The organism is Shewanella sp. MF05956, from assembly GCF_059758055.1.
Map to the genome: position 1 here is coordinate 115,344 of NZ_JCAYNV010000002.1, position 115,343 is coordinate 230,686.

Genomic DNA, 115,343 nt, shown 5'->3' on the forward strand with positions numbered 1-115,343 from the left:
TAAGTAACAACTCAGGCCACATTGTCGACGTATCATTGAGTAACGCCACCAGCAATACTTCGGAGCCGCCCGGTAATAAGGTGGCCGCTAAAAAAGCGCCAGAGAACATCATCCATAAACTGGTCATGACTTGTTTTATTATCTCGTAAAAAGGTTATGAGTGAACGGGCTATACTTTCGACCAACAAAAATCGGTTTTGTTATTGAAATAGGTTAAAAAAGCGTAAAAAATTTAAAGTTATAATAACAAACCCACTTATTCTTATAAGTTATAACAAAATAACGTTGTCGGCTATGAGTTCAGTTCATACAATGCAATTAATAATTATTAACCTTATGCGGGACCTCTGGACGTTTTAAACGCCATGGCCTGCTATTTAACCCATTAACATGCTATCGACTTTGGCATAACACCGTGGGTTTACACTTGGAATTGACATGATACTGCAAACGCTCAATCGTATTCCGTTTTGGCAAAAAGTTATTGCTGGTTTTGTATTGGGTACCCTCACCGGTGTTGGTTTAGGTGAATCGGCGGTCATCCTAAAACCCCTTGGCGATTTATTTATCAGTGCCATCAAAATGTTGGTCGCGCCGCTGGTATTTTGTGCCATCGTGGTCAGTATTACCTCGCTAGGATCGCAAGGTAATTTAAAGCGCTTAAGTTTTAAAACCTTAGCGATGTTTATGTTTACTGGCACCATTGCCTCGTTTATCGGTCTCACCATTGGTAGCCTTATCGACATGGGCGGTAGCCTGACGCTGGCCACCACAGAAGTGCGCGAACGCGATATCCCTGGGTTTGCGCAAGTATTATTAAACATGATCCCGGTGAATCCATTTGCTTCGCTAGCTGAAGGTAACGTGTTGCAAATTATTGTATTTGCTGCGTTGGTGGGCATTGCAATTAATGCCGTGGGCGAAAAAGCCGTTCCGCTTAAAAATATCATGGAAGCAGGTGCTGAAGTGATGTTCCAGTTAACTCGCATGGTACTTAAATTAACCCCTATCGGCGTATTTGGACTGATGGCTTGGGTTGTGGGCGAGTATGGCTTAAGTACGCTTTTGCCGTTAGGTAAGTTTATTATGGCGATTTATATTGCTGCGCTTATCCACATTATTGTTGTTTACGGTGGCCTCGTTAAGTTTGCTGCGGGGTTAAGCCCAATACAGTTTTTCCGCAAAGCATTGCCAGCACAAGTTGTGGCATTTAGTACTGCATCAAGTTTTGGTACTTTACCGGCTAGCACCCGCTGCACTGAAGCCATGGGCGTGTCAAAACGCTATAGCGCGTTTGTACTGCCACTAGGCGCAACCATGAACATGGACGGTTGCGGCGGAATTTACCCTGCCATTGCTGCAATATTTATTGCGCAAATTTATGGTATTCCACTGGATATGACCGATTACATGCTGATTGCGGTGACCGCAACGGTAGCTTCGGTGGGTACTGCGGGCGTGCCTGGTAGTGCGATGGTGATGTTAACGGTGACATTAGGTGTGATTGGTTTACCGCTTGAAGGTATTGCCTTTATTGCGGCCATTGACCGTATTATCGATATGATCCGCACTGCCACTAACGTCACAGGCGATATGATGACGGCCGTTGTCATTGGTAAAAGCGAAGGTCAGTTGGATGTAGAGCAGTTTTATGCTGATGAAAAGCCGGTTGAACAAACCGCATAACGTTATCGATGTGAACATATAAATCATTAAGCCAGCACTAACGTGCTGGCTTAATGATATTAACGATATAGATTAATGATTGTCTGACGGTTTCAATACCCTATCTCGGACTCGACAGCTTTAACCCCACGATAGCGATAACGCTGTTAGTCATAGCACGCTTAAGTAAATAATCTCAACTCTAGATACATAATATAAAACCGCCCAAACCGGTTAAGATTTGGGCGGTTAATAATTTGATATGCCAATATCTAAATCAGGATGTTAAGGCTAATCTTGAATCTCAACCTTGAAACTCAATCTGAAAAATAAGCCAATCTGTGATTCAGATAATATTACCCTAACACAGCCAATAATACCCCAGCAGCTACAGCGCTACCGAGCACACCTGCAACATTTGGCCCCATCGCGTGCATGAGCAAGAAGTTTTGGTCGTTAGACTCTAAACCCACCTTGTTAACCACTCGCGCCGCCATAGGTACAGCAGATACACCAGCCGCGCCAATCAACGGATTAACTTTACCGCCAGACAGCTTACACATTAATTTAGCCATTAATACACCCGTTGCAGTGCCAATACTAAAGGCTACCGCGCCAAGGATTAAAATCCCTAAGGTTTCTATGCGTAAAAACTGATCGGCTGATAACTTTGATCCCACAGCTAGCCCTAAAAAAATGGTCACGATGTTGATCAACTCGTTTTGTGCCGTTTTAGACAAACGGTCAACCACGCCAGATTCACGCATCAAATTACCAAGACAGAACATGCCAACAAGTGGTGTTGCTGCAGGCAAAAACAGAATGGTCATTCCCAATACCATCAAAGGGAAGATGATTTTTTCTTTTTTGCTGACTTCACGCAGCTGCTCCATTTTAATTGAGCGTTCTGCTTTGGTCGTTAGTAATCTCATAATTGGAGGCTGAATTAACGGTACTAATGCCATATAAGAGTAGGCCGCAACAGCAATAGCACCTAACAAATCCGGTGCAAGCTTAGAAGCCAAGAAAATAGCCGTTGGACCGTCTGCTCCACCAATAATGGCTATGGCAGCAGCATCTTGCATCGTAAATGAAAACCCAGGCACGGCATTAAGTGCAATCGCCCCTAATAAGGTCGCAAAAATACCAAACTGAGCAGCAGCACCTAATAACAAGGTTTTCGGGTTAGCAATTAGCGCACCAAAATCGGTTAATGCCCCTACGCCCATAAAAATCAGTAGCGGAAACACGCCTGTCTCAATCCCGACATGATAAGCAAAGTAAAGTAAGCCGCCTTCTTCAGTAAAGCCTGCATTAGGGATATTGGCCAAAATAGCGCCAAAACCGATAGGTAGCAGTAAAAGTGGCTCAAAACCTTTCACAATGGCTAAAAATAATAACAAACACCCTACTGCCATCATCAATACTTGGCCGCCAGAAAAATTGGCAATACCCGTTTCGGACCAAAAGGCCATTAATCCTTCCATTTTGACCTCTTATGCTAATGCAAGTAATGCTGAACCGACTGTCACGCTGTCACCTTGCTTAACTGCAAGGTTAGCGATGATACCGTCTTGTGGTGCACGAATTTCGGTTTCCATTTTCATAGCTTCTAAAATAATGACCACCTCACCGGTTTTAACCGCTTGGCCGTTGCTTACAAGCACTTTAAAGATATTTCCCGATAGAGGCGCAGACATAGTACATTTAACCTCACCAGCAGAGGCTGGAGCAGCTTGAGCTGGTGCACTGGCCACTGATGTTGCTGATGTTGCTGATGTTGGCGCAATATTGCTAATGTCACCGCCTTCGCTGACTTCAACCACAAAGCTTTGACCATCAACATTAACGGTATAGGTTTGCGGGCCTTTATCATCAGTAACCTGCAAATCATCTGCGCTAGGTACGGGTTCAAATGCATCCGGATTGCCACGATTTTTAAGAAACTTAAGACCAATTTGATTAAACAACGCGTAAGTCATGACATCGTCATCTAACTCAGCCGCTAAGCTAAAACCTTGTTCTTTTGCAGCTTGTTCAAGCTCAACACGTAATTTATCCAGTTCTGGTGCAATCAAATCTGCCGGACGGCACGTAATCGGTGACTCGCCTTTTAACACACGTGCTTGTAGCTCGGCATTAACGGGCGCAGGCGTGGCACCGTATTCGCCTTTTAGTACGCCTTCGGTCTCTTTAGTCATGGATTTGTAGCGCTCGCCCATCAATACGTTAATCACGGATTGTGAGCCAACAATTTGCGAGGTAGGTGTCACTAATGGTAAAAAGCCAAGATCTTCACGTACCCGTGGAATCTCCTCAAGCACGGCATCCATTTTGTCAGCAGCGCCCTGCTCTTTTAATTGGTTTTCCATGTTAGTTAGCATGCCGCCAGGCACTTGTGCACGTAAGATACGTGAATCAATCCCTTTTAACGCACCTTCAAAGCGCACGTATTTTTTACGCACTTCACGGAAGTATGCGGCGATTTCTTCTAACAGCACCATGTCATAGCCCGTGGCTCTGTCAGTATCTTCGACCATAGCAACAAGTGTTTCAGTGGCACTGTGACCATAAGTTTGGCTCATTGAAGAGATCGCGGTATCCAGTACATCAACCCCGGCTTCAATCGCCTTTTGATAGGTTGCGGTGCTTAACCCTGTGGTGGCATGACAATGCATCGAAACCATTAAGTCTGTTTGCGACTTTAAACGGCTAATAAGCTCATAGGCCTGCATTGGCTTAAGTAAACCAGCCATATCTTTAATACATAAAGAATCTGCGCCCATGTCTTCTAAACGCTTAGCCATATCCACCCAGGTATCGATGGTATGCACTGGGCTTGTGGTAAATGAAATTGTACCTTGTGCATGTCCGCCAACGTTTTTAACTGCCTTAACTGCCGTTTCAAGGTTACGTACATCATTCATAGCATCGAAAATACGGAACACATCGACACCGTTGGTATGAGCACGCTCGACAAAGCGAGTCACGACATCGTCGGCATAATGACGGTAGCCTAGTAAATTTTGCCCACGCAATAACATTTGCTGCGGCGTATTAGGCATGGCTTTCTTTAATTCACGAATACGGTCCCACGGATCTTCGCCAAGATAACGAATACAAGAGTCGAATGTGGCTCCACCCCATGACTCAAGTGACCAAAATCCAACTTTGTCTAATAGCGGTGCAATGGGCAGCATATCGTCGATACGTAACCGCGTGGCCAGTATTGATTGGTGGGCGTCACGTAGGACAACATCGGTTAGTGCTAATGGCTTGCTCATATTGACTCCAAATTTATTTCGCGCGGTATTGATGTATCGCAGAGGTAATTGCGCTTACCAGCTTAGGATCTAATGTTGACTGAGCCGATGCTCTTGGTGCTATCGGCGCAGGTGTTGGTGTAGCCACTGGCGCAGGAAAAAGCTTTGCAACAATCCCTATACCCACGATCAATAGACTTAAAAATATAAACACTAGGCCCATGCCCATTATCATGATGCCCAGCGCATCGGATAACTGCTCAGATATCGATGTCATGCTTCCTCGCTTATTTTTCTAACCATTAAATCTTATGTCGTAAATTGTTGAGGCTGTCGATGCACCATCACTGTGCGCGATGGTGACAAGTCGATTTGCAGCCGTAATTTTGAGCCACGGATTAACAATTGCTAATTCAGAAAGCATAAATATTCAATTTAATATCGATTTAATACTGTGTTCCATTGAGTCAACGTCACGATTAACGCGACATAAACTCAAAATCCTGTCACAAAATATAAACAATATACGTCAACATTGCTATCCTTTTGTAAATTGGTCTTACCAAAACAAATGTTCAATGACAGTGCAGCAAAGGAATATTCAAAATAAACCCCCAATAAATAAAGATTCTATAATTATTTACGCGATTTCAATCTACAAATCACAAAATCGATAACATTAACGGTCAAGCAACATGCCGAAATAGTGCATCATACTTAAGCAAACGAATAAAATAACTGACATTAAGCAATAAAAATGAATAAAAATGTAATTAGCCAACCTAAACTCGAGATAAGAGATGGAAACAAAATGTTTAATATCAAATCATTAAGGTTCAAATGTTTCAAACTTGTGATTTTTTGCTAATAAGGTGAATTAACGCGTCAATAGCTAGCCGATTGCAAGTTCATTCAACGCATTCAGCGAGACAAAAGGCTTTTTGAAAACCTTTTTTATTCCCAGTTCAGATTGGTTAAGAAATATGTACTTGATTGAGCCTAAATCATCACGTTGATGAGCCCAACGAATAGCTGAAAGGATATGAAAGAGGATTAGCAATGTGAATGAGACTGGCAAACAGACATAAAAAAACGCCCTGTATAAATACAGGGCGTTTTTAATATGGTGCGCGTGGGAGGATTCGAACCTCCGACCGCCTGGTTCGTAGCCAGGTACTCTATCCAGCTGAGCTACACGCGCAAAATCGGTACAACATGCCATTTATTAGTAACACAACCATTATAGCTGCTAAAACAATAAATGGCGGAGAAGGAGGGATTCGAACCCTCGATGGGATTTAAAGCCCATACTCCCTTAGCAGGGGAGCGCCTTCGGCCACTCGGCCACCTCTCCGCAAAAATGGTGCGCGTGGGAGGATTCGAACCTCCGACCGCCTGGTTCGTAGCCAGGTACTCTATCCAGCTGAGCTACACGCGCGAAATTTGGGTTTTGGTGAAACATGAATGGTGCGCGTGGGAGGATTCGAACCTCCGACCGCCTGGTTCGTAGCCAGGTACTCTATCCAGCTGAGCTACACGCGCATTCATGGTTTACACATTAATAGTAAATGGTGCGGATGGGAGGATTCGAACCTCCGACCGCCTGGTTCGTAGCCAGGTACTCTATCCAGCTGAGCTACATCCGCATCGATTTTACTATTTTAAGAAATGGCGGAGAAGGAGGGATTCGAACCCTCGATGGGATTTAAAGCCCATACTCCCTTAGCAGGGGAGCGCCTTCGGCCACTCGGCCACCTCTCCGTTTTCTTGGCGCACATATTACTGTTTGACGAAAATAAGTCAAACCCTTTTTAGGGATCCTATCTTCATTTGGACTGTTTTTAATCACATTGGGGATAATAGCTTCAAATAGTCGTGAAAACTGTATTCATTTTTACGAATATTACTTTAAAAAATGATTTTCAAAGACTTTTTTTATACCGCTCAAAAATGATCATTTACTCAGAAAACAAAAAAGTCAGCAAACTGCTGACTTTATTTTTATCGGACAAAATAGCCGAAATTAGTAATTGCCACCTTCTGGAGGCGTACCTGATTTCTCAGATTGAATACGTTGGTAGATCTCTTCACGGTGAACCGATACTTCTTTAGGTGCATTAACACCAATACGTACCTGATTACCTTTAACACCTAACACAGTAACGGTGACTTCATCACCAATCATTAATGTTTCGCCTACACGACGAGTCAAAATTAGCATTCGATTGCTCCTTTAGTTCAATCTGCATAACACGCTTTGTCCGTAATATGCGTTTATTATAAGGTTCGCTTTACATAAAATCATAGTATCTATTTCTAAATACGTCAGTTTATAAAGCATTATCTATTCGGAAATTTTAAAGTCTGACGAAAATATCAACTATCAATACGTAATAAGTCCAAATTCATCATATTTGCACTCACCACGGTGTTAAATAAATCTAAACAGCAAAACCAATAACAAAACGACAGAGATAAAACCATTAATGACCTGTGTACGCACACAGTTGCAATCACAACTTATTACCCTAGTAATCCCTTTAAACGCTTTTTACTGTTAGCGAGTTACTTCACTATGCCAAATCTACTGTTGGCACTCAAGTTATAAAGTTGAATATCTTAGACTTTATGCCCTAAGTGCCAATTAAAGCGCTATTTTGGCTAAATGTTAGCTCAAACGCTCAGTAATCCAAGGTTCAACAGATGCTAATGCAGCCGCTAAGTTCTCAGGTTGTGTGCCACCAGCTTGAGCCATATCAGGGCGTCCACCGCCTTTACCGCCTACTTGCTGAGCGACCATAGCAACCAGTTCACCTGCTTTAACTTGTTTAGTTAAGTCGTTGCTAACACCCGCAATCAGGTTAACTTTGCCATCTTTTGCAGTGCCAAGCACAATAATGGCTGATTTAAGCTTCTGCTTTAATTCATCTTGCAAACCACGCAATGAGCCAGGGTCAACGCCCTCCATCAATTTAACCAGCACTTTAACGCCATGAATGTCTTTAGCATCACCGGCCATATCAGCACTGGCTGCAGCCGCTAATTTATCTTTAAGTTGCGATAACTCTTTTTCAAGCTGCTTCACTTTATCTAATTGGGCTTTTAATTTAGTCACAACAGATGCATTGTCTGATTTGAGCAACTGCGCAGCTTCATCTAGCATTGCCTGTTGCTCTGCAACATAGCTCATAGCCGCTGAACCCGTTACGGCTTCAATACGACGTACACCCGCAGCGATACCACCTTCGGAAGTGATTTTGAATAAACCGATATCACCCGTGCGGCCAACGTGAGTACCGCCACACAATTCAATAGAAAAGTCACCCATAGTCACAACACGTACTTGGTCATCGTACTTTTCACCAAATAGCGCCATAGCGCCTTTTTCTTTGGCTTCATCAATGGCCATTTCGGCAGTTTTTAATTGATGATTACGACGGATCTGGGTGTTAACTAATTCTTCTACCGCTTTTAATTCTGACGGTTTAACCGCTTCAAAATGTGAAAAATCGAAACGCAGACGCTCAGGATTCACTAACGACCCTTTCTGTGTAACATGTGAACCTAATACTTGACGTAATGCAGCATGCAACAAGTGAGTCACAGAGTGATTTAACTGAGTACGGTGACGTAATTTTTTATCCACTTGTGCAGATAACGTTTGCCCTACGACTAATTGACCTTGCGCTAATTGGCCTTGATGACCTGTCGCTTGACCAAACTTTTGAGTATCACTCACTGTAAATTCAATACCTTGAGCCGTTAACAAGCCTTTATCACCAACCTGCCCGCCTGATTCAGCATAAAATGGGGTATTGGCTAAAACGACAATAGCATCTTGACCGGCAACAACTTGCTCAACAGCTTTTCCATCAACATATAAACCCGTTACCGTTGACTCACCCGTAAGCTCCGTATAGCCACAGAACGCGGTTTCAGCATCAATGATTAAATTACTGTTGTAGTCTGCACCAAAGTTACCTGCAGCTTGAGCACGACGCCTTTGCTCTGCCATTGCGACTTCAAAACCCGCTTCGTCAACATGAATATCACGTTCGCGACATACGTCAGCAGTCAAATCGACAGGGAAGCCATAAGTGTCATACAGTTTAAAGACCGTTTCACCATCTAACGTGTCGCCTTTAAGGGTATTTAATGCGCCGTCTAAAATGACTAAGCCGCGCTCTAGGGTTCGGGCAAACTGCTCTTCTTCTGCTTTTAATGCTTTTTCAACAATCGCCTGCATGGCGTTTAAGCCGTTTGCTGCATCGCCCATCACGCTGATTAGGGTCGGCACTAATTTGTAGAAAAAAGCATCAGTTGCGCCTAACTTATTACCATGACGCACTGCGCGGCGAATAATACGGCGCAGCACATAACCACGCCCTTCGTTTGATGGCATAACACCGTCAGCGATTAAAAAAGCACATGAACGGATATGGTCAGCAATAACACGTAGCGATTTATTTTCTAAATCGGAGAATCCAATAATGTCAGCAGCTTTAGCGATTAATTGCTTAAAGATATCGATTTCGTAGTTTGAATGAACACCTTGCATGATGGCTGCAATACGCTCAATACCCATACCGGTATCAACTGAAGGTTTAGGTAATGGCAACATTTCACCGTCTGCTTGACGGTTATATTGCATAAATACAATATTCCAAATTTCAATAAAACGATCGCCATCTTCTTCTGGAGTGCCTGGACGACCACCCCAAATGTGATCGCCATGATCATAGAAAATTTCACTGCATGGACCACAAGGACCGGTATCACCCATTTGCCAGAAGTTATCTGAAGCGAACGCAGCACCTTTGTTGTCACCGATACGGATCATGCTTTCAGCAGGTACGCCAATTTTTCGGGTCCAGATGTCATAAGCTTCATCATCGGTTTCATAAATAGTGACGCATAAACGTTCTTTAGGAAGTTTTAAGGTTTCAGTTAAAAATGTCCAAGCAAAACGAATCGCTTCTTCTTTAAAGTAATCACCGAAACTGAAGTTACCGAGCATTTCAAAAAAAGTATGATGACGTGCGGTATAGCCTACGTTGTCTAAATCGTTGTGTTTACCACCCGCACGAACGCAGCGTTGTGAAGATGTCGCACGTGTATAATTTCGCTTATCCATGCCGAGGAACACATCTTTAAACTGGTTCATACCCGCATTGGTAAATAACAGTGTTGGATCGTTTGTGGGAACGAGTGAGCTGCTATCAACAACCTGATGTCCGTTATCTTCAAAATACTTTAAAAAAGCACTTCTTAACTCTGCTGTAGTCTGAAACATGAAATGGCCCTGAAATAGAAGAATACAAAGGTAACTAGCTTGACATGCAAGCCAGTAAATGTAGGCATTATATACTGAATTTAACGCAAGAAGCGAGACGAGCGAGCCGATTATCATCTGAGCAAAAATCGATGAATGAACGATACATTTCACAACCATTCTCAGCAGATGAAACGTGTTTGCTCATTAGGTGTCTTATTAGATTTTTTACTGATATCTAGGGTCTGTTGTTCTTTGATGGTTGAATTTTGTTCGAGTTAAAAACGTTTTAATCGAGACGAATGGATTGATGCCTAGTCATCTAAGCAACTCTTTATTTACAAAGAGTCATTCAACAAAGAGTAAAACGTTTTTAGCCGAACCCTTCGGGCAGCGTTTGTTGACCACTTTTACGGCGTAATCGACTTTTTATGTAGAATAACTATACCTCACAGTTTCTGCAGCGCAGTAATATATGTAAGTAGTGGCCAACAATTCGCTGCAAAAACAACCTTGAAAGATCAATAGGACCTAAGATTAGATCAGATTAAATATAACGCGGAAACAGTGCTTAGGCATCTCACATATAAAGCAGGTACAGAATTTGAGTTAGAAGTGTGTAGCGAGGGAATTTAAGACACTGACGTATTAAATAAATACACTTTAGATAGAGATAACTGAGTCGTTTTAATATTTACCGCGTTTTCTATAAAAAAATCGCGGTGCACTATATGCGCACCGCGACACTTTATTCATTTTACTTATCAGTCAATGAGTCAGATGACTAAGGCTTAATTAAAAAACTTCGCCCGTTTCTAAATCAATGTTTTCATCACCGTCGTCAGCACTTGATGAACTGCCTGTACCACTAGCAAGTAACATTGAACGTAAGGTAGTATCAATTTCTGTCGCAATGGCTGGGTTTTCAGTTAAGAATTTACCAGCATTTGCACGACCTTGACCAATTTTCTCACCTTTGTAGCTATACCATGCACCGGCTTTATCGACGATTTTGTGAAGTACACCTAAATCAACTAATTCGCCCGTACGGTTAATACCTTGACCATAAAGAATTTGGAATTCAGCTTGTTTAAAAGGCGCTGCAATTTTGTTTTTAACGACTTTAACGCGTGTTTCGTTACCCACCACTTCATCACCGTCTTTTACAGCACCGGTACGACGAATATCTAAACGTACAGAAGCATAAAACTTAAGTGCATTACCACCTGTAGTGGTTTCTGGGTTACCAAACATCACACCAATCTTCATGCGGATTTGGTTAATGAAAATAAGCAAAGTATTAGATTGCTTAAGGTTACCCGCAAGCTTACGCATTGCCTGGCTCATCATACGTGCGGCTAGGCCCATGTGTGAGTCACCGATTTCGCCTTCGATTTCCGCTTTAGGTGTTAGTGCAGCTACCGAGTCAACAATGATGACATCAACAGCGCCAGAGCGAGTTAAGGCATCACAAATCTCAAGGGCTTGCTCACCAGTATCTGGCTGAGAACACAATAAGTTATCAATATCTACGCCAAGCTTTTTAGCATAAATAGGGTCTAACGCATGCTCTGCATCAATAAACGCACAGGTTTTACCTTGACGTTGAGCTGCTGCAATCACTTCGAGTGTTAATGTTGTTTTACCTGATGACTCTGGTCCGTAAATTTCAACGATACGGCCTAGAGGTAAACCACCAGCACCTAGGGCGACGTCCAATGAAAGTGAACCGGTAGAGATAGTTTCAACATCCATTGTGCGGTCTTCGCCCAATTTCATAATTGAGCCTTTACCAAATTGCTTTTCAATTTGGCTTAATACGGCGGCAAGTGCTTTCTCTTTGTTTGGATCAACCTTCATTGTAAAACCCTCTTAAGGCATTCAATACGTTTAGTAAAATGCGATTTTTATTTAGGTGAGATGTTATAACTCATCTCAATATGTTCATCAGTATACTGTATAGTCATACAGTATCAAGTGTTGATCGTAATTTTTTTTATTCCTAGCCGAATTGCCTTTTTACATCAATATTTTACCCACCAAGCATTTTTATTGTGAATTGATTTATACCCCGAAGATAAAAATTGTTAAGATTAGCGCCATAAAGTTTCATGCCCCAAGATTGATAGAGTGAAGAGTCCATAATGACTGTAATTGATACCAGCGATTTAGAAAAACATACCCCGATGATGCGACAATATTTGAGCTTAAAAGCCGCTCATGCCGACATGTTGCTGTTCTATCGAATGGGCGATTTTTACGAGTTATTTTATGATGATGCTAAAAAAGCATCTGAACTGTTGGGCATTTCATTGACCGCTCGCGGTAAAAGCGGTGGCGACCCAATCCCAATGGCGGGTATTCCTTATCATGCTGTTGAAGGCTACTTAGCTAAGTTGGTACAGATTGGACAGTCGGTGGCCATTTGTGAGCAAATTGGCGATCCTGCAACATCAAAAGGCCCAGTTGAACGTCAAGTGGTACGTATTGTGACTCCTGGCACATTAACTGATGAAGCGCTATTACAAGAGAAACAAGACAACTTACTCGCGGCGCTTTATCAAGGTAAAACGGGTTTTGGTTATGCCACGCTCGACATTTCATCAGGACGTTTTGTTGTTGCGGAACTACCGACTCGTGAAGCATTAGAAGCAGAGTTACAGCGTACTCATCCAGCTGAATTACTTTACAGCGAAGATTTTACTGACATGCTGTTAATCAATAACATGAAAGGGATCCGACGCCGCCCTGAATGGGAATTTGATTACGATACCAGTGTCAATTTATTGCTCAATCAATTTGGCACTAAAGATTTGCATGGCTTTGGTATTAGCGATGCGCGCTTAGCATTACAAGCTGCAGGCTGCCTAATGCAGTATGTCAAAGACACCCAAAAAATGGCCTTACCGCACATCAATTCGATTGTGCGCTTTAATCAATCTGAATCAATCATTTTAGATGCTGCGACTCGTCGCAACTTAGAGCTAACCCAAAATTTATCTGGCGGCCGTGATAACACCCTGGCATGGGTACTCGACAATACAGCGACGCCTATGGGCAGCCGCATGTTGCAACGTTGGATCCATGAACCACTTCGCGACCGTAAAGCCGTTCAATTACGCCACGGGGCTGTAAATGAATTAATTGAACAAGACCTTTACCACACTCTGCATGAGCAACTGAAAAGCTTAGGTGATATTGAACGTATTATGGCCCGCCTTGCTTTGCGCAGCGCCAGACCACGAGATTTTTCGCGTTTAAAGCAAGCTTTAGCATTACTGCCGACCATTCAACAAACGCTATCAACTTGCCAGCAACAGCAAATGTCTACGTTAGCGGCGCAGTTGGGTGAGTTTCCTGAGCAGCACGACTTGCTCGAACGCGCTATTGTCGATAACCCACCGATGTTAATTCGTGATGGCGGCGTGATTAAAAGCGGTTACCATGCTGAGTTAGACGAATGGCGTAAGCTGAGTGAAGGCGCCAATGATTACTTGGTCGAAATGGAAGCTCGCGAAAAACTGCAAACTGGGATCAGTACCCTCAAAGTGGGCTATAACCGCGTGCATGGCTATTACATTGAAGTCAGTCGCTTACAAGCAGATAAAGTCCCATTAAGTTATCAGCGCCGCCAGACACTAAAAGGAACTGAACGCTATATCACCCCAGAGCTTAAAGAATACGAAGAAAAAGTACTTTCAAGCCAAGGTAAAGCGTTGGCAATAGAAAAACAGCTATGGGAACAACTGTTTGACTTACTGTTACCTAAATTACAAGAACTGCAAATCTTCGCCACTGCAGCCGCACAGTTAGATGTATTAAGTAACTTTGCCGAACGAGCAGAAACCCTCAATTATCAGTGTCCACAAATGACTGACGGTATTGGGATTCATATTGATGCAGGTCGCCACCCTGTGGTTGAGCAGGTGAGTCAATCTGCCTTTATTGCCAACCCAGTTAGCCTGACGCCTCAGCGCAAAATGTTGATCGTAACCGGCCCCAATATGGGCGGTAAGTCAACTTATATGCGTCAGGTAGCACTTATCACTTTAATGGCTCACATTGGGTGTTTTGTGCCCGCAGATTCTGCTCAAATAGGTGAAATTGATCGAATATTTACACGTATTGGTGCATCAGACGATTTAGCATCGGGTCGTTCAACCTTCATGGTAGAGATGACCGAAACAGCCAATATTTTGCATAATGCGACAGCCAATAGTTTGGTATTAATGGATGAAATAGGCCGAGGAACCTCAACCTATGATGGTTTGTCGCTAGCGTGGTCTGCTGCTGAATATCTCGCTAAACAAGTCAGTGCGCTGACCTTGTTTGCAACACATTATTTTGAGCTAACTCAATTGCCAGAATTATTACCAGCTGTCGTCAATGTGCACTTAGATGCGATTGAACATGACGATACCATTGCCTTTATGCATGCCGTTCAAGAGGGTGCAGCCAGTAAAAGTTATGGTTTGCAAGTTGCCGCATTAGCCGGTGTGCCAAATCAAGTGATCAACGCGGCTAAACATAAACTGCATCAACTCGAAAACCGTGATAGTGCAGTATCAGAACATGCACCATCACAAGTGAGCATGAATTTACTTGCGCCGATGCCGGAGCCTTCACCCGCTTTAGTTAAGCTAACGCAAATAAATCCTGATGATTTTACGCCTAAGCAAGCTCTTGATTTATTGTATGAATTAAAACGTTTAGCACGCTAGGACCACAAAAAGCAGGCCATAAAAAGGACACTAAAATGTGTCCTTTTTTATTGTGGGCAAGTTAACATTACTCTTAATATGCTAAATATTAGTCCCTAAAAAGCGCTTCTACTGACAACCCTTGCGAGCCGAGTAAATCTTTTAGACGCTTTAACGCTTCAACCTGAATTTGACGAACTCGCTCGCGCGTTAGCCCTATTTCAGCACCCACGTTTTCAAGTGTTGATGGTTCATAGCCTAACAAACCAAATCGTCTTGCAAGCACTTCACGTTGTTTCGTATTAAGCTCATTTAACCAACCTACAATTGAGTTAGATAAATCTTCGCTTTGTACTCGATGATCTGGCCCAACGGAATCGTCGTCAGCAATCACATCTAATAATGCTTTTTCATTATCGCCACCTAACGGTGAATCAACGGAGGTAATTCTTTCATTCAGTTTAAGCATGCGACTCACATCGCCCGTTGAAACATCGAGTTTTTCAGCGATTTCTTCCGCGGTGGGTTCATGGTCAAGTTTTTGTGCGAGCTGCCTTGCAGTGCGAAGATAGACATTTAATTCTTTTACAACATGGATAGGAAGCCTGATCGTGCGAGTTTGATTCATAATGGCACGTTCAATGGTTTGTCTAATCCACCAGGTCGCATAAGTCGAAAAGCGGAAACCACGTTCAGGGTCAAACTTTTCTACCGCTCTGATCAGGCCTAAATTGCCTTCTTCAATGAGATCGAGCAACGCTAAACCACGATTGTTGTATCTTCTGGAAATTTTAACGACAAGACGTAAGTTACTTTCTATCATGCGGTTGCGAGATTTTTCGCAGCCTTTGAGGGCTTTACGTGAAAAATAGACTTCTTCTTCAGCTGTAAGCAAAGGAGAAAAACCAATTTCACCTAAATATAATTGAGTGGCATCGAGGTTTTTTTGTAAGTCTTCTTGGACTTTGTCTTCTATTTCGAGTTGCTGCACCAAATCGCCTTTTTTGGCTGCAACCTCTTGTGGTTGTTTAGCTAGATCGACAAGTGGTTCTGCTATTGCAGTACTGTTTTTGCGGCTCATAATTGCTCTCCCAAACCTAATTTGTGATATGTAATCTACTTCACTTGCCTATCCTCCGTTATTTATGTTGCTAAACAATTACTGTTTAGGTAGATATCGTAATGGGTTAACTGACTTGCCGTGATAACGCACTTCAAAATGAAGCATCACTTGGCTTGTCCCTGTACTGCCCATTTTTGCAACTGTTTGGCCTGCGCTAACATATTGCTTTTCTTTAACCATAATCGTGTCTGCATGAGCATAAGCACTTAAAAAATCATCGTTATGTTTGATAATCACTAAGTTGCCATATCCTCGAAGCGCATTGCCTGCGTATACGACTCTACCATCTGCTGCGGCCTTAATAATGTCTCCGCGATTACCAGCAATCTTAATACCTTGATTGCCTTGTTCTGACGCCGAAAAATACCCGATTATTCGACCTCTAACTGGCCAGTGCCATTGCTGAACTTGTTGTGGCAAGTTTGCGACAGGACCGTTTGCATTTTGGTTAACTATTTGTTGGGTAGTTGTTACAGAATACGCAGGCTTTACTTTGTGATCAAGATCTTTTTTCGTTCTGTCTGATACGACCACTGGCTGTGGCTTTGCGACTGCAACAGGTTGGATTGTTTGCGATTCAGTACGACGGGGAACCGATGAGTATGGCTGAGTAATGGCTTTAGTTTGCACCGCTGAAGCATAAGCTTGTGGTGCGCTAGCACCAGTAGACACTGAACCATTAGCGCTTGCTAAATTAAGTGTTTGCCCTGGATAAATGGTATAAGGCGCGTGCAGATTATTCTCTCTGGCAAGCGCAGCAAAGTGTCTCCCAGCGCCCCATGCAATAGAATACAAAGTATCACCTTTTTTTACGGTGTACTTATGGGTTTTAAGCGAGCCTTTGTGATAACGAGGACCATGATTTTTTGATGATAAACTATCAACCGGCGCGGGACGTTCAGCTTGAAAGCTACATCCTGTCAGCATGATTGCTAAGACCAAACCATTTGGCCAACCGGTATTCATCAAACAATGTCCTTAAGGAAAATACATAGGCGCACAGCGAATAGGCGCATTTTACATGATAAAGCATCACTCAGATCAAAACATGAAGCAGAACTCATGTTTTAGGCTAAATCACCATTGATTAATGGCACAAATTTAACCGCTTCGATTATTTCAGAATGGAACGTTGCGCCAGTGCGAGTAATTTTAAGCAATTGTTGTGTATCTTCGCCCACGGGAATAATTAATACCCCGTTATCAGCAAGCTGTTCAAGTAATGCTTGTGGGACAGAAGCCGCCGCCGCGGTCACCATAATGCCATCAAATGGACCACGATTAGGCCAACCTTGCCAACCATCACCGTATTTAAATGACACATTGTGCAAGTCTAGGCGCTTAAGCCTTTGTCTGGCTTGAATTTGCAGGGCTTTTATTCTTTCTATTGTACAAAGCTCTGGAATGAGCGAAGCAAGCACTGCCGCTTGATAACCCGAACCAGTACCAATTTCGAGTACTTTTTGTGGGTTATGCTGCAGCAAAAGCTCTGTCATGCGCGCCACAATGTACGGCTGAGATATTGTTTGACCTTGGCCAATGGGTAACGCGGTATTTTCATAGGCTTTGTGCGCTAAGGCGTCGTCGAGAAATAACTCACGCGGGGTGGTGGCGACTGCGTGTAATACCGCAGGGTGGCGGATCCCAGCATCAGACAACTTTTTTGCCAAATTCATTGCTGATGTTGAAGCAACCCTAGTCATATTTTTGTTATCCACTCAGCTAATCCGTTTAGTTGATTGTATGCAGTTAAATCGACAGTTAACGGTGTAATCGACACGTACCCGGCTGCAACAGCACCAAAATCAGTGCCTTCGCCAGCGTCTTGTTCACTGCCAACTGGACCCAACCAATAGATATCTTTACCAGCAGGGTCTTGGGTTTTTATCATACCTTCCGCTTTGTGCCTGGCACCTAAACGAGTGACTTTAATCCCTTTAATTTGTTCAACAGGCAAGTCTGGCACATTCACATTTAAAATTTGATCGCTATTTACAGGGTGTGCTAATAACCCTTTTACAATTTTTGCAGCATAGACAGCAGCACTATCATAGTGAGTTAACGATTTACCCACTAACGAAATTGCTATCGCCGGTAAACCTAAAAAGCGCCCTTCCATCGCAGCCGCAACGGTCCCTGAATAAAGGGTATCATCACCCATATTGGCACCCGCATTAATGCCTGAAACCACAATATCGGGCTCATCTTGGCACAACTGCCTAATGGCTAAATGCACGCAATCAGTAGGTGTGCCATTGACTGAAATATAACCGTTATCTAAGTTATTAATTCTTAATGGATTAGTCAAGGTTAATGAATTGCTCGCGCCTGAACAATTTCGATCGGGCGCAACGGTAAGCACTTGTGCAAACTCACTCAGTGCCTGGGTTAATGCGATAATACCTGGGGCATTAACACCATCATCATTACTGACTAAAATATTAATCATTGCTTAGGACTCTTTATTAGGTTGCTGTTCATCTTGCAATAAACGCTGCGCTTGTTGTTCTGCCACCATGATTTGTCTTTGTTGTTCTTGGACATCTTGATAATCAGCAAGCTCACGCAACACAGATGTCGCATAACTGCCTGCAGGCAGCATAAACTCAAGCGTTAATACATTGTCGTTAAACTGCCATTTCATCCCTTGCGGCTCAAGTAAAAGAGGTCGTCTTTCTTGGGAGAGTCCTGCATTTTCAAGGCCAGATAAATCATCGAAATAATCGCTTAACGGCGCCATTTCAAGTGCCAGCGCATCATCTTTTGCCAAGGGAATTCCACGCCCCCAAAGAGGAGCAGATAATTGAATGTCTTTTTCAGCTAGGCGGGAATTAAGCACATCATCCCACGCATCAACAGTAAAATAACTCTTGCTGCCCGCTAACATCACACAATCACCTGCGATGGTATTGATTTGTTGTGTGGCTAAGCGATGTGACACCACTAAGTTAAATATGTTTGATCGCACTGCAGACAAGTACATGCTGCGTTTATTGCGATCTTTTATATTACGGCCACCGCTTAACATCTGACGACCCATGACTAAATTTTTACCATCGTGACCAAAACGTTGTTCACCAAAATAGTTAGGCACGCCGACTGAAGCAATACGTTGTAAGCGAGATTCAACATCAACTACATCGGTAATATTGCGTAAAGTGAGCACAAAACGGTTGCCTAATAGCGCACCAATGCGCAGTTTTTTACTGTGACGACTACTTGATAAAATAGTGAGTTTATCGCTATTAAGCTGTGCCCACTCTGGGGTTTCTTTGCCAGGAATACGAATGCCAAACCACTGCTCTGTGACGGCGTTTTTGTCTTTTTGGCCAGCATAAGTCACTTCTTTAGGGTGGACTTTAGCAAACTTCGCCAGCATCTCAGCAACATAAACTGTGTTCAAGCCATTTTTTTGAATATGCAACATATGATGCTCGCCTTCACCTGTTGGGGTAAATGGCAAAATTTCTTTCACAATAAAATCACTATTGTGTGTGCGTAAATCAGCTTGGCTTAACGGTTTATCTAGCAGGTAATGTAATTCGTTCATCTGGCAAACATTCTCTATATTATTAACGCGATTGATTAACCATCAGTACGACAGCTTCTACAGCAATACCTTCTTTACGTCCGGTAAAACCTAATTTTTCAGTGGTCGTTGCTTTTACATTGATGTTATCGATGTCCGTTTGCAAATCAGCACTTAAACACTCACGGATTGCTTCAATATGCGGCGCCATTTTAGGGGCCTGGGCAATCACCGTGACATCAAGGTTACCTATCACAAACTGCTTTTGACGAGCGAGCTCATAGCAATGCTTCAACAGCTCACGACTATCCGCTCCGGCAAAGTTAGCATCGGTATCGGGAAAGTGTTTACCAATATCGCCTAATGCCATCGCACCCAATATCGCATCACTGACAGCATGTAAAATTACATCACCGTCAGAGTGAGCAATTAAGCCTGTCTCATAAGGCACGACCACGCCCCCTAAAATAAGCGGTTTGTCGCCACCAAACTTGTGTACATCAAAACCATGGCCAATACGTATATTCATGTTAATCCTTGTGATGAGGTTATCATTACAATAAGGCTATTATGTTTATTGCATAAATTTTAGTGTGTTTATTGCATAAATTTTTTGTCCTTGTTGCATATTTTTATTGTGTTTATTGCATAAATTTTATTGTGCTTGTTGCATAAATAATGCTGCAAGTTGTAAGTCATCAGGGTGAGTCACTTTAATATTATCCACACGACCACTCACTAGCCCTGGCATCACTCCGGCCCATTCCATTGCACTCGCCTCATCAGTAATATTGACCGTTGCAGCAAGTGCCTGAGATAAATTATTTTTCAGAGCAGTGATGGGGAAAAACTGTGGGGTTAATGCGTGCCAAAGTAACGCTCGCTCAACGGTATTGGTGATTAAACCACTGGCATCGCTGCGCTTCATGGTATCGCGCACTGGCGCCGCCAAAATTGCACCTTGAGGGTATTGTTTTAGCGATGCAATCAACTTGTTAATATCTTCATGGCGTAAACAAGGTCTGGCAGCATCGTGAACTAACGCCCATGCTGTAGGATTAATCGACATGGCATGTTCCAGCGCAGCAAGAACTGAGTCAGCTCGCTCACCACCGCCAATCACTTTTATAAGCTTAGGGTGTTTAGCTTGGGGAAGTTGCTTGAAATATTGATCTTGTGGATGCAAAGCGACAATAACCTGATCAATGCGTTCGTGCGACAATAATACATCCAGGGTGTGAGCCAAAATACTTTGCTGACCGAGCATTAGATACTGCTTTGGCTTATGAGCTCCCATGCGACTGCCGATACCAGCAGCTGGAACAATGGCAATAATTGACTGAGGATTATTTTGCATAGTAAACCATTTTTAGAATTATTATAGCCCGTTTAACGCGTCATTATCACTGCACAACAAGCTATGGATTAAACGGTTGATCCCGTGATTCGGTGCTAATTACACGATAAAAGGTTTCGCCTTCTTTAACCATTCCAAGCTCGTTTCGGGCGCGCTCTTCTATCGCTTCAGTGCCACTGAGTAAGTCGATGATTTCTTCTTTGAGGATTTGATTGCGAGCCACCAGCTTTTGATTGCTTTGCTGTTGGGCTTCAATCTGGGTTTGCAGCAAGACATATTCAGAAAAATTATTATCGCCCTGCCATAGCCGATATTGTAAAACAGCCAGTAAACCAATCATTAATAATATTAGTTGTTTCATAATATCAAGTTACGTCGCATTAACCCTTAGAATGTATATTGGATATAGTACAACAAAAAAGGCCACCGAGTGGTGGCCTTTTTAAGCTAAAGCAAAAATTATGCTTGGCCTTTCACTTCTTTAAGACCATTGTATGGTGCTTTTGAACCTAGCGCTTCTTCAATACGCAGTAGCTGGTTGTATTTAGCAACACGATCACTGCGGCTTAATGAACCGGTTTTGATTTGGCCTGCTGCGGTACCTACGGCTAAATCAGCAATCGTTGAATCTTCAGTTTCGCCACTACGGTGAGAAATCACCACGGTGAAACCGGCATCTTTTGCCATTTTAATTGCAGCCAACGTTTCAGTTAACGAACCGATCTGGTTGAACTTAATTAAGATAGAGTTAGCGATGCCGTTGTCGATACCACGCTTAAGAATTTTAGTGTTGGTTACGAATAAATCGTCACCCACTAATTGGATTTTATCACCCATTAATTTAGTTTGGTGAGCAAAACCATCCCAGTCAGACTCGTCAAGACCATCTTCGATAGAAACTATTGGGTAACGTTCAGTAAGACCTTGTAAGAAGAAGTTGAATTCTTCAGAAGTGAATTTTTTGCCTTCACCTTTAAGATCATAAATATTAGCTTCTTTGTCATAAAATTCAGAAGCTGCACAATCCATCGCTAATGTGATGTCTTTACCTAACTCATAACCTGCGTTGGCAACAGCGACTTTAATTGCTGCTAGCGCGGCTTCGTTAGAGGCTAAGTTTGGAGCAAAACCACCTTCATCACCTACTGCAGTTGAATGGCCATCAGCTTTAAGGACTTTAGCAAGGCTGTGGAATACTTCTGCGCCCATACGTAAACCTTCACGGAATGTCTTAGCGCCAACCGGTTGAATCATGAACTCTTGAATATCAACACTGTTGTCTGCATGCTCGCCACCGTTGATGATGTTCATCATAGGGAGTGGCATTGAATAAACACCAGGAGTACCGTTTAGATCAGCAATGTGCGCATATAAAGGTACGTGCTTAGCTGCAGCAGCGGCTTTAGCAATAGCCAATGAAACAGCAAGAATGGCGTTAGCACCAAATTTAGCTTTGTTTTCTGTACCGTCTAAGTCAATCATAATTTGGTCAAGTTCTGCTTGAGCCAATGCATCTTTACCTTTAATCGCGTCTGCAATTGGGCCATTTACAGCAGCAACAGCTTTTAATACGCCTTTACCTAAGTAACGCGCTTTGTCGCCATCACGAAGTTCTAATGCTTCACGACTACCCGTTGATGCGCCAGATGGTGCTGCAGCCATACCCACATAACCGCCTTCTAAATGCACTTCTGCCTCAACGGTTGGGTTGCCACGCGAATCCATAATCTCGCGACCAATCACTTTAATAATGTTAGCCATAATATCCTCGTACTGTGTCAGTAAATTAAAAAATGTAATAAAAGTTAAAAGCCAATACCAATAAAACCACTCGACAACCTAATATTGCTGACTTATTGGTATGTAACTTTCAGTTTTGTAATTTTATTCTATTTAGAGCTTAGGATAAATCGAATTGGTCTCTGCTTCAACTTAGTTTTAACCACAGTGAGACATCAATAAGCCGATTATTTGATCTTACGCATATATCATAGACAAAAAAGCCGCTAATGCAGAACATTAGCGGCTAATACGTATTAGCTTATGTCGCGTTTTTGATACGCATAAGAAGCAGCAATAAAGCCTTCAAATAATGGGTGGCCATCACGAGGCGTTGAGGTGAATTCTGGGTGGAATTGACCAGCAACAAACCAAGGGTGATCTGGCAACTCAATCATTTCAATCAACTTACGATCTGATGACAAACCACTAAACACTAAACCGGCTTTTTCAAGACGTTCAATGAAGTTGTTGTTTACTTCGTAACGATGACGATGGCGTTCAACACAGGTTGTTGAATTGTATGCTGTAGCCGCTCTTGTGCCTTCTTTTAAATGGCATAACTGAGCGCCTAAACGCATTGTGCCACCTAAATCAGAAGATTCATGGCGTTTTTCAACATCACCTTCTTCATTAATCCATTCGGTAATCAAACCCACGACTGGATAAGGTGTTTCAGGATTAAACTCCGTAGAGTGAGCACCTTCTAAACCGGCAACATGGCGTGCAAATTCGATTAACGCAACTTGCATACCTAAACAAATACCAAAGTAAGGTAAGTTGTTTTCGCGTGCAAATTTAGCCGCAAAGATTTTGCCTTCTACGCCACGTTCACCAAAACCGCCAGGGACTAAAATACCGTCAAGGCCTTGTAATACTTCTTCGCCTTTAGCTTCAACCGTTTGTGAATCAATGTATTTGATGTTCACGGTAACGCGGTTTTTTAAGCCTGCATGTTTTAATGCTTCGTTAACTGACTTATAAGCATCTGGCAATTCAATGTACTTACCTACCATACCAATAGTGACTTCACCATTTGGATTGGCTTCTTGGTAAATAACATTTTCCCACTCAGACAAATCAGCTTCGTTGCAGGTTAAATTAAAACGTTTGATAACTAAGTCATCTAACCCTTGTGAACGCAGCAACGCTGGAATTTTGTAGATGCTATCAACGTCTTTTAATGAAATAACAGCACGTTCTTCTACATTACAGAATAACGAAATTTTTGCTTTTTCATTGGCTGGGATCGCACGGTCGCCACGACAAACCAATACATCCGGCGCAATACCAATAGAACGCAACTCTTTAACAGAATGCTGCGTTGGCTTGGTTTTAATTTCCCCTGCGGCACCTAAGAATGGCACTAAGGTTAAATGCATAAATAAAGTGCGTTCACGTCCTAGTTCTGCACCTAATTGACGGATAGATTCAAGGAAAGGTAATGACTCGATGTCACCTACCGTGCCGCCAATCTCTACGATTGCAACGTCATGACCTTCACCACCGGCAAGCACTTTTTCTTTGATGGCGTTGGTGATGTGCGGAATAACCTGAATGGTTGCACCCAAATAATCACCGCGGCGTTCTTTACTAATAACTTCTTCGTAAATACGGCCAGTAGTAAAGTTGTTACGACGGTTCATTTTAGTGCGAATGAAGCGCTCGTAGTGACCTAAGTCAAGATCGGTTTCAGCGCCATCTTCAGTCACGAATACTTCACCGTGCTGAGTAGGACTCATCGTACCTGGGTCGACGTTAATGTATGGATCCAGTTTCATAATGGTTACATTAAGGCCACGCGCCTCTAAAATTGCTGCTAGCGAAGCTGCTGCAATGCCTTTACCTAGTGATGAAACAACGCCACCAGTAACGAAGATATACCTTGTAGTCATGCTGAACCTGAGAAAATGTGTTGGAAAAAAACGTGCTTGTAAGAAAGCACTAGGACGGGGCGATATCATACCAAAGCCACCTCGATTCGACAAACTTAAACGCGCTATATTTAGCTTAATTTGCCTTTTCGTGCTGCTTTACTCGATCCCAATAGCCGTCTAATTCAGTTAATGTATGCTGTTCAATCGCTTTACCACTGTCGGCTACATATTGTTCAACCCCCCTAAAACGTCGCTCAAACTTAGTGTTTGCTTGGCGTAAAGCTTGTTCAGGATCGACTTTTAAATGGCGGGCTAAATTCACGACTGCAAATAATAAGTCGCCCATTTCATCTTGCACTTTATCTTTAGAGTAATCGGCATCATTAGGCTGCTTATTTACCTCAACGAGTACTTCATCAATCTCTTCATGTATTTTAGCCACAACGGGTTCAAGCTCTGCCCAGTCAAAGCCGACTTTAGCCACCCGATGCTGAATTTTTCGCGCTCGCGACAATGCCGGTAACGCAGTGGGGATATCATCAAGGGCTGAGTGCAACTGTTTTTGTTGACGCTCATTAGCTTTAAGCTTATCCCATGCCTGGTTCAAGTCCTGAGAATTGATAATAGGACCACTGATTTGGCCATCAGCCTGAGCAAACACATGAGGATGACGTCGGGTCAATTTATCGCTAATGCGCTCTATAACCGTGGCAAAGTCAAACATGCCTTGCTCTTGACCTAATTGGCAATAAAACACAACTTGAAATAACAAGTCGCCCAACTCATCGGGTAACTCCTGCCACGCTTTGCGCTCTATGGTGTCGACCACTTCATAGGCTTCTTCTAGGGTAAAAGGCACAATGGTGGCAAAGTCTTGAGCAAGATCCCACGGACAACCGGTTTGCGGATCGCGTAATTTCTTCATAATGTCTAATAACGGCTGCATGTTTGCCACGTTGTTTATCCTCTAAATTTGAAAAGCTTTTAAATTAAAAAGGCACCTAGATTAAGGTGCCTTTGCGCTGAGTCTTGCCTTTTAATCTTGCGGCGTTATAGCCGGCGAGATTCAATCACACCATCAACTTGCGATAATTTAGCAATAATGCGCGATAAACCGTCTAGGTTATACAACTCAAGTTCAAGCTCTACCGTTGCGGTTTGGGTTTTCACATCTGATGATGAGCTCATGGCCATCACATTCGACTTTTCAGCGGCTAGCACTGTGGTTAAGTCGCGTAATAATCCACTGCGGTCGTGGGATAATACTCGCACTCGAATACGGTATCCGCCAGAGTAGTTTTCGCCCCAAATTACATCAACACTGCGCTCAGGGTGAGCCCGCATGAGCTCTTTTACTTGTTCACAATCACTACGGTGCACCGAAATACCACGGCCCATGGTGATATAACCAAATATTTCATCGCCGGGCACTGGCTGACAACAACGAGCAATATGGCTCATCAAGTTACCAACACCATTAACTTCTACTTGGCCTTTATCTGATTTTTTCGGTTTATGTGATGCTTTCTTAAGAATGTCTTCAACTAAGTCTTCGTCCGTATCGACGACTTTGCGGATTTTAGTTTCGGTAAAATTCACCACCTGATTTAACCGTAAATCACCACCGCCAATGGCCGCTAGCATGTCGTCCATCGTGTTAAGATTAAAACGCTCAACGGCCACTGCAGCATCTTTAATTTTTAAACCAACACGCGACAATTCAGATTCGAGCATCTCTTTACCGGCGGCAATATTTTTGTCGCGGTCTTGTTGCTTAAACCAATGTTGAATTTTAGAACGTGAACGTGACGACTTAATATAACCTAAGTTTAGATTTAACCAGTCGCGTTTAGGGTTAGGCGTTTTTGAGGTGATAATTTCAATGCGCTCACCCGTTTCGACTTGATAAGTAAATGGTACAATTCGGCCATCAACTTTAGCGCCTATACATTTATGTCCTACTTGCGAGTGAATGTAATAAGCAAAATCGAGTACGGTTGAGCCAAGCGGTAAATCGACCACTTCACCGTTAGGAGTAAACACATAAACACGGTCTTCAAATACTTGGCTACGAACCTCATCAACCAAGTTACCACTTTCGGCCACATCTTCTTGCCACTGTAAAATTTTACGCAGCCAGTTAATTTTTTCTTCGTAACCGGTTTGCTTGGTGTTACCCGCGCCTTCTTTATATTTCCAATGCGCAGCAACCCCTAACTCAGAGTCTTGGTGCATCGCTTCAGTACGAATTTGAATTTCGACGGTTTTGCCTTCAGGCCCCACCACTACGGTGTGGATCGATTGGTAACCATTTGGTTTTGGATTGGCCACGTAATCGTCAAATTCGCGCGGAATGTGGTGCCATAAATCGTGCACCACGCCCAAGGCGCCATAGCAATCTTGCAATCGCTCGGTGACAATACGTACAGCTCTTACATCAAACAATTCATCGAATTTAAGATCTTTGCCCTTCATTTTGCGCCAAATACTGTATATGTGCTTTGGGCGGCCATACACTTTTGCGCGAATTTCGTCGTTGTCTAAACGTTGTTGCAGTTGCGTGACGAATTTGTCGATAAACACTTCGCGGTCAACACGTTTACCGTCTAACTGTTTAGCAATGTCTTTGTATACTGTTGGGTGCAAATAGCGGAACGAAATATCTTCGAGCTCCCACTTAAGCTGACCAATACCTAAACGGTTAGCCAGTGGGGCATAAATATCGGCGATTTCACGGGCTAACAATACACGAGTTTCTTCGTCAGCATTTTTAACCGCACGCAATAAACACACGCGCTCTGCCAATTTAATGACGACAGCGCGCACATCTTCAACCATCGCTAACAGCATTTTACGAATATTATCGATTTGCGGTTCGGCATCACGCGAGTTTTCGCTGACTTTCAGTGCGCCAATGGCATTCATGGTGACAACACTGGCAACGAGTCTTGCTAAATTGTCGCCATACTGTTCAGCTAATTGCTCTTCGTTTAATACATCAGCTTCAAACATTAAAAACAGCACTGCAGCTTGAAGCGTTTCAATGTCCATGTTGAGCGGCGCGAGGATTTCGATCATTTCACGAGCGCGCGCAAGCAATTCAGTATGAGCCAGTTTATTTTTGACCGGTAAGGCCTCAACTTGCTGGATCAATACTAATAATTTTTGAGCGTCGTCTTTGTCGTCGAGATAACGAGCGACCCACTCATCTAATTGGAATGCTTGCGTATTAAAATGTGCTTCGCGAACAGATACCATGAACCCTTCCTTAGCCGCATGACCGACTGATATCGACCATCATTGTATTCTTAAAGGAATAAATGAGGCATTAATTACAACTGAACACGTCATCTTGAAGCCATAGACTTTTTTGTCAATTTAAACGAGCTCAGTTGAACAAATTTATAGCATACCATTTGATATTGCAGTAAATACTGCCAGCTTATTTACATAATTCAAATAAAACCATGGCTTCGGTATGGTGCGTTTGCGGAAACATATCCACTAAACCTACTTTGGCAATACGATAACCATTGGCTAATAATACACTACTGTCGCGCGCTAAACTTGCTGGATTACACGATACGTATACCACTTTTTTAGGTTGCATCTTCTGTAACCACTGTAAACTTTCATAGGCACCAGCACGGGCTGGGTCGAGTAATAACTTATCAATTTTACCTAACCAGGCTTGTTCTGATAAGTCAGCACTTAAGTCTGCATGATAAAACGTTACATTGTCTAAGTGATTATCTAACGCATTTTGCTTAGCCTGCTCAACCATTTCTGGCACACCTTCAACCCCAATCACTTGCGCCGCTTTTTTAGCAAGAGGCAAGCTGAAGTTCCCGACACCACAAAACAAATCAAGAATACGCTCACCCGCTTGAGGGTCTAGCCATTCAATAGCTTGATCCACCATCGCTTGATTAATGGTGCCATTAACCTGGACAAAGTTACCCGGGGTAAATGAACATCGCACACTTTCGGCGGCCAAATGATAATAAGGCAACGTTACAGCTTGCTCAATCGAAGCGAGCGAAGGATAAAGCTGGGTTAGTTGCCCGGCATCATCTTGTAGCAACAGATTAAGCTGATGTTTTTCAGCAAAGCCACTTAACCAGCGAATATCGGAGTTAGGCAGTTTTTTAGTCACTCTGAGTGCAACAAAATGACCATTATCAGCCTGAGTCAATTCAACATGGCCGATGCTCGCTTTGGCTTTTAATTGGTTTAAGTTAGCCGCTAAAGGCGTAATTAAATCTGACAAAGGAGCCGCTAATACCGGGCATTGGTTAATTTCAATAATTTGATTACTGTTACCAGCACGAAATCCCAGCTGTAAACGTTGGCTGCGTTTATCCAGTACGGTAGCGAGGCGAGCCCTGCGTCGATAATGCCAGCCATCGCCAATAATCGCCTCTGCCAACATCTGTGTATCGATAGCATCTGAACTCGACTTAGCCATTAAATCAACCAAGGCTGATTGCTTATAATCACGCTGAGCTTGAATGTCCATATGCTGTAAATCACATCCACCACATTGACTGTAATGCTGACAATGAGGTTTGACTCTACTTAGCGCTGGACTGGCAATATTGATTAGTTTGGCTTTAGCATAACTTTTCTTTTGCTCAATAAGCTGCACCGTTGCGCGCTCGCCGGGTAACGCACCGGCAATGAACACCACCTTACCTTGAAGCTGTGCCATACCTGCACCGAGGTGGTCTAGTTGGGTGACATCTAGCGTGAGCTTTGCAGATAATTGTTTAGATTTGTTCGGTTTTTCTTTGAAAAATTGTGCCATTTCGGCCTCAGATGTCGAATAAAAAACTAGTCAAGAGTGCGCTGTTTCTGGCAGTCTAGACGTAATAATAGCGATTTAGCATCAGGAACACACCTAACAGCCATGAAAAGTGCCAACAATATGACCAAATACAGCCTACGTTCTTGGGTTCTGGTACTTGCGTTAGCGCCCACAATTGTCGTGGGTATTCTACTTGGAAGTTATTTCACGATAAACCGCTTTTATGAATTGGAAGACACCTTAATTATAAAAGGCAGCAATATTGTTGAACCTTTAGCCATTGCCAGTGAGTTTGGCATTATTAATCAAGACCGCGAATCGACAAAACGCCTTCTGGCGGCATCGCAAATTAATAATGCTTCGTTAATTCACTCCATTGCGGTATTTGACGCTGAAAATCAATTATTTGTAACGTCTCATTATCATAAAGATTTTGAAACAATGCGCTTTAAAAAGCCATTAACGACACTCATAGGTACAGAACACGAAACCATTGGCGATACGCTCGTTATCCGTGTACCCATTATTTCGCATACCGGCCTTGAAAGCTCGTTGCTCAGTAGCTTAAATCGCGTTAACGATACCGAACAAAACACACAACAAAACACACAACAAAACACACAACAAAATCAGCATTTCATAAAACCTATCTTCAACAACCAGCAAGAGCAAATTCTAGGCTATATTTCCGTTCTGCTTAATAAAGAAAATGCACTACTCGAGCAACATAGAGCGGCTATAGCGGCCTTTATTATTGTGTTAATAGGCGTGCAATTTAATCTATTTTTTACATTCCGTCTGGTAAAGCATGTTAACCATCCGATTACTGAAATGGTGCGTGTGGTAGCAAAAATTCGTGAGGGTAAACTGGATACACGCCTTGAAGGTAATTTAATCGGTGAGCTTGATTTACTTAAGCGCGGTATTAATGCCATGGCGGGCTCTTTATCCGAATATCACGACGAGATGCAGCAAAATATTGACCAAGCCACATCAGACTTACGTGAAACCCTAGAGCAAATTGAAATTCAAAACGTTGAGTTAGACTTAGCCAAAAAACGTGCCTTAGAAGCAAGCCGAATTAAGTCTGAATTTTTAGCCAACATGTCGCACGAGTTACGAACACCGCTCAATGGTGTCATCGGTTTTGCAAGGCAGTTGTTAAAAACGCCTCTGCATACTAGCCAGCTGGATTACATTAAAACCATTGAACGAAGCGCCAGTAACTTACTGGGTATTATTAACGATATTCTCGACTTCTCTAAACTTGAAGCTGGCAAAATGGTACTTGAAAAAATGCCATTTGCACTGCGTGAAACACTTGCTGAAACGCTTACCATTATTGCTGGCAGCGCCCAAGAAAAGGGTCTGGAGTTGGTCATTGATATTGATAGCAATGTCCCTGAGAGTGTGAGTGGCGACTCCATGCGAGTGAGTCAAATTATTACCAACTTAGTGGGTAACGCGATTAAGTTTACCGACTCTGGCAGTGTCATCCTTAAAATTCACTTAGTCGGTCATGACGAGGACAATATTACTCTTCGATGTGAAGTTATCGATACCGGCATTGGCATCGACGAGAGCCAGCAAGAATATTTATTCCAAGCATTTGGCCAGGCAGATTCTTCTATATCACGCCGATTTGGCGGCACGGGATTAGGCTTAGTTATCACCAAGCGACTCATTAACCAAATGGGGGGCCAAATTGGCTTTACGTCTGCCCCCAATAAAGGCTCAAACTTCTGGTTTATTTTACCACTTGGGATCAGCCAATTTGAAATAGGCGAAGTCTTGCCAGTCAATGTCCTACAACATAAATCTGTGTTGCTGTATGAGCCTCGCGAGTTGTCTCGAGACACCCTTAACCGCCGATTAGTCTCTTGGCAGTTAATTTTAACCAATGTCGCAAACCCAGAAAACTTGACCTCGGTACTGCAAAGTCAAAATAGTAAATTTGATTATATTATTATGAGCTGTCATGGTTTTGTTGATAACGCCGAATTAATTCATTTATTACAGCAAGCACGTCAGCATACTGATTGCTTAGTGCTGTTGCATGACTGTGTTGATCAAGATGTGATTATTAACGTGCTTAAAGCCAATGCAGATGTCCTGCTTAACACGCCAATAAGTGACTTTACCTTAGCACGCCATTTAATATACCCACCCACGCAAGCTACATTAGTCAGCTTGCCTGAACGGCCCATTGTCGAAGACACTCACCGTATTAAGGCCTCTGTGCTAGCGGTTGACGATAATATGGCTAATTTAAAACTAATTGACACCTTATTAAAAGAATTGGTTGTCAATGTAGTGACCGCAAGCAACGGTAAAGACGCCATAAAGCAAGCTCAAGAACATGCATTCGATTTAATTTTTATGGACATTCAAATGCCCGGTACAGACGGTATTACAGCTACCCAACAAATCCGCTTCGCATCGCTTAACCGTCACACCCCTATTATTGCAGTTACGGCTCATGCGATTGCAGAAGAGCGAGAGAAAATTCTCGCCTGTGGCATGGACGGCTTCTTACCAAAACCTATCGATGAAGTATCGTTAAAAGGGGTGATTAATCGCTGGATCACCAAGCCTAAATTTACCCATTTCGACAACACCATATTAAATTGGGGTTTGTGTTTAACTCAAGCCAATCAAAAACCAGACTTAGCATTAGACATGCTAAAAATGCTGGTTAGCTCGCTTCCTGAAACAGTTGCAGCTATCGACAATGCCTTAGAAAAACGTGATTCTGCAACATTATTACAAGCAGTGCACAAACTGCATGGCGCAACATGCTATTGCGGCGTACCGACAACACAAAAACTTTGTAAAGATATCGAATCAGCCTTAAAGCATAAAATTGATATCGATGATCTTGAACCTGAAATACTAGAGTTACTTGATGAGTTAACTAAGGTAGAATCAGCTGCAAATCAAGTGATAAACCAGCTATCAGTGGATACTCCTAATGACCAGTAAACCCGGATTCTTTAAACGCCTTAAGGCGCTATCTTTACCGCAAAAACAGCTTTTTGCACTTGCCTTGTGTCAACGTATGTTACCTAATTACAAACTATTCTCTGAAGTATGTGAGTTTGGTGAGCCTCAAGTATTAAGCACCGCACTTGAGCTATTATGGCAAAGCCAATACGACAAAAAGCTTAAATTCAATATTGATGTACATTTACAACGTCTCGATGAAAACACTCCAGATCCAAGCGATTTTGAAGCTTATGGTGCCTACCCCGCGATGGATGCTGCCGTTGCTATCGCAACGTTAATGAGTGCTATCGACAGTAAAATTGAAGAAGACATTACCAATATCAGCAAATTATCATCAAGTACCGTCGCAAACTACATTGAAGCGATTAGTGATGAATCATTAATGGATGAAGAACTAGATGAGTTTGTTTTTTCGCATCCAGTAATGGAAGAAGAAAAAGAGCTTCAAGGTATGTTGCTTGATATTATCGAAGCCAACCCAGACATTAACAGCGAGTTAGTGAAAGGATTGCGTAAAGATATTATTGACGCTGGCGTATCAAACATTGGCATTAGCGAGTAATCGGTACAGGCATTAACGAGAGGCTACAAATTGATGTTTGCAGCCAAGTGAACAACTTGATACCTTAATAATAGCCTTAATAACAGCCTTAATAATAGCCTGAATAATAGCCTGAATGTTTCAGGCTATTATTCGTTATAATGAGTAGGAAGATAAAACCTCATACCTTACAATACCCCTTATAATACCGACCATTACACGCTGTGATATTGAGTTTTAAAACGTCAAAGGCCCTATGAAAAAAATTTTCTATCAAGGCTTTACCTTCACCAATCCAAACGGCAAAACCGACAATTGGACACTCGTGATTGGCAATCAAGTTCGCGTAGGCTCGTTATTTGAATTAAGACGACAAGTGCACTTTTTTACCGAACTGGGTATTTTACCTCAGCCTAAAATCGCTAAATAACGCGCATTCACAGTGTGGTGTTCTCAACATTTTGACTCCTCAGCGATAAGCCTCAACTGCGGATCTAAACGATAAATTTCTGCAATAACTTCAACTATATATCTAAGCTATAAATCTAAGCGATAAAATCAATTATCTACGTCCAACAACAAAATAGTCTTCACATATCAGTATTAATTCAATGAAAAGATGAAAAACTATCACCTTGAGCCTAAGTCTAATTGCATCGCAGCGAATAAAAGCAGTAAAGTGACAACATTATCATTTTGCTAAGGAATTGCGAGGGATGTCTAGTATTCTTACCCCGCTAATCGCTGTCTTCGCCATTATGCTGCTAGGCAGCTTAGTCCAAAAGTTGAGACTGCTTCCCGCCGACACCGATGTCGTGCTTAATCAGTTTGTATATTATGTGGCCTTCCCTGCTATTTTATTAATTGTATTAGCAGAAACACGTATTGAAGACATTGCTCAATGGGGCTTTATTGCCGGCTTTAGTTTAGCCATGGTAATCACTTATGCATTCGTTATTGCGCTGTCTCTTTGGCAAGCACCAAAGCAACAAGCCATCGCGGCAATGCGTGGATTAAACTCAACCTTTGGCAATACTGCCTTTATTGGCATCCCATTAATGAGTTTAATGTTTCCCGATAACAAAATGGCTCTCGTCGCTGCGGCCATCGCCAGTTTGTTATCAGTCATCATGTTCGCTTTTGCACTAGTGTCTATCGAACTTGCTAGCCGAAACAAACAATCCTCTGAACCAGCCATTTTAATCATGGCTAATGCACTGGGTAAAAACCCTATCGTTGTTGGCAGTGCCATTGGGATAGCATTATCGGCTTGTCATATCAGCCTCCCTAATAGCGTGTCACTGATGTTACATCAATTGGGTAATACCTCGAGCCCTTGCGCCCTGTTTGCCATTGGTATGGTATTAGTCAAAGCCTTACGTCAACAAACAGGCAGTAAGCTGTTTACAGCCAGCTTAATTGCTGAACTCAATGTGATTAACCTGTTTAAGTTGGTCATTCAACCTCTTATTGCCTACGGCTTATTAATTGCATTTGGGGTTGAGCAACAATGGTTAATAATGGGGGTGTTACTAGCCTCACTTCCTACTGCAGCAAGTGTTTACTTACTGGCAGACCGTTACCAGGTGCATGCAAATGTGAGTGCGCAAGCAATACTCTATGGCACGTTAATGACCTTTATCAGCCTGCCGATAATTGAATCTTTATTGAAAACTTACGCTTAACGTTAATTGAATTAATGATGTGTTCAATCGGCTAATGATTGAGATTGGTATAACTATCGTGCGATTCGTGATTAACAAATAGACAAAGATAATTTTCGGTCTACTACTTTACTGTATAAAAAATCAGTATATACTGTTTATCAATACAGTGGTTTGGTGGTTTCATAGACAGGAATTCATTATGCTTTGCCAACTCAGCATCAACAATTTTGCTATCGTACGTTTTTTAGAACTCGACTTTAAAGCCGGTATGACAAGCATCACCGGGGAAACCGGTGCAGGTAAATCGATTGCAATCGACGCTCTGGGTTTGTGTTTAGGCAACCGCAGTGATGCCAATACTGTGAGACCCGGCGCGAATAAAACCGAGGTCAGTGCACGCTTTACCCTGCTCGATGTGCCGTTAGCAAAACGCTGGCTTGAAGATAATGATCTCGACGCTGACGACGAATGCATTCTTCGTCGTACCATTAATAGTGATGGACGTTCTCGCGCCTACATCAACAGTAATCCCGTTCCAGTGACGCAATTAAAAGCTATAGGCCAATTATTAATTGGTATTCATGGCCAACATGCCCATCATGCGATGCTCAAAAGTGAGCATCAATTAAATCTGCTCGACAGTTACGCCAACCACAAAATATTACTTGATAACGTGAGCGCTAGTTATGTTAGGTGCAAACAAGTTGAAAATGAACTCAAGCAACTAGAACAAGCTCAGCACGAACGTATTTCACGCCAACAACTGTTGCAATATCAAGTAGAAGAGCTAAACGAATTTAACCTAGGCTTAGACGAGTTTGATGACATTGAGCAAGAACATAAACGGTTGGCAAATGGCACTGATTTAATCGAACGTTGCCAGGCTGGTTTGCACTTACTTACCGAAAGTGACGATGGCAATATTGAATCACTGTTAAATAAAGTCGCCGCCATTGCAGACACGCTTCAAGGCTATGATGAATCCCTTGCGCCTATTAGTACTATGCTTAACGATGCGTTAATCCAAGTTCAAGAAAGTGCTAGCGAAATCGAGAGTTATTTAAGCCGTCTTGAATTAGATCCTGAGCATTTTGCTTATCTTGAAAAACGCTTATCAACGGCAATGCAATTAGCACGTAAGCATCATGTAGGCCCAGATAAACTGGCTTTGCATCACCAAGCGCTAATGGCAGAGTTAGCAGAACTCGCTGGTGATGAAAATAAACTCGACGAGATAAGACTGCAATTAGATGCAAGCAGAAACGCCTATTTAGTCAATGCACAGAAACTCAGCCAAAGCCGCAATCGTTATGCTAAAGAGTTAGATAAATTAGTCACCCGCTCAATTCATGAACTTAATATGCCTAAAGGTAAATTTAGTATCGAAGTGAATCACGACCCAGCCAATATCTCAGTGAATGGCTGTGACAACATTGAATTCATGGTGACCACTAACCCAGGGCAACCTTTACAACCGATTTCCAAAGTCGCTTCAGGCGGTGAGCTATCGCGTATAGGTTTAGGTATTCAGGTGATAACCGCTAAAAAAGTCGCAACCCCAACATTAATATTTGATGAAGTTGATGTAGGTATTTCAGGCCCTACGGCATCTGTAGTCGGCAGAATGCTGCGCAGCCTTGGAGAATCAACTCAGGTGTTGTGTGTTACCCATTTACCTCAAGTTGCAGGAAATGGCCATCAACACATGTTTGTAAATAAGTTTAATAAGGCCGGCAGCACTGAAACCACCATGCAAGCACTAGATAAAGATCAACGCGTTAATGAACTGGCACGTTTACTCGGTGGAGACGTAATTACTGAAAACACCTTAGCCAACGCCCGCGAATTATTGCAATAGCGTCATGGCTTATCAAAAGCTAACCATCATGTTACCATTGTGTTAAATGGACTTTGAGGATAAAGAGTGATGATGACTTTGTTAAAAACGATAGGCGTGCTGGTTGGGTTAATAAGCAGCTTATTAGTCTTTGCCGTTGTTTGCTTAGTGGCAATCAACGCGTCTGACAGAACAAAGTCTCCAAATACATTATTAGTTGAAAGCTGGCTAAAACAGCAGCCTGTTGAGTCGAATGAAAATGGATTTACCTATGCCATGGCGTTACTCAACGCCACAAAAGAGAATCAATCGGGCCAATCAACCACGGCGCTCACTTTTAATGCTCAACAGAATAAATTAACAGCTAACTTTAAAGACGCTTGCCAACTAACAGATTGGGATACTTGTAATGCGTTTTTTAGCCACAATAGCGAAACCATTAAACGTGTAATTCATACTCATCAAGCGAATATTAAAAAATACAATACATTAATTGCTATGCCCGATTGGCAAGAAAGCGATGAGTCTTTAACAACTCAACACCTACCTCACTGGAGCCTGCTTTTTCAACTAAGGGATTTAAGCATACTTGCAGCAATAAATAGACCTGACTCAACGCCCCATAAAATCGATGTTGATGCTGCGATAGCATTCTTAAACAAAGATGCTCATTTTTGGAATAACGTTTATCACTCCTCTCGTTCGGTATTAAGTCATACTATCGCCAATAATATGCTTAAAAAACAGCTGAGTTTTGCGAGTACTTTAGTGAAAGAAAATCCAAATATCGTGACGAAAAATACTACTTGGCAATCAGCTTTTACATTGTCTCAACGTGACTTTGAGCGTATTTTTTCAGGTGAATGGCTATTTTCTCGTAATATCATGCAACAAGCGGTTACAGATGCACAAAAAAACAGCGCGCCATTTTACGAAAAATGGTTGGTGAATACTTTTGTTCATCTCATTGATGATGATAATCTTCGTTCTGAGTATTTCGTCAATGTGGTCAAAGAGCCAGTGTTAGCCAGCTCATCAACACTTAAACAGCCTGATTATTGCGGCACTGACAATAAGTTGCAGCAATTATGGCAATTACGCTATAACCCGATTGGTAAAATATTAAGTTGTACTTATTATGAAACAGATCTGAAGCTGCGCGTCGTCAACATGAATAATGAAATAGAACAGCTACGCAACAATTTAATGTTGCCTCAATAAACTTTAATATCGTTGAGTTTGTAACAATAAGCATCAAATATAAAAAAAGAGCACATAGTGCTCTTTTTTTCGATGTTTAAGGCTTCGTTATAATTTATGGCAGCGTTATAAATAATACACAGCCAACTGCACGCCGATTAATGCAAATATTCCCGCTAAGACATCATCGATCATAATCCCAAAACCACCATGAACTTTGGCATCAAGCCAGCGGATAGGCCAAGGTTTAATTATGTCAAAAAAGCGAAATAATGCGAAACCAAGTACTAACCACATAATACCGACAGGCACCGCTATCATAGTGATCATTAAACCGACCACTTCATCCCACACAATCGCACCGTGATCATGGACGCCCATGTCTTTGGCGGCTTTTCCACAAATATAAAAACCAGCAAGCATACTCAACACAGTAATTAACAAGTATTGCGTTAAGCTTAATTGTTGCATTAATAGCACTATAGGCACAGCGGCTAAGGTGCCAAAGGTACCAGGTGCTTTCGCCGCTTTTCCGCTACCAAAGCCTAATGCTAAAAAGTGAATAGGATTAGCTAAAGACAGCTTATTGACGAATTTATCTTGAGTGATAAGTTTCATAATCGGTTAACTAAAATGTTCAAAAGTTCGGGAAACAGGGACAAATGCCTTACCATCGTCGACTAATTTAAGTTTATCACCAGCACAGATTTGGCCAATTTTGACAAATTTAACCCCTGCATGGATAAGCGCAGTATCAATAGCGCCACGTTGAGACTCTGGAACAGTAAACGCTAACTCGTAATCTTCACCGCCTGTTAACGCATAACTCAGCGCGTCTTCACGATTTAAGTTGGCTTTAAGTGAAGCAGATAACGGTATTTGATTCACATCGATAATAGCACCCACTTTAGAGGCTTTTAACACATGGCCAATATCTGACATTAACCCATCAGACAAATCAATCGCACTGGTGGCTAATGTTCTTAACGCTTGGCCTGCTAATACCCTAGGGGTTGGATAATAATGACGATTAATCAGGTATTCTTTATCTTCAGTATTAACGGTTTTAGTGCCTCTTAAAATATCTAAGCCTAACGCTGAATCACCTAATGTACCAGTGACATAAATCCAATCGCCAATTTTAGCGCCGGCACGTGTCAATGCTGTGCCTTTTATCACCTGGCCATTGATGGTGATGCTAATACTGCGCGGGCCGCGAGTGGTATCGCCACCAATTAATGCTACGCCATAATATTCTGCAATTTCAAAAAGCCCTTCGCTGAAACTTGCTAACCATGATTCATCCACACTCGGCAGCGTCAAAGCCAAAGTAAACCATGCTGGCTCAGCACCCATTGCGGCGAGATCAGATAAATTTACGGCTAAAGATTTATACCCTAATGCGTGGGCTGGAATGTCGGCTAAAAAATGGACATTTTCAACGAGAGTATCGCATGAAATCGCAATTGATTTGTTTTCAGCAGGATTAACCAAAGCGCAGTCGTCGCCAATGCTAAGCGCAACATCGCGTCGTTTTTGGCCTTTATTACGAAAGTAATGTTCGATAAGTTGGAATTCTTTCACATTCAGTTTGGTGCGGTAAACCGACCACCTTAATTTAGAAACAATTAATAGAAATGAAAAACGGTATCCGAAGATACCGTTCTGGTATTACTTTTGCTTCACAATCTTATCAAGCAGACCGTTAACGAACTTGTGACTATCGTCTGCACCAAACACTTTCGCTAATTCGATACCTTCGTTAATTGCCACTTTAAACGGCACATCTTTACGGAAGGTCAACTCGTAAGTTGCCAAACGCACGATAGCTTTTTCAACTGGTGAAACATCTTCGAAATCACGATCTAAATGTGGCTTTAGCAAATCATCAATCTGTGAAGTTTTTGACGCTACACCTGATAATAATTCACGAAAATAAGCAACATCTACACCATCAGTGTTCTGCTCAGTTAAAAACTCATGTTCTACGTCAGCAACATTGTTCTTACTTAACTGCCATGAATAAATGGCTTGAACGGCTAAACGGCGGGCCTTACGGCGCTCTGAAGGTTTCATACTTTTCCTACTATTACAGCTGTTGTTCTAGTTGTTGCAGTACGTTAACCATTTCAAGTAAACCCAGTGCAGCTTCGCCGCCTTTATTACCTGCTTTAGTACCTGAACGCTCAATAGCTTGTTCAATGGTATCTGTAGTTAACACACCGAATGAAACAGGTAGGTCATATTCTAAAGCAACTTGTGCAAGACCTTTGTTACATTCACCGGCAACAAAATCAAAATGAGGAGTACCGCCACGGATCACCGCACCAAGTGCAATAATGCCGTCAAACTTGCCACTCGCAGCAACACGCTTCGCCGCTAGTGGTAATTCAACTGCGCCAGGTACACGTACAACAGTGATGTTGTCGTCACTTACCTGACCGAAACGCTTTAATGTGTCTATTGCACCATCAAGCAGACTTTCAACTAAAAAGCTATTGAATCGCGATATTACGATCGCCACTTTGGCATTTTTCGCTTCGATATTACCTTGAACTACGTTCATTCTATCTTACCTAAATTAGCTAAAGCACCCGGCTCGGGGCAAAAAGAGGCGCTATGATATCACAGCCATTAGCCCTGAGCGCTATGCAATTAATGAAATTGTTAAATTTACCACTTGCCAACATTACTCGGCAATATAGTCCGTCACTTCTAAACCAAAGCCTGACAACGAGTGGTAACGCTTTGGTGAACTTAATAGGCGCATACTCGTTACACCTAGATCGGATAAAATTTGCGAACCGACTCCCACCCGACGTGATGTTCCTTGCCACATTGCGGGCGCTGGCGATTGGCCATTATCTTCAGCTTCAAACGCTTTTACTTTTGCCAATAACTGACTTGAATGTTCATCGTTACCCAGCAGCACTAAAACGCCGCCATCTGCTGCGATACGTTCCATGGCTTTCTCTAACGGCCAACTGCGTTTTTGATCGCGCTCAGAGTGCAGTAAATCGTTGAAGGTATTTTGCAAATGAACCCGTACCAAACAGTTTGCTTTAACCTCGTCTTTAACCAAAGCATAATGCAATTGATTATCGATAGTGTCTCTAAAGGTGACCATGGTAAATTCGCCATAACGGGTCGGTAATTTACACTGTGCTTCACGTACTACGGTGGTTTCATTGGTGTTACGGTATTCAATTAAATCGGCAATAGTACCGATTTTAATGCCGTGTTTTTCGCTGAATATTTCAAGATCTGGGCGGCGCGCCATGGTGCCGTCGTCATTCAAAATTTCGACAATGACACCCGACGGCTCACAACCGGCTAATCGCGCTAAATCGCAACCGGCTTCGGTATGACCAGCGCGCGTTAACACGCCACCTTCTTGTGCCATCAACGGAAATATATGACCAGGCTGTACTAAGTCAGACGCTTTAGCATCTTTAGCCACAGCCGCTTGTACCGTTAACGCGCGGTCGTGGGCGGAGATACCTGTGGTTACACCCGTTGCCGCTTCAATCGAGACGGTAAAGTTAGTCGAAAATTGGGCGTTATTATTGGTAACCATTAGCGGTAAATTAAGCTGCTGACAACGCGCTTTGGTCATCGTTTGGCAAATAAGCCCACGGCCGTAGGTTGCCATAAAGTTGATTGCTGCTGGCGTCACTTTATCAGCGGCCATAATCAAATCACCTTCATTTTCTCTGTCTTCATCGTCCATCAAGATAACCATTTTACCTTGACGAATATCTTCAATGATTTCTTCTATGCTATGTAGCGCCATTGTCAGACCTTTATATATTAAGAGTTTGCTTCAATACTGAAGTTGTCATTCTATTTTTATTTTATAAGTTAAGTGGATACAAAAGTTAATACGCTTAACGTAAGAAACCAGACTTGGCCAATAACTCCATCGTCACACCCGATGACGACTTAGCATGGTCTGCTTCAGGCTGCATTAACCGCTCTAAATAACGAGCAATTAAATCCACCTCAATGTTAACGTTATCACCCACTTTTAAATTCACTAATGTAGTTTCACCGGCAGTGTGAGGCACGATAGTTAATCTAAAACGACTTCCATCTACTTCATTAACGGTTAAGCTCACACCATCGATAGTAATCGATCCTTTGTGAGCGATATAGCGACTCAGTGTTGCGGGTGCTTTTAACCAAAATTCTAGCGCTTTGCCTCTGTAGGCACATTGCTCAACTTTAGCAATACCATCAACATGGCCGCTGACCATGTGACCACCTAACCTTGTTGTCGCCGTAACGGCTTTTTCAAGGTTTACTTGTTGGCCTACTTGATAATAACTAAAACCGGTTAACGCCACTGTTTCAGCTGAGATGTCAGCCACATAACCGTCAGCTAAGCGCTCTACCACGGTTAAACACACACCATTAGTGGCGATACTGTCGCCTAATTTCACGTCGGTTAAATCTAATTTACCACTGGCAACGGTTAAGCGAATATCGTTACCTTTGCGATCAATTTTACGTAATGTACCAAGGGCTTCGATTATCCCAGTAAACATAATGACTCACTTTTAACGTTTATACTTTGCTGTCGCTCAGACTTTTAGCCTTGGCAACAAGCAATTAATAGGGTTTGTTATATCTGAGGATATAACGCTTATCATTGCCAATACTGCGCTCATCAATGAGTTGCAACATGGGCGTTTGTTCTATGGAAGTATAATCTGGCAATTGCAGCATATTGCGTCCATGACTGCCAAGGATCTTAGGAGCTTGGTAAAGCACAATATCATCCGCTAAATTTTGTGCTACAAATGCACCCGCTAACGTTGAACCAGCTTCGACTAACACTGAATTGGTTGTGTTGCCTAAATACGTTAACAAGGCCAACAACGGGATTCTACCTACCGAGTCACACTCTAGAACTAAAAAAGACACATGCGCTGGAAATGTCGCTTTGACTTGCTCAGGATATTCACGACACGAGACCAATAAAATCGGGCTCAGTATAGAAAATAATTGTGGCGTTGCCGTTAGTCTTGCACGGCTATCTAATATGACTCTTAGAGGCTGAAAAATGTCATTCGGGTTAAGACGAGTTGTTAACTCACCTAATAACTCAAAACGGACATTTAAACTGGGATCGTCAATTAGCACGGTTTCAACGCCAGTAATTAACGCACAGTGACTGGCTCGATACTTTTGCACATCAGCACGAGCAGCGCTGCCTGTAATCCATTTTGATACGCCATTAGATAACGCTGTTTTTCCGTCTAAACTGGCAGCCACTTTAACCGTGACCCAGGGTAAACCGGTTTTCATGCGTTTCATAAAACCCAGGTTAAGTGCATAAGCTTGCTCAGTGAGTAACCCCACATCCACTTGAATGCCGGCCTCTCTTAACATTGCAATACCACGACCAGACACTTCAGGATTGGCATCTGTCACTGCGACGACCACTCTAGCAACCTTGGCATTTATCAAGCCTAATGCACATGGCGGCGTACGCCCATAATGACTGCAAGGCTCTAATGTTACATACGCTGTTGCACCCTGCGCAGTTAATCCATTTTCATTAACCATCTTTAGGGCGTTCACTTCTGCGTGTCCCTGGCCGGCACGTTGGTGATAGCCCTCACCGATAATCTGTCCATCAGCAACAATCACACAACCGACACATGGATTGGGCCGCGTGGTATAACGGCCTCGCTCTGCCAGCATAATGGCTCGGCTCATCATTTCAATATCGACGCTAGACCCGTTAGACATGGTTATCACTCTCGTTTGATATCATGTTAAGCACACAAAATAGAATTCAAAAAATTAGCGTTTAGTCGGTGATTATTTTTGCAGCTTGGCAATCGCTTCGCCAAATTGAGAGACATCTTCAAAAGCACGATAAACCGAAGCAAAGCGAATATAAGCCACTTTATCTAAGCTCATTAATTGCTCCATCATCAGATTACCAATCATTTCAGAGTCTACTTCACGTTCACCTGTTGCGCGCAGCGTTGATTTAATCTTAGTCAGAGCTTGATCAATTTCATCAATGGATACTGGACGTTTTTCCACTGCACGCAACATACCGCCGCGCAGCTTATCTTCGTCAAACGGTTGTCTGGTGCCATCACGTTTTATCACTCTAGGCATGACTAATTCAGCACCTTCAAATGTGGTAAAACGTTCATGACATTCGGTACATTCCCGGCGACGGCGTACTTGATGGCCATCGGTCACTAATCGAGAATCGATAACTTTGGTGTCGGTCGCGCTACAAAAAGGGCAATGCATTGAACCTCCTGCAGAAAACAAAATGGCCGCTAAAATTAGCGGCCATTAAAGTTTATCCTATTTGTTGAGCAAGGTTAACCTAAACCTCAACAGCAATAGTGATTAACCGTATACAGGGAACTTAGCACATAACGCCAACACTTGGCCTTTAACGCGCTCAATAACCGCTGTGTTAGATGCATCATCTAAAATGTCGCATATCCAGGTTGTCAGCTCTTTCGCTTCAGCTTCTTTAAAGCCGCGACGCGTAATGGCTGGTGTGCCGATACGCACACCTGATGTGACAAACGGTGAGCGTGGATCATTTGGTACTGAGTTTTTGTTAACCGTAATGTTGGCACTGCCTAAAGCGGCATCGGCTTCTTTACCGGTTAAATCACGACCGATTAAATCAACCAACATTAAGTGGTTTTCAGTTCCGCCTGAAACGATTTTGTAACCGCGCGCTAAAAATACTTCAACCATGGCTTTGGCATTTTTAACCACTTGCTGCTGGTATACTTTAAACTCTGGCTCTAATGCTTCTTTAAATGCAACCGCTTTGCCCGCGATAACATGCATTAATGGGCCACCTTGACCGCCAGGGAATACCGCTGAGTTTAGCTTCTTATACAAGTCTTCATCATCAGCCGCAGAAATAATAATGCCGCCACGTGGACCCGCTAAGGTTTTATGCGTTGTTGAAGTCACAACGTGTGCATGAGGCACTGGCGTTGGATAAACACCAGCAGCGATTAAACCTGCAACGTGCGCCATATCAACAAATAAATAAGCACCGATTTTATCCGCAATTTCACGCATTTTAGCCCAGTCAACAATACCTGAGAACGCCGAGAAACCACCAATCATCATCTTCGGCTTATGTTCAACTGCTAAGCGTTCCATTTCGTCGTAGTCAATTTTGCCAGACTCGTCGATACCGTAAGGGATGATGTTATAAAGCTTGCCAGAAAAGTTAACTGGAGAACCGTGAGTTAAATGACCACCGTGAGCGAGGTTCATCCCTAGAACAGTATCACCAGGTTGTAATAACGCCATAAACACAGCGCTATTAGCTTGTGAACCTGAGTGCGGTTGCACGTTGGCGTAAGTGGCGCCAAATAATTCTTTTGCGCGTTCTATTGCTAATGTTTCAACAACATCAACATACTCGCACCCACCATAGTAACGCTTACCTGGATAACCTTCAGCATACTTGTTAGTTAACTGAGAACCTTGCGCTTCCATCACACGTGGACTGGTGTAGTTCTCAGACGCAATCAATTCAATGTGTTCTTCTTGACGACAAGTTTCATCTTCAATGGCTTTAAATAATTCTGGATCGTAATCCGCAATATTCATCGCTTTCTTCAACATGGTAGCTCCAACATCAATTTCTATATAGTAGGGTTGCGCGGTATTCTACTCTGCAACGATGATCATTCACAGTATAAACAACATGAAATTCACTGTGTTCTGAATACAAAACGATTCAAGTTAATCCGCCGAGGTGGTATTTAATCTGCTTCGCTGCACCGCAAAATTAATTCCATAATCCCCTGTTGAGTTACGCAAAGAATACAGTAGAATTATCGTCATCTTTGTTGACAACTAGACTGAATAAACATGGCTCAATTTGTATATAGCATGCTTCGCGTGGGTAAGATTGTCCCACCTAAAAAGCAAATTTTAAAAGACATTTCATTAAGCTTTTTCCCCGGCGCTAAAATTGGCGTACTGGGCTTAAACGGTTCAGGTAAATCTACTCTGCTACGCATCATGGCCGGTATTGATACCGACATTGAGGGTGAAGCACGCCCAATGCCTGGGCTTAAAATTGGTTATTTACCGCAAGAGCCGCGCTTAAATGAGCAGCAAACCGTCCGCGAAGCCATTGAAGAAGCGGTAGGCGAAGCTAAAAATGCCTTAACCCGTTTAGATGAAGTGTATGCTGCCTATGCTGAACCCGATGCAGATTTTGATGCACTGGCAAAAGAACAAGGTGAATTAGAAGCCATTATTCAATCTCAAGATGCCCATAACCTTGACCGCATTCTTGAACGTGCCGCTAATGCGCTACGTTTACCAGAATGGGACGCAAAAATTGAAGTGCTTTCTGGTGGTGAACGTCGTCGAGTCGCGATTTGCCGTTTGCTGCTTGAAAAACCAGAAATGCTATTACTTGACGAACCAACCAACCACTTAGATGCTGAGTCAGTGGCATGGTTAGAGCATTTTTTACAAGAATATAACGGCACCGTTGTGGCCATTACCCACGACCGTTACTTCTTAGATAATGCTGCTGGCTGGATTTTAGAACTTGACCGCGGCGAAGGTATTCCATGGGAAGGTAACTATTCATCATGGCTGGAGCAAAAAGATGCACGTTTACAGCAAGAGTCATCAACTGAAAGCGCTCGTCAGAAAACCATTGCTAAAGAATTAGAATGGGTTCGCCAAGGTGCTAAAGGTCGTCAATCAAAAGGTAAAGCCCGTATGGCTCGCTTTGAAGAATTGAACACCAACGATTACCAAAAGCGTAACGAAACCAACGAACTGTTTATCCCACCTGGACCTCGCCTAGGTGACAAGGTCATCGAAGTGACTAATTTAACCAAGTCATACGGTGATCGGGTGTTAATTGATGACTTAACATTCACTGTGCCTAAAGGGGCTATCGTGGGTATTATTGGTGCTAACGGTGCCGGTAAATCAACGTTATTTAGAATGATATCGGGTGCAGAACAACCAGACAGCGGTTCGATTTCTGTGGGTGAATCTGTGCAAATTGCTTCTGTTGAGCAGTTCCGTGATTCTATGGATGATAAAAATACCGTGTGGCAGGAGATTTCTGGCGGTTTAGACATCATGCGCATCAACAACACAGAAATACCAAGCCGTGCCTATGTTGGCCGCTTTAACTTCCGTGGTGGCGATCAACAAAAAATCATTGGCACCTTATCGGGCGGTGAACGTAACCGTGTTCACTTAGCCAAGCTACTGCAAGCTGGCGGCAACGTATTATTACTCGACGAACCGACCAACGACTTGGACGTTGAAACTTTGCGTGCACTAGAAGAAGCGTTATTGGAGTTCCCTGGTTGCGCTATGGTTATTTCGCATGACCGTTGGTTCCTCGACCGAATTGCAACGCATATCCTTGATTACCGTGATGAAGGTAAAGTGAACTTCTATGAAGGAAACTATACTGAATACTCAACATGGCTAAAAGAAACACTGGGTACTGATGTAGTTGAACCACACCGCTTAAAATACAAGCGCATAAGCAAATAGCCTTGGTTCTTTACAAGTAACGTTTGGTTCTTTATAAGTAACGTTAGGCACTAAAACAGAGACTTCGGTCTCTGTTTTGCTTTATCAGGTTGATTTACGTTTATATTTATGCAGTTTCAATATAAACTCGCTTCAACATCTAGAAGTGTCAAAATTTTGTCAATTTATTGTGAGCAATGCACCACAATCTGTTTGTAAAGCCAAAATAACTTCAGTATTATAAATTATTAACGGATTATTTTGCTCTTTGCTGATAACACTCAGCGCATTACAGAGTGTTGATGGTTCCAGCTTGTAGAGAAATATTATGGAGAGATCAGTGAGATACGGTTCAATTAGCCTTGCTTTATTGTGCTTATACGCAAGCAATTCGTTTGCGGCACTCGAAGTCATCACCAATTCAGAAAAACAGACACTTAATAAAATCGAAACCGAATATGATATCGATAGCCTGCTGATCAATGTGAATGACAAATTCTCTCAACTTAATAAGAAAGCTTACGACGTTGAAGGCCTAAAGAAAACTATCGCATCAGAACAGCAACGTTATGATGAACTAATCGATGGTTTGCCTCAGGCTATCCGTGCAAAATCGGCATTGCCAGATACCTACAAACAAATTGAAGAGTCTGTAATATTAGTCGATGAATTAACACTTAAAGCTGAAGAAGACAGTAAACGTCTTGAAACAGAAAAAGTAGAAATTCTGTCAGAATACGAACAAATTAATAAACAACGAACCTCAAAAAGTCAGCAGTTGTTTAAACTCAAAACTGACATTACTAACCGCTTAATTGCTGACTTATCAAAATCAAGCAGCACCCTTCCGGTTAACATTAATGGCTCAACTGAATGTTCTAAGTACCAAACGATTGCCGACTGCTTAAAAGAATCTCAAAGCAGTATTCTTAGCAATACGCGTAACGAGTCTCCATTCTTAAACGATAAAAGTGTATTACTTTCGTATGAAGTGATTGACGCGAACATGAACATGAGAGGCGATTTAAACTATAAAGTGGCCATGAAATTCAAGCCATCTTATAACAACAAAATCGACGACATGCTCAATGAAAAATTAGGCTTAAAATCAGCAATGGTCACGTTAGTCAGTAACGTACCTGCAGATTGGTTTGTTAACGGTATTAAAATTGGTACTGGTAAAAAACTGTTCCACGAAATTCCATTAGGCAAGCACGGTATTTTAGCGTCTTACCAAAACCAAGACCAATCTAGTGTAGAAAGCATTGAAGGCAATGGCGTATTCAATTACAAGTTCGCTAATGTGGCCGCCGCTAAAAAACCAGTAAGCAAACCCTCAGTTGTGGTTGCGGAAGTACCAAAAGGGATACTTAAGCCATCGGTAAAATCTACACAACAACCCGTAGTTCAAAAACCTAAAGCGAAATACACGCTGTTTTCAGACCAAACAAGCATTAAATTAAGTGATGATGATGCAAAGAAAACATCGAGCGATAAAGGCTATGAATACTTTATGGGCGTAACCCCTGCCACGAAAAAGCAAAACATTGAGTTCACTAACGAGCCTATCGAAAAGTAATTCTGTTGTGCTAGAAATATGATGGGATGACCCATTTGTAAAACCGAAAGCCATATCATTCGATATGGCTTTTTTGTGGATAACTGAGAGTAAAAGTCTCAAGTCGGCCGGTCCATCGCCAGTGAAGGATTACTTGGAAATGAGTATTTGAGCATGATGGTTTGAATCTGATTGTTTGAATATGATGGTCTGAATTTGATGGTTTGAATATGGTTATTTGAAAAAGTGCCTTGTTACAAACAAACCAAAAGCTTTACATTACTTTACGCTTATTTTTGTCCAACATAATTACAATATGTTCATATGCCAATTCACCACCAGCGGCTCCCCGCACATTGTTTATAGAGATGTCCCAACATGATAATAAAGCATGGCTTGAATACGCTTTCAGCGGCCTTGATGATCCTCACCATCAGCATATTAAGTATCAGTGTGATAGCGGCGCCAAAACCTCAACGGGTTGAAAAAGTGGTCCCGGTGGTCACCGCAAGTGTCGAACAGCATGACTTATCTCAATCTATTACGCTTATCGGTAAGTTAGCCGCAACAGATTCAGTCATGATTGCTCCGCAAGTGGGCGGGAAAATAGCCAATATTGCAGTGACCTCTAATCAACATGTCACCAAAGGCCAAGTCTTGCTGAGTTTAGATAATAGCAAGGCGAAAGCCAGTGTTTTAGAGGCTCAGGCTTACCATAAAGATGAAGTCCGTAAACTCAATGAGTTTTTAAAGCTGATTAATGTCAATGCCATCACTCAAACCGAAATAGAAGCGCAAAAGTCGAGTGTCGACATTGCCCTCGCCCGTTTACAGTCGGCACAAACCGACTTGGCTTATCACACCTTAGTGGCCCCTTTTAGCGGCAATACCGGCCTAGTCAATTTTAGCCGCGGAAAAATGGTCAGCATGAATGAAGAATTATTGTCATTAGACGACTTATCGATTCTGCAATTAGATTTACAAGTCCCTGAGCATTACTTAGCACTGTTAAGCACAGGCATGGCGGTTAATGCTATCAGCAGAGCCTGGGCAAAAGACACATTTGTCGGCAACATTATTGCTATCGACCCACGCGTTAATGAACAAACACTAAACCTGAATATTCGCAGTCAATTTGACAATCAACACGGTAAATTAAAACCAGGCATGATGATGTCGGCAACACTTACGTTCCCCAGTGTTTCAGCCCCTATCGTTCCAGTGCAAGCGTTAGAGTACTCAGGCACCAAACGATTTGTGTATGTGATCAACCAGGATAACATCGCTAAACGCACCGAGGTGGTTTTAGGTGCAAGGATTAAAGATCAGGTATTAATTGAATCTGGGATCAAAATTGGCGACAACATTGTGGTCCAAGGGCTAGTGAATATGCGCGATGGCATAAAAGTGAAAGACCTTGCCCATCCAAGCTCAGCAGAGCAAACCCGCGCTAAAACAGCTCTAACACAGGAGCGCAAATAATGTGGCTGAGTGATACCGCCGTTAAACGCCCGGTTGTGGCCATTGTACTGAGCTTGTTGCTTTGCGTGTTTGGTATGGTGTCTTTTTCTAAACTGGCTGTAAGAGAAATGCCTGATGTACAAAACCCTGTTGTGACGGTTATGACAACCTACAGCGGAGCATCGGCAACCATTATGGAAAGTAAGATCACTAAAGCCCTTGAGGATGAACTCACGGGGATCAGTGGTATTGATGAGATCACCTCAACCACCCGAAATGGCATGTCACGCATCTCAATTGAATTTGAATTAGGCTGGAATTTAACCGAGGGTGTCAGTGATGTCCGTGATGCGGTAGCCAAAGCCCAACGCCGTTTACCCGACGAAGCAGATGACCCCATAGTGTCAAAAGATAATGGCACGGGTGAGCCCTCAATCTACGTCAATTTAAGCTCAGAAAACATGGACCGTACTCAATTAACGGACTATGCACAACGCGTATTAGAAGACCGATTTAGCCTTATCACCGGCGTCAGTTCTGTCAATATCTCTGGCGGCCTGTATAAGGTCATGTATGTGCAGTTAAAGCCTCAATTAATGGCCGGCAGAAATGTCACCACTAGTGACATTATTAGTGCATTAAACACCGAAAACCTTGAAACACCCGGCGGTGAAGTCCGTAACGACACTACGGTGATGTCTGTTAGAACCAAGCGACTCTACTTCAGCCCTGAAGATTTTAATTACTTGGTGGTGCACACTGCCTCAGATGGCACCCCCATTTATCTCAAAGATGTCGCCAATGTCTTTATTGGCGCAGAGAATGAAAACTCAACCTTCAAAAGCAATGGCATTGTTAACTTAAGCTTAGGCATTGTGCCGCAGTCGGATGCCAATCCATTAGAGATTTCAAAGCTCGTTCAACAAGAAGTCGACAAGGTACAAGGCTTTTTACCACAAGGGACTAAGCTCGTCGTTGATTATGATGCTAACGTGTTTATCGACCGCTCGATTAACGAGGTCTACAACACCTTGTTCATTACGGGAATATTGGTTGTCTTGGTCTTGTATATTTTTATTGGCCAGGTCAGAGCCACATTGATCCCCGCAGTAACGGTACCAGTGTCATTAATCGCGGCATTTATGGCTGCATATAGCTTGGGATATTCGATAAATTTATTGACGTTAATGGCCTTAATTTTAGCGATTGGTTTAGTCGTTGACGATGCCATTGTGGTAGTAGAAAACATCTTTCATCATATCGAAAAAGGCGAGGAGCCATTACTTGCCGCCTATAAAGGCACTCGTGAGGTGGGTTTTGCGGTCGTATCGACCACGCTAGTGTTAGTTATGGTCTTTCTTCCAATTTCATTTATGGATGGCATGGTCGGCCTGCTTTTTACTGAGTTCTCAGTCATGTTAGCGATGTCAGTGATTTTCTCATCATTGATCGCGCTCACTCTTACGCCAGTGATGGGCAGTAAGCTTCTTAAAGCCAACGTGAAGAAGAATCGCTTTAATCTTTGGATTGATAAAGGTTTTGCTCGCCTAGAAACCAACTATCGCCGTATGGTGACATGGGCATTAGCTTGGCGCATTGCCGCCCCTGTTGTTATCTTAGCCTGTATAGGCGGCAGTTACTTACTCATGCAACAAGTGCCCTCACAGCTTTCTCCTCAAGAAGACCGTGGTGTGTTATTTGCCTTTATCAAAGGCGCTGAAGGCACTAGTTATAATCGTATGATAGCCAACATGGACATTGTCGAGAGCCTATTGATGCCGCTTTTAGGCCAAGGCGTAGTGAAATCATTTAGCGTTGAAGCCCCTGCTTTTGGTGGTCGTGCTGGCGATCAAACCGGCTTTGCGATTATTCAGCTAGAAGATTGGGCCGATCGTGATATCGATGTAAAACAAGCACTCGGGTTAATCAGTCAAACCTTAAAAGACATTCCAGATGTGATGGTTCGCCCTATGCTACCCGGCTTTAGAGGCCAGTCGAGTGAGCCAGTGCAGTTTGTGCTTGGTGGTTCTGACTATCCAGAATTGTTTAAATGGGCGCAAATTCTGCAACAAGAAGCTGATGCCAGCCCGATGTTAGAAGGCGCTGACTTAGACTATGCCGAAACCACACCTGAACTTGTGGTTACCGTTGATAAGCAACGTGCGGCCGAGTTAGGTATTAGCGTTTCTGAAATATCAACCACACTTGAAATCATGCTCGGAGGCAGAAGAGAAACCACTTTTGTTGAGCGCGGTGAAGAATATGATGTGTATCTTCGTGGTGACGAAAACAGTTTTAACAGCGTGACGGATCTTAGTAAAATTTACTTTAGAAGCGGTAAAGGCGAGCTAATCACGCTAGACACGGTGACTCACGTTGAAGAAGTCGCCTCGCCGCAACGCTTAAGTCACACCAATAAACAAAAGTCGATCACCATTAAAGCCAATTTGGGTGAAGGCTATACTTTAGGCGAGGCGCTCGACTTTTTAGAGCAACGCGCCGTGAGTTTATTGCCTACCGACATTTCCATTGCTTATACCGGTGAGTCAAAAGACTTTAAAGAAAACCAATCGGGTGTAATGGTGGTATTTGGCCTAGCACTTCTGATTGCTTACCTGGTATTGGCTGCACAGTTCGAGAGTTTCATTAACCCCGCCGTGGTTATGTTCACCGTACCTATGGGTATTTTTGGTGGTTTTATCGGCTTAGCTCTCACAGATCAAGGCATGAATATTTACAGCCAAATTGGGATGATCATGCTTATCGGTATGGTGACCAAAAACGGCATTTTAATTGTCGAGTTTGCCAACCAATTACGTGATAGAGGTTTACCACTTGATACCGCTATTATCGATGCTTCTGCACGCCGTTTACGGCCTATTCTCATGACCGCATTTACCACCTTAATTGGCGCGATCCCGTTAATCATGTCAACAGGTGCAGGTAGCGAAAGCCGAATTGCGGTTGGAACTGTGATATTCTCCGGCATGGCATTTGCTACTTTCGTCACCTTATTGGTGATCCCAGCAATGTACCGCTTAATCTCAGCCTCAACTCACTCTCCAGGGTACGTTGAAGCGCAACTTAATGACGCCATTGCCGCTCAAAAAGTGCAACAGCCTTAATCAAACAGGTGTAATAATGACTAACCTTGCAGTATTTGTAGACGTACAAAACATTTATTACACCTGTAAACAAGGTTTTGGCCGCTCGTTTAATTACCGGGCCTTGTACCAACAATTGTCACAGCGTGGCCACATCAGCCATGCCATTGCATATGCCATTGCACCTGCTGATGATGGCCAAATTAAATTTCAAGATGCCCTCAAACACATTGGCTTTACCGTAAAAACCAAACCTTATATTCAACGCAGTGACGGTTCAGCAAAAGGTGATTGGGATGTTGGCATCACCATTGATATGCTAGAGATTGCACCTGAAGTAGACGAGGTTATTTTATTATCTGGCGATGGCGATTTTGACTTACTCCTTAAAAAAATCAATCAAAGTACACAGTGTTATACCCACGTAATGAGTGTTGAGCGATTAACCGCAAAATCGCTCAGTGACCAATGCCAACAATTTACCCCTATAGACCGCACATTATTGCTTTAATGATTTGATCATTAGCTGCATTTCATATACAACTTACCGACATTTTTTTACAATATTTCATCCTGTATGGTTGTGTAACGACTTTCATCTAGCAATGATCACTCTATAAAAGGTCAGTTATGTTTTTCCCTTTTCACAAAATAACCCATTACCTTTTAGGATTATTGTTATCGTTAACACTCGTTTTAGAAGCTAACGGCAAACAATATCAAATCGAGCGACTCAATGTCGCCGACGGCCTCCCCTCTACGATGGTAAACATGATTTACCAACAACAAAATGGCTTTATGTGGTTTGCAACCGATGCAGGTGTTAGCCGATATGATGGCCAAGAGTTTGTTAATTTTCAGTTCTCTCCTGGCACAAAAACCCATATATCCAATAACTTTGTGACTGATGTTATCGAAGACAACCTGGGCAATATTTGGTTTGCGACCGAAGACGGTTTAAATCAACTCAACCTTGATGATGAGGTCGTAAACTTCCCGCTATCGCAACAACACTTTAGTCAAAATACCAATTGGATAATGAAAATGTATCAAGACACAGAGCAAAACCTGTGGGTCGGTACGGGCAGTGGGTTACAATTAAAGCAGCCTAATTCAAGCCAATTTATTTCCATTCCTTTATATCTGGATTCTCAAAGCATTCCGATAGAAACCTCGATTTACAGTATCGTTGCCGATGCACAAAATCGATTATGGCTTGGAACCGATTACGGTTTAGCCATTGTCGAACCTGAACAAAAAAGCATGCGATTATTTGATGCCAGTAAAGCCACTTCAGCCATCGAAAACACCGCGGCGTCCACCTTATTTAGCGATTATGTGCTCGCCAGCGAGGTTGACGCAAAAGGTCAACTTTGGCTAGGCACCCAACACTTTGGACTGGTTCAATTCAACCCAATATCAGCTGAATACCAACAATATGCAAACAGTAAGAAAATAGGCGCCATTCCAAGTGATTATGTCACCAGCATTACCATCGATACAGACAGCAATATATGGGTAAGTACAGACAAAGGTGCTGCGCTCTTATCTGTTAAAACCGGCCTGTTTGACCTGATACAAGCGCAAGCATTTAATGAACACACCATCCCGAGTAATTTTGTCGATGATGTGTTTATTGATGCATCTGGGCTCGTTTGGTTTGCCACCACTCAAGGTGCTGCATATTACAGCCCACTGAAACAATCAAGCCGCATATATAAACCTTTAGCAACACTATCTGAACTCTCAGGGGACAATACTTACGCCATTAGCATTAATTCCCAGGGCGATGCTTGGATAGCCAATAGTAATGGCCTGGATAAAATTGATACCCAAAAACAAACGGTCAGCCTGTCACCATTAACGGTAAAGAACAATGACGCGTTAACAGGCAATATTTGGAACGTAAAAGCCGATAAAAAGGACAATCTTTGGGTTTCACATTCCAATGGACTCAGCTACTTGGACAATAACACTCAGCAAGTGAGTCACTTTAGTAACAAACTTGGCAATATTTATGGCTTTCCTGATACCGACTTCTACACAGTAAACCCTGATAATCGCGGCAATGTGTGGATTACGGGTTATTTAGATGCTGGCGTCATGCTATTTAACCCAAAACAGGGGCTGTTAAAGCATTACTTTAACGATAAAAATAATCTCTATACCTCGGGCGGTAATTTTACCTTTGATTCAATCATCGCTAAAAATGGTGATTTGTGGCTCGCGACAACCAGTGGCATTTTTATTATTGATCCCTCAACCGATACTACCGAACATTTAAGCTTGGGTAATGAGCGAGAAAACATTCGTATCGGTGGGATATATCAAGATGAACAAGGCAATATCTGGGCGGCAACTCAAGGCCTTGGGCTAGCTAAAATAACTCCAACACCTAATGGTAAAAAGCCTTACCACATTGAATATATTACTCGTAAGCAAGGGTTAGCCGACAATAGAATTAAAGCGGTAACCGGAGACGGTAAAGGTAATTTATGGTTAACCAGTCGTCATGTATTAAGCAAATACGTTATACAAACAAAGCAGATCACCGACTATCCTAGCGCCATTAATGACACAAACTTAACCTTTAATGAAGGTGCAATTGAGTTAACGCAAACTCAACTATTACTGGGCAGTAATAAAGGGGTGATACAAGTTGATACCGACCGTATTAGCCAAAATCACTTTATTGCTCCAGTGCACATAACCGCGGCAAAAATAGCCAATACATCTTATACATATAGTAATACTAACAAGGTCATTGCACCGCCCAGTGTCGATTACGACAACAATATGATCCAATTCTCTTTTGCCTCTCTCGATTTTACCGCGCCAGAACGCAATATTTACCGATTTATGTTAGCCGGATTTGACCAGGGTTGGATTACCACTCAACAACCTAATGCGATGTACACTAACCTTGCTGCGGGCGATTATGTCTTTAAAGTTCAGAGTACCAACAGCGATGGCATATGGAGTCCACAACAAGCTGAATTTGCCTTTACCGTCAATAAAGCATGGTGGTATTACGCGTTAATCGCATCGGGCATGATCATTATATTGGTTGTTATGTTGTTTATTTTATCGCGCATTAAACAAATTAAAGAGCTCAGCAGTAGAGCTAATTATGACAGCCTGACTGGACTTGCAAATCGATTTAACTTCAATCAGCAATTAGCCTTACTCATTAACCATCCGCAAAAGACAGCAGCCGTTGTCTTTATCGATTTAGATCATTTTAAAGAAGTGAATGATTCTATGGGACACGATATTGGTGATGAGCTGATTATCCAGGTCAGTAAACGCTTACAGCACTGTTTAAAACAACAAGATGTGCTGGCTCGTTTAGGGGGGGATGAATTTGCACTTATCATAGAATACGAACCAGCTGAAAATGAGGTTAATCAAGATTTAGTCAACATCATCGAACGGATCAGAATGGCCCTTAACGCTGGTTATCAAATTAATCAATATTGGCTCAACAGCTCAGCCAGTATTGGCGTCGCTTGCTACCCAAGTGACGGCTCTGATGCTAAAACATTATTAAAACACGCCGACACGGCGATGTACGCGGCTAAACAAAATGGTCGAAATGGCAGCTATTTCTTTAATGAAAAACTTTCTACTGCACTTTTAGAGAGGTTGTTGATTAAAAATCAGTTAAATAATGCCTTGCCAGACAATCAACTCAGTGTGTTTTATCAACCAAAATGCTGCGTCAGCACTAGCAGGATTTTGGGACTTGAAGCGCTATTACGATGGAACCACCCAACGAACGGGATGATTTCGCCTAGTCGCTTTATTGATGAGGCAGAAGACAGTGGGTTAATTATCGACATTGGTTTATGGGTATTAGCACAAGCGTGTCAGCAAGGTTATCAATGGTATCAAGAAGGTATTTTACACGGTAATATTTCAGTCAATATTTCGCCATTGCAATTGTCTCAACCCAGTATAGTGGCCGATATAGCGGCCATTTTACAGCAAAGCCAATTTCCGGCTCATATGCTAGAACTTGAAATTACCGAGTCGTTATTAATTAAAGACATCAAAGCCGCCAAGGCGGTGTTATTCCAGTTAAAACAGCTCAAAGTGCGTATTGCACTCGATGATTTTGGCAAAGGCTATTCATCACTTAACTATCTGACTCAGTTTCCTATCGATACTTTAAAAATTGATAAAGCCTTCATCAACTCAATGCTTCCAAGAGAAACCAGTAATATCGTATTAAAAAGCATCATAAAGCTAGGGCATGAACTAAAATTAGACGTGGTCGCAGAAGGGGTAGAAACCCATGCTCAATTAATAAAACTAAAGCACTACCAATGTAAAATAGTACAAGGCTTTTTATTCAGTCCAGCACTTAACTCAGCGGGCACCCAAAATTTATTGCAACAAAGCAGCATTATGAATGACGAGCTCGAAGCGGCGTATCCATAACGGTTAATATGCTCGCTTACTCGCGGGCAACCCAGTCGCACAACATAGAAACGCCTTAACGCGGTGCATATCACTTTGGAGATAAAAGGTGTTATCATCGCCCGTAAAATTAGGGCCAGTCAAAAAGGATTACATGTTGTTTATCGGTTGTTCAAAAAACCTACTTAAAACTAACTTTACGCGTTATTTTACGCGGATTTATACTCAAGTAATGTTTTGTTTACTTGCCATTTTTTGCGCCAGTATGATGACTCATACCGCGATGGCTGAACCGATAAAAATCACCTTAGCCGCCGAAGATGGTTGGCCGCCATTTGCCGACGAATTTGGTAGCGGTATATCTCACAACCTTATCCAACAAGCTTTTAAACAAGTCAATGTAGAAGTTTCAACCATTGTGGTTCCCTATACACGCGGGCTCATCATGACCGAGCGCGGTACCGTTGATGGCGTGTTTAATGTCACCAAAGAACAAAGCACACAAGAGCGATTTGTTTTCGGCAACGAGCCATTATTCACAGTAAACGCATCCTTTTTTTTCGCCAAAACACAAACAGTCATCGCTAAAGACAAATGGCAATTACCATTGGGTAGTGTGATAGGCATTATCGACGGTTACGAATATGGCGATGAGCTTCTGCAGCTAATAAACCAACGCCAATTAAAGATAGTGAAGGTAAATAGCCAACGACAATTGATTAATTTACTGCTAGTCAATCGAATAGACGGTGCCATTATGTATGATATGGTTGCCGATGTTTATATTGAGCAAATGGGTGTTAAGCAAGATATTGTCGCTCAGTTTATGAATCACACCAGTGAAATATTCGTGGCATTTTCAAAACAGAATCCACAAGCTACAGAGCTAAGCTTACTGCTTGATAAAGGCTTACAACAATTAAAGCAACAAGGTCACTATCAAAAGTTACTTGTACCACTCGATTTCTAAGCCCTAAGGTCACTGCAAAATGAGCCCAACTGCTAATAAACCACAATACAGCCCGGTCCACACTTTTAAAGTACAAATCTACTACGAAGATACCGATTTTTCAGGTGTGGTTTATCACCCTAATTTTTTAAAGTATTTTGAACGAGCGCGGGAACATGTCATTGGCGCTGAAATACTCAGTGATTTATGGCAGCAACAGCAACTTGGTTTTGCCGTTTATCGAACAGACATGGTGTGCCATGACGGGGTTGAGTTTGCCGATATTATTGAGGTTCGTACTCAATTTTATTTTGAAAGTAAATTTCGCACAGTTTGGCAGCAATCTATTTGGCGCCCTAACGCAACCAAAGCAGCGGTTACTGCTAACATCGAAATGGTGTGCATGAATCAAAAACGACAGCTCGCACCTATGCCGCCATCATTGATTACGCTCTTGTCGAGTGGGATGACGAGCACTTAACGATAAGCGCTCCTGATAGGCCAGTTATAGAGAATGCGTTAATTGCGGATAGATATGTTCAAACTCATCTGCAGTGGCGGGTTTAGCAAAGTAATCACCTTGAATAGTATCAACACCAAACTCATGTAACGTTTCTAACACCGACTTAGATTCGACCCCTTCTACCGTGACCTCAAACCCTAAACTTTTTGCCAATTCTATACTGGTTTTTACAATTTGTTTTGCTGCTTTTGAGGTTTCAAATTCATCTAAAAACGCTTTATCTATTTTGACTTCATCCACAGGTAAAAAACGCAAATACGCTAACGATGAATGACCTGTACCAAAGTCATCAATGGCAATTTTTACGCCGATATCACGCAATTGATTGAGGGTAATAATGGTTTGCTCTAACGACACCATCAAAGCACTTTCAGTGATTTCAATCATTATGCATTCAGCAGGGACTAAATACTGCGCCAGTTTAGTAGCGACATCGTTCGCCAAATTAGGATTATCAAGATCGGTGGACGATAGGTTAAGGGCGACTTTAACGTAAATCCCCTTTTCTCGCCATTTTGCTTGTTGTGCAATAACCGCATCTAACACCCAGGTACTTAACAGATCAATCATGCCTGTTTGTTCTGCTAAAGGGATAAATTCATTGGGTGATATTAACCCTAACCCTTCGTGCTGCCAGCGAATTAACGCCTCAACTTGTTGGCACTGGCCACTTTGAATATCAAGTTTGGGCTGAAACACCATAAATAATTCATTGAGCTTTAGCCCCTTGGGTAAACCATTAATGATCAGCAGTTCTCGATGCCGAGCTTTATCATCATCTTGATCATAAAAAGCAATCGGTTGTTTTAGGGTTTTGGCTTTTTTAAGCGCTAAATCTAAGCGCCTTAACATCAAACTGACATCGGCATGATGTTCAGCTAAAGACAACACGCCTAACTGCATTTTGATGCTTATTGGCTGTTGTTCAATCTCAAACGGTAATTGTAAATCCTGCTTTAGCTGGACCAGTTGCGCGAGTGTTAGAGCCTGCGGGAAAAATAATAAAAACTCATTGCCGTTCATACGAGCAATAAATTGCGGTTTGTTATCGACATTCTCTATGCGTTTTGAAAATGCTTTAAGTAGCTTGTCGCCAAACAAAAAGCCGAATAAGTCATTAACGAACCGAAACTGCTTAATGTCCACCAGCACTAACATGCCTTCAGACACAGGCATTTTTGCCAGCATTTTACGTTTAAATCCAACGCGATTTGTTAAGCCGGTCAATTTGTCTCGTTCAGTGCTAAAAAGACTGGATTGATGAAAGTTTTTAAGCGCGATAATGAGGGGTTTTAACGATGAAGATGACGTATCTAAGGTAAAAGTATCTTGATTAAGTATTTGCAACGCTAATGCTTGGGTTAATTGCCGCAACGCACGTTGCTGTCGCCAATGAATAACGCCGACGATACAACTCAATATCACCGCAATAAACACAATCAGTGTCAGCAAATTATTCATTTAAAATGTTTCATTAATAAGTGCTACTTCATTATTATAGGCTAATGGATAATCTCTCCAAGCCACGCTACTTTGAGCTATGCTGTGATTGTTTACACATTAGGCAACCACCTCATTGACGGCAAAACATACCGTCAATTAGGTCAAGGCATGACGCTTACTCGTAACTTTGTTTAATCGAATGGTACATATCGATAAACTCATCACTGGCTAAGTCTTCTGGCGTTACAGGCAAACCTCTATCGGCAAACACACCTAAACGCTCATCTAACTCTTCACCCGCACGCAATTCACCAGTGTAAAAGGCAGCCGAGCGAATAAAGTCTAAATAAGTGACTTTTTCTGGCATGTAATGCAAGTCAGCCCAACGTTCAACCACTTCCATTACTTCTGGCGCAAAGTCCCATGTTTTAAGCACCGCACGACCAATGGGGCCTTGCATTTTGCGCACAAGACTGCGTAACTGATCGATTTTGCTAAACAGTTCAGGATGAACTTCAGCTTCGGTTAAGACAGGTAAGGCACCAATGTTATGGACTAAGCCTGCAAGCGTTAATGTATCGCGATCTAACTTCTTGCCAGGATTTCGTTTGTTGTATATTTCTAACATGGCGCAAGATGATGCCGTCACCTCAATGGAGGTTTTCCACACTTCATCCATCACTTCCCATACCATTTCATTGGTAGAGATAAACAACTGCTCCATGGCCACAGAAGTGGTAATAGACTTAATTTGCACTAAACCAATACGGTTGACGGCTGCGCTAATGTTCTCGGCTTTGTTACCGCGTGAATATAATGCACTGTTAGCCACTTTAATAATACGCGCTGAAATCGCGGCATCTTGGCCAATTACATCACCAACCTGCTTGAGACTGGAATCTTTACGCGCCACCACCTCTTGCACTCTCATGGCCACTTCTGGCAATGTTGGCAACACCAACGCATCGTCTTTAAGCTTCTTTAATAATCCAACCAAGAGTTGATGTTCGGTAGACATGCGGTCTCCATAAAATAATGTTCACTAATGCCAAGATTATATACCCAAACGCATATTATTTGCGACGACTCAAAAACCACCAAGCCAATTAATTACGCTTTTTAGAATATTTGTTGATAAGGATGACGGCGAGAGCCATAAAAGTACAACCCACTTCACATTTCCCAAGCCTATATTTGTACCCACTAATGTCCTTAAGTAAGCTTTCGCCCCCTAAATATGCTAACCCTGTTGTAAACCGAGAAAACTATGTTTAAACCTGAATTATTATCCCCTGCTGGCACATTAAAAAACATGCGCTATGCCTTCGCTTATGGTGCTGATGCGGTATATGCCGGCCAACCTCGTTATAGCTTAAGGGTGAGAAATAATGACTTTAAAATGGAAAATCTCGCCACAGGGATTGAAGAGGCGCATGCATTAGGAAAAAAACTTTATGTGGTGAGCAATATCTCACCGCACAACGCTAAACTCAAAACCTATATAAAAGACATGGAACCAGTAATAGCCATGAAACCTGATGCGGTCATCATGTCTGATCCAGGCCTGATTATGATGGTACGTGAAACGTTTCCTGAGCAAGTGGTGCATTTATCTGTTCAGGCTAATGCCATTAACTGGGCTTCGGTAAAATTTTGGCAACAACAAGGGATTAAACGGGTTATTTTATCGCGTGAATTATCGTTAGATGAAATAGAAGAAATTCGCCAGCGTTGTCCAGATATTGAACTTGAAGTCTTTGTTCATGGGGCGCTATGCATGGCTTATTCAGGCCGCTGTTTGTTATCTGGTTATATTAACAAACGCGACCCTAATCAAGGCACATGTACTAATGCTTGTCGCTGGAAATATGACGTACACCCTGCCCAGCAAACTGAAACAGGCGATGTGATAGCCATGCCTGCTGAAGTACAAATAGCAACACCAACGTTAGGCGCTGGCGAGCCAAGTAGTGAGATAGTGTTATTGCAAGAAGCAGGTCGTCCTGGTGAATACATGCCGGCTTTTGAAGATGAGCACGGTACCTACATTATGAATTCTAAAGATTTACGTGCCATTCAACATGTTGACCGATTAACCCGTATGGGCATCGACTCGTTAAAAATTGAAGGCCGCACTAAGTCATTTTACTATGTCGCGCGCACCGCACAATTATACCGCCAAGCCATTGAAGATGCCGCTGCAGGTAAAGATTTTGATCGCACGCTAATGAGTAACCTTGAAGGTTTAGCGCATCGAGGCTACACCGAAGGTTTTTTACGCCGTCATGTGCATGATGAGTATCAAAATTATCAGTACGGTCATTCTGTGAGTAATAGCCAGCAATTTGTCGGTGAGTTTACCGGCAAACGTAATGAGCAAGGCCTTGCTGAAATAGATGTTAAAAACAAGTTTTCGGTGGGCGACAGCGTTGAAGTAATGACAACCGAAGGTAATTTTGTTATCACTATTGAATCATTAGTGAATCGCAAAAACCAACCCATCGAAGCCGCGCTAGGCTCGGGACACTTTGTCTTTATGCCTATCCCAATGAATATCGATGTCGAAAAGGCAATGCTAATGCGTAATTTACCTGAGGGAGTTGATACCCGAAACCCTCATCAACCAGGTTAACCTTATATGGCATTAATCATTGACGATAGCTGTATCAATTGCGACATGTGTGAACCCGAATGCCCCAATGAGGCGATTACCATGGGTGAAGAAGTGTATGAAATTGATCCGGCATTGTGTACCGAATGCGTGGGGCATTACGATAAACCCACCTGCGTATCGGTTTGCCCTATCGATTGTATTGACCCAGACCCTTTGCATGTTGAGTCACAAGATGAGCTGTTAATTAAATATGCAGCCATTACGGGCAAGTAAACACAAAAAATCCACTCCAGCTTTCGTAACTTAAACGGCGCATTGGCGCCGTTTAAGTTCTCTCTATATCTAATCTCGTTAAAATAGAATAACAATCATTAACCATTCTCTTTTGTCGACGTTAACGTTTGTAAAAGTTGAGCCAATTTATTTACCGCGATATTCACTGGAGCCGGTAACGAGTCAAGTTCAATCGACAGCAATATATTTTTCACTTCTAGCCCAAGTTCAGTGTCACCTTCAATGCGTAATTTACGTTGGAAAAATAGAGTGTCAGGATCTTCTTTCCCGGCTACCACTAACAATAACTCAGGCACGTTTGCACTGAAAATAACATTCGGATGACTCAACGGCTGTACCAGCAACTTATTATGCATTCCGACTTGAAACTGCAAATCAATATCATCGATACAAATACCGACTGATTTATCGTTTAAAAATGCCAATTCACCCGAATTCACTTGCTCAGCAAGCACTAGATTAAGCATTTGAGTGATAATCGTCATTTTTATTTTTGTAGGGACTATCGCTAATGAGCGACGGCTCATCTGTGGTGCAAAATGTAAAATGTGTGCCGATAAACGTTGTTGAAATGCTTGAGCCATTAAAGGTTCCTACCTGCAAAGAGATCGATTTAGCAAGCTAGTTTACTGGCAATTTATCCAACGAAACCTGTTTTAAATCAATTCATGTTAACTCAATCACATTTACACTCCTGTTCTTCAAAAATAATGAGCACATCAACATGGAACTCTTATGCCCAGCAGGTAATTTAGCCTCGCTAAAAGCAGCCTTAAATGCTGGTGCCGATGCGGTGTACCTAGGACTTAAAGATGACACCAACGCGCGTTCATTCGCAGGCTTAAATTTTTCGGCGCCACAACTAGCCCAAGCAACTCAACTGGCTCATAGCCAAGGTCGTAAAGTTTTTTTAACCTTAAATACTTTCCCTAAACCTGGGCATGAACAACGTTGGTATCAGGCGGTTGATTTAGCCGCGCAACTCAATATGGATGCGTTAATCGTGGCTGATTTATCATTATTAAGTTACGCCCATCAACATCATCCGCATTTGCCTTTACACTTATCTGTGCAAGCGAGTGCCACCAACTTAGGCGCGTTATCGTTTTATAAAGAAGCATTTAACATAGAGCGCGCAGTCTTACCTCGAGTGTTATCGATAAAACAAGTCAGAGATTTAGCAAAAGTGAGCCCTGTCGAACTTGAAGTCTTCGCCTTTGGCAGTTTATGCATCATGGCTGAAGGACGTTGCCACTTATCATCCTATGTGACAGGTCAGTCACCCAACACTGGTGGTTCGTGTTCGCCTGCTAATCATGTACGTTGGCAAGACAGTGGTAGCGACAAATTAACCCGATTAAACGATGTGTTAATCGACAAAGCAGATGCCAGCCAGCAATTAGGCTATCCCGTCGTGTGTAAAGGTCGTTATGTGGCTCAATACGATCAAGATGCCAAATACTTACTTGAATCACCCACCAGCTTAAACACCCTGAGTCTGTTACCCGAACTGGCCCAAGCAGGCATTACGTCATTAAAAATTGAAGGGCGTCAAAGAAGTCCGGCCTATGTAAGTCAAGTGACTCAGGTCTGGCGCAGTGCCATTGATACTTATTTAGCATCACCGACATCGTTTGCCGAGCAACCTCAATGGTCACAGGCATTAGCCAAAGTGTCAGAAGGACAAATTACAACATTAGGTGCTTACGAGCGCCAATGGCAATAAGGGTTACGATGAAAATATCTCTTGCACCAATAAGTTATTGCTGGTCTAAAGCGGATGTTGAGCAATTTTATCAACACGTCGCAAACAGCAATATTGATACCGTATACCTAGGCGAAACGGTCTGTAGCCGTCGCCGAGAACTCAAGTTTGCTGATTATTTGGCTTTAGCTCACATGCTCAAAGCCCATGGTAAGCACGTGGTATTGTCGACGATGGCGTTAGTCGAAGCGCAATCTGAACTCAATGAATTAAAACGTGCAATCAATAATGGTGATTTTAGTATTGAAGCCAACGATATGGCGGGAGTGTATTATGCCCACCAGGCTAACCTTCCTTTTGTGTGCGGACCTACCATTAATAATTACAATCGCGCCAGCTTGGATTTGTTACATCAAAAAGGCATGTACCGCTTTGTAATGCCATGTGAATTATCACAAAGTTGGCTGCAAGCTGTTATCGACTCAGACATTCACCCACAATATGAAATTGAAGTATTAGGCCACGGCTATATGCCATTAGCGCACTCAGCTCGCTGCTTTACCGCTAAACACTACCAGCTACCAAAAGACAAATGCCAAACCATTTGCCAGCGACATAGCAAAGGATTGCTAGCCCAAACGCAGGAGTCACAACCCTTGTTGAGGTTGAACGGCATTCAAACCCAATCTGCGGCGCAGGTGGATCTCATCAGCCAAATACCACAAATGATCAATATGGGTGTCGATTACTGGCGCATATCACCGAATAAATTAGCCGATGTTGCCTTAGGAAATACCTTAGCCACCTTACTTAATCAGGCTCAGCTAAATAATAATGCAACATTGCAAGACGAGCTGACACAATTTGAGCTTTTAAATACCAATGCTCATCATTGTAATGGATATTGGTTTGGGCTGCCGGGAATGAACTGTTCCGCCCCCTCTACTCCAGCAGAGTAAACACTTCACATCCAATGACAACAGGTTGGCATTGGATGTGAAGCTTTTCTTACGAATGATTTTGCAATGTCGCGATATTAATCACAACAGTGCAAAATCCTTTTTATCGCGACCACATCAAATCGTTAAAAATCGAATGAGATCGAGACTATCGCTCATTACTTTGTCTATTTATTAGGGCTGATACGTGATCATCAACACGTATATCTACCCACATTTAACTAATATCTATTCGTCTCAGTTATCATTTTACATACCACAAATAAGGGGGTAACCTTGCCTCCCTAAAAAGTACAGCTGAATGGACATTCACTTATCGTCCATAATCGCAGTGGCCTTGCACAAAGAGCCACTTTAAAGCACATACGTAAGGTGTATTTAACGTGACACACAAAAAACATAATATTAAAACAATACTGACCTTTATTATCCCATCCCTGATTGGTCTGTTACTGTTTATGACGCCTATCAGTATTGATGGCGCTATCACCATTCCGATTGCGATCATTTCTAAAGCGCTACAATCTGGAATGGGCAGTTCTATTCAGCTAATTGTTGCGGGTATTGTCGTATTGATGGCGATAGCCTCTTTACTGACACGTATTGTTAACCCCCAGTTTGTTCGCAAAAATCACTTTTTACGCACCTTACTTAAAGTTAATTTATTTTGGTTAGCGACGCGTATATTGGGCGCCATATTTATTGTGATGGTGTATTTGCAAGTGGGTCCTGAAATGATCACTTCTTCAGCGACTGGCGGCCTAGTACTCAACGATTTAGTGCCTGTTTTATTTTCGGTGTTTATTTTTGCGGGCATGTTGTTACCGCTATTGTTAAATTTCGGCTTGCTTGAGTTTTTTGGCACTTTACTCACTAAAGTGATGCGTCCGATTTTTAACTTGCCAGGTCGAAGCGCTATCGATTGTATGGCGTCTTGGTTAGGTGACGGCAGCGTCGGCATTTTAATGACCAATAAACAGTATGAAACGCGTTTTTATACTGAAAGAGAAGCTGCGGTTATAGGCACGACCTTCTCTGCGGTATCGATCACCTTCAGCCTAGTGGTGATTTCACAAGTTAAGCTTGAGCACTTGTTTGTGCCTTTTTACCTTACCGTCTGTTTAGCCGGTATTGTTGCCGCGGTTATCGTGCCTAAATTACCACCATTGTCGTGGAAGAAAGACACCTATATCGACAATACCCCACGTCATGAAGATGACGAAAGCGTGCCAGAAAACCACGGGGTATTCTCTTGGGGTTTTGAACAAGCTATGCAACGGGCTTCTACTGCTGGTGGCGTAAAGCATGTATTAGTTGAAGGGATTAAAAACGTTGTCGACATGATATTTGGCGTCATCCCCGTCGTAATGGCAATTGGTACTGTGGCACTCGTACTTGCAGAGCACACACCAATCTTTAACTACCTGGGTATGCCTTTTATTCCTTTGCTAGAGCTACTGCAAATACCGGAAGCCAACGAAGCTTCAAAGACAATTGTCGTTGGTTTTGCGGATATGTTTATCCCTTCTATCCTAGCCAGTTCAATAGAATCTGATTTAACCCGCTTTGTGATTGCGGCGTTATCTGTGACTCAGTTAATTTACATGAGCGAAGTCGGTGCACTCTTAATCGGCAGTAAAATCCCGGTTAACTTTTTTGAGCTATTTGTTATCTTTATCCTGCGTACTTTGGTTACACTGCCAATTATCGCGCTAATGGGTCATTTACTCATCTAAAGTAATACTGGCCATATTTGTGACCCATCCCATAAGGAGCGCAATGCGCTCCTTTTTTTAGCTTAAAAACCCAGCGAAAAAATTGAAAATCGAGTATGCTTAAACAATAACAATAGACTCAATGGTTGCGGACTGTATCCCGTTGCCACTCAATGCATTAAGGGTAACCCATGGACGACAGACGTAAGTTTTCTCGCATTTTATTTGCTGCTAGTGCTCATATAGAGCAAACAGAACAAACTTGGCGTACAAAAATTTTAGACTTGAGCCTTAATGGGGCTTTAGTGGAATTACCGTCAGGTTATACCGGACAACTTAATACCATTGTGACCTTGGCATTTGTGCTGCCAGACTCCGATATTGAGCTGCAAATGCAAGCGGCAATCGTTCATAAAACCCCAGAACATCTCGGGCTCAAATGTGTTCATATCGACGTTGAAAGTATCAGCCATTTACGCCGCATTATTGAATTGAATATGGGTGATGCAGAGCTATTGGACCGAGAACTTAATTCACTCGTAACCCCAACGCCGTAGCAACGTATACAGCTTTAGCACTAAAAAAATGGCAAACCAATCTGGTTTGCCATTTTTGTTTCAATTGCTCTGCCGACTCATAGCATTAATTAATCAATTCAAGTAACTCGTGGATCGTTTTAACCGGAGTAATTTTAGCCCCCAAGCCTTCCATCGATTTATGGTAATTACGAAATGGAATGAAAATCTCAGTAAAACCATGTTGCGCAGCTTCTTTCACTCTGGGCACGCCACTGTCAATAGGCCTAACATCGCCATTTAAACTCAGCTCCCCCATAATGCAGGTGGTTCGAGGGATAACAAAATCGTTTAAACTGCTGAGTAACGCCGTGACTAATGCCAAGTCGATGCAGGTTTCAGACTCATCGATTTTCAAACCACCCACGATATTAAAAAAAGTATCATGGAAAATTTTGGTCTTGGTGTGTTTACGCAAAATACCCGTTAACATTTTAATCCGGTTCATATTCAATCCCACACACACACGCTGTGGAAACTCAGACTCGGTCTCGGTGGTTAAGCATTGAATCTCTAGTAATAAATTACGATTACCTTTACGAATACAGGTAATGGTTGAACCTGGCGATTCAGTGGTTGAGCCTGACAAAAATATTTCACTCGGATTATCGACACTGAGCATACCGCGTTCGCTCATGCGGAAAATGCCCACAGTATCTACGTCGCCAAAACGGTTTTTGTTCGCTCTTAAGGTACGAATTTGACCGTCATTGGTATCGATGTGCAATAACGAATCAACAATGTGCACCAAGGTTTGTGGCCCGGCGATTTCGTTATTTTTATTCACATGAGCAATAATGAACATGGTGACGTTATTTTTTTTACAATATTGCGTAAATGCTTGAGCAGCAGTTTTAACTTGCGAAGGTGAGCCAGGGCTGCCATTGGCGTTTTCAGTAACCACGGCTTGAATCGAGTCAATAACCGCAAACTTAATTTGCTTCGCTTCTAATTCTTCAATGATGGATTCAACACTGGTTTCAGACAATAAGTATAAATTATCTTCGTTATAGTTAAGCTTTAAACGATTGACGCGGTTTTTAAACTGAGACAATGATTCTTCAGCGGTACAATATAACGATGCGGTAGACTGAGACATGCGTGCGACGAGATCTGACAATAAAGTCGTTTTACCTGCGCCAGGATCACCTGAAATAATATTCACAGAGCCAGTAGTGAGTCCACCACTCAATACTCTGTCTAACTCGCCAATTCCCGTGAGCCTTTTTTCGGCTTCAACAGACTCAACCTCATTAAGCTTTTTAGCACCGCCGCCAGCAGCGCCAGCATAACCTAATACAGCAGGACGAGACGCCGCCGTTTTAGCGCTAGAGAGACGGACTTCAACCAAGGTATTCCAGGCTCCACAACGACACTGTCCCTGCCAACGCGGATAATCCATGCCACAATCGTCACATACAAATGCCATTTTTGGAGCTTTAGCCATGCTATTTCCTACCATTTTCTCAATAAAAATCGGTTATCGGTGTTATTTGTACCAAAAGCACTCATGTTAGCGCTAATGCTGGGATCGATGTGAATGACCGAACTAGTGCGAGTACGCTTGTAACCGACACTCAATAAACCGATAAGGACAAAATTGATTTATTGATTCAACACATACAAGTGAACATAGACAAACGCGAGGATGACTGGTTAAATAAGTTAATAAAATGAGATAAATAACAACGATATTAATCTTGAACCTTGCCAATTATTACAATCTTGTTCACACTGATTGTTAATTAGCGGTAAATACACTCTGCTAATTAATTCACAGCCTCACCATATTAACGTACCTATAATGGATTGGTAATGAATAATTATGGTTAATATCATAAAGAACAGCACTTTCTAGCCGATAAAACATCAGCCAGACTCACAATAAGCCCAATAAAACGATAATATAAATGAGTTTAGATAATCACAGTGCATTAATTGAACAACTTAAGCCGCTAATAATGGAACCTGATTTTCAGGATATTTTTGAGCAGCTTACCGTTGATGAATCAAATTCCACCCGTTTTCTATTGAAAATGGAGCTTAACCGTATTTCATCACAATGCACCCGAGTTATCGATTTACGTGACAAAACTGAACTCCCCTGCGAAGAAGTCGTCATCGCTAATCAGCGACATTTTCTTGATGAGCCCGCAAAAGAATCGTTACTCAACACTCTTCCGTTATACCGTAATAAATACACGCTTGGGGTTTACGAACACGTCGTTAAAGCGCATAAACTGCGACGCTTAAAACTGAGAAATATCTTGCCAGAAGAGGCTACAAGCGAAGTCAATCCTTACCTTGTACCTGGTGTAGTCCTTGGTAGCTATTTTAATCGCTGTGAAGAGCGAATGAATTACAGTATCCGCATCTCAGTGACTCAGCCTGGCTTAAGTGAAATCAATGGCGTAACCCTCGATTTGTCTGTCGGCGGTGCCCGGATAAAATTGCCATTAAAGCATCATTTAGATCAAGATAAGCCGATTAAACTCAAATTACTCGAACTGAATGAAGAGTTTTTTGTTGATGAGATTCAACATGGCGTTGATTATCAAATTGTCGACATCCAAAATAAAGACGGTAACGCCATTTTGAGGCTTAAACGCCTAGGTGATGGAAAAGCACTCGACAAAGTAATCACTATGGTGATTCGCAGTTATAAGTTCCGCTATAAAGTCGATGTAAACGATGTCATCGTTACGGCTACGGGTTTAGGCTATGAGCGCCATTATTTACCTTTATTAACTCATTTACCCTTATATGTCAGTATGAAGGAAGAAGTACCGCACATTACTTATGAGTTGCTAGGGCGTGGTAATCAACCCATACAACATTACTTTCAAGATGAAAATGAAGTCAGCCAATTACCGAGTTTAATCAATACTCGACGTTTGACTCAGGTGCTTAAAAACACGGCTGACAGCGACCATAATCTGTTTTTTAGCTTTACGCATAATGTTCAAGGTAAATTACATTACTATTCGGCGACATTAGCTGAGTTAAAAGCCACTAAAAATCTTAACTTATTTCTTGGGTTTGCCTCTTCGAAAGCCAGCTGGCGGGTATTTAAATTAATCGCTCAACCCATTGATCATAATAAAAACTATAAAACCTCAACCCTCCCAGGTGATGATGCTCGTTATAACGCCTTAACCGAGCAGCAACTGGCACAATTTAGCCATACTTTACAACTGATTGATTTGACCAGTGAAGAAGCACGTAGAGATTATCAAAGCTGGTTTAATAAAGCAGATGCCAATGGGTTAAAAATTTTTGCTCAAGCAAAGGTCAAAAATCACAGTATCAAAAAAGTATCGATGCCTTTTAGCGAGCGACGCCATGAAGCCCGTTTTGCTTTTAAAACCTCAGTGACAGTCCAGCAAGGTGATAAAAAAGCCACCGGGATTACTCACGATATCTCGAGCCGTGGTTTACAAGTGATTTTAGAGCAAGCTCTAGACTTTACAGAACCGGCTCAAGTGACATTATCTTTCCCGCGGCTCCAGGCTGCTGCCGGTAAAACCAATTTATCTAACTTACCTTATCAATTAATACGCAGCCGTATGAACGGCCTCACGTTGCATTTAAGTGCATTGATTGGCCATGCACCTCATGAAGGTGTTGAGTTTTTAAATAAGTTGATTGCACATAACAAACAAAAACTCGAACAATTATCAGACAATGAAGGACAGTTAAAAGAACTGGCAGACGGATTAAAAAATCTGTTCATGCGCCAATTACCAGGTGTGCCTTATTTTATTGAAAAAACAGTGAAATCAGCGCAAATGGCCTATATAGGCATTGGTACTACTACAGATGAAATTAGCCATTTATTTGCCCAAGACACAGACCAGGTACTGCTGTATAACCTAATGCCATTATTGGATAATAATGTCTTAAAACAGCAAATTATTGATCCGATTAAAGCAATGAAAGCCAGTCACGACATGGACTTTTTTGAAGTGTTTATACAGCTGGTACGCCAGCCTAGAGGGGCGGTGCAAATAAAATGTATACTCAAATCGGAACTGGGTGGCAGAGACAATCAAATACAATTTATTCAACAAAGTAAAAAAGTTGGCCGATTTATGGCACTACGAGTATATCGTGGCGCCACTGATAAGCCCGACATGAGTTATATCCGCCGCGAACTAGAATACATCAACATTCATGCCAATCACCGTGCAAAACAGCTAGAAGAACAGCTTTGGAAAGTCATTGGTGCGGGTGAGTTGCTTGATATTACAGCAGAAGTAGAAATACGTTACCCTGGTATTGTGGCCACTAACGCTTAACTGTTAACAAGCCTTATAAAGCTAAATACCACTGTTTAATCGTGACGAAATGATCTTGTTCAGCTTGTTTATTGGTTAACATTCCTGCGTGGTCATAATCAAATAAATTTCCTTGCGCTTTAGACAACAAAGTATATTTCACTTGCTTAAAGCCACACTCGGCAATCATATCGCGCACATCAGATGGATTACCTAATACTCGATCGTTTTTACCCGCGATAAACCAGCTTGTTGGCCACTGGGTTTGCATTGCCGCGCTAGCATAATCAAAGTTATCATCGTGATCGACCCAGTCACCTCTCACCCAATCAATGGTTTGTAATAATGAAGCCCGGCTTTCGTTATCCATACCGACTCGTAGACGGTTTGCGTCTAAATAACCGGTTCTAGCAACAAAAAAAGGCGCCAAACGATTCCATAAAAAATCGACCATAAGCCACTTTTTTAGTGATTTCACTCTAATCGTTCGTTTTGAACCAAATGTTAACAGCGATGCGACACTCGTTTGTAAATCGGTAAAGCGGGCTAAACTACTGGCCATTAATACTCCGCCCCAAGAATGAGCGCACCAATGCACTTGAGACACTAATGGGTGACGTTGCAAAATGAACTGATGCACTAACGGGAGTTGTTCTCGAATAACCTCTCCTTGGCCCAAAGCAAAATCACGTTGAATTTTAGGTAAACTTAATCCGCGTCCTGCTGTGTCCATCACATAAACATCAAAGCCTGCTTTCGCTAAAAAACATGCCAGTCCGCGACCTGAATCACTATAAAACACGCGGCCGTTAGACATTGCACCATGCAGCATTAAAATAGGAGTTGTCGCCCCATGGGGAGACTGAGGATGAATATGCCTTACGTGAAGTTGGCCTTCACGATAAGGAATAAAAAGAGAGTGTTGTTGGATATCAGTGTTCACAATTGGCAGAAATAAAGGTAACCATAAGGCTACGCTATCATTACTGCCAGTAAATACAAATAAACTAGAGTAAAAACTTCATATTAGCGAATTTAGTTATCATTGGTTTACTAAGTTAAAACGATGACATTATGCCGGGCTAGGCTTGTAAGCAAAATACTAGAGCACGTAAATCGAGGCGTTGAATGGCGGCATCGGCTGCGGCAATCAGTTTAGGTTTTGCATGAAAGGCTAAACCTAGATCTGCGGCCTGGATCATCGGAATGTCATTTGCACCATCGCCAATTGCCACGCATTGCCCAGACGCTATTGACCATTTTTGCGCACACTTTGCTATCACGCTGGCTTTGTATTGTGCATCGACCACCACACCCGTCACTTCCCCAAGAAGCTTACCCTCTTGAATGACTAACTCATTAGCATAGGCAGCATCTAAGCCTAGTAAATTCTGTAAATGCCCCACAAAAGGCGTAAATCCACCAGAAGCCACAACCAACTTCCATTGGTGCGATTTAAGCTCCGCAATCATAGATTCAAGCCCTGGCATTAAAGGCAAGGTATCGCATAATTGTTCGATAATCTGGGCATCGGCTCCCGCGAGTTTAGCAACTCGTTGCCTTAAAGACTGTTCAAAGTCTAATTCACCACGCATGGCACTGGCGGTAACGGCAGCCACCTCCTCTCCCGCACCCGCCATTGCAGCAAGCTCATCAATGCATTCGATTTGGATCGCGGTGGAGTCCATGTCCATCACTAACAAACCGCAAAGATTTAAACGGGCTAAGGGTTGTTGTACAAGAACGATTTCTGCGGCTATCTCTTGTGGAAATAAGATAATCAACTCATCTATTGGCGTTTGAGTTGAGAGCTCAAAACCGACCAAGTCATTTTGGCGATCAAGCTTAGCAATATGTGCATCCACAGAGATTAACGCTAACCATGCTCCTATCTGGACTGAACATTGTGACTCAAATATCACCCGACAACGGTATGGCAAATCCGCTTGCAAGCTAAGTGGATAATCGGTCTCTTGATAACGGTATAATACACAGCCGAGATGTTGATATGTCTCACAAGTCTCTGAAAATAACCAATTTAGTAAAACATTATCATGTTGTTGTAGCATCAATACGGCCTCTTAGTATGTTACGACTATCTACTGGCTATTTTTTCGATTAGTATAGCTTTTTGATAATTCTCTGTAATTGGATTACCGCTGAGCATTGCATAGTGCAACAATCAACCCAAATCAGCCTCCAATTAAATAGAAAAAACACTGAGGATTAAAGTGATTTTTGTTAAAGGTCTTAAGAAAAGACAAAAATTCAGTAGGATATTACAAATCGTAATCGCTATCTCGCTGATTTTTGGTCTGATACATTTATGGCAGGCAAGCCTTCGTAACGGTCAAAACTTGCTGAATTCACAAACCAAGGTGATGGCACGTTTATTAGCGCAACAAGCTGCTAATGGCGCAGCACCAGCCATGTATTTGCAAAATGATGAACAACTTCAATGGTTGGCATCTGCGTTAGCCGCTGATCCTAAAGTCATGTCGGTTAACATCTATAATTCACAAGGTGTTAGGCTAGCCTTTGCTCAAAGTGTGTCATTTGAGCATTTAGAGGCCGACTCAGAAGCACTAAAAGGCTTATTGAAGCCCTACCCGCCACTGATTGAAAACGTAATCCAAGACGATAACAATCTTGGCTATGTTGAAGTGCGTTTAAATCTCGATATCTTTTTTGACGAGATCAAAATTTTGCATGAACAAAACATGGAATTACAGCAAATGATGTTAATTGTTGCTGGTTTTATTGGTTTGTTATTGTCTCGAGCACTGTCATTTAAACGAGCAGATTTCGACCGCCGAAAATCGCGGGCTAAATTACGTAAAAAACCCAAGCGAGTGGCGTTAATTTCAGATGCTGAAAACGTTGCAGAAAATGCGGACAATAAAGATAAAGATAAAGATAAATCTTAATTCGATTAAATAGCAATAAAAAGGGGCACTCATTGAGTGCCCCTTTTTGATTATTACGATGTTGATTACAGTGTTAATGCTGCATCTAAAGTCATAACAATCATGTCATTGAACGTAGTTTGACGCTCATCTGATGTTGTTTTCTCACCAGTACGGATATGGTCAGATACAGTTACAACACATAATGCTTTAGCGCCTAACTCATGTGCTACACCATATAAACCAGCAGCTTCCATTTCGACACCTAGTATGCCCATTTTCTCCATCACATCAAACATTTGTGGATCTGGTGTGTAGAAAAGGTCAGCAGAGAACACGTTACCAACACGGATGTTAGTGCCATGCACTTTTGCAGAATCAACAACCGCACTTAATAGGCTGTAGTCCGCAATAGCAGCAAAATCGTTATCTTTAAAACGTAAACGGTTCACGCGTGAATCAGTACAAGCACCCATACCGATAATGACATCACGTACTTTTACGTCTGTGCTGATTGCACCACAAGTACCTACACGGATTAAGTTTTTAACACCGTAGTCTTTGATAAGTTCATGTGCATAGATTGAACAAGATGGGATACCCATACCAGAACCCATAACAGAAATGCGCTTACCTTTATAAGTACCAGTAAAACCTAGCATGTTACGTACGTCAGTCACTTGCTCAACACTTTCTAAAAATGTTTCTGCAATGTATTTGGCACGTAATGGATCGCCTGGGAAAAGCACTGTTTCAGCAAAAGCACCTTCTACAGCATTAATATGTGGTGTAGCCATGTTATAACCCCTATGTTTCTATTTTATTTGGTGTTGCTTAATAATGTATACAGTTTAGCAAAGACATTAAACTTTATATAGAACCGTCGTTTGAAAATGTGACTAATTAATAAAAGATTTACCATAGTCCATCGGTTCAAGCTTAAAATAGCTTGCGATAGACTGGCCAATATCAGCAAAAGACTGACGACGGCCTAATGAGCCTGCGGGTAAACCAGCACCATAAGCCAATACAGGTACACGTTCACGAGTATGCTCAGTACCTACCCAGGTTGGATCACAACCGTGATCCGCAGTAAACACCACAAGATCGTCTGGTTGTAAAATGGCAAATAATTCTGGTAAACGAGAATCGAAATACTCTAATGCTTTAGCATAACCAGCAGTATCACGGCGATGACCATAATGAGAGTCAAAATCAACGAAGTTGGTGAATACAATAGTCTTATCACCTGCACGTTTAATTTGCGTTAACGTTTCGTCAAATAACTCTTCGAGACCTGTCGCTTTAAATTGTTGAGTAATACCACTATGGGCATAAATATCAGCAATTTTACCGATACTCACGACTTCGCCACCGGCGTCTTTCATTTTATCAAGTACCGTTGGCGCGGGTGGTAACACAGCATAATCGTGACGATTACCCGTGCGAGCAAAATCAGCAGGACCTGTGCCAACAAATGGGCGAGCAATAACACGACCAATGTTATAAGGCTCAAGTTCTTCGCGAGCAATTTTGCATAAGTTGTAGAGGTTTTCTACGCCAAATGACTCTTCATGACACGCAATTTGGAATACTGAGTCAGCAGAGGTGTAGAAAATAGGCTTACCAGACTTCATGTGCTCTTCACCCAACTCTTCAAGAATTTGAGTACCTGAGGCATGACAGTTACCTAAAAAACCGTCTAAACCAGCACGTTTTAGAATTTTATCAGTCAACTCTTTCGGGAAAGAGTTGGTTAAGTCACTGAAGTAACCCCATTCATACAGAACAGGTACACCCGCCATTTCCCAGTGACCACTTGGCGTATCTTTACCAGAACTGAGCTCATCAGCGTGGCCATAGGCTCCAATCACTTCAACATCTGCGTTAAAGCCGTCAGCAAATTTACCCGTGCTTTCAAAACCTGCATGGCCTAAACCTAACTTCGCAAGGTTAGGCAGTGTTAACGGACCTTTACGGCCGATGTCAGCTTTGCCTTGAGCACACGCTTGTGCAATATGACCAAAAGTATCAGAGCCAACATCGCCAAACTTATCAGCATCAGTCGCAGCGCCTAGGCCAAAAGAGTCTAGCATTAAGATAAAAGTACGTTTCATTGTGTTTTCCTTTATAAATCTGAAGCGCGGATATAGCGATATATTTCTGGCGTCTTCTCAGGCGCACTATCACTCACCACAATGGCCTGCTGAACTGCTGCTGCAGCTTCGGCGAAGGCATCTTCAGATTGAGCATGGATCATGGCTAACGGAACATCTTTGTTAACTTCTTGACCCAATGCGCAAACTTGAGTTAATCCGACACTGTAATCGAGTGCATCACCCGGTTTACGACGTCCGCCACCTAACGTGACAACGGCTAAACCAAGTTCGCGGGTATCCATTTTGTAAGCAAAGCCGGAAGTATTGGCATAAACAGGGCGAATAATTTTTGCATGAGGTAAATATTTATCATACGCCTCAACAAAGTCAGTAGGACCGCCTAAACCTGAGACCATTTTAGCAAATGCCTCGGCCGCTTTACCATTGTCTAATACAGTATTTAGTTTATTACGAGCTTCGGCTTCATTCTGTGCAATACCGCCCAAAACAAGCATTTCTGCACACAAACCCATTGTTACCGCATAAAGGCGCGGATTACGGTATTGACCTGTTAAAAACTGAATCGCTTCACGGACTTCAACAGCATTCCCCGCACAAGAAGCCAATACCTGGTTCATGTCAGTCAATAATGCAGTTGTTTTAGTACCTGCACCATTAGCCACTGCAGTAATGCTACGGGCTAACTCTTCTGATGCCTCATAAGTCGGCATAAATGCGCCACTACCTACTTTAACGTCCATCGCGAGGACATCTAAGCCAGCAGCTAACTTTTTAGATAAAATAGAAGCGGTAATTAACGAGATAGATTCAACAGTGGCGGTATTGTCACGAATTGAATAAAAACGCTTATCAGCAGGCACTAAATCACCTGTTTGGCCAATAATGGCCACGCCAGCTTCTTTGACGACTTTACGGAATAATTCACTTGAGGGTTCAGTTTGATAACCAGGGATCGCATCAAATTTATCTAGCGTACCACCGGTATGGCCTAAACCTCGGCCAGAAATCATCGGAACATAACCACCACAAGCAGCAGCCATAGGGCCAAGCATAAGACTGATGACATCACCAACACCACCGGTGCTGTGTTTATCAATAATTGGTCCATTAACTCGTAATGAATCCCAATTTAATACCGTACCTGAATCGCGCATTGCGGCAGTAAGCGCAATACGTTCATCCATATTCATATCTTTGAAGTATACCGCCATACCAAAAGCAGCAATTTGCCCTTCTGATACAGTGTTGTGAGTTATGCCGTCGACAAAAAATTGAATTTCAGCGGTGCTTAACGCATCGCCATTGCGTTTTTTACGGATAATTTCTTGAGCAAGAAACATAATACGTCCCCCGGTAGGCAATCCAACACCTTTAGGATCGCCATTAAATTCTGGAATGCCATCGGTTGATGGCGTCTTTGCACGACACTCTTTGTGTCATGCAAAGCGAAGGTATTTGCTCGTTAAGCCAATCACTTAATGAGCAAATTGTGCTTAATAACCTGAAGTTGCTTTTGGCGCTTCGGTCAATTCAAGCGTATGCAATAAACTATTTAATAGGCTTGAGGCACCAAAACGGAATGTTTGAGGTGTTACCCAATCGTCGCCTAAAATACGTGCCGCTAAATCTAAAAACTCAGCTGTTTGAGCTGCATCACGAACGCCGCCAGCAGGCTTAAAACCGATGTTACGGTTTTTCTCACTGATGACAGTCAACATAATTTCAGCCGCTTCTAACGTCGCATTAACAGGCACTTTACCCGTTGAGGTTTTGATGAAATCAGCACCGGCATCGATTGAGATTTCAGACGCTTTACGGATTAGCGCAGGGTCTTTTAACTCGCCAGACTCGATAATCACTTTAAGAATGGCATCTTCACCGCACTCTTCTTTACAGGCTTTAACGAGTTCGAAACCAACAGTTTCGTTGCCTTCCATTAATGCACGATATGGAAACACTACATCAACTTCGTCAGCACCGTAAGCAACAGCTGCACGGGTTTCCAATACTGCGATAGCAATATCGTCATTACCATGTGGGAAGTTTGTTACTGTGGCGATTTTGATGTCTTCACAATCAAGTTCGTTTAGTGTTTTACGTGCAATTGGAATAAAACGAGGATAAATACAGATGGCTGCAGTATTGCCCGCTGAAGATTTGGCTTTGTGGCATAAGTCGATCACTTTTTGGTCGGTATCATCATCATTTAACGTGGTTAAATCCATTAATGAAATGCCAAGTTGCGCCGCTTTTTTTAAATCAGTCATAATTGCTCTCCGAAACGAAAAATCAAAGTCGATAAATTTTGTTCAGGCAACACTATAGCTGGCTATATAATTAAAATAATGGCCGGGCCTTCAGTATTGCCAGTAAATACAGGTGCTATTTACTAACCTAAGTATTCAATCTGATAACGAGTACCACGACTTGAATCCTTGAAGACCGGAAAAGATAAAACAAAGACAGTTGTTTCAACCATTCCGCGAAAAATCCATTTTAGCGCGCGAAAATAAAACTTTGTAGAGTACAAACCTTTATATAAAACTACGATACTTAGACAATAATTTTAGATAAAAATTTCAGTAGTTGAGATGTTTTTCATTTTATTTTTTAAAATTTGGAGCCGCTATAAGCGGCTCCAATATAACTAACTCGCTAGCAACTAGATTTTGTAAGTTGCAGTAAGGAAGTGAGTCCAACCAGTTGTATCTAAACCACCCCAGTTTGCATTCTTAAATGCACCGTCATTTAAGCCGTATGCATGATAGAAATACTTACCGCCATAGCCTAGTGCGAAACGGTCTGTATGGTAGTAAAGACCAAAGAATACAGCGCCACCATGTTCGGTATTGTTATACTTTCCATCTACAAAATTAGTACCAGAAATCTTCTCATCCATATCAAACTGGTAATCGACATAACCCTGGAACGAAAGGAAGCTCTTATCATCAAAGAAAACAAATGGCTTAAACCAGTTAGCAGAGAACTGGTAACCGTTCCAATCTTTACGATTAATGTCATAAGTAGCGAAAAGGTTCATCCCTGTTTTACCTAACCAAGGTACATTAACGTCAGCGCCAAGACCCCAGAAAGACATGTTAACGTCGCCTTGAGTATAAGCCTCAAGGCTTCCACTGAAATCTTGAGTATTTGCAGTGTAAGTACCAGTTGTTCCACCACCGCCCCAGTTGAATAAAGTCGAGAAGTAAACTTCTTGTACTGGGCCGAAAGACAAATCAGTACCAGTGATCGCGTCAAGAGAGAAGCGAGGAGCTAACTTCATGAACATTTTACTAGCGTTATTGGTTTTATCACCTGAATCGCTGTTAGCTAAGTTGAATACGTCGACATAACCGTATAAATCAACGAAACCTGAGCGGCCGCCAAATTCCATTTCTAAGTAGTTATGTGTAGCTTCATCTTTGTTCGCAATTGGATGCTCATCAATCGCATACATAATGTTAAACTGCATCCACTTATAGTCAGCAGCATGAATATCACCAGTTTGCTCAGCAGCTGAAGCAGTAAATGCTGTACCAGCTAAAGCTAGAGTACCTGCTAATGCTAAAGTATTTAATTTTTTCATCATCAACCCCATGTATATTATTAAACTATCTTCTTGGATAGCACTTCTTTTTAATTCACTCGTATTTTACCGTTAATGATACAAATCTCAACATTAAATCGATAAAAAACGAATACAAAATTCTTTTTTGTGAACAATGTCGCGACTTTATGTCTACATATTGCTAACAAATTAACAAGCTGAACACTGACTAGAGGCTTTAACGCATCCTCTTTCGCAGTATTCGATAAGCCTATAACTTCGCATCGGAAATGGTGGATTAACACAAAAATCAATAACAACGTTCTTACAAACTGGGCCTTTAACATTGACTCACTAAAGACCCAGTGATTGAGGTTTTACCCTCGAGATTAACTCTTAACTTAGATAGCTAAGAATAGACCGGCTAATGTCGCGCTCATTAAGTTAGCTAATGAACCAGCGATAACAGCACGGATACCTAATCTTGCAAGGTCATGGCGACGTGAAGGAGCCATAGCACCTAAACCACCAAGTAGAATTGCAATAGAAGATAAGTTAGCGAATCCACACAATGCGAAAGAGATAATGGCTTTCGTACGGTCTGTCATCACAGCTTGAGTTGCTTCAACCAAGATACCACCATCAGCAACATCTTTTAGATAAGGAGCAAAGTTCAAGTATGCAACGAATTCGTTTACAACAATCTTTTGACCGATGAAAGAACCCGCAACTAATGCTTCGTTCCAAGGTACACCGATTAAGAATGCTAAAGGCATGAAGATATAACCAAGGATAAGTTCTAGAGTAATACCCTCTAAACCAAACCAACCTGTTACACCACCAATGATACCGTTGATCATAGCGATTAAGCCTACGAATGCGATCAACATTGCACCAACGTTAATGGCTAAACTCATACCTGAAGAAGCACCACCTGCAGCAGCGTCAAGGACGTTAGCTGGCTTATCTGGGTCTTCTGGTAGGTTTTCCATTTCGTTAATAGCTGTTTCTGTTTCAGGGTGCATCAGTTTAGCCATTAATAGACCACCTGGTGCCGCCATGAATGACGCAGCAACTAAGTATTCAATTGGAACACCCATTTGCGCATAACCGGCTAATACAGAACCTGCGATAGAAGCAAGACCACCCACCATGATGGCGAATAGTTCAGATTGAGTCATTGTCGCAATAAATGGACGAACAACTAAAGGCGCTTCAGTTTGGCCAACGAAGATGTTAGCGGTAGCAGACATAGATTCAGTACGACTTGTACCTAATGCTTTTTGTAAAGCACCACCGATAATACGGATAATCCACTGCATGATGCCTAAATAGTAAAGCACTGCAATTAAAGAAGAGAAGAATACAATGACTGGTAATACGTTAATGGCGAAAATAAAACCAACTTTGAAGTTAGCTAAATCACCAAATAAGAAGCTAATACCTGCTTGTGCATAACTAATCACACTTGATACTGCGTCTGAAACACCTTTCAGAATATCTTTACCGATTGGAACATATAATACGAAACCCGCGAAGAATGCTTGAATTGCTAAAGCACCACCAACAGTACGTACGTTAATTGCTTTTTTATTATTTGATAGTAGAAAACCTATCACAAGTAGGGTGACCACCCCTACTAAACTCATTAAAATATCCATTAATCATCACCCTTTTGTTAACAGTTTTTTTGAATGTTGTTAACTCACCTAATTTCCGTTGATGATTATAACTGAGCGTGAAACGAAAAGCGTCGTTTTGATCAACTTTTTAGAGTTTAATTTCAACCTCTTAGGCAAATAAGTGTTTTATTTGCGATTCCGTTTCTAGAAAAAGGATTAAAGCTCAAATAGTTGCAGCGCATTTTTATTCAACTGTTCTAATATACAGACAGTTTCACTTTTCTTTAAAAATGAGATTTCGGACACAATTCTGTTTAAGACAAGTGGGGTGTTGCGCGTATTAGGTTGGTCAAAAGGGCTCATACTGGGTGAGTCTGTTTCCAATAAAAAGTGTTCCAAAGGTAATTCGACCACAGTTTGCCGAAGCTTTTTGGCACTGGGGTTGAGCAATAATCCACCAACCCCTAATTTAAATCCAAGTGCAATGTACCGCTCAGCAATTTGGCGGTTTCCATAAAAGCCATGAACCACACCACCGCGACTCGGCCGTACCCGAGCTAATAGTGTCAGTAACTCTTGATGGGCTTTGACCGAATGTAAAATGACCGGTAATTGATACGTTTGAGCAAGCTGTAATTGTTTTTCGAGTAACAACAATTGCTTATCTGACCAATGATGTAATTTATCTAAACCACACTCTCCAACAGCCACCAAACGCTTATTTTCTCTACATTCCTGCAGTTTTCTATCCAGCAGAAATATTGCACTGTCAATATCATCTGGGACATACCAAGGATGGATACCAAGTGCAAAGTACCATTGATACTTTTCGGCTAACGCCAATTGTTTTTGCCACTGTTCAACAGCGACACCTGGAATGATGGCTGACGAAATGCCATGTTTGCTCATCTCAGAAACGAGCTCGTCTCGGTCATTATCAAACTCAGGCATATCAAGATGTGCATGGGTATCGATCATATATCACCTACTATTTAATATAACTGCCGATAAAATTAGCATAAAAAACACTCTGACGATAAATGCAGTATTAGGTGAACAACAAGGGGGTCAATAATCAAGGGCGTTATGAATGACCAATATTTACGAGCAGAAAGATTTGACATCACACAAACAGGTTAATTGCTGTGATAACGCTAATAAAAACACAATAAAAAAGGTGGCAACGCCACCCTTTTAACATTAAACCAACATAACGATTAACAATTAGTGTTCACGAGTCTTTGCAAACTCTACGTCAGGATAACGTTCCATAGACAGATTCAAGTTGACCATGGTTGGCGCAATATAAGTCAGGTTATCACCGCCATCTAATGCAAGGTTTGGACTACACTTACGACGAAACTCTTCAAGTTTACGTTCGTCTTTGCAATAAACCCAACGTGCGGTACTGACGCTAATCCCTTCGTAAATAGCCTCAACGTTGTATTCACTTTTTAAGCGACCCACTACCACTTCAAACTGCAACACACCGACCGCACCAACAATCAAATCATTGGAATCAATAGGTCTAAACACCTGCACAGCGCCCTCTTCAGACAACTGCACTAAGCCTTTAAGTAACTGCTTTTGTTTTAATGGATCTTTTAAGCGAATTCGGCGGAACATTTCTGGTGCAAAATTAGGTACACCCGTAAAACGAATTTTTTCGCCTTGAGTAAAAGTATCACCAATGCGCATCGTGCCATGGTTATGCAATCCAATAATATCACCAGGGTATGCAGTTTCAGCACGATTACGATCACCCGCCATAAAGGTTAAGGCGTCACTCACGTTTACATCTTTACCAATACGTACATGATGCATTTTCATGCCTTGCTCATACTTACCAGAACAAACACGCATAAAGGCAACACGGTCACGGTGTTTAGGATCCATGTTTGCCTGGATCTTGAAAATAAAACCAGAGAATTTCTCTTCACTTGGCAATACTTTACGAGCATCCGTTTCACGCGGTAATGGCTTAGGAGACCACTCAACGATACCGTCGAGAATATGGTCAACGCCAAAATTACCTAACGCAGTACCGAAATATACAGGCGTTAATTCACCTTTCAAAAATGCTTCTAGATCAAATTCATGTGAAGCACCCGCCACTAATTCCATTTCATCGCGGATTTCTGATGCGTATGAGCCTAGCGCTTTATCTAATTCAGGATTATTCAATCCTTTAATGATGCGCTCTTCTTGGATCGTATGCCCCATACCACTTTGGTACAGAATCACTTCGTCACGCAGAATATGATAAACACCTTTAAACTCTTTACCTGAACCAATCGGCCAAGTAATTGGCGCACAGGCAATTTTTAAAATGTCTTCAACTTCATCCATCAACTCGATTGGATCACGAATATCACGGTCACATTTATTCATGAACGTAACGATAGGCGTATCGCGTAAACGAGTGACTTCCATTAATTTAATCGTTCGATCTTCTACACCTTTGGCAGAATCGATCACCATCAAACAAGAGTCTACAGCGGTTAGTGTACGGTAAGTGTCTTCTGAGAAGTCTTCGTGACCTGGCGTATCAAGTAAGTTGATAAGTGCGCCACCGTAAGGAAATTGCATCACAGAAGTCGTGATAGAGATACCACGATCTTTTTCCATCTCCATCCAGTCAGACTTTGCATGCTGTCCTGACTTTTTACCTTTTACCGTACCGGCTTTTTGTAAAGCCTGTCCGAATAAAAGTACCTTTTCGGTGATGGTGGTTTTACCCGCATCGGGGTGCGAAATGATGGCGAAGGTACGACGCTTGTCGACCTCAACGTTGTTGCCTGACATGTTAACCTTGCACTAGCCGCTAAAAAAGGCGCAAATTATAGCGCCTATCGGCATAATTGGCTAGGCAAACTGATGTTTAGCCTTTGTTAGATAATTCAGCCGCCTGTTGAATGATATTTTTCATCTTTGCCAATTCAATTCTGGCATAACGATGTTCAACAAAATCATAAATATTGGTCGCAAGCGTTAAGCGGTAAAAATTAGCGGCTTGTTGATATTGCCCATTGGCTGCAGCTTGCTTAGCTAAGTAAAAATAAGCTTCGCATAAGCGCTCTGCGTATTCTTTTGGTTGCGACAAGCCCACTTTTGCTGCGGCAAACACTTGCTCTTGGTTAATCTTACCTAAATAAAAGTCAACTAATACACTCGCCCAATCTTCACTTTTTAACTGTTGGCGTTGCAGCGCTAAGTCAGCTAAAGCTTGATTTTTATCGACAGCTGATGACATTAAATACAGCCACAAAACCCGATAACCATCACTCGGATCTCGCGCAAGAAAAGCTTGCATATCTTCAACGGCTAATTGAAAACGTTCACCATAATACAATGCAATACCGCGATTAAGGTAAGCATAGTCATAACCAGGAGAAAGTTCTAACACGCCATCAAACGCTTCATAAGCGCTGTCAAACTCACCTTCTTGGGTGTAATAAATACCTAAGAAATTATAAGCATCGGCTAAATCAGGTTGTAGTTTAATCGCTTGATGAAAATCAATTCGGCCTAACAAGCGCAAACCGACACTGTCGTAGATGACGCCACGGTCATAATGAAAACGTGCACGTTGTTCGTCTGTCAGTTCCATTGTTGCTAAAATTTCATTTAACTTAGCTAATGTGACTTCCATTTTATAATCTGGCATAACCGGTGCGACAATCATTTGCCCAGTGACATTCTCACTCGAGCTTTGCGTAGCAGCACAGCCTGACAACAACATACTTGCACCGACAACAACGGCAATAACTGTGGTGCGTAGTTTACATTCCATCCGCTTGACCTTATCAGGTTTTATTAATATTCAATATCATAGCAATCTGGCCATCTAAGAGCTATGGACTAACAGAGATTATTTCAATAAACATAAAAAAAGGAGATCATATGATCTCCTTTTTTAATCGCTTAACACGCTAAATTACATTACTCAGCGGCTGCTTTGGTTTGTGCTTCTTTAATTGACAATCTTACGCGGCCTTGACGATCCACTTCCATCACTTTAACAGCAACTTCTTGGTTCATTTCAAGGTGGTCAGATACATTAGCTACACGCTCATCACTGATTTGTGAGATGTGAACTAAGCCATCTTTACCTGGAAGAATGTTAACGAATGCACCGAAATCAACGATACGAATCACTTTACCATTGTAAATACGACCGACTTCAACTTCAGCAGTGATTTCTTCAATACGACGGATAGCTTCTTTAGTCGCTTCACCGTTTGAAGAAGCAATCTTCACAGTACCGTCGTCATCTAATTCAATCGTAGTACCGGTTTCTTCAGTAAGAGCACGAATAACTGCGCCGCCTTTACCAATAACATCACGGATTTTTTCTGGATTGATTTTGATAGTCGTAATACGTGGAGCATGTGCAGAGATATCGCCACGGTGTGAACCAATCGCTTGATCCATTACATTTAGAATATGTACGCGAGCGCCATATGCTTGTTGTAATGCGATATCCATAATTTCTTTAGTGATACCTTCAATCTTGATATCCATCTGCAGAGCAGTAATACCATCACGAGTACCAGCAACTTTAAAGTCCATGTCACCTAAATGATCTTCATCACCTAGGATGTCAGAAAGGACAACGAAATCGTCACCTTCTTTAACTAGACCCATTGCAATACCGGCAACAGAAGTCTTGATTGGTACACCAGCATCCATAAGTGCTAATGAAGTACCACAAACAGAAGCCATTGAGCTTGAACCGTTTGATTCAGTAATTTCTGAAACAACACGGATGCTGTACGGGAATTCTTCAGCTGTAGGCATAACGGCATTCATACCACGCCAAGCTAACTTACCGTGACCGATTTCGCGACGCTTAGGTGAACCGACCATGCCAGTTTCACCAACTGAATATGGAGGGAAGTTATAATGAAGCATAAAGCGGTTTGTGCGCTCGCCCATGATGCTATCAATTTTTTGAGCATCACGTTCAGTACCTAAAGTACAGGTTACTAAAGCCTGAGTTTCACCACGAGTAAACAATGAACTGCCGTGAGTACGTGGAAGTACGCCAGCAAGTACGTTTAGTGCGCGGATCATATCAGGTTCACGACCGTCGATACGTGGCTTGCCACTGATAATACGACCACGAACAACTTTCTTCTCAAGGCTACCAAGTAAGTTGTCTACTTCGCGAGTATCAACATCTGGGTTTTCAGCAACTAAAGCCGCTTTTGCAGCAGCTTTAACAATACCGACTTGAACATAACGGTCTTGCTTAACTTCAATTTGATAAGCTTCTGTCATGCCCGCTTCAGCAAGATCTTTAATCTTAGCTACTAACACTTCATCTTGAACTGGTGCAGTCCAATCCCAAGTTGGCTTGCCAGCTTCAGCTTTAAATTCAGCGATGGCATCAACAACAACTTGTTGTTGATCATGTCCGTAAGTTACCGCACCTAACATGATTTCTTCTGCAAGCGCCTTCGCTTCAGATTCAACCATAAGTACAGCAGCTTTAGTACCTGCTACGACTAAGTTAAGTGAGCTAGTTGCAAGCTGTTCTACTGTTGGGTTAAGTACATATTCGTTATTAATATAACCAACACGCGCTGCACCTAGTGGGCCGCTGAAAGGAATACCAGAAATAGCTAACGCAGCTGAAGTACCAATCATCGAAACAATATCTGGCTCGATTTGTGGATCAACAGAAACCACAGTGATGATAACTTGAACTTCGTTTTTAAAACCGTTAGGGAATAAAGGACGGATAGGACGGTCGATAAGACGGGCAATAAGCGTTTCATCTTCAGAAGGACGACCTTCGCGCTTGAAGAAACCGCCTGGGATTTTACCCGCTGCATAGGTTTTTTCTTGATAGTTAACAGTTAGCGGGAAAAAGTCACGGCTTAAATCCGCTACTTTCTTTCCAACTACAGTAACTAATACTGTGGTATCACCCATGCTTGCTAAAACTGCAGCATCTGCTTGACGTGCAATAACACCTGTTTCTAAGGTGACTGTATGTTGACCATACTCAAAACTCTTTACAATTGGATTCACGTGACCCATTCCTTAATTTAATGACCTTTAATTACGCGCACAAGTATACTGCAATTAGCTTGAATAGTTAAATAGACGCGATATCGAGAATGAAAAAAAAGTAAAATAATCATTTTTCTACAACAGAAACCCATATTAATCGCGCTTTTGTTATAAATGATTCAACTTTTGTTACAAATAAGCCATTATAGGTCAATCTTCAATCGGATGACTAATGACAAAAGCAGTCAATTTGACTAGAGTTAACGACAATATCAAGCAATAAAACAGAATAGATAGGTCAGTATCGACCTTAAAAGATACCAATATAGACCTGAGAATATTTCAATATAAAAACAATAAATTATTTGCGTTCACAGCTTACTTTGCTGTGCTAGTTAAACAAAATAGTCACTTACGCGACACGGAATATGACATGACCGCCAGCTTTAAGTCTTTAACATGGAAACAAACGAACTTAGTGGTTTTCACCGCTTTGTTTTTTGCCATTGCTATTTTTATAGTCGAAATAGCCATTCAAGTCATTTCAACCAAAAACCAACTCAGTGATGCGCAACAAGAACTGCTTAATTCGGTCGAACAAACTACCACCAATGCTGTCTGGTCTCTGGATGACAAACTCGCTAGCCAAACCCTTGAAGGCATTATAAAAGTCGACAATGTAGGCTCTGCAGTAATCGAGCTCGATGATGGTTCATTGTTTGTCACTACCTCAAATCCCGTCGATAAATCGTCAGCGACTTACACTAATTTAAGCCAACGCTTATTTGGTGATTTAAGAGAAATATCTAGGCCTTTGTATCGCCCGTTTTACTTTGAGGGTAATAAAGAGCAACAACTCATTGGTACACTGACCGTTTTTTATGACACTCAAAGACTCACCAATAAATTATTCAGCCAACTTAAATTAGGCTTAATTGCCACTTTAGCACGCGCCCTGCTACTCACATTGGTGCTGAGCGTTGTGTTTCACCGCTTTTTAACTCAGCCTATTGCACGTATTAGCGAAGCTATTGATAAAATCGATCCTGATTCGCCAGATGAAAACCTCTTGCCTATGTCTCCCGCGCACAAAGACGACGAGCTTGGCTTAGTGACCAGTAAATTTAATCAAATTCTGCTGCAGTTTAGCCAAACTCAAAACAAATTACGTAAAATGGCGACCCGAGATCCGTTAACAGGGTTACCAAATCGCACTCTGTTACTCGAAACGCTAAATGTGACGATTCAGCGTTCACGGGTTCACAAACGTAACTTTGCACTTTTATTCATCGATTTAGACCGTTTCAAAAACGTCAATGACTCGCTTGGGCATGCGCTAGGAGACCAATTTTTAGCACGAATCGCTCGCATATTAGAGCGTGTTGTTGGTGATAGAGGTAGTGTTGCTAGGCTCGGTGGTGATGAGTTTGTCATTTTAGCTGATGAAATCCAAACCCCCGCTCAAGCAGCTGACTTTGTCGATAAACTATTAATTCAGTTAAATGCACCAGTTCAATTAAATGAACACGCTATTCATCCTGCTGCGTCAATTGGGATTTCGATTTACCCTGAAGACGGTGACACAGCAGAAGATCTTATCAGACATGCTGACATTGCCATGTATAGCGCTAAGGCTGCGGGTTCTAACCAATGGTCTTTCTTTAAACAACAAATGACCGAACGTGCTGCGGTAAGGCTTCGTACTGAAGCATCGTTACATGATGCATTGAAAAACAATGAATTCTTATTATATTTCCAGCCAAAGTTTGATTTGAAGACAAATAAAGTTGTCGGTTGTGAAGCACTTATTCGCTGGCAAAAAGATGGCAGGCTAATCAGCCCGATGTCGTTTATCCCGGTAGCAGAAGAGACTGGTATTATTATTCCTATTGGTCGATGGGTCATTGAACAAAGCTGTAAAGTCATTCGTGAATGGCAACGTAAATACAATTATGCCATCCCCATTGCCGTCAATGTGGCCTCTCAACAGTTTGCCGATGCCAGTTTAGTACCCGATATTAAGCAACTTGCGATTCGATACCAAATTCGTCCTGAGTTGTTAGAAGTCGAAATTACTGAAACATCATTAATGAACGATGTAGAACAAGCCATAGTAAAGCTTGAACAGCTCAAATCAGCTGGGTTTGGTATCGCAGTCGATGATTTTGGAACCGGATATTCGTCACTATCTTACCTACGACATTTGCCTATTACGACAATGAAAATCGATCGGGCTTTTGTGAGTGACTTGCCTGAAGACAGCGCGATAGCATCAACTATTTTGATGTTAGGTCGCCAGTTGGATTTAACCATTGTGGCAGAAGGAATTGAAAATGAAGAACAGTTGCAATGGCTTAAAGATAATCAATGTGAAATCGGTCAAGGTTTTTTCTTTAGCCAACCCTTGCCACTAGAAGAATTTGAACAAAAATACATCATGTCTGAAACAGCACAAATCGTTCGCATATAGCGTTTGAACAGCCATTTTAATCGAACGGTCACATAGTGAATTTAAATCGAGTACCGTTGAAGTAATACCATTTCGCTTTAATAGTAAAGACTCGTTAATAGTTATCAGTGCTATAAATTTTGATTAATCACAAATTTTAGACAATAAAAAAGGAGGCTAAAGCCTCCTTTTTTACGGTTTAGTTCACTTACATTAGTAAGCGATACATCGAATTAACGACGTAAACCTAACTTCTTGATCAGAACAGCATAACGCTCTGAGTCAGTACGCTTTAGGTAAGCTGTAAGCTTACGACGAGCGCTAACCATGCGTAATAGACCACGACGTGAGTGGTGATCATGGATGTGCTCTTTAAAGTGACCTTGAAGGTGGTTAATTTGAGCAGTTAGTAAAGCTACTTGAACTTCAGTTGAACCAGTATCGTTTTCGCAACGACCAAATTCAGCTAAAATTTTTGCTTTTGCTTCAGCACTTAGTGACATGTGTATCTCCAAAAAAAGTAAATGTATCTCTAGCCGATCACTAACTCAGCCAGAGCGAGCGCGGTATTCTAACTAGATTAGAGAGTAACCGCAATAAAAAAGCATATAAAACTGATCAATTAGGCTATTTAGTGCCAATAACATTATTCAGCAGTGTCGTGCATCACAATGAGTCTTTTAGGCGCTAATAAGCCATCATCGTTCATACTACCAATACCAACAAACTTACGCTCATCACCGATGGTAATACGCACTAAACAGTCAGGTTTTAACCCAGAAGCCTGAATCGCTTGACCTTGCATGACGTAATATAACATTGCGTCTGGGAGGTTAATTTCAGGGAAATTAGCCACTGCTGTATCCATTGGTAACAATAATGGATCTAACAAGGTTTTAGGGGCAATTTCTTGTTCTTGTGCTTGCGCTAATAGTGCTTCTAGCTCAGCGAGACTCACCATTTTTTCATATGGGTATTCTGCAACCTGCGTACGGCGCAACATAATCACATGAGCACCACACCCTAGCATTTCGCCTAAATCATCAATGATTGTGCGAATATACGTGCCTTTAGAGCAATGAATGTCTAACGTTAACTCATCACCTTCGAGTTTAATAAAATTAAGCTCGAATACCGTTATAGGACGAGACTCTCTAGGAACCTCAATACCTTCACGGGCATATTTATATAAAGGCTGACCTTGATATTTTAATGCCGAATACATTGATGGAATTTGTTGTGTGGTTCCACGAAAAAACTCAAGCTTTTCATCAAGAAGGGCCTGAGTAAAATCCACTGGACGCGTTTGCACCACTTCGCCATCTGAGTCACTGGTGTCAGTACGTTGACCAAGCTTTGCTGTGACAAGGTAGCGTTTATCAGCATCTAATAAATGCTGAGAAAACTTAGTTGCCTCACCTAAACAAATAGGCAACATGCCAGTGGCTAATGGATCTAATGCGCCAGTATGACCAGCTTTGTTTGCATTAAAGATACGCTTAACCTTTTGCAAAGCAAAGTTAGAGCTCATGCCAGTATCTTTATCGAGTAATACGATTCCGTCGATGAAGCGACCTTTAGGGCGACGAGCCATTAATCTTGCTCCTTGTCACCATCAACAGATTCACTGCTATCTGATGCTTGTGGGTCATATTGCTGCTGCTTAGCTTTATCTTTGCTGATGACTTGAGTCACTAGGTTAGACATACGCATGCCTTCTACCAATGAGCTGTCATAAACAAAACGCAATTCAGGCATAACACGTAATTTCATACGTCCTGCCACTAATGTGCGTATGTAAGGCGCCGCTGCACTTAGTGCATCAATTTTCTGCTGAACAAGTTCAATGTCTTCTTCAAAGAAAGTTACAAACACTTTTGCATAGCTTAAATCACGTGAAACGTCTACGTCGTTTACGGTTACAAAGCCAATGCGGGGATCTTTCATATCGCGTTGTAACACCATTGCAAGTTCTTGCTGGAGTTGCTGCGCAATACGTCTTGTACGACTAAATTCTTTTGCCATGATGATGTGCCATAACGTTGGGTATACAATCAAAAAGGGCGGCTAATGCCGCCCTTCCAATGGTGCTTATAAGGTGCGAGCTATTTCGACTATTTCGAAGACCTCAATTTGGTCTCCTACGCGAACGTCATTATAGTTCTTCACGCCGATACCACATTCCATGCCATTACGGACTTCTTGTGCATCGTCTTTAAAGCGACGTAATGATTCAAGTTCACCTTCGAAGATAACCACGTTTTCACGAAGTACACGAATAGGCGCACTACGCTTAACAAGACCTTCGGTAACCATACAACCGGCAATAGCGCCTAGTTTAGGAGACTTAAACACATCACGAACTTCAGCTAGACCAATAATAACTTGCTTAAATTCTGGTGCAAGCATACCGGTCATTGCAGCACGAACTTCATCAATTAAGTTATAGATGATGCTGTAATAACGTAAATCAACACTTTCTGCTTCAATAGTCTTACGAGCCTGTGCATCCGCTCGGACGTTAAAGCCGACTAAAATTGCATTTGATGCTGCTGCAAGGGTTGCATCAGTTTCAGTTAGTGCACCTACGCCACGCGCAATGATGTTCACTTTAACTTCGTCTGTAGACAGTTTAGTTAATGATTCACAAATTGCTTCTAATGAACCTTGTACATCAGCTTTAAGTACGATGTTCAGCTCTTGTACTTCACCTTCTTCCATGTTCGCGAACATGTTTTCTAGCTTAGACTTCTGCTGACGCGCTAACTTAACATCACGGAACTTGCCTTGACGATAAAGTGCGACTTCACGTGCTTTACGCTCATCACGAACTACAGTAGCTTCATCACCTGCTGAAGGAACACCTGAAAGACCTAAAATCTCAACAGGAATAGAAGGACCCGCTTCAGTGATTGCTTTACCGTTTTCGTCTTTCATTGCACGGATTTTACCGTACTCTAAACCACATAAAACGATATCGCCTTGGCGTAATGTACCTTCTTGAACCAAGATAGTTGCTACTGGGCCACGACCTTTATCAAGTTGCGATTCAATAACCACACCAGCTGCCATAGTATCGCGTACCGCTTTAAGTTCTAACACTTCAGCTTGTAACAAGATACCTTCTAACAGTGCATCAACACCTTCACCCGTTTTGGCTGATAAGTGAACGAACATGTTATCTCCGCCCCAATCATCAGACATAACACCGTGTTGAGACAGCTCACTCTTAACGCGTTCAGGATCAGCATCTGGCTTATCCATTTTGTTAATCGCTACGATTAACGGCACGTTACCGGCTTTAGCATGTTGAATAGCTTCAATCGTCTGCGGCATTACACCGTCATCGGCAGCAACAACAAGAATAACGATATCTGTCGCTTTAGCACCACGAGCACGCATTGACGTAAATGCCGCGTGACCAGGGGTGTCTAAGAAGGTGATCATGCCATTGTCAGTTTCAACATGGTATGCACCAATGTGCTGAGTAATACCACCGGCTTCGCCAGCAGCAACTTTTGCACGACGGATATAATCAAGTAGAGATGTCTTACCATGGTCAACGTGGCCCATAATGGTCACAACAGGTGCACGAGACTCAAGCTTGATATTGTCATCACGGTCTTGCAGTACTTGATGCTCTAATTCGTTATCACGGATTAGCACCACTTTATGACCCATTTCTTCTGCAACCATTTGGGCAGTTTCTTGGTCAAGTACTTGGTTAATCGTTACCATTGAACCCATTTTCATCATTTGCTTGATGATCTCAGTGGCTTTAATTGCCATTAAGTGAGCAAGTTCAGAAACGGTAACAGTTTCGCCGATACGTACATCACGGCTTACAGCTGCGGCTGGCTTGTTAAAGCCATGCGCCATTGACTGTGGTGCAGTACTGCGATTACGCATGTGTTTTTCACGACCGTCACGCGCATCTTTACCACCACGTTTCTTATTGGTGTTTTTGTTGCGTGCACGACGACCACGTTTTTCATCATCGGCATCAGAACTGTCTTCTGCTGCACGAGCAACTTTAGACGTTGTAATGTGGTGATCGCTGTTCTTTTCCGCTTCTAGGCGTAAACGCTCTTCATCGGCCCAACGCTTCGAGTTTTCTTCAGCTAATTTGCGAGCTTTTTCTGCCGCTTGCGCTGCTTCTTCTTTCTGCTTTTCGGTTAATACCGCTTCTTGAGTTGCTTTTAAGCGCTCTGCTTCAGCTTTTGCTGCTGCAGTTTCTGGATCGGTTACTTTAGGCGCTTTTGGCTCTGCTTTCGCTTTTTCTGATTTCACTTTGGCTTCTGCTTCTGCTTTTTTCTTGGCTTCTGCATCAGCTTTTGCTTTCGCTTCTGCTGCTGCCTTTGCTTCTGCTTCAACCTTTGCTTTAGCTTCCGCTTCAGCCTGGGCTTTTTCTTGCGCTTCTAATTCAGCTTGTTTAGCTAAATCAGTGTCATCACGTTTAACAAAAGTACGCTTTTTACGGACTTCTACTTTCACGTCTTTAGATTGACCACCAGTGCTTGCAACGCTTAACGTTGACACTGTTTTACGCTGAAGCGTCATTTTAGTCGGTGCAGAATCTGCGCCGTGCTGTTTTTTCAGAAAGTCTAAAAGCTGCTGCTTTTCCTGTTCTGAAACGGTATCTTTCTGTTGTTTCTTAATACCAGCATCTGAAAATTGTTCGATTAAACGCTCAACCGATTTTCCTACTTCTGCTGCTAATTTTTCTACGCTTGTATCTGCCATCAATTAAATCCCCCTGTTGATCGACTTATGCTTCTTCGCCAAACCAACAGATGTTGCGGGCAGCCATAATAAGCTCACCTGCTTTTTCTTCTGTTAATTCTTCAATATCAATTAAATCGTCAATACCTTGCTCGGCCAAGTCTTCTAAAGTCACTACGCCTTTGCTCGCGAGAACATAAGCTAAATGTCTTTCTAATCCTTCCAATGCTAATAAGTCATCACTTGGCTCTGCACCATCTAACGCTTCTTCAGTAGCTAGAGCTCTTGTCGAGATAGCTGCTTTTGCACGTTCACGTAATGCCGCGACGATTCCTTCGTCAAAGCCTTCTATTGCGAGTAGTTCAGATTCTGGTACATAAGCGATTTCTTCAAGCGAAGTAAATCCTTCATCAGCCAGTACTGCCGCAAAATCTTTGTCTACATCTAGCGAAGCAACAAACAAATCAATCACTTTCGCACTTTCGGCTTGGTGTTTCTTGTTCATGTCTTCTACTGTCATTACGTTCAGTTCCCAACCAGTTAGTTGAGTCGCTAAACGTACGTTTTGACCGTTACGGCCAATAGCTTGCGCTAAGCTGTCAGCTTCAACAGCGATGTCCATCGAGTGGTTATCTTCGTCCACAATGATAGACGCAACATCAGCCGGCGCCATGGCGTTGATCACATATTGAGCAGGATTATCATCCCACAACACGATATCAACACGTTCGCCACCTAATTCATTGGAAACGGCTTGTACGCGTGCACCACGCATACCAACACAAGCACCTATCGGATCGATGCGACGGTCATTTGACTTAACCGCGATTTTAGCTCGGGCACCAGGATCACGTGCAGCACCCATTACTTCGATTAGCTCGTCGTAAATTTCAGGCACTTCTACACGAAAAAGCTCGATTAACATTTCAGGCTTGCTGCGTGTTAAAAATATCTGAGCACCACGCGCTTCTGGGCGTACTGCGTACAATAATGCACGAACACGGTCACCAGGACGAAATGATTCGCGGCTGATTAAATCTTCTCTAAATATAACACCGTCTGCATTGTTGCCTAAATCAACAACAATACTTTCACGTGAGCTTTTCTTAACGATACCAGTAACAATTTCGCCTTCACGCTCAATAAACTGTTCCACAATTTGTGCACGTTCAGCTTCACGTACTTTTTGTACGATAACTTGTTTAGCAGTTTGTGTTGTGATGCGATCAAATGCGACTGAGTCAATTTGGTCTTCAATATACTCTCCCACTAGAATACCTGGCTCTTCAAAAAGAGCGGCTTCAAGTGTGATTTCACTGTACGGGTTTTCTAAGGCTTCACCCTTATCGTCAACCACCATCCAACGACGGAAAGTATCGTAGTTACCTGTTTTGCGATCAATGGCAACACGAACTTCAATATCACCTTCGTATTTTTTCTTGGTAGCAGTAGCTAAAGCAATTTCTAGCGCTTCAAAAATCTTTTCGCGCGGAACGCCTTTTTCATTGGAAACCGCTTCTGCGACTAGCAGGATCTCTTTATTCATTTGGTCTTGCCTCGTTCTTCACCTGAAACTATCAAAACTTAGCGATAATGTTGCCTTTGCGGATGTTATCCAAAGCAACAATCAAGTCTTTACCATCAACTTTGATGGTGAGCATTTGCCCATCAACACTAGTGATGACGCCTTTTAGATTTCGACTACCCGCAACAGGCATAGTCAACTGTACTTTCGCATCTTCACCGATGTAAGCGGCATACTGCGCTGCTGTAAATAACGGTCTATCTACTCCAGGCGAAGATACTTCTAATGTGTATTCTGTAGAAATCGGGTCTTCAACATCCATAACTGCGCTAACTTGACGACTGGCCTCAGCACAATCTTCAATGTTGATGCCATTCTCGTGATCAATAAACACACGTAGAATTGAATGACGACCAGCTTGAACATATTCAATGCCCCAAAGCTGAAAGCCTGACGCTTCAACTGGAACCGTTAACATTTCAACTAGCTTGGATTCTATTGTTGCCAAAAATGACCCCCAAAAAAAACAAAAAAAGGGCTAAAAGCCCCAGAGCAACCCGTCAATATCACGGGTATTTAAAAGTCCATATAACAAAAAACCCCGTAATCACGAGGTCATTTTATTATAGAACCTGTAAATTGCGATTTAATTTCAAACAGAAAATAAATCACAAGGAGCTGGTTGCGGGGGCCGGACTTGAACCGACGACCTTCGGGTTATGAGCCCGACGAGCTACCAACTGCTCCACCCCGCGTCAACTGTTTGCAAGTATATTGATTTACGTCATATCTTGCAATAACTAATCAAACACAATCCTTAGTTTGTTAGTTATAATTTGGTGCCGAGAGCGGGACTTGAACCCGCACGTCCGTTAGGACACAGCCACCTCAAGGCTGCGCGTCTACCAATTCCACCACCTCGGCGTAAACTAGTTTACTAGTCAGGAATTTTAGTTTCTGACTGTTCGGTTTGCACAGGCGCTTCATCAATGATTTGCTCTGCTGCAGTACCTAAATCGTTCCATTGATCATTCTGCTGTGTGTGGTTGGCACTTAAATTACCAATCACTAAACTTAACGCGAAAAAACCAATCGCCAAGACAGCAGTAGAACGGGTCAGAAAGTTACCTGAACCGCTTGAGCCAAATAACGTGCCTGAAGCACCGGCTCCGAAAGATGCGCCCATATCGGCACCCTTTCCTTGTTGAATTAAAATTAAGCCTACTAGACCTAACGCAACCACCAAGTATACAACTATAAGAACTTCGTACATATTATTACGCGCTCATCGCTATGGTACATAAACTTAAAAACTCAGTTGAGTTCAGACTTGCACCGCCAATCAGACCACCATCAACATCAGGTTGGGCAAAAATATCTGCCGCATTATTGGGGGTAACACTACCACCGTAAAGAATCCTAATGTTCTCTCCAATAAATGGAGACACTTCAGAGAGGCGGCTGCGAATAAACGCATGTACTTCTTGTGCCTGCTCTGGTGTAGCGCTTTTACCCGTTCCTACTGCCCATAAAGGTTCGTAGGCGATAATCGCGTTATCAAAAGCCATGGTGCCGTTTTTTTCAATAACAATATCTAACTCTTCAGCAATCACCTCAAAGGTGCGTCTTGCTTCTCGAGCTGGACCTGATTCACCAACACAAAGTATCGGTGTGAGTCCGTGTTTTTGTGCAGCAGCAAATTTTTCTGCCACAATATTACTCGTCTCTCCGTACATACGGCGACGTTCGGAATGGCCGATAATAACATATCGACATCCTGAATCTTTTAGCATCTGCCCAGATATTTCACCGGTGTACGCGCCAAAGTCATGTTGACTTAGATTTTGCGCGCCCATTCTAACAAGCGCACCGTCTAACGTTTGCTTATTTGCTTCAAGCAGTTGCCTAACACTTTCAAGATAAATTGAAGGCGGGCATAAAACCACTTCAGCTGAATCATTTTGGAGCTTCGAGGCAAACTTCTTAAAAAGCTCTTCAGCTAATGCTGAATTACCATTCATTTTCCAGTTGCCAGCTACCATAGGACGTCTGAGTGCCATCACTGTCTCCTTTGAAAGCGGCGTGAATAATAGCGAACCACTTATCAAGTTACAATAGCTAAAAGGGGAATATTTCAGATTAATGGTCGAAGCGTCTACTTTTTAAGCGCGCAACGACATTCCTGAATATTCAAATAATTAACATGCTGCTTTTACCGCCTCTGCGATACTATTTGCATGTGCAAGTACTTGCGAGTGGTCATCTCCTTCGACCATGACTCGGATTAACGGCTCGGTACCTGACTTACGCAGTAATACTCGTCCGCGAGCACCCAATTGTGCTTCCACTTTTACCTGCGCCATTTTAACCGCATCGGTGTCGAGTGGATTGGTGGTTCCTTCAAAGCGAACATTCACCAGTACCTGAGGTAACATCTTCATTGGCTCAGTGAGTTGTTCAAGCGTTGCTTGCTGTCTTCTCATTGCGGCAAGTACCAAAATACCAGCTACAATACCGTCGCCAGTGGTACCATGATCGAGGTTAAGAATGTGGCCTGAATTTTCACCACCGATACGCCAGTCATGTTGCTTTAACATTTCCATTACGTACCGATCACCCACATTTGAACGAACAAACGGAATATCAAGCGCTTGCAGTGCTAAGTCTAACCCTAAATTAGACATTAAGGTACCCACTACACCGCCTTTTAAAATACCACGCTTTTGCGCATCTACGGCTAAAATATATAATATTTGATCGCCATCTATGACTTCGCCACGATTGTTAACCATCATAATGCGATCGCCGTCACCATCGAGGGCGATGCCTAAATCAGCATTTTCGGCTAATACCGTTTCGCATATTTTGGCCATTGAGGTGGCGCCAACTTTGTCGTTAATGTTTAAACCGTTTGGTTTATCACCAATAGCAATAACATCTGCACCCAATTCCCTAAATACATTCGGAGCGATATGATAAGTCGCACCATGAGCGCAATCTACGACAATCTTTAATCCTTCCAAAGTATGATCTGCCGGGAAATTTCCTTTGCAGTATTCAATATAACGCCCAGCGGCATCCTCTATACGGCGCGCCTTACCTAATAAATGAGACTCGACACACACTAGAGGCTTTTCAAGTTCGGCTTCAATCTCAAGCTCAATAGCATCATCAAGCTTGCTGCCGTCAGTTGAAAAGAATTTGATACCATTGTCGTAGTAAGGGTTATGCGACGCACTGATAACCACACCCGCTTCGGCTCTAAATGTTCTGGTTAAATAGGCCACTGCAGGAGTCGGCATTGGTCCTAATAACAACACATTTAAACCCGCGGCAGATAAGCCGGCTTCTAATGCTGACTCAAATAAATACCCTGAAATACGAGTGTCTTTGCCAATGATGACTTTTTGAGTGCCATTTCTGGACAAAACACGACCCGCAGCCCAACCAAGTTTTAATGCCAACTCAGGGGTCATTTTTCCGTCACCCACTTTGCCGCGAATGCCGTCAGTCCCAAAAAATTTTCTTTGCTTCACAGTTCCCCACTTAAGTGATTCACTTTGTGTTAAATATTATTATGATTTTGCGATTACGGATTGCCATATACATATACATATACATATACAACAACCGAGATAATTATAACTGTTCCATGGTGGCTGACATTACCTTTAGTACATCAACTGTTTCAGCTACGTCATGAACACGAATAATCTGCGCGCCTTGTTGCGCCGCAATTAATGCCCCCGCTAAACTGCCGGCAAGACGTTGGTCAGTATCACGACCTAATAAGTTGCCAATCATGCTTTTACGAGATAAGCCGACTAATACCGGCAAATGAAACTCATGTAGCTTAGGTAACATAGCTAATAGACGGTAATTATGCGCTAAAGTTTTACCAAAGCCAAAACCGGGATCAAGAATTAATCGTTCGCGCTCAATACCCGCAGCTTCACAATACGCGATACGCAATTCGAAAAATGCAGCAACTTCATCTACTACATCATCGTAAGCTGGAGCATCTTGCATAGTTTGAGGTTCGCCTTGCATGTGCATTAAGCAAATAGGCACATCAAGCGACGCTGCCATGGCTAGCGCACCAGGTAATTGTAATGCACGTACATCATTGATTAAATTAGCGCCCGCATCGACTGCGGCCTCCATCACTTCAGGCTTACTGGTGTCGATTGAAATCCACACATTATGGGTTTTAGCAATATATTCAATAATAGGAATAACTCGAGCCAACTCCTGCTCAATGGATACCTCTGTAGCGCCAGGTCTTGTTGACTCACCGCCGACATCGATCATTAATGCACCTTGCTCAACCATGTCATCAACATGACGGCACGCCAGCTCAAAATCACTATATGCGCCGCCATCAGAAAAAGAATCAGGGGTGACATTAACAATCCCCATCACGATTGGTGCTGTTAAATCGAGGGTTTTACTGGCATGAGTTAATTGAAACACAGGTAATGTCCTAACGTAGATTAAAAACAAGAAAACCCCTTTCGGGGTTTTCTTTATTGATTTGATTATTTATTTAGCAGGTGATTCATCTGCGTCACTAATATCAGTTTTAGGTTTCTCTTCAGACTTCTCATCTTCAACTTTAGGCGCGCTGTTTCCGCCATCTTTGTCATCAGACGATTCATCTTTTTGCCATTCGGCAGGCATTCGTACTTCACGGCGATGCATTAAATCATCAATTTGCAACGAATCAATTGTTTCGTATTTCATCAAAGCATCTTTCATCGCATGTAAAATATCCATATTTTCAGTCAACATGGTTTGCGCACGTTGATAGTTTTTATCGATAAACATTTTGATTTCAGAGTCAATTAATGACGCAGTATCACCTGACATCGCTTTAGATTTACCCATACTGCGGCCTAAGAAAACTTCGTTTTCTTCTTCTGCATACAGTAAAGGCCCCAACTTGTCAGAGAACCCCCATTGGGTAACCATGTTACGTGCAATTGATGTGGCGTACTTAATGTCTTGCGATGCACCTGTAGAGACTTTTTCACTACCGTAAATAAGTTCTTCAGCTAAACGTCCGCCGTAGGCTACAGAAATCTGCGATTCAAGCTTGCGACGGCTTTGGCTAACAGCATCGGCTTCTGGTAAGAAGAAGGTGACACCCAGAGCTCGTCCACGAGGAATGATGGTCACTTTATGCACAGGATCGTGCTCTGGCACTAAGCAACCTACAATCGCATGGCCAGCTTCATGATAAGCGGTCATCTCTTTGTCTTCTTCAGACATCACCATAGAACGGCGCTCTGCACCCATCATAATCTTGTCTTTGGCGCGTTCAAACTCTTCCATACCAACAACGCGGCGATTACCACGAGCAGCAAACAAGGCCGCTTCATTGACTAGGTTAGCTAAATCAGCACCAGAGAAACCAGGCGTACCACGAGCGATAACGCTTGCTTTAACATCGTCAGACAAAGGCACTTTGCGCATGTGCACTTTAAGGATTTGTTCACGACCACGTACATCGGGCAAGCCAACAACAACTTGGCGATCAAATCGACCTGGGCGAAGTAGCGCAGAGTCGAGTACGTCTGGACGGTTAGTTGCCGCAATGACAATCACGCCTTCATTACCTTCAAAGCCATCCATCTCAACCAGCAACTGGTTCAATGTTTGCTCACGTTCATCATGACCACCACCCACGCCTGCGCCACGCTGGCGACCTACAGCATCGATTTCATCGATAAAGATAATACATGGAGCTGACTTTTTGGCTTGTTCGAACATGTCACGCACACGAGATGCACCAACACCCACAAACATTTCCACAAAATCAGAACCTGAAATGGTAAAGAATGGCACTTTGGATTCACCCGCAATAGCCTTAGCTAGTAACGTTTTACCGGTACCAGGCTGTCCAACCATTAATACACCAGTAGGAATACGGCCGCCTAATTTTTGGAACTTAGTCGGGTCACGTAAATAATCAACTAGCTCTTTCACTTCTTCTTTTGCTTCATCACAACCGGCAACATCAGCAAAAGTCGTTTTGATTTGGTCTTCGCTCATCAGTTTGGCTTTACTTTTACCAAATGACATTGCGCCCTTACCGCCACCACCTTGCATTTGTCGCATGAAGAAAATCCATACTCCAATCAGCAGTAACATTGGGAACCATGAAATAAAGATTTGAGTTAAGAAACCAGATTCTTCAGCTTCCTGGCCTTTATAGTCAATACCTTTAGCTTGAAGATCATTGATCAAATCTTGATCATACATAGGCATAATAGTGGTGAACTTTTCGCCGGTACGTTTAGTCCCTTCAATCGTTCTTTGGTCGCTTTTAATTTCGACCGTGTTGATTTGACCATTTCGGACGTTGTCCAAAAAGGCGGAGTAATCCATCTTCTGCGAATTCGAAGAAGAGGGGGAATAACCCTGAAACACTGACATCAGCACAACAGCGATGACAACCCAGAGTATTAAATTTTTTGCCATGTCACTCAAATTACTAGACCTCTTAACAGTCCTGCGATTATTAACGTTAGACTACTACAACTTGTAACCAGTCGCCACTAGATAGACTTCTCGAGAGCGCGCTCTAGAGGAGTCTGGTTTTCGGGTTTTTACTACTTTGAATGCCTCTTTAACTGTTTTCATGTACTCGTCAAAGCCCTCCCCCTGAAAGACCTTAACAGCAAAACAGCCATTAGGCGCCAACACTTGATGACACATATCTAGCGCTAATTCCACTAAATACATTGCTCTAGGTTGATCTACAACATCCGAACCACTCATGTTCGGTGCCATATCTGATAGTACCACATCCACTTTATCTTGCCCTACTCGGTCAAGCAATGCCTGTAATACTTTGTCTTCTCTAAAATCACCTTGAAGAAAATCTACGCCAACAATAGGGTCCATCGGTAAAATGTCACACGCGATGACTTTACCATTGTCCCCCACTAGTTTAACTGCAACTTGTGACCATCCGCCGGGGGCGGCCCCTAAATCTACCACTGTCATGCCAGATCTAATCAAGCTGTCTTTTTGCTGGATTTCTTCTAACTTAAATGCAGCACGTGAGCGTAAGCCTCTTTTTTGCGCTAATTTCACATAGTGATCGTGAAAGTGTTCTTGCATCCAGCGAGTCGAACTCGCTGTACGTTTTTTGGTTACCATTTAAATTCCGCAACGATTCAGAGTTACATAAGCCTTATATAAGGGTAGAATACCGGTTTTTCAACAGTAACTCAGAAAAAGTTGGTACAAATGAACTTAACAACCAAACAAAAACAGCATTTAAAAGGTCTGGCGCACAGTCTAAAGCCAGTGGTGCTGCTTGGTGGCAACGGACTAACTGAAGGTGTTCTGGCTGAAATTGATAGCGCTCTTACACATCATGAATTGATTAAAGTGAAAGTAGCCTCTGCAGACAGAGAGCTAAAAAATGCCATCGTTGACGCCATTATACGTGAAACCCAGTCTGCGAAAGTGCAACTTATCGGTCATGTATTAGTTATCTTCCGTCATTCACCAGAAATGAAGATAGCTTTGCCAAAAGCAAAAAAATAGTAAACCATTCGTTGTGAAAAAGCCGCTGATTTCAGCGGCTTTTTTATTACACATTTTTATGAAACATTTTTAATCAATTTATGTTTACGGTGTATCAGGTAACGGCACTATCAGATAATGCTCGGTTTTAAGCCCTAAAAACTCTGGTAAGGTTGCGCCAACAGAAATAGAAGACCATGTGCCGGTTAAAATACCAATAAACATTGCGATTGAAAAACCTTCAAGCGGCGCGCCGCCCATAATCCACAATGCCACCACCGTGAGTAAAGTCGTACCCGATGTCACCATAGTGCGAGAAAACGTAGACTTAACCGCCAAATTATTAATATCCGTCGTTTTCCATTGTGGTTTTGCCACTAATTGTTCACGCACCCTGTCGGCGATAATGATGGAGTCATTCAGCGAATAGCCTAAAATGGCCAAAATAGCGGCAAGGACCGTTAAATTAAATTCCATTTGGCTTAATGCAAAAAAGGCTAATACAAACACCACATCGTGCACTAACGCAAATAATGCTCCAGACGCTAAGCGCCATTCAAATCGATAACTCAGATACCCCATAATACACAGCATCGCAACCAACAAAGCCAAACCACCTTGTTCAACTAATTCTTGGCCCACTTGTGGACCCACAATGCTACTGTTTAACACTGTCAGATTAGACGCTAAAGGCGCTAAGACTTGCTGCAATTCAGGACGTTGATTTTCATCGGGGATATTTGCATAACGTAATACCCAACGCCCTGGCTCACTAGCAGAAATCACGCTCACATCTTGTTGGTAAGCCGCAGTCATTAACGGTTGAATTTCGCTAGCAGTAATGCGTTGATCGATTTGGATTTCGGTAACAACGCCACCAGTAAAATCTAATCCCCAATTAAAGCCTTTTACCCCAATAACGCTTAAAGATAACAACATCAGCACTACCGATATTAGGCTAGATGCATATCGCCATTTGGTTAAATAGCTCAAAGATTGTGATAAATTATTCACCTGAGTTGAGTTTATTTGCGTAGAGTTCATTTGTGTTGAGTTCACTTCTTTTGAATTCATGGGTTACACCTTAATCGCGCGACGAGTGTCACGGCCATACACTAAATTAATGATTGCTCGAGAAGCAAAAATGCCAGTAAACATGCTAGTTAACAAACCCAGCCCCAGCGTTAATGCGAACCCTTGAATAGGCCCATTCCCAATTGAAAACAACACAACCGCAGTAATCATAGTGGTAAAGTTAGCGTCAATAATGGTTGAAAAGGCACTGTCAAAACCGACATCAATTGCACTAGCAAAACTTCGACCTTCTGCTAACTTATCTTTAATACGTTCAAAAATAAGTACGTTGGTATCAACGGCCATGCCGACAGTAAGCACTAACCCCGCAATGCCCGGCAACGTCAGTACAGCGCCAGGAATCAGTGCCAACAAGCCAAACAACATCACCATGTTGGCAATCAATGCTACGTTAGCAACCCAACCTAAACGCCGATACCAACATGCCATAAATAACAACGTTACCGCCAAACCCAGTGCCAGTGCGGCAAAGCCATTGACAATATTCTCTGCCCCTAAGCTTGGGCCAATAGTGCGCTCTTCTACTATTGTTACTGGCGCCGTCATTGAACCTGCTCGAAGTAATAGCGCTAATTGTTGTGCCTCTTGATGTGTTCCCGCGCCAGTTATCTCAAATTTGCTACCTAGCTGGCTTTGAATAGTCGCAACACTAATGATTTTAGTGGTTTGTTGTGCTTGGCCCTTATCATTACGGCTATATTCGCTATACGCTGTCGCCATTGGTTTACCAATGTTGTCGCGTGAAAAATCAGACATTAACTTACCACCGGCAGAATCTAAGCTGATATTCACTTTTGACATGCCAAAGTCGCCAACCGCAGCTCTAGCATCAACAATGTGATCGCCGCCTAACACAGGTTTTCTGGCAACATAAATCGGTTTGCCACTTTCATCTTTAAGCACAATGGCATTGACCGATCCGGTCTCAGCAACGGGGTAAAATGCTAGGCTCGCAGTAGCACCAATCACATTTTTAGCCGTTGCAGGGTCTTGCACTCCAGGTAACTCGATGCGAATACGATTTTCACCTTGGCGTTGCACCAATGCCTCTGTAATACCGAGCTCTTCAATCCGGCTGCGCATAATTTGTAAGTTTTGTTGCACGGTAAGATTCGTTAGCTTTAATTGCTCGCTTTCACTTAACGAAACAACAAGTGTGTCTTGGTGTCCAGTAACTTGCCATAATGGGTATTGCTGGTTAATAAATTGTCTAACTTGCCCTCTCGCTTCTTGCTGTGATGTGTCAATGGTGATTTCAGCACCGTCACCTTGACGAATCAACACACCGCCAATACGTTGCTCTCGCACAAATTGCTTTACCGAATCACTCACCATAATGGCTTGATTTTTAAATACTAACTCTAGGTCAACATCAAGTAAAAACTGCACTCCTCCACGTAAGTCCAGCCCTAATTTGATGGGTTCAAAACCCATGTTCAACAACCAATCAGGGGCTGCTGGCGCTAAAGCTAACGTGACTTGCGCACGGTCGGCAAATGATTCTGATAAGATGTTTTTAGCTTGAGTTTGCTGATCAGCTTGTTGCAACACAACCAACACATTTTGCTGCTGTTGATCAATTCGCTTACTGCTAATTCCTGCGCGGTTTAATACCTTATAAACCTGTTCAGACGAAATTGTATTAGGGGATTTGGTCGATAACTGCACCGCCGCATCTTCGCCATACCAAGATGGCAAAGCACTTAAAAACAGTATGATTAACGTCACAATGAGCACCCAGTATTTCCACTGAGCGTATTTGTTGAGTTGCTTATTTAACGGTTTATTGTTGTCTATTGATGTCATAACACTTGCTCTCACTACACCGCGGCCAAAATGGCCACGATAAAAATGCATAGCGAACGATACAATGCCTAAAGCAGTGACCGGTTCACAATGAAATCCATTAGCTTAGCTAATAGAGTCGGTAGTCAAAGAAATGTTAGCTAACAGGTTTGAGCGTTTACGAAGAGTAAGTTTGATTCTTTCCAGGCGGAAATACGAGAAGGGCCAGATGCTGATGATAATACCCAGTCTAATTGCGGACTAAAGTTAACTTGATAGCCAATTTCCAGGCTCGGGATCGGCGGGGAAACAAACTCATAAGCGAGTAAATAATTAGGATTTACTTCATCAGGTTGATGTTGAGCAAGGTTAATGTACCGTGCAGAGTATGTCGGCACATAATGGAAGTCATTTGAACTAGGTTGCGGATTGATATCCGTATTGATATGTTCAAAGCCAACATAACCTAATAATGTTGTTTTTACATCGATTAAGCGAGGATTATTCATTACGCTTGCACTGATATCTGCGCTAAAACTGTCAATAACGTTTACTTGATTTACAGACGCAGCGGACAAATCGCAATTCGCCAAATGCTGTGATGGTGTGACCACACAATCACTCAATGAAATGCTATTAAATTGTGGCGCACTAAGTTGAGCCGTCGACATTATTAAGACACGGCTATTGATAAGGAAGAGTGAACCCAACCCCACAATAAGCAACATCAATAATATTCGAGCCCAAGGAAACGTCATTAATACCTTAACGCATTAGTGTCTATGTACATTTTCAGTCAGCTGGCTGTTGTGTTAAGCCGATAGCACACTAAAAATGTAACGATAATGTAAAGAGTGTTGATAGTAGCGATACCCTCATTAATGCGCAAATGAATTCTTATACATGTAGCAATAAAAAAACACTTACTGTGAGCAGTAAGTGTTTTTAATTAATAACATAAGGTACAAAGTGTTCGAATTTGCTTTAAAGACTAATCCCAGTGCAAATTAGATATACTTCACCGACAGGATTTCGTAATCAGTCAAACCGCCAGGTGTGGTGATAGACACTTCATCGCCTTCACTTTTACCAATTAACCCGCGGGCAATAGGAGAGTTAACAGAAATCAAATTCTGTTTAATATCAGCTTCATCATCACCCACGATACGGTAAGTCACTTCAGCATCAGTATCAATGTTCAAAATAGTGACTGTTGTGCCAAAAATAACTCGGCCAGTATTTTCTAATTTTTGCACATCAATGATCTGAGCGTTAGATAATTTACCTTCAATATCGCGAATACGCGCTTCACAAATACCTTGATCTTCACGTGCTGCATGGTATTCAGCATTTTCTTTTAAATCGCCTAGTTCACGCGCTGACGCAATGGCCTCGGTAATTTTTGGACGACGATCAAATTTTAAAATTTCCAGTTCTTTACGCAATTGATCTGCGCCAACGACTGTCATTGGGACCTTACTCATAATGTCTTTGTCTCCTTTAAAAACAAAAGCATCCCGTGCTGACAAAAAGTCAACACAGTAAAAAATTCTGTTGGAAGTACGTAAGTGATATCGCGTACGTAGCTAGGATGCATCTTTTAGATGGTTGCTGACAGCTTACCTAAGCTTTTATCGACTTGCTAGTCATCCATCATCAAAATATCATAAAAAAGGTCGCCAAATGGCGACCTTATCAATCACACATTATCGTTTAGCCAATAATACGCTTATGAAGCTCTTGGATTGACGTGACTTTAACGCGATCATCTGCCGCATGTGCTAGACATGTTGCAAATGCAGCGTTAAGTGTCGTCGTGTAGTTTACTTTATAGCGTAATGCACCACGACGAATTTGACGAGAATCTTCAATGGCTTGACGGCCTTCTGTGGTGTTTACAATATAAGTGTACTCACCATTTTTAATGCGGTCCAAAATGTGCGGACGACCTTCATGCACCTTGTTCACTAAGCGAGGATTAATGCCCGCTTCGCCCAAGATAATAGCAGTGCCGTGAGTCGCATCAATTTCGTAGCCTAACTCAATAAGCTTGGCAGCTAAGTCTGATACTCGCTTTTTATCACTGTTGCGCACAGACAATAACGCGCGGCCAGATTTAGGCACTTCAGATGTCGCACCAAGCTGAGCTTTTGCATACGCTTCAGCAAACGTATCACCGACTCCCATGACTTCACCAGTAGAGCGCATTTCAGGCCCTAATAGTGGGTCAACCCCTGGGAATTTATTAAACGGTAATACCACTTCTTTTACCGAATAAAATGGCGGAATAACTTCTTTGGTAAAATTCTGCGATATCAAGCTTTGACCTGCCATAACACGCGCGGCAATCTTGGCTAATGGTACACCAGTGGCTTTTGACACAAATGGCACTGTACGAGCGGCGCGCGGGTTAACTTCAATCATATAGATTTCGTTATCTTTAACCGCAAACTGCACGTTCATTAAGCCAATAACGCCGAGCTCGAAAGCAAGCTTTGTCACTTGATCACGCATTCTGGCCTGAATGTCTGCACTGAGTGTATACGGAGGCAATGAACAACCAGAGTCACCAGAGTGAACGCCAGCTTGCTCAATGTGTTCCATTATCGCGCCAACGACCACAGTTTCACCATCACATACGGCATCAATATCAACTTCAATCGCATCATCTAAAAAGTGATCAAGTAATACTGGCGACGCATTAGACACTTTGACGGCTTCATTAAAGTAACGTAGTAAATCCTGCTGGTCATATACAATTTCCATTGCACGACCGCCCAACACATAAGATGGACGAACCACTAACGGGTAACCAATTTTTTCAGCTTCAATCACAGCACTTTCAACAGTGGTTACTGTCGCATTTTGCGGCTGCTTCATGTTTAAACGTTGAATGGCTTGTTGGAAACGCTCACGGTCTTCTGCACGGTCAATCGCATCAGGGCTAGTACCAATAATCGGTACACCTGCGGCTTCTAATTCGCGTGCAAGCTTAAGCGGTGTTTGGCCACCGTATTGAACGATAACGCCTTTTGGCTTCTCGATACGAACGATTTCTAGCACATCTTCTAGGGTTACTGGCTCAAAGTACAAACGATCTGATGTGTCATAGTCGGTTGATACTGTTTCAGGATTACAGTTAACCATAATGGTTTCGTAACCGTCTTCACGCAATGCTAATGCCGCGTGAACACAACAGTAATCAAACTCAATGCCTTGACCAATACGGTTAGGGCCGCCACCCAAAATCATGATTTTGTCACGATTTGATGGGTTAGCTTCACATTCGTCTTCATAAGTTGAGTACATGTAAGCGGTGTCAGTTGAAAACTCAGCAGCACAAGTATCAACACGTTTGTAAACGGGATGAATATCATGGCGTTGACGTAGTTTACGCACTTCGCTCTCATTTACGCCCAACACATCAGCTAAGCGTGAATCAGCAAAACCTTTGCGCTTAAGTTTACGTAACACATCTTGGTTTAAACCTGACATGCCAATTTCAGCCACGTTGGCCTCTTCAGCAATCAAATCTTCAATTTGAATCAAGAACCAGTGATCAATATTGGTCAATTTGAAGATTTCATCGCGCGATAAACCAGCGCGGAATGCATCTGCGATATACCAAATACGGTCACAGCCAGGCTCTTTTAATTCATGACGAATTTTTTGCATTGCATCTGGAGAAGTCACATCGATGATTGAGTCAAAACCGTTACGGCCAACTTCTAAACCACGCAATGCTTTTTGCAATGACTCTTGGAAAGTACGACCTATGGCCATCACTTCACCCACTGATTTCATTTGGGTTGTTAAACGGTCATTAGCACCGGCAAACTTCTCAAAGTTAAAACGTGGAATTTTAGTCACTACGTAATCGATTGCTGGCTCAAACGATGCAGGTGTTTTACCACCGGTAATGTCGTTGCTGAGTTCATCTAATGTGAAACCAACTGCAAGCTTGGCGGCAATTTTTGCAATCGGGAAACCAGTGGCTTTAGAGGCAAGTGCAGATGAGCGCGATACACGCGGGTTCATCTCAATAATCACCATACGACCAGTGTTTGGACAAATACCAAATTGGACGTTAGAACCACCCGTTTCAACACCAATTTCACGCAGTACTGCTAAAGAAGCATTACGCATTAATTGATATTCTTTATCTGTTAACGTCTGTGCTGGGGCAACAGTGATTGAGTCCCCGGTATGGACGCCCATTGGGTCAAAGTTTTCAATGGCACATACGATAATACAGTTATCGTTGCGGTCACGAACCACTTCCATTTCGTATTCTTTCCAACCAATGAGTGATTCATCAATCAATAACTCGTTAGTTGGCGACAAATCCAAGCCTTGAGAACAAATCTCTTCAAACTCTTCTTTGTTGTAGGCAATACCACCGCCGCTGCCACCCATGGTGAAAGATGGGCGAATAATACAGGGGAAACCCACCATATCTAACACGCCGTATGCTTCATCCATGTTATGAGCAATACCGGCACGCGGGCAGTCTAAACCAATGGATTTCATCGCTTTGTCGAAACGGCTACGGTCTTCAGCTTTATCAATCGCATCAGCCGTTGCACCAATCATTTCAACGTTGAATTCTTTTAGTACGCCTTTAGCTTCTAATTGAAGTGCGCAGTTCAATGCGGTTTGACCACCCATTGTGGGCAAAATCGCATCAGGACGTTCTTTAGCAATAATATTGCGAACCACTTCCCAATGAATTGGTTCGATATAAGTTGCATCGGCCATTTCTGGGTCGGTCATAATGGTTGCTGGATTTGAGTTTACCAGAATGACACGGTAGCCTTCTTCACGAAGGGCTTTACAGGCTTGAGCGCCTGAATAATCGAACTCACACGCCTGACCAATTACAATTGGACCGGCACCTAGGATAAGAATACTTTTTATATCGGTACGTTTTGGCATTGCTTCTGTCTACTCCCAGATAATTACTTAGCGTGCTGACGGTATTGTTCAATAAGCTCGATGAAATGATCGAACAGTGGCGCGGCATCATTTGGGCCAGGGCTTGCTTCAGGGTGACCCTGGAAGCTAAACGCAGGCTTATCTGTTAAATGAATACCTTGAAGTGAACCATCAAATAACGATTTGTGAGTGACCTTAATGTTGGCAGGTAATGTGGTTTCATCTGCAGCAAAACCATGGTTTTGACTGGTGATCATCACGTTGCCCTTTTCAATGTTGCTCACTGGATGGTTTGCACCATGGTGACCAAATTTCATTTTTAAGGTTTTCGCACCTGAAGCTAACGCTAATAATTGGTGACCTAAACAGATACCAAAAACGGGTACCTCAGTTTTTAGGATTTCTTGAATCGCAGTGATGGCATAATCACATGGTTCAGGATCGCCTGGACCATTTGATAAAAAGACCCCATCAGGGTTCATTGCAAGTACGTCTGCGGCAGAAGTTTTCGCCGGAACAACGGTCACATCGCAACCACGGTCAACCAGCATGCGCAAAATATTACGTTTTACGCCATAGTCATAAGCCACAACTTTATATTTAAGTTCAGACGCTGGCGTATCAGACGGTAAACCACCGACTAATTTCCAGCTACCGTTACGCCATTGATAGGCTTTGTCGGTAGTCACTTCTTTTGCTAAGTCCATGCCCTTTAGGCCTGGGAAGGCTTTAGCGGCCGCCAATGCTTTCGCTTCATCTAGGTCACCCACCATAATACAACCGGCTTGAGCACCTTTTTCACGCAAAATTCGAGTTAGTTTGCGAGTATCTATATCGGCAATACCAACAACATTATTCGCTTTTAAATAATCGCTTAATGATTGTGTATTGCGGAAATTACTCGCCATAAGCGGTAAGTCACGAATGATTAAGCCACATGCATGAACCGAATCTGATTCTGTGTCTTCTTCATTGGTACCAGTGTTACCGATGTGAGGATAGGTTAATGTTACTATTTGGCGTGAATATGAAGGATCCGTAAGAATCTCTTGATAACCTGTCATTGAAGTATTAAATACCACTTCACCAACAGACATACCGGTAGCACCAATTGATGTGCCAGAGAATACGGTTCCGTCTTCGAGTACGAGTAAGGCAGACTGTGTCAACGCGACCTCCAGAAAAGAGCCAAGCCACTGAAATTAAGTGTTTTTGTTTTTAACTAAAATACCAATTTTCGTTAAATTACGAAATTTTGACAAATTCTAGCGATTGTATAAGAAATTAGCATTTACGTCTATATTTTGTCGGATTGTTTTCAAAAAAAAACACCAGCAATAGGTGTTTTTTAAGGTTAATGCAATCCAAGAACTTGCTGCATGTCGTAAAGACCAGCATCTTGATCTGAGAGCCAAAAAGCCGCTCTCATCGCCCCATTAGCAAAAGTCATCCGACTCGATGCTTTATGGGTTATTTCTAGCCGTTCGCCTATGTCTGCGAAGATTGCGGTATGTTCACCCACAATATCACCAGCACGAACAGTCGCAAAACCTATGGTATTACGGTCACGTTCACCGGTAATACCTTCACGGCCATAAACAGCACATTCTTCTAAATCTCGGCCTAATACTTCAGCAATGACCTCGCCCATTTTTAATGCTGTACCTGACGGTGCATCTTTTTTATGACGATGATGCGCTTCGATTATTTCGATATCCGTATAATCACCCATCACTTGTGTAGCCAGTGCGAGCAACTTCCACATCACGTTTACGCCGACCGACATATTCGGTGCAAGTACCACTGGCACTTGTTCAGAATAAGCATTAATTTGCTCTTTTTGAGCATGATTAAAACCGGTAGTACCAATAACAATGGCTTTGCGATTTTTAGCACACCAATCGATATGGACAATAGATGATTCAGGAGAAGTAAAATCAATCAGCACGTCAAAGTCGTTAACAACCAAATCAAGTGAATCAGTGATCGCGACATTCATCGTCCCAACACCAGCCAGTTCACCAGCATCAACACCTAATAAGCTTGAACCCGTGCGATCAATAGCAGCACCAAGCACTATAAGCTCTTGCTGTTTAGCTGATTCAATCAGTGTACGGCCCATACGGCCACTGGCACCCACAACAGCAATTCTCACTTTAGCAGTCATAAACTTCTCCCAGTGTTGAATGAAAAATGGCTTATACAAAAACGCCTAAGTTAACTTAGGCGTTTTAACGTATTAGATAATGTCTAACAACTCAACTTCGAAAACCAAAGCCGAGTAAGGCGGGATTGAAGCACCCGCGCCACGCTCACCGTAAGCC

91 protein-coding genes and 8 tRNA genes (2 of these 99 cut by a window edge) are annotated in these 115,343 nt (G+C 42.4%); 26 read left to right on the forward strand and 73 right to left on the reverse strand.

All coding sequences use genetic code 11. The features are described 5' to 3' along the window. Positions 1-127, reverse strand: the 5' end (the start) of a protein-coding gene (locus tag AC19MX_RS02420) for a YqaA family protein (RefSeq protein WP_432398957.1). Its footprint begins 293 nt before the window's first position; 127 of the gene's 420 nt are visible here — the first part of the coding sequence; it begins with the start codon at positions 125-127; its stop codon lies off the left edge, out of view. A 311-nt stretch (positions 128-438) separates the two neighbouring features. On the opposite strand from AC19MX_RS02420, the gene AC19MX_RS02425 reads away from it, so the two are divergent. Next, positions 439-1,686, forward strand: coding sequence for a dicarboxylate/amino acid:cation symporter (locus tag AC19MX_RS02425; RefSeq protein WP_432398958.1), 1,248 nt, complete (start codon positions 439-441; stop codon positions 1,684-1,686). 335 nt (positions 1,687-2,021) lie between these two features. Here AC19MX_RS02425 and AC19MX_RS02430 read toward each other — a convergent pair whose 3' ends face one another. The 12 genes from AC19MX_RS02430 to recA form a co-directional block, all read right to left on the reverse strand. Next, positions 2,022-3,152, reverse strand: a complete 1,131-nt coding sequence (locus tag AC19MX_RS02430; protein WP_432398959.1) for a sodium ion-translocating decarboxylase subunit beta — start codon at positions 3,150-3,152, stop codon at positions 2,022-2,024. A 9-nt stretch (positions 3,153-3,161) separates the two neighbouring features. After that, the gene (oadA, locus tag AC19MX_RS02435) at positions 3,162-4,949 is read right to left on the reverse strand and encodes a sodium-extruding oxaloacetate decarboxylase subunit alpha (protein ID WP_432398960.1); all 1,788 of its coding nucleotides are present in this window, start codon (positions 4,947-4,949) and stop codon (positions 3,162-3,164) included. Between the two features lie 13 nt (positions 4,950-4,962). Continuing rightward, on the reverse strand, positions 4,963-5,205 hold the full coding sequence (locus AC19MX_RS02440) for an OadG family transporter subunit (RefSeq protein WP_432398961.1): 243 nt from the start codon (positions 5,203-5,205) through the stop codon (positions 4,963-4,965). A gap of 847 nt (positions 5,206-6,052) precedes the next feature. Beyond that, positions 6,053-6,129: transfer RNA gene (locus tag AC19MX_RS02445), tRNA-Arg, on the reverse strand. A gap of 61 nt (positions 6,130-6,190) precedes the next feature. Beyond that, positions 6,191-6,282 (reverse strand) — tRNA-Ser (locus AC19MX_RS02450). 7 nt (positions 6,283-6,289) lie between these two features. Then, positions 6,290-6,366 (reverse strand) — tRNA-Arg (locus tag AC19MX_RS02455). Between the two features lie 27 nt (positions 6,367-6,393). Beyond that, positions 6,394-6,470: transfer RNA gene (locus AC19MX_RS02460), tRNA-Arg, on the reverse strand. A gap of 27 nt (positions 6,471-6,497) precedes the next feature. Beyond that, positions 6,498-6,574: transfer RNA gene (locus tag AC19MX_RS02465), tRNA-Arg, on the reverse strand. A gap of 23 nt (positions 6,575-6,597) precedes the next feature. Continuing rightward, a tRNA-Ser gene (locus tag AC19MX_RS02470) sits at positions 6,598-6,689 on the reverse strand. A gap of 262 nt (positions 6,690-6,951) precedes the next feature. Beyond that, positions 6,952-7,149: a carbon storage regulator CsrA gene (gene csrA / locus AC19MX_RS02475; protein ID WP_160053698.1), complete on the reverse strand. Its 198-nt coding sequence runs from the start codon at positions 7,147-7,149 to the stop codon at positions 6,952-6,954. Positions 7,150-7,596: 447 nt separating this feature from the next. Further along, positions 7,597-10,221, reverse strand: coding sequence for an alanine--tRNA ligase (gene alaS, locus AC19MX_RS02480; protein WP_432398962.1), 2,625 nt, complete (start codon positions 10,219-10,221; stop codon positions 7,597-7,599). Positions 10,222-10,995: 774 nt separating this feature from the next. After that, on the reverse strand, positions 10,996-12,060 hold the full coding sequence (recA, locus tag AC19MX_RS02485) for a recombinase RecA (RefSeq protein WP_432398963.1): 1,065 nt from the start codon (positions 12,058-12,060) through the stop codon (positions 10,996-10,998). Between the two features lie 284 nt (positions 12,061-12,344). Between recA and mutS the strand changes: the two genes are divergently transcribed. Further along, complete coding sequence (mutS, locus tag AC19MX_RS02490; RefSeq protein WP_432398964.1) at positions 12,345-14,921, forward strand: DNA mismatch repair protein MutS; 2,577 nt, start codon at positions 12,345-12,347, stop codon at positions 14,919-14,921. Between the two features lie 88 nt (positions 14,922-15,009). Here the strand turns inward: mutS and rpoS are convergent, their stop codons facing one another. The 13 genes from rpoS to rlmD form a co-directional block, all read right to left on the reverse strand. Then, a complete protein-coding gene (gene rpoS, locus AC19MX_RS02495; RefSeq protein ID WP_432398965.1) occupies positions 15,010-15,981 on the reverse strand; it encodes an RNA polymerase sigma factor RpoS in 972 nt (323 codons plus the stop codon). A 78-nt stretch (positions 15,982-16,059) separates the two neighbouring features. Then, the gene (locus AC19MX_RS02500) at positions 16,060-16,992 is read right to left on the reverse strand and encodes a peptidoglycan DD-metalloendopeptidase family protein (protein WP_432398966.1); all 933 of its coding nucleotides are present in this window, start codon (positions 16,990-16,992) and stop codon (positions 16,060-16,062) included. Positions 16,993-17,090: 98 nt separating this feature from the next. Then, on the reverse strand, positions 17,091-17,726 hold the full coding sequence (locus tag AC19MX_RS02505; RefSeq protein WP_432398967.1) for a protein-L-isoaspartate(D-aspartate) O-methyltransferase: 636 nt from the start codon (positions 17,724-17,726) through the stop codon (positions 17,091-17,093). Continuing rightward, a complete protein-coding gene (gene surE, locus AC19MX_RS02510) occupies positions 17,723-18,472 on the reverse strand; it encodes a 5'/3'-nucleotidase SurE (protein ID WP_432398968.1) in 750 nt (249 codons plus the stop codon). Before surE ends, AC19MX_RS02505 begins: the two co-directional genes overlap by 4 nt. Positions 18,473-18,475: 3 nt before the next feature. Continuing rightward, positions 18,476-19,573, reverse strand: a complete 1,098-nt coding sequence (truD, locus tag AC19MX_RS02515; protein WP_432398969.1) for a tRNA pseudouridine(13) synthase TruD — start codon at positions 19,571-19,573, stop codon at positions 18,476-18,478. A 22-nt stretch (positions 19,574-19,595) separates the two neighbouring features. Further along, positions 19,596-20,081: a 2-C-methyl-D-erythritol 2,4-cyclodiphosphate synthase gene (ispF, locus tag AC19MX_RS02520; protein ID WP_432398970.1), complete on the reverse strand. Its 486-nt coding sequence runs from the start codon at positions 20,079-20,081 to the stop codon at positions 19,596-19,598. Between the two features lie 126 nt (positions 20,082-20,207). Continuing rightward, a complete protein-coding gene (ispD, locus tag AC19MX_RS02525) occupies positions 20,208-20,909 on the reverse strand; it encodes a 2-C-methyl-D-erythritol 4-phosphate cytidylyltransferase (protein WP_432398971.1) in 702 nt (233 codons plus the stop codon). 61 nt (positions 20,910-20,970) lie between these two features. Beyond that, complete coding sequence (gene ftsB, locus AC19MX_RS02530) at positions 20,971-21,270, reverse strand: cell division protein FtsB (protein ID WP_432398972.1); 300 nt, start codon at positions 21,268-21,270, stop codon at positions 20,971-20,973. Between the two features lie 98 nt (positions 21,271-21,368). Further along, a complete protein-coding gene (gene eno, locus AC19MX_RS02535) occupies positions 21,369-22,670 on the reverse strand; it encodes a phosphopyruvate hydratase (protein ID WP_432398973.1) in 1,302 nt (433 codons plus the stop codon). Between the two features lie 275 nt (positions 22,671-22,945). Continuing rightward, entirely contained in the window at positions 22,946-24,583 is a 1,638-nt protein-coding gene (gene pyrG / locus AC19MX_RS02540; protein WP_432398975.1) for a CTP synthase, read from the reverse strand. A gap of 115 nt (positions 24,584-24,698) precedes the next feature. Beyond that, positions 24,699-25,511, reverse strand: coding sequence for a nucleoside triphosphate pyrophosphohydrolase (gene mazG / locus AC19MX_RS02545; protein WP_432399204.1), 813 nt, complete (start codon positions 25,509-25,511; stop codon positions 24,699-24,701). Positions 25,512-25,615: 104 nt separating this feature from the next. Next, complete coding sequence (relA, locus tag AC19MX_RS02550) at positions 25,616-27,823, reverse strand: GTP diphosphokinase (protein ID WP_432398976.1); 2,208 nt, start codon at positions 27,821-27,823, stop codon at positions 25,616-25,618. Positions 27,824-28,007: 184 nt separating this feature from the next. After that, the gene (gene rlmD / locus AC19MX_RS02555) at positions 28,008-29,372 is read right to left on the reverse strand and encodes a 23S rRNA (uracil(1939)-C(5))-methyltransferase RlmD (protein ID WP_432398977.1); all 1,365 of its coding nucleotides are present in this window, start codon (positions 29,370-29,372) and stop codon (positions 28,008-28,010) included. A 120-nt stretch (positions 29,373-29,492) separates the two neighbouring features. Here rlmD and barA point away from each other — a divergent pair, with 120 nt between their 5' ends. The 6 genes from barA to AC19MX_RS02585 all read left to right on the forward strand — a co-directional run bounded on the left by barA (position 29,493) and on the right by AC19MX_RS02585 (position 37,644). After that, the gene (barA, locus tag AC19MX_RS02560) at positions 29,493-32,354 is read left to right on the forward strand and encodes a two-component sensor histidine kinase BarA (protein ID WP_432398978.1); all 2,862 of its coding nucleotides are present in this window, start codon (positions 29,493-29,495) and stop codon (positions 32,352-32,354) included. Beyond that, entirely contained in the window at positions 32,344-32,940 is a 597-nt protein-coding gene (locus tag AC19MX_RS02565; protein WP_432398979.1) for a YjaG family protein, read from the forward strand. Before barA ends, AC19MX_RS02565 begins: the two co-directional genes overlap by 11 nt. Positions 32,941-33,175: 235 nt before the next feature. Further along, the gene (locus tag AC19MX_RS02570) at positions 33,176-33,349 is read left to right on the forward strand and encodes a DUF3319 domain-containing protein (protein WP_432398980.1); all 174 of its coding nucleotides are present in this window, start codon (positions 33,176-33,178) and stop codon (positions 33,347-33,349) included. Between the two features lie 286 nt (positions 33,350-33,635). Beyond that, positions 33,636-34,604, forward strand: a complete 969-nt coding sequence (locus AC19MX_RS02575; protein ID WP_432398981.1) for an AEC family transporter — start codon at positions 33,636-33,638, stop codon at positions 34,602-34,604. Positions 34,605-34,785: 181 nt separating this feature from the next. Further along, positions 34,786-36,444, forward strand: coding sequence for a DNA repair protein RecN (recN, locus tag AC19MX_RS02580; protein ID WP_432398982.1), 1,659 nt, complete (start codon positions 34,786-34,788; stop codon positions 36,442-36,444). Positions 36,445-36,513: 69 nt separating this feature from the next. Beyond that, positions 36,514-37,644 (forward strand): hypothetical protein, encoded by a 1,131-nt coding sequence (locus AC19MX_RS02585; protein ID WP_432398983.1) that lies wholly within the window; start codon positions 36,514-36,516, stop codon positions 37,642-37,644. A gap of 105 nt (positions 37,645-37,749) precedes the next feature. Here AC19MX_RS02585 and AC19MX_RS02590 read toward each other — a convergent pair whose 3' ends face one another. The 9 genes from AC19MX_RS02590 to glyA all read right to left on the reverse strand — a co-directional run bounded on the left by AC19MX_RS02590 (position 37,750) and on the right by glyA (position 45,258). Beyond that, a complete protein-coding gene (locus AC19MX_RS02590) occupies positions 37,750-38,241 on the reverse strand; it encodes a phosphatidylglycerophosphatase A family protein (protein ID WP_432398984.1) in 492 nt (163 codons plus the stop codon). Between the two features lie 6 nt (positions 38,242-38,247). Then, a complete protein-coding gene (gene thiL, locus AC19MX_RS02595) occupies positions 38,248-39,207 on the reverse strand; it encodes a thiamine-phosphate kinase (RefSeq protein ID WP_432398985.1) in 960 nt (319 codons plus the stop codon). 87 nt (positions 39,208-39,294) lie between these two features. Next, positions 39,295-39,699 (reverse strand): transcription antitermination factor NusB, encoded by a 405-nt coding sequence (gene nusB / locus AC19MX_RS02600; protein ID WP_432398986.1) that lies wholly within the window; start codon positions 39,697-39,699, stop codon positions 39,295-39,297. A 13-nt stretch (positions 39,700-39,712) separates the two neighbouring features. Next, positions 39,713-40,189, reverse strand: coding sequence for a 6,7-dimethyl-8-ribityllumazine synthase (gene ribH / locus AC19MX_RS02605; protein ID WP_160053672.1), 477 nt, complete (start codon positions 40,187-40,189; stop codon positions 39,713-39,715). Positions 40,190-40,312: 123 nt separating this feature from the next. Next, positions 40,313-41,416 carry a bifunctional 3,4-dihydroxy-2-butanone-4-phosphate synthase/GTP cyclohydrolase II gene (gene ribBA / locus AC19MX_RS02610; RefSeq protein ID WP_432398987.1) on the reverse strand — a complete coding sequence of 368 codons (1,104 nt, stop codon included), beginning with the start codon at positions 41,414-41,416 and terminating at the stop codon, positions 40,313-40,315. Between the two features lie 94 nt (positions 41,417-41,510). Beyond that, a complete protein-coding gene (locus AC19MX_RS02615; protein ID WP_432398989.1) occupies positions 41,511-42,170 on the reverse strand; it encodes a riboflavin synthase in 660 nt (219 codons plus the stop codon). Positions 42,171-42,234: 64 nt separating this feature from the next. Continuing rightward, on the reverse strand, positions 42,235-43,380 hold the full coding sequence (gene ribD, locus AC19MX_RS02620) for a bifunctional diaminohydroxyphosphoribosylaminopyrimidine deaminase/5-amino-6-(5-phosphoribosylamino)uracil reductase RibD (protein WP_432398990.1): 1,146 nt from the start codon (positions 43,378-43,380) through the stop codon (positions 42,235-42,237). A 72-nt stretch (positions 43,381-43,452) separates the two neighbouring features. Further along, on the reverse strand, positions 43,453-43,902 hold the full coding sequence (nrdR, locus tag AC19MX_RS02625) for a transcriptional regulator NrdR (protein ID WP_432398991.1): 450 nt from the start codon (positions 43,900-43,902) through the stop codon (positions 43,453-43,455). Positions 43,903-44,004: 102 nt separating this feature from the next. After that, the gene (gene glyA / locus AC19MX_RS02630; RefSeq protein WP_432385522.1) at positions 44,005-45,258 is read right to left on the reverse strand and encodes a serine hydroxymethyltransferase; all 1,254 of its coding nucleotides are present in this window, start codon (positions 45,256-45,258) and stop codon (positions 44,005-44,007) included. 249 nt (positions 45,259-45,507) lie between these two features. Between glyA and ettA the strand changes: the two genes are divergently transcribed. The 8 genes from ettA to AC19MX_RS02670 all read left to right on the forward strand — a co-directional run bounded on the left by ettA (position 45,508) and on the right by AC19MX_RS02670 (position 59,129). Beyond that, positions 45,508-47,175 (forward strand): energy-dependent translational throttle protein EttA, encoded by a 1,668-nt coding sequence (gene ettA, locus AC19MX_RS02635; RefSeq protein WP_432398992.1) that lies wholly within the window; start codon positions 45,508-45,510, stop codon positions 47,173-47,175. Between the two features lie 319 nt (positions 47,176-47,494). Next, the gene (locus AC19MX_RS02640; RefSeq protein ID WP_432398993.1) at positions 47,495-48,733 is read left to right on the forward strand and encodes a hypothetical protein; all 1,239 of its coding nucleotides are present in this window, start codon (positions 47,495-47,497) and stop codon (positions 48,731-48,733) included. A 357-nt stretch (positions 48,734-49,090) separates the two neighbouring features. After that, positions 49,091-50,194 (forward strand): efflux RND transporter periplasmic adaptor subunit, encoded by a 1,104-nt coding sequence (locus AC19MX_RS02645; protein ID WP_432398994.1) that lies wholly within the window; start codon positions 49,091-49,093, stop codon positions 50,192-50,194. Next, complete coding sequence (locus AC19MX_RS02650) at positions 50,194-53,298, forward strand: multidrug efflux RND transporter permease subunit (protein WP_432398995.1); 3,105 nt, start codon at positions 50,194-50,196, stop codon at positions 53,296-53,298. Before AC19MX_RS02645 ends, AC19MX_RS02650 begins: the two co-directional genes overlap by 1 nt. A gap of 16 nt (positions 53,299-53,314) precedes the next feature. Continuing rightward, the gene (locus AC19MX_RS02655; RefSeq protein ID WP_432398996.1) at positions 53,315-53,788 is read left to right on the forward strand and encodes a LabA-like NYN domain-containing protein; all 474 of its coding nucleotides are present in this window, start codon (positions 53,315-53,317) and stop codon (positions 53,786-53,788) included. 119 nt (positions 53,789-53,907) lie between these two features. After that, on the forward strand, positions 53,908-57,720 hold the full coding sequence (locus AC19MX_RS02660; RefSeq protein ID WP_432398997.1) for an EAL domain-containing protein: 3,813 nt from the start codon (positions 53,908-53,910) through the stop codon (positions 57,718-57,720). A gap of 133 nt (positions 57,721-57,853) precedes the next feature. Further along, entirely contained in the window at positions 57,854-58,669 is an 816-nt protein-coding gene (locus tag AC19MX_RS02665) for a substrate-binding periplasmic protein (RefSeq protein ID WP_432398998.1), read from the forward strand. Positions 58,670-58,688: 19 nt separating this feature from the next. Then, entirely contained in the window at positions 58,689-59,129 is a 441-nt protein-coding gene (locus AC19MX_RS02670; protein WP_432398999.1) for a thioesterase family protein, read from the forward strand. A 24-nt stretch (positions 59,130-59,153) separates the two neighbouring features. On the opposite strand, the gene AC19MX_RS02675 is transcribed toward AC19MX_RS02670, so the two are convergent. Together AC19MX_RS02675 and AC19MX_RS02680 are read right to left on the reverse strand one after the other, a co-directional pair. Next, on the reverse strand, positions 59,154-60,632 hold the full coding sequence (locus AC19MX_RS02675; protein ID WP_432399000.1) for a putative bifunctional diguanylate cyclase/phosphodiesterase: 1,479 nt from the start codon (positions 60,630-60,632) through the stop codon (positions 59,154-59,156). A 157-nt stretch (positions 60,633-60,789) separates the two neighbouring features. Then, positions 60,790-61,632 carry an HDOD domain-containing protein gene (locus AC19MX_RS02680; RefSeq protein WP_432399001.1) on the reverse strand — a complete coding sequence of 281 codons (843 nt, stop codon included), beginning with the start codon at positions 61,630-61,632 and terminating at the stop codon, positions 60,790-60,792. 249 nt (positions 61,633-61,881) lie between these two features. Between AC19MX_RS02680 and trhP the strand changes: the two genes are divergently transcribed. Together trhP and AC19MX_RS02690 are read left to right on the forward strand one after the other, a co-directional pair. Next, positions 61,882-63,246, forward strand: a complete 1,365-nt coding sequence (trhP, locus tag AC19MX_RS02685; protein ID WP_432399002.1) for a prephenate-dependent tRNA uridine(34) hydroxylase TrhP — start codon at positions 61,882-61,884, stop codon at positions 63,244-63,246. A gap of 6 nt (positions 63,247-63,252) precedes the next feature. Then, positions 63,253-63,501: a YfhL family 4Fe-4S dicluster ferredoxin gene (locus AC19MX_RS02690; protein ID WP_160055203.1), complete on the forward strand. Its 249-nt coding sequence runs from the start codon at positions 63,253-63,255 to the stop codon at positions 63,499-63,501. A 98-nt stretch (positions 63,502-63,599) separates the two neighbouring features. On the opposite strand, the gene ubiT is transcribed toward AC19MX_RS02690, so the two are convergent. Beyond that, positions 63,600-64,106, reverse strand: coding sequence for a ubiquinone anaerobic biosynthesis accessory factor UbiT (gene ubiT / locus AC19MX_RS02695; protein ID WP_432399003.1), 507 nt, complete (start codon positions 64,104-64,106; stop codon positions 63,600-63,602). Positions 64,107-64,246: 140 nt separating this feature from the next. Here ubiT and ubiU point away from each other — a divergent pair, with 140 nt between their 5' ends. The 4 genes from ubiU (at position 64,247) to AC19MX_RS02715 (ending at position 68,458) form a co-directional block, all read left to right on the forward strand. Beyond that, entirely contained in the window at positions 64,247-65,248 is a 1,002-nt protein-coding gene (gene ubiU / locus AC19MX_RS02700; protein WP_432399004.1) for a ubiquinone anaerobic biosynthesis protein UbiU, read from the forward strand. An 8-nt stretch (positions 65,249-65,256) separates the two neighbouring features. After that, a complete protein-coding gene (locus tag AC19MX_RS02705) occupies positions 65,257-66,186 on the forward strand; it encodes a U32 family peptidase (RefSeq protein WP_432399005.1) in 930 nt (309 codons plus the stop codon). A gap of 458 nt (positions 66,187-66,644) precedes the next feature. Continuing rightward, positions 66,645-67,922: a YjiH family protein gene (locus tag AC19MX_RS02710; RefSeq protein WP_432399205.1), complete on the forward strand. Its 1,278-nt coding sequence runs from the start codon at positions 66,645-66,647 to the stop codon at positions 67,920-67,922. A gap of 170 nt (positions 67,923-68,092) precedes the next feature. After that, positions 68,093-68,458: a PilZ domain-containing protein gene (locus AC19MX_RS02715; RefSeq protein WP_432399006.1), complete on the forward strand. Its 366-nt coding sequence runs from the start codon at positions 68,093-68,095 to the stop codon at positions 68,456-68,458. 85 nt (positions 68,459-68,543) lie between these two features. On the opposite strand, the gene radA is transcribed toward AC19MX_RS02715, so the two are convergent. Further along, positions 68,544-69,923 carry a DNA repair protein RadA gene (radA, locus tag AC19MX_RS02720; RefSeq protein WP_432399008.1) on the reverse strand — a complete coding sequence of 460 codons (1,380 nt, stop codon included), beginning with the start codon at positions 69,921-69,923 and terminating at the stop codon, positions 68,544-68,546. 463 nt (positions 69,924-70,386) lie between these two features. Here radA and AC19MX_RS02725 point away from each other — a divergent pair, with 463 nt between their 5' ends. Beyond that, positions 70,387-72,774, forward strand: a complete 2,388-nt coding sequence (locus AC19MX_RS02725; protein WP_432399010.1) for a PilZ domain-containing protein — start codon at positions 70,387-70,389, stop codon at positions 72,772-72,774. Positions 72,775-72,787: 13 nt separating this feature from the next. Here the strand turns inward: AC19MX_RS02725 and AC19MX_RS02730 are convergent, their stop codons facing one another. Together AC19MX_RS02730 and serB are read right to left on the reverse strand one after the other, a co-directional pair. Then, positions 72,788-73,696 (reverse strand): alpha/beta fold hydrolase, encoded by a 909-nt coding sequence (locus tag AC19MX_RS02730; RefSeq protein WP_432399012.1) that lies wholly within the window; start codon positions 73,694-73,696, stop codon positions 72,788-72,790. A 139-nt stretch (positions 73,697-73,835) separates the two neighbouring features. Continuing rightward, positions 73,836-74,822 (reverse strand): phosphoserine phosphatase SerB, encoded by a 987-nt coding sequence (gene serB / locus AC19MX_RS02735; protein WP_432399013.1) that lies wholly within the window; start codon positions 74,820-74,822, stop codon positions 73,836-73,838. Between the two features lie 162 nt (positions 74,823-74,984). Here serB and AC19MX_RS02740 point away from each other — a divergent pair, with 162 nt between their 5' ends. Further along, entirely contained in the window at positions 74,985-75,680 is a 696-nt protein-coding gene (locus AC19MX_RS02740) for an AhpA/YtjB family protein (RefSeq protein ID WP_432399015.1), read from the forward strand. 65 nt (positions 75,681-75,745) lie between these two features. Here the strand turns inward: AC19MX_RS02740 and deoD are convergent, their stop codons facing one another. From deoD to pnp, 10 genes are all read right to left on the reverse strand, one after another. Further along, a complete protein-coding gene (gene deoD, locus AC19MX_RS02745; protein ID WP_432399016.1) occupies positions 75,746-76,456 on the reverse strand; it encodes a purine-nucleoside phosphorylase in 711 nt (236 codons plus the stop codon). A 102-nt stretch (positions 76,457-76,558) separates the two neighbouring features. Further along, positions 76,559-77,776 carry a phosphopentomutase gene (locus AC19MX_RS02750; protein WP_432399017.1) on the reverse strand — a complete coding sequence of 406 codons (1,218 nt, stop codon included), beginning with the start codon at positions 77,774-77,776 and terminating at the stop codon, positions 76,559-76,561. A gap of 11 nt (positions 77,777-77,787) precedes the next feature. Beyond that, the gene (gene deoA, locus AC19MX_RS02755; RefSeq protein WP_432399018.1) at positions 77,788-79,119 is read right to left on the reverse strand and encodes a thymidine phosphorylase; all 1,332 of its coding nucleotides are present in this window, start codon (positions 79,117-79,119) and stop codon (positions 77,788-77,790) included. Positions 79,120-79,272: 153 nt separating this feature from the next. Next, positions 79,273-80,046, reverse strand: a complete 774-nt coding sequence (gene deoC, locus AC19MX_RS02760; protein ID WP_432399020.1) for a deoxyribose-phosphate aldolase — start codon at positions 80,044-80,046, stop codon at positions 79,273-79,275. A 395-nt stretch (positions 80,047-80,441) separates the two neighbouring features. Then, complete coding sequence (locus AC19MX_RS02765) at positions 80,442-81,365, reverse strand: nucleoside-specific channel-forming Tsx family protein (protein WP_432399206.1); 924 nt, start codon at positions 81,363-81,365, stop codon at positions 80,442-80,444. Positions 81,366-81,727: 362 nt separating this feature from the next. After that, on the reverse strand, positions 81,728-82,987 hold the full coding sequence (locus AC19MX_RS02770; RefSeq protein ID WP_432399022.1) for a NupC/NupG family nucleoside CNT transporter: 1,260 nt from the start codon (positions 82,985-82,987) through the stop codon (positions 81,728-81,730). Positions 82,988-83,164: 177 nt separating this feature from the next. After that, entirely contained in the window at positions 83,165-83,926 is a 762-nt protein-coding gene (locus AC19MX_RS02775) for a TatD family hydrolase (protein ID WP_432399024.1), read from the reverse strand. A 246-nt stretch (positions 83,927-84,172) separates the two neighbouring features. Next, on the reverse strand, positions 84,173-85,753 hold the full coding sequence (gene prfC / locus AC19MX_RS02780) for a peptide chain release factor 3 (protein ID WP_432399026.1): 1,581 nt from the start codon (positions 85,751-85,753) through the stop codon (positions 84,173-84,175). Between the two features lie 76 nt (positions 85,754-85,829). Beyond that, positions 85,830-86,741, reverse strand: a complete 912-nt coding sequence (nlpI, locus tag AC19MX_RS02785) for a lipoprotein NlpI (protein ID WP_432399027.1) — start codon at positions 86,739-86,741, stop codon at positions 85,830-85,832. Between the two features lie 149 nt (positions 86,742-86,890). Next, positions 86,891-88,987, reverse strand: a complete 2,097-nt coding sequence (gene pnp, locus AC19MX_RS02790; protein ID WP_432399028.1) for a polyribonucleotide nucleotidyltransferase — start codon at positions 88,985-88,987, stop codon at positions 86,891-86,893. Between the two features lie 415 nt (positions 88,988-89,402). On the opposite strand from pnp, the gene AC19MX_RS02795 reads away from it, so the two are divergent. After that, positions 89,403-91,439, forward strand: a complete 2,037-nt coding sequence (locus AC19MX_RS02795) for a putative bifunctional diguanylate cyclase/phosphodiesterase (protein WP_432399029.1) — start codon at positions 89,403-89,405, stop codon at positions 91,437-91,439. Between the two features lie 212 nt (positions 91,440-91,651). On the opposite strand, the gene rpsO is transcribed toward AC19MX_RS02795, so the two are convergent. From rpsO to rlmE, 14 genes are all read right to left on the reverse strand, one after another. Then, positions 91,652-91,921: a 30S ribosomal protein S15 gene (gene rpsO / locus AC19MX_RS02800; RefSeq protein ID WP_432399030.1), complete on the reverse strand. Its 270-nt coding sequence runs from the start codon at positions 91,919-91,921 to the stop codon at positions 91,652-91,654. A 143-nt stretch (positions 91,922-92,064) separates the two neighbouring features. Then, positions 92,065-93,012: a tRNA pseudouridine(55) synthase TruB gene (gene truB, locus AC19MX_RS02805; protein WP_432399031.1), complete on the reverse strand. Its 948-nt coding sequence runs from the start codon at positions 93,010-93,012 to the stop codon at positions 92,065-92,067. Continuing rightward, the gene (gene rbfA, locus AC19MX_RS02810) at positions 93,012-93,443 is read right to left on the reverse strand and encodes a 30S ribosome-binding factor RbfA (RefSeq protein ID WP_432399032.1); all 432 of its coding nucleotides are present in this window, start codon (positions 93,441-93,443) and stop codon (positions 93,012-93,014) included. Before rbfA ends, truB begins: the two co-directional genes overlap by 1 nt. 66 nt (positions 93,444-93,509) lie before the next feature. Next, a complete protein-coding gene (gene infB / locus AC19MX_RS02815; RefSeq protein ID WP_432399033.1) occupies positions 93,510-96,161 on the reverse strand; it encodes a translation initiation factor IF-2 in 2,652 nt (883 codons plus the stop codon). A 25-nt stretch (positions 96,162-96,186) separates the two neighbouring features. Continuing rightward, the gene (nusA, locus tag AC19MX_RS02820; RefSeq protein ID WP_432399035.1) at positions 96,187-97,686 is read right to left on the reverse strand and encodes a transcription termination factor NusA; all 1,500 of its coding nucleotides are present in this window, start codon (positions 97,684-97,686) and stop codon (positions 96,187-96,189) included. 31 nt (positions 97,687-97,717) lie between these two features. Continuing rightward, positions 97,718-98,173 carry a ribosome maturation factor RimP gene (gene rimP / locus AC19MX_RS02825; protein WP_160055251.1) on the reverse strand — a complete coding sequence of 152 codons (456 nt, stop codon included), beginning with the start codon at positions 98,171-98,173 and terminating at the stop codon, positions 97,718-97,720. Between the two features lie 171 nt (positions 98,174-98,344). Continuing rightward, positions 98,345-98,420 (reverse strand) — tRNA-Met (locus AC19MX_RS02830). A gap of 82 nt (positions 98,421-98,502) precedes the next feature. After that, a tRNA-Leu gene (locus AC19MX_RS02835) sits at positions 98,503-98,589 on the reverse strand. A gap of 13 nt (positions 98,590-98,602) precedes the next feature. Continuing rightward, positions 98,603-98,938, reverse strand: coding sequence for a preprotein translocase subunit SecG (secG, locus tag AC19MX_RS02840; RefSeq protein ID WP_188923917.1), 336 nt, complete (start codon positions 98,936-98,938; stop codon positions 98,603-98,605). 4 nt (positions 98,939-98,942) lie between these two features. Then, positions 98,943-99,725 carry a triose-phosphate isomerase gene (gene tpiA / locus AC19MX_RS02845; protein WP_188954199.1) on the reverse strand — a complete coding sequence of 261 codons (783 nt, stop codon included), beginning with the start codon at positions 99,723-99,725 and terminating at the stop codon, positions 98,943-98,945. A 138-nt stretch (positions 99,726-99,863) separates the two neighbouring features. Continuing rightward, positions 99,864-101,201, reverse strand: a complete 1,338-nt coding sequence (gene glmM, locus AC19MX_RS02850; RefSeq protein ID WP_432399036.1) for a phosphoglucosamine mutase — start codon at positions 101,199-101,201, stop codon at positions 99,864-99,866. Between the two features lie 103 nt (positions 101,202-101,304). Then, on the reverse strand, positions 101,305-102,084 hold the full coding sequence (gene folP / locus AC19MX_RS02855; protein WP_432399207.1) for a dihydropteroate synthase: 780 nt from the start codon (positions 102,082-102,084) through the stop codon (positions 101,305-101,307). A 123-nt stretch (positions 102,085-102,207) separates the two neighbouring features. Beyond that, positions 102,208-104,157 (reverse strand): ATP-dependent zinc metalloprotease FtsH, encoded by a 1,950-nt coding sequence (ftsH, locus tag AC19MX_RS02860; protein WP_432399037.1) that lies wholly within the window; start codon positions 104,155-104,157, stop codon positions 102,208-102,210. A 45-nt stretch (positions 104,158-104,202) separates the two neighbouring features. Further along, positions 104,203-104,832 (reverse strand): 23S rRNA (uridine(2552)-2'-O)-methyltransferase RlmE, encoded by a 630-nt coding sequence (gene rlmE / locus AC19MX_RS02865; RefSeq protein WP_432399038.1) that lies wholly within the window; start codon positions 104,830-104,832, stop codon positions 104,203-104,205. A 90-nt stretch (positions 104,833-104,922) separates the two neighbouring features. Between rlmE and yhbY the strand changes: the two genes are divergently transcribed. Continuing rightward, a complete protein-coding gene (yhbY, locus tag AC19MX_RS02870) occupies positions 104,923-105,225 on the forward strand; it encodes a ribosome assembly RNA-binding protein YhbY (protein WP_160055271.1) in 303 nt (100 codons plus the stop codon). 84 nt (positions 105,226-105,309) lie between these two features. On the opposite strand, the gene secF is transcribed toward yhbY, so the two are convergent. From secF to bamJ, 8 genes are all read right to left on the reverse strand, one after another. Next, positions 105,310-106,248, reverse strand: a complete 939-nt coding sequence (secF, locus tag AC19MX_RS02875) for a protein translocase subunit SecF (protein WP_432399208.1) — start codon at positions 106,246-106,248, stop codon at positions 105,310-105,312. 33 nt (positions 106,249-106,281) lie between these two features. After that, positions 106,282-108,105: a protein translocase subunit SecD gene (gene secD / locus AC19MX_RS02880; protein WP_432399039.1), complete on the reverse strand. Its 1,824-nt coding sequence runs from the start codon at positions 108,103-108,105 to the stop codon at positions 106,282-106,284. Positions 108,106-108,245: 140 nt separating this feature from the next. Beyond that, entirely contained in the window at positions 108,246-108,842 is a 597-nt protein-coding gene (locus AC19MX_RS02885; RefSeq protein WP_432399040.1) for a hypothetical protein, read from the reverse strand. 249 nt (positions 108,843-109,091) lie between these two features. Then, entirely contained in the window at positions 109,092-109,568 is a 477-nt protein-coding gene (gene greA / locus AC19MX_RS02890; RefSeq protein ID WP_432399041.1) for a transcription elongation factor GreA, read from the reverse strand. Positions 109,569-109,797: 229 nt separating this feature from the next. Continuing rightward, positions 109,798-113,019: a carbamoyl-phosphate synthase large subunit gene (carB, locus tag AC19MX_RS02895; RefSeq protein WP_432399042.1), complete on the reverse strand. Its 3,222-nt coding sequence runs from the start codon at positions 113,017-113,019 to the stop codon at positions 109,798-109,800. A 23-nt stretch (positions 113,020-113,042) separates the two neighbouring features. After that, positions 113,043-114,200 (reverse strand): glutamine-hydrolyzing carbamoyl-phosphate synthase small subunit, encoded by a 1,158-nt coding sequence (gene carA / locus AC19MX_RS02900; protein WP_432399209.1) that lies wholly within the window; start codon positions 114,198-114,200, stop codon positions 113,043-113,045. Positions 114,201-114,373: 173 nt separating this feature from the next. Then, positions 114,374-115,186, reverse strand: a complete 813-nt coding sequence (dapB, locus tag AC19MX_RS02905) for a 4-hydroxy-tetrahydrodipicolinate reductase (protein ID WP_432399043.1) — start codon at positions 115,184-115,186, stop codon at positions 114,374-114,376. A 72-nt stretch (positions 115,187-115,258) separates the two neighbouring features. Next, a protein-coding gene (bamJ, locus tag AC19MX_RS02910) for a BamJ family beta-barrel-assembly machinery protein (RefSeq protein ID WP_432399045.1) crosses the window boundary here: on the reverse strand, positions 115,259-115,343 show its 3' end. It continues 533 nt past the right edge of the window; the window shows 85 of its 618 coding nt (coding positions 534-618); the start codon falls outside the window, past its right edge; the stop codon is at positions 115,259-115,261.

Coding starts and splice junctions, on each gene's coding strand:
- glyA (WP_432385522.1), bottom strand. CDS start 45,258: ATGTTGAAGAAAGCGATGAATATTGCGGATTACGATCCAGAATTATTT.
- AC19MX_RS02705 (WP_432399005.1), top strand. CDS start 65,257: ATGAAAATATCTCTTGCACCAATAAGTTATTGCTGGTCTAAAGCGGAT.
- AC19MX_RS02765 (WP_432399206.1), bottom strand. CDS start 81,365: ATGAAAAAATTAAATACTTTAGCATTAGCAGGTACTCTAGCTTTAGCT.
- yhbY (WP_160055271.1), top strand. CDS start 104,923: ATGAACTTAACAACCAAACAAAAACAGCATTTAAAAGGTCTGGCGCAC.
- recN (WP_432398982.1), top strand. CDS start 34,786: ATGCTTTGCCAACTCAGCATCAACAATTTTGCTATCGTACGTTTTTTA.
- rpsO (WP_432399030.1), bottom strand. CDS start 91,921: ATGTCACTAAGTGCTGAAGCAAAAGCAAAAATTTTAGCTGAATTTGGT.
- AC19MX_RS02770 (WP_432399022.1), bottom strand. CDS start 82,987: ATGGATATTTTAATGAGTTTAGTAGGGGTGGTCACCCTACTTGTGATA.
- csrA (WP_160053698.1), bottom strand. CDS start 7,149: ATGCTAATTTTGACTCGTCGTGTAGGCGAAACATTAATGATTGGTGAT.
- dapB (WP_432399043.1), bottom strand. CDS start 115,186: ATGACTGCTAAAGTGAGAATTGCTGTTGTGGGTGCCAGTGGCCGTATG.
- AC19MX_RS02690 (WP_160055203.1), top strand. CDS start 63,253: ATGGCATTAATCATTGACGATAGCTGTATCAATTGCGACATGTGTGAA.
- AC19MX_RS02885 (WP_432399040.1), bottom strand. CDS start 108,842: ATGACGTTTCCTTGGGCTCGAATATTATTGATGTTGCTTATTGTGGGG.
- AC19MX_RS02615 (WP_432398989.1), bottom strand. CDS start 42,170: ATGTTTACTGGGATAATCGAAGCCCTTGGTACATTACGTAAAATTGAT.
- AC19MX_RS02440 (WP_432398961.1), bottom strand. CDS start 5,205: ATGACATCGATATCTGAGCAGTTATCCGATGCGCTGGGCATCATGATA.
- rpoS (WP_432398965.1), bottom strand. CDS start 15,981: ATGAGCCGCAAAAACAGTACTGCAATAGCAGAACCACTTGTCGATCTA.
- ribD (WP_432398990.1), bottom strand. CDS start 43,380: ATGTCTAACGGGTCTAGCGTCGATATTGAAATGATGAGCCGAGCCATT.
- pyrG (WP_432398975.1), bottom strand. CDS start 24,583: ATGACTACAAGGTATATCTTCGTTACTGGTGGCGTTGTTTCATCACTA.
- AC19MX_RS02725 (WP_432399010.1), top strand. CDS start 70,387: ATGAGTTTAGATAATCACAGTGCATTAATTGAACAACTTAAGCCGCTA.
- AC19MX_RS02675 (WP_432399000.1), bottom strand. CDS start 60,632: ATGAATAATTTGCTGACACTGATTGTGTTTATTGCGGTGATATTGAGT.
- rlmE (WP_432399038.1), bottom strand. CDS start 104,832: ATGGTAACCAAAAAACGTACAGCGAGTTCGACTCGCTGGATGCAAGAA.
- eno (WP_432398973.1), bottom strand. CDS start 22,670: ATGGCTAACATTATTAAAGTGATTGGTCGCGAGATTATGGATTCGCGT.
- alaS (WP_432398962.1), bottom strand. CDS start 10,221: ATGTTTCAGACTACAGCAGAGTTAAGAAGTGCTTTTTTAAAGTATTTT.
- AC19MX_RS02670 (WP_432398999.1), top strand. CDS start 58,689: ATGAGCCCAACTGCTAATAAACCACAATACAGCCCGGTCCACACTTTT.
- nusA (WP_432399035.1), bottom strand. CDS start 97,686: ATGAATAAAGAGATCCTGCTAGTCGCAGAAGCGGTTTCCAATGAAAAA.
- AC19MX_RS02575 (WP_432398981.1), top strand. CDS start 33,636: ATGTCTAGTATTCTTACCCCGCTAATCGCTGTCTTCGCCATTATGCTG.
- barA (WP_432398978.1), top strand. CDS start 29,493: ATGACCAAATACAGCCTACGTTCTTGGGTTCTGGTACTTGCGTTAGCG.
- AC19MX_RS02505 (WP_432398967.1), bottom strand. CDS start 17,726: ATGACTAGGGTTGCTTCAACATCAGCAATGAATTTGGCAAAAAAGTTG.
- prfC (WP_432399026.1), bottom strand. CDS start 85,753: ATGTCAGGCAACAACGTTGAGGTCGACAAGCGTCGTACCTTCGCCATC.
- rbfA (WP_432399032.1), bottom strand. CDS start 93,443: ATGGCAAAAGAATTTAGTCGTACAAGACGTATTGCGCAGCAACTCCAG.
- AC19MX_RS02585 (WP_432398983.1), top strand. CDS start 36,514: ATGATGACTTTGTTAAAAACGATAGGCGTGCTGGTTGGGTTAATAAGC.
- rlmD (WP_432398977.1), bottom strand. CDS start 29,372: ATGGCACAATTTTTCAAAGAAAAACCGAACAAATCTAAACAATTATCT.
- AC19MX_RS02710 (WP_432399205.1), top strand. CDS start 66,645: ATGACGCCTATCAGTATTGATGGCGCTATCACCATTCCGATTGCGATC.
- ftsB (WP_432398972.1), bottom strand. CDS start 21,270: ATGAAACAACTAATATTATTAATGATTGGTTTACTGGCTGTTTTACAA.
- relA (WP_432398976.1), bottom strand. CDS start 27,823: ATGGTATCTGTTCGCGAAGCACATTTTAATACGCAAGCATTCCAATTA.
- secG (WP_188923917.1), bottom strand. CDS start 98,938: ATGTACGAAGTTCTTATAGTTGTATACTTGGTGGTTGCGTTAGGTCTA.
- ettA (WP_432398992.1), top strand. CDS start 45,508: ATGGCTCAATTTGTATATAGCATGCTTCGCGTGGGTAAGATTGTCCCA.
- ubiT (WP_432399003.1), bottom strand. CDS start 64,106: ATGGCTCAAGCATTTCAACAACGTTTATCGGCACACATTTTACATTTT.
- recA (WP_432398963.1), bottom strand. CDS start 12,060: ATGAAGGTTGATCCAAACAAAGAGAAAGCACTTGCCGCCGTATTAAGC.
- infB (WP_432399033.1), bottom strand. CDS start 96,161: ATGGCAGATACAAGCGTAGAAAAATTAGCAGCAGAAGTAGGAAAATCG.
- ispF (WP_432398970.1), bottom strand. CDS start 20,081: ATGAATATACGTATTGGCCATGGTTTTGATGTACACAAGTTTGGTGGC.
- ribH (WP_160053672.1), bottom strand. CDS start 40,189: ATGAACGTAGTTCAAGGTAATATCGAAGCGAAAAATGCCAAAGTGGCG.
- serB (WP_432399013.1), bottom strand. CDS start 74,822: ATGCTACAACAACATGATAATGTTTTACTAAATTGGTTATTTTCAGAG.
- surE (WP_432398968.1), bottom strand. CDS start 18,472: ATGATTAATATTTTAGTCAGTAATGATGATGGTGTTAATGCCCCAGGT.
- radA (WP_432399008.1), bottom strand. CDS start 69,923: ATGGCTAAAGCTCCAAAAATGGCATTTGTATGTGACGATTGTGGCATG.
- AC19MX_RS02795 (WP_432399029.1), top strand. CDS start 89,403: ATGACCGCCAGCTTTAAGTCTTTAACATGGAAACAAACGAACTTAGTG.
- ribBA (WP_432398987.1), bottom strand. CDS start 41,416: ATGGCGCTACATAGCATAGAAGAAATCATTGAAGATATTCGTCAAGGT.
- nrdR (WP_432398991.1), bottom strand. CDS start 43,902: ATGCATTGCCCTTTTTGTAGCGCGACCGACACCAAAGTTATCGATTCT.
- AC19MX_RS02665 (WP_432398998.1), top strand. CDS start 57,854: ATGTTGTTTATCGGTTGTTCAAAAAACCTACTTAAAACTAACTTTACG.
- AC19MX_RS02680 (WP_432399001.1), bottom strand. CDS start 61,632: ATGTCTACCGAACATCAACTCTTGGTTGGATTATTAAAGAAGCTTAAA.
- truB (WP_432399031.1), bottom strand. CDS start 93,012: ATGGCTCGTCGCCCTAAAGGTCGCTTCATCGACGGAATCGTATTACTC.
- AC19MX_RS02645 (WP_432398994.1), top strand. CDS start 49,091: ATGATAATAAAGCATGGCTTGAATACGCTTTCAGCGGCCTTGATGATC.
- mutS (WP_432398964.1), top strand. CDS start 12,345: ATGACTGTAATTGATACCAGCGATTTAGAAAAACATACCCCGATGATG.
- secD (WP_432399039.1), bottom strand. CDS start 108,105: ATGACATCAATAGACAACAATAAACCGTTAAATAAGCAACTCAACAAA.
- folP (WP_432399207.1), bottom strand. CDS start 102,084: ATGGGGATTGTTAATGTCACCCCTGATTCTTTTTCTGATGGCGGCGCA.
- ispD (WP_432398971.1), bottom strand. CDS start 20,909: ATGCAAAATAATCCTCAGTCAATTATTGCCATTGTTCCAGCTGCTGGT.
- tpiA (WP_188954199.1), bottom strand. CDS start 99,725: ATGGCACTCAGACGTCCTATGGTAGCTGGCAACTGGAAAATGAATGGT.
- trhP (WP_432399002.1), top strand. CDS start 61,882: ATGTTTAAACCTGAATTATTATCCCCTGCTGGCACATTAAAAAACATG.
- AC19MX_RS02430 (WP_432398959.1), bottom strand. CDS start 3,152: ATGGAAGGATTAATGGCCTTTTGGTCCGAAACGGGTATTGCCAATTTT.
- nusB (WP_432398986.1), bottom strand. CDS start 39,699: ATGAAACCTTCAGAGCGCCGTAAGGCCCGCCGTTTAGCCGTTCAAGCC.
- mazG (WP_432399204.1), bottom strand. CDS start 25,511: ATGCAGCCGTTATTAGACATTATGAAGAAATTACGCGATCCGCAAACC.
- AC19MX_RS02570 (WP_432398980.1), top strand. CDS start 33,176: ATGAAAAAAATTTTCTATCAAGGCTTTACCTTCACCAATCCAAACGGC.
- AC19MX_RS02715 (WP_432399006.1), top strand. CDS start 68,093: ATGGACGACAGACGTAAGTTTTCTCGCATTTTATTTGCTGCTAGTGCT.
- AC19MX_RS02750 (WP_432399017.1), bottom strand. CDS start 77,776: ATGAAACGTACTTTTATCTTAATGCTAGACTCTTTTGGCCTAGGCGCT.
- deoC (WP_432399020.1), bottom strand. CDS start 80,046: ATGACTGATTTAAAAAAAGCGGCGCAACTTGGCATTTCATTAATGGAT.
- AC19MX_RS02655 (WP_432398996.1), top strand. CDS start 53,315: ATGACTAACCTTGCAGTATTTGTAGACGTACAAAACATTTATTACACC.
- secF (WP_432399208.1), bottom strand. CDS start 106,248: ATGAACTCTACGCAAATAAACTCAACTCAGGTGAATAATTTATCACAA.
- deoD (WP_432399016.1), bottom strand. CDS start 76,456: ATGGCTACACCACATATTAATGCTGTAGAAGGTGCTTTTGCTGAAACA.
- truD (WP_432398969.1), bottom strand. CDS start 19,573: ATGAACGAATTACATTACCTGCTAGATAAACCGTTAAGCCAAGCTGAT.
- nlpI (WP_432399027.1), bottom strand. CDS start 86,741: ATGGAATGTAAACTACGCACCACAGTTATTGCCGTTGTTGTCGGTGCA.
- deoA (WP_432399018.1), bottom strand. CDS start 79,119: ATGTTTCTTGCTCAAGAAATTATCCGTAAAAAACGCAATGGCGATGCG.
- AC19MX_RS02590 (WP_432398984.1), bottom strand. CDS start 38,241: ATGAAACTTATCACTCAAGATAAATTCGTCAATAAGCTGTCTTTAGCT.
- greA (WP_432399041.1), bottom strand. CDS start 109,568: ATGAGTAAGGTCCCAATGACAGTCGTTGGCGCAGATCAATTGCGTAAA.
- AC19MX_RS02425 (WP_432398958.1), top strand. CDS start 439: ATGATACTGCAAACGCTCAATCGTATTCCGTTTTGGCAAAAAGTTATT.
- AC19MX_RS02775 (WP_432399024.1), bottom strand. CDS start 83,926: ATGATCGATACCCATGCACATCTTGATATGCCTGAGTTTGATAATGAC.
- AC19MX_RS02660 (WP_432398997.1), top strand. CDS start 53,908: ATGTTTTTCCCTTTTCACAAAATAACCCATTACCTTTTAGGATTATTG.
- oadA (WP_432398960.1), bottom strand. CDS start 4,949: ATGAGCAAGCCATTAGCACTAACCGATGTTGTCCTACGTGACGCCCAC.
- carB (WP_432399042.1), bottom strand. CDS start 113,019: ATGCCAAAACGTACCGATATAAAAAGTATTCTTATCCTAGGTGCCGGT.
- AC19MX_RS02565 (WP_432398979.1), top strand. CDS start 32,344: ATGACCAGTAAACCCGGATTCTTTAAACGCCTTAAGGCGCTATCTTTA.
- AC19MX_RS02650 (WP_432398995.1), top strand. CDS start 50,194: ATGTGGCTGAGTGATACCGCCGTTAAACGCCCGGTTGTGGCCATTGTA.
- ubiU (WP_432399004.1), top strand. CDS start 64,247: ATGGAACTCTTATGCCCAGCAGGTAATTTAGCCTCGCTAAAAGCAGCC.